105 protein-coding genes, 1 tRNA gene, 1 pseudogene and 1 other annotated feature (2 of these 108 cut by a window edge) are annotated in these 115,343 nt (G+C 39.4%); of the genes and pseudogenes, 50 read left to right on the top strand and 57 right to left on the bottom strand.

Annotation, left to right across the window (positions count from 1 at the left end):
* From rsxC to nadS, 9 genes are all read left to right on the top strand, one after another.
* Positions 1–1,161, top strand: partial view of an electron transport complex subunit RsxC gene (rsxC, locus tag ACU696_RS12775; protein ID WP_209101553.1) — the 3' portion only. Its footprint begins 1,071 nt before the window's first position; only the last 1,161 of its 2,232 coding nucleotides appear in the window; its start codon lies beyond the left edge, outside the window; it ends in the stop codon at positions 1,159–1,161.
* Between the two features lie 11 nt (positions 1,162–1,172).
* A complete protein-coding gene (rsxD, locus tag ACU696_RS12770) occupies positions 1,173–2,258 on the top strand; it encodes an electron transport complex subunit RsxD (protein WP_004910990.1) in 1,086 nt (361 codons plus the stop codon).
* 10 nt (positions 2,259–2,268) lie between these two features.
* Positions 2,269–2,898 carry an electron transport complex subunit RsxG gene (rsxG, locus tag ACU696_RS12765; RefSeq protein ID WP_109912261.1) on the top strand — a complete coding sequence of 210 codons (630 nt, stop codon included), beginning with the start codon at positions 2,269–2,271 and terminating at the stop codon, positions 2,896–2,898.
* On the top strand, positions 2,898–3,614 hold the full coding sequence (locus ACU696_RS12760; protein WP_004910994.1) for an electron transport complex subunit E: 717 nt from the start codon (positions 2,898–2,900) through the stop codon (positions 3,612–3,614). The genes rsxG and ACU696_RS12760 overlap by 1 nt, the downstream gene beginning before the upstream one ends.
* Before the next feature lie 19 nt (positions 3,615–3,633).
* The gene (nth, locus tag ACU696_RS12755) at positions 3,634–4,275 is read left to right on the top strand and encodes an endonuclease III (RefSeq protein WP_102138606.1); all 642 of its coding nucleotides are present in this window, start codon (positions 3,634–3,636) and stop codon (positions 4,273–4,275) included.
* A 138-nt stretch (positions 4,276–4,413) separates the two neighbouring features.
* Positions 4,414–6,357, top strand: a complete 1,944-nt coding sequence (locus tag ACU696_RS12750) for an exoribonuclease II (RefSeq protein WP_209101554.1) — start codon at positions 4,414–4,416, stop codon at positions 6,355–6,357.
* 201 nt (positions 6,358–6,558) lie between these two features.
* Positions 6,559–6,777, top strand: coding sequence for an osmotically-inducible lipoprotein OsmB (gene osmB, locus ACU696_RS12745; RefSeq protein WP_004911006.1), 219 nt, complete (start codon positions 6,559–6,561; stop codon positions 6,775–6,777).
* 151 nt (positions 6,778–6,928) lie between these two features.
* On the top strand, positions 6,929–7,261 hold the full coding sequence (locus ACU696_RS12740) for a type II toxin-antitoxin system RelE/ParE family toxin (RefSeq protein ID WP_109912263.1): 333 nt from the start codon (positions 6,929–6,931) through the stop codon (positions 7,259–7,261).
* A 1-nt stretch (position 7,262) separates the two neighbouring features.
* Complete coding sequence (gene nadS / locus ACU696_RS12735; protein WP_004911011.1) at positions 7,263–7,547, top strand: NadS family protein; 285 nt, start codon at positions 7,263–7,265, stop codon at positions 7,545–7,547.
* Between the two features lie 72 nt (positions 7,548–7,619).
* On the opposite strand, the gene yciH is transcribed toward nadS, so the two are convergent.
* The 5 genes from yciH to ACU696_RS12710 all read right to left on the bottom strand — a co-directional run bounded on the left by yciH (position 7,620) and on the right by ACU696_RS12710 (position 11,077).
* Entirely contained in the window at positions 7,620–7,946 is a 327-nt protein-coding gene (gene yciH, locus ACU696_RS12730) for a stress response translation initiation inhibitor YciH (RefSeq protein ID WP_109912264.1), read from the bottom strand.
* Entirely contained in the window at positions 7,943–8,668 is a 726-nt protein-coding gene (gene pyrF / locus ACU696_RS12725) for an orotidine-5'-phosphate decarboxylase (RefSeq protein ID WP_109912265.1), read from the bottom strand. The genes yciH and pyrF overlap by 4 nt, the downstream gene beginning before the upstream one ends.
* 44 nt (positions 8,669–8,712) lie before the next feature.
* Positions 8,713–9,885 carry a lipopolysaccharide assembly protein LapB gene (gene lapB / locus ACU696_RS12720; RefSeq protein ID WP_109912266.1) on the bottom strand — a complete coding sequence of 391 codons (1,173 nt, stop codon included), beginning with the start codon at positions 9,883–9,885 and terminating at the stop codon, positions 8,713–8,715.
* Between the two features lie 6 nt (positions 9,886–9,891).
* Complete coding sequence (locus ACU696_RS12715) at positions 9,892–10,209, bottom strand: LapA family protein (RefSeq protein WP_004911022.1); 318 nt, start codon at positions 10,207–10,209, stop codon at positions 9,892–9,894.
* A gap of 145 nt (positions 10,210–10,354) precedes the next feature.
* Positions 10,355–11,077, bottom strand: a complete 723-nt coding sequence (locus ACU696_RS12710; RefSeq protein WP_109912267.1) for a phosphatase PAP2 family protein — start codon at positions 11,075–11,077, stop codon at positions 10,355–10,357.
* Between the two features lie 213 nt (positions 11,078–11,290).
* Between ACU696_RS12710 and ribA the strand changes: the two genes are divergently transcribed.
* Both ribA and hemB read left to right on the top strand, forming a co-directional pair.
* Positions 11,291–11,887 carry a GTP cyclohydrolase II gene (ribA, locus tag ACU696_RS12705; protein WP_004911029.1) on the top strand — a complete coding sequence of 199 codons (597 nt, stop codon included), beginning with the start codon at positions 11,291–11,293 and terminating at the stop codon, positions 11,885–11,887.
* Positions 11,888–12,077: 190 nt separating this feature from the next.
* Entirely contained in the window at positions 12,078–13,055 is a 978-nt protein-coding gene (gene hemB, locus ACU696_RS12700) for a porphobilinogen synthase (RefSeq protein ID WP_110731948.1), read from the top strand.
* A gap of 110 nt (positions 13,056–13,165) precedes the next feature.
* Here the strand turns inward: hemB and ACU696_RS12695 are convergent, their stop codons facing one another.
* From ACU696_RS12695 to cysB, 3 genes are all read right to left on the bottom strand, one after another.
* Positions 13,166–13,609, bottom strand: coding sequence for a hypothetical protein (locus ACU696_RS12695; protein WP_004911037.1), 444 nt, complete (start codon positions 13,607–13,609; stop codon positions 13,166–13,168).
* A 297-nt stretch (positions 13,610–13,906) separates the two neighbouring features.
* Complete coding sequence (gene acnA / locus ACU696_RS12690; protein ID WP_196719489.1) at positions 13,907–16,579, bottom strand: aconitate hydratase AcnA; 2,673 nt, start codon at positions 16,577–16,579, stop codon at positions 13,907–13,909.
* Between the two features lie 269 nt (positions 16,580–16,848).
* The gene (gene cysB / locus ACU696_RS12685; protein WP_004911040.1) at positions 16,849–17,823 is read right to left on the bottom strand and encodes an HTH-type transcriptional regulator CysB; all 975 of its coding nucleotides are present in this window, start codon (positions 17,821–17,823) and stop codon (positions 16,849–16,851) included.
* A 313-nt stretch (positions 17,824–18,136) separates the two neighbouring features.
* On the opposite strand from cysB, the gene ACU696_RS12680 reads away from it, so the two are divergent.
* Positions 18,137–20,170 (top strand): M13 family metallopeptidase, encoded by a 2,034-nt coding sequence (locus ACU696_RS12680; protein WP_004911041.1) that lies wholly within the window; start codon positions 18,137–18,139, stop codon positions 20,168–20,170.
* Between the two features lie 211 nt (positions 20,171–20,381).
* On the opposite strand, the gene sodC is transcribed toward ACU696_RS12680, so the two are convergent.
* Positions 20,382–20,906: a superoxide dismutase [Cu-Zn] SodC gene (gene sodC, locus ACU696_RS12675; protein ID WP_447343120.1), complete on the bottom strand. Its 525-nt coding sequence runs from the start codon at positions 20,904–20,906 to the stop codon at positions 20,382–20,384.
* Positions 20,907–21,224: 318 nt separating this feature from the next.
* Complete coding sequence (topA, locus tag ACU696_RS12670) at positions 21,225–23,831, bottom strand: type I DNA topoisomerase (RefSeq protein ID WP_004911045.1); 2,607 nt, start codon at positions 23,829–23,831, stop codon at positions 21,225–21,227.
* Between the two features lie 290 nt (positions 23,832–24,121).
* Between topA and ACU696_RS12665 the strand changes: the two genes are divergently transcribed.
* A complete protein-coding gene (locus ACU696_RS12665) occupies positions 24,122–24,379 on the top strand; it encodes a DUF2498 family protein (RefSeq protein WP_094960535.1) in 258 nt (85 codons plus the stop codon).
* Between the two features lie 96 nt (positions 24,380–24,475).
* Here the strand turns inward: ACU696_RS12665 and sohB are convergent, their stop codons facing one another.
* Positions 24,476–25,522 carry a protease SohB gene (sohB, locus tag ACU696_RS12660; protein WP_004911048.1) on the bottom strand — a complete coding sequence of 349 codons (1,047 nt, stop codon included), beginning with the start codon at positions 25,520–25,522 and terminating at the stop codon, positions 24,476–24,478.
* A 178-nt stretch (positions 25,523–25,700) separates the two neighbouring features.
* On the opposite strand from sohB, the gene ACU696_RS12655 reads away from it, so the two are divergent.
* The 3 genes from ACU696_RS12655 to ACU696_RS12645 all read left to right on the top strand — a co-directional run bounded on the left by ACU696_RS12655 (position 25,701) and on the right by ACU696_RS12645 (position 27,322).
* Complete coding sequence (locus tag ACU696_RS12655; RefSeq protein ID WP_209101559.1) at positions 25,701–26,465, top strand: YciK family oxidoreductase; 765 nt, start codon at positions 25,701–25,703, stop codon at positions 26,463–26,465.
* Between the two features lie 5 nt (positions 26,466–26,470).
* Positions 26,471–27,061: a cob(I)yrinic acid a,c-diamide adenosyltransferase gene (cobO, locus tag ACU696_RS12650; RefSeq protein WP_004911054.1), complete on the top strand. Its 591-nt coding sequence runs from the start codon at positions 26,471–26,473 to the stop codon at positions 27,059–27,061.
* 81 nt (positions 27,062–27,142) lie between these two features.
* Entirely contained in the window at positions 27,143–27,322 is a 180-nt protein-coding gene (locus ACU696_RS12645) for a hypothetical protein (RefSeq protein ID WP_196718365.1), read from the top strand.
* A 217-nt stretch (positions 27,323–27,539) separates the two neighbouring features.
* Here the strand turns inward: ACU696_RS12645 and aphA are convergent, their stop codons facing one another.
* The 4 genes from aphA to rnm form a co-directional block, all read right to left on the bottom strand.
* The gene (aphA, locus tag ACU696_RS12640; RefSeq protein WP_004911059.1) at positions 27,540–28,253 is read right to left on the bottom strand and encodes an acid phosphatase AphA; all 714 of its coding nucleotides are present in this window, start codon (positions 28,251–28,253) and stop codon (positions 27,540–27,542) included.
* Between the two features lie 299 nt (positions 28,254–28,552).
* Positions 28,553–29,470 carry a 23S rRNA pseudouridine(2605) synthase RluB gene (rluB, locus tag ACU696_RS12635; RefSeq protein ID WP_004911066.1) on the bottom strand — a complete coding sequence of 306 codons (918 nt, stop codon included), beginning with the start codon at positions 29,468–29,470 and terminating at the stop codon, positions 28,553–28,555.
* Positions 29,471–29,672: 202 nt separating this feature from the next.
* A complete protein-coding gene (locus ACU696_RS12630; RefSeq protein WP_004911068.1) occupies positions 29,673–30,293 on the bottom strand; it encodes an L-threonylcarbamoyladenylate synthase in 621 nt (206 codons plus the stop codon).
* Positions 30,294–30,443: 150 nt separating this feature from the next.
* Complete coding sequence (gene rnm, locus ACU696_RS12625; protein ID WP_004911072.1) at positions 30,444–31,340, bottom strand: RNase RNM; 897 nt, start codon at positions 31,338–31,340, stop codon at positions 30,444–30,446.
* A gap of 139 nt (positions 31,341–31,479) precedes the next feature.
* Positions 31,480–31,581 (top strand) — a sequence feature (Trp leader region).
* Positions 31,582–31,607: 26 nt separating this feature from the next.
* Here rnm and ACU696_RS12620 point away from each other — a divergent pair.
* The 7 genes and pseudogenes from ACU696_RS12620 to ACU696_RS12590 all read left to right on the top strand — a co-directional run bounded on the left by ACU696_RS12620 (position 31,608) and on the right by ACU696_RS12590 (position 43,102).
* Positions 31,608–33,182 (top strand): anthranilate synthase component 1, encoded by a 1,575-nt coding sequence (locus ACU696_RS12620; RefSeq protein ID WP_209101562.1) that lies wholly within the window; start codon positions 31,608–31,610, stop codon positions 33,180–33,182.
* Positions 33,182–34,816, top strand: a pseudogene (gene trpD / locus ACU696_RS12615) (bifunctional anthranilate synthase glutamate amidotransferase component TrpG/anthranilate phosphoribosyltransferase TrpD). Before ACU696_RS12620 ends, trpD begins: the two are co-directional and overlap by 1 nt.
* A gap of 1 nt (position 34,817) precedes the next feature.
* On the top strand, positions 34,818–36,194 hold the full coding sequence (gene trpCF, locus ACU696_RS12610; RefSeq protein ID WP_209101569.1) for a bifunctional indole-3-glycerol-phosphate synthase TrpC/phosphoribosylanthranilate isomerase TrpF: 1,377 nt from the start codon (positions 34,818–34,820) through the stop codon (positions 36,192–36,194).
* Positions 36,195–36,257: 63 nt separating this feature from the next.
* Positions 36,258–37,448 (top strand): tryptophan synthase subunit beta, encoded by a 1,191-nt coding sequence (gene trpB / locus ACU696_RS12605; protein ID WP_209101572.1) that lies wholly within the window; start codon positions 36,258–36,260, stop codon positions 37,446–37,448.
* The gene (gene trpA, locus ACU696_RS12600) at positions 37,448–38,254 is read left to right on the top strand and encodes a tryptophan synthase subunit alpha (protein ID WP_209101574.1); all 807 of its coding nucleotides are present in this window, start codon (positions 37,448–37,450) and stop codon (positions 38,252–38,254) included. The genes trpB and trpA overlap by 1 nt, the downstream gene beginning before the upstream one ends.
* A gap of 489 nt (positions 38,255–38,743) precedes the next feature.
* Complete coding sequence (locus tag ACU696_RS12595; RefSeq protein WP_196723557.1) at positions 38,744–40,897, top strand: two-partner secretion domain-containing protein; 2,154 nt, start codon at positions 38,744–38,746, stop codon at positions 40,895–40,897.
* 528 nt (positions 40,898–41,425) lie between these two features.
* Positions 41,426–43,102, top strand: a complete 1,677-nt coding sequence (locus ACU696_RS12590) for a ShlB/FhaC/HecB family hemolysin secretion/activation protein (protein ID WP_164528811.1) — start codon at positions 41,426–41,428, stop codon at positions 43,100–43,102.
* Positions 43,103–43,445: 343 nt separating this feature from the next.
* On the opposite strand, the gene ompW is transcribed toward ACU696_RS12590, so the two are convergent.
* Positions 43,446–44,081 (bottom strand): outer membrane protein OmpW, encoded by a 636-nt coding sequence (gene ompW / locus ACU696_RS12585; protein WP_109913218.1) that lies wholly within the window; start codon positions 44,079–44,081, stop codon positions 43,446–43,448.
* Between the two features lie 404 nt (positions 44,082–44,485).
* Here ompW and ACU696_RS12580 point away from each other — a divergent pair, with 404 nt between their 5' ends.
* The gene (locus ACU696_RS12580; RefSeq protein WP_109913219.1) at positions 44,486–45,238 is read left to right on the top strand and encodes a YciC family protein; all 753 of its coding nucleotides are present in this window, start codon (positions 44,486–44,488) and stop codon (positions 45,236–45,238) included.
* A gap of 104 nt (positions 45,239–45,342) precedes the next feature.
* Here the strand turns inward: ACU696_RS12580 and ACU696_RS12575 are convergent, their stop codons facing one another.
* Positions 45,343–47,145 (bottom strand): SulP family inorganic anion transporter, encoded by a 1,803-nt coding sequence (locus ACU696_RS12575; protein ID WP_004911111.1) that lies wholly within the window; start codon positions 47,143–47,145, stop codon positions 45,343–45,345.
* A gap of 225 nt (positions 47,146–47,370) precedes the next feature.
* Between ACU696_RS12575 and ACU696_RS12570 the strand changes: the two genes are divergently transcribed.
* On the top strand, positions 47,371–47,928 hold the full coding sequence (locus ACU696_RS12570; protein WP_109913220.1) for a septation protein A: 558 nt from the start codon (positions 47,371–47,373) through the stop codon (positions 47,926–47,928).
* A gap of 59 nt (positions 47,929–47,987) precedes the next feature.
* Here ACU696_RS12570 and ACU696_RS12565 read toward each other — a convergent pair whose 3' ends face one another.
* Positions 47,988–48,185 (bottom strand): YqaE/Pmp3 family membrane protein, encoded by a 198-nt coding sequence (locus ACU696_RS12565; RefSeq protein WP_004911118.1) that lies wholly within the window; start codon positions 48,183–48,185, stop codon positions 47,988–47,990.
* Positions 48,186–48,474: 289 nt separating this feature from the next.
* Here ACU696_RS12565 and yciA point away from each other — a divergent pair, with 289 nt between their 5' ends.
* Positions 48,475–48,903, top strand: coding sequence for an acyl-CoA thioester hydrolase YciA (gene yciA, locus ACU696_RS12560; protein WP_004911119.1), 429 nt, complete (start codon positions 48,475–48,477; stop codon positions 48,901–48,903).
* A gap of 86 nt (positions 48,904–48,989) precedes the next feature.
* Here yciA and ACU696_RS12555 read toward each other — a convergent pair whose 3' ends face one another.
* Both ACU696_RS12555 and ACU696_RS12550 read right to left on the bottom strand, forming a co-directional pair.
* Positions 48,990–49,709 (bottom strand): TonB family protein, encoded by a 720-nt coding sequence (locus ACU696_RS12555; RefSeq protein ID WP_198634851.1) that lies wholly within the window; start codon positions 49,707–49,709, stop codon positions 48,990–48,992.
* A gap of 126 nt (positions 49,710–49,835) precedes the next feature.
* A complete protein-coding gene (locus ACU696_RS12550) occupies positions 49,836–50,009 on the bottom strand; it encodes a YciY family protein (RefSeq protein WP_004254127.1) in 174 nt (57 codons plus the stop codon).
* A 289-nt stretch (positions 50,010–50,298) separates the two neighbouring features.
* Between ACU696_RS12550 and cls the strand changes: the two genes are divergently transcribed.
* Positions 50,299–51,759, top strand: a complete 1,461-nt coding sequence (gene cls, locus ACU696_RS12545; protein ID WP_117162234.1) for a cardiolipin synthase — start codon at positions 50,299–50,301, stop codon at positions 51,757–51,759.
* 22 nt (positions 51,760–51,781) lie between these two features.
* A complete protein-coding gene (locus ACU696_RS12540; protein ID WP_004911124.1) occupies positions 51,782–52,114 on the top strand; it encodes an HI1450 family dsDNA-mimic protein in 333 nt (110 codons plus the stop codon).
* A gap of 79 nt (positions 52,115–52,193) precedes the next feature.
* On the opposite strand, the gene oppF is transcribed toward ACU696_RS12540, so the two are convergent.
* The 7 genes from oppF to ACU696_RS12505 all read right to left on the bottom strand — a co-directional run bounded on the left by oppF (position 52,194) and on the right by ACU696_RS12505 (position 60,625).
* On the bottom strand, positions 52,194–53,195 hold the full coding sequence (gene oppF / locus ACU696_RS12535; RefSeq protein ID WP_110731958.1) for a murein tripeptide/oligopeptide ABC transporter ATP binding protein OppF: 1,002 nt from the start codon (positions 53,193–53,195) through the stop codon (positions 52,194–52,196).
* Positions 53,192–54,181 (bottom strand): ABC transporter ATP-binding protein, encoded by a 990-nt coding sequence (oppD, locus tag ACU696_RS12530; protein WP_004911130.1) that lies wholly within the window; start codon positions 54,179–54,181, stop codon positions 53,192–53,194. The genes oppF and oppD overlap by 4 nt, the downstream gene beginning before the upstream one ends.
* 10 nt (positions 54,182–54,191) lie before the next feature.
* On the bottom strand, positions 54,192–55,100 hold the full coding sequence (gene oppC, locus ACU696_RS12525) for an oligopeptide ABC transporter permease OppC (protein ID WP_004911132.1): 909 nt from the start codon (positions 55,098–55,100) through the stop codon (positions 54,192–54,194).
* Positions 55,101–55,114: 14 nt separating this feature from the next.
* Positions 55,115–56,035: an oligopeptide ABC transporter permease OppB gene (oppB, locus tag ACU696_RS12520; RefSeq protein WP_004254116.1), complete on the bottom strand. Its 921-nt coding sequence runs from the start codon at positions 56,033–56,035 to the stop codon at positions 55,115–55,117.
* 71 nt (positions 56,036–56,106) lie between these two features.
* Positions 56,107–57,747, bottom strand: a complete 1,641-nt coding sequence (oppA, locus tag ACU696_RS12515; protein WP_004911139.1) for an oligopeptide ABC transporter substrate-binding protein OppA — start codon at positions 57,745–57,747, stop codon at positions 56,107–56,109.
* A 92-nt stretch (positions 57,748–57,839) separates the two neighbouring features.
* Complete coding sequence (locus tag ACU696_RS12510) at positions 57,840–59,453, bottom strand: ABC transporter substrate-binding protein (protein ID WP_447343119.1); 1,614 nt, start codon at positions 59,451–59,453, stop codon at positions 57,840–57,842.
* A 527-nt stretch (positions 59,454–59,980) separates the two neighbouring features.
* Complete coding sequence (locus ACU696_RS12505; protein ID WP_004254112.1) at positions 59,981–60,625, bottom strand: YchE family NAAT transporter; 645 nt, start codon at positions 60,623–60,625, stop codon at positions 59,981–59,983.
* 482 nt (positions 60,626–61,107) lie between these two features.
* Here ACU696_RS12505 and adhE point away from each other — a divergent pair, with 482 nt between their 5' ends.
* Positions 61,108–63,813, top strand: coding sequence for a bifunctional acetaldehyde-CoA/alcohol dehydrogenase (gene adhE, locus ACU696_RS12500; protein ID WP_109913226.1), 2,706 nt, complete (start codon positions 61,108–61,110; stop codon positions 63,811–63,813).
* A gap of 198 nt (positions 63,814–64,011) precedes the next feature.
* Here adhE and ACU696_RS12495 read toward each other — a convergent pair whose 3' ends face one another.
* Positions 64,012–64,641: a thymidine kinase gene (locus tag ACU696_RS12495; protein WP_109913227.1), complete on the bottom strand. Its 630-nt coding sequence runs from the start codon at positions 64,639–64,641 to the stop codon at positions 64,012–64,014.
* Between the two features lie 532 nt (positions 64,642–65,173).
* Between ACU696_RS12495 and hns the strand changes: the two genes are divergently transcribed.
* Entirely contained in the window at positions 65,174–65,584 is a 411-nt protein-coding gene (hns, locus tag ACU696_RS12490) for a histone-like nucleoid-structuring protein H-NS (protein ID WP_004254106.1), read from the top strand.
* A 464-nt stretch (positions 65,585–66,048) separates the two neighbouring features.
* On the opposite strand, the gene galU is transcribed toward hns, so the two are convergent.
* Positions 66,049–66,969, bottom strand: a complete 921-nt coding sequence (gene galU, locus ACU696_RS12485; protein ID WP_004911149.1) for a UTP--glucose-1-phosphate uridylyltransferase GalU — start codon at positions 66,967–66,969, stop codon at positions 66,049–66,051.
* 159 nt (positions 66,970–67,128) lie between these two features.
* Positions 67,129–68,139 (bottom strand): two-component system response regulator RssB, encoded by a 1,011-nt coding sequence (gene rssB, locus ACU696_RS12480; protein ID WP_109913228.1) that lies wholly within the window; start codon positions 68,137–68,139, stop codon positions 67,129–67,131.
* A 125-nt stretch (positions 68,140–68,264) separates the two neighbouring features.
* On the opposite strand from rssB, the gene ACU696_RS12475 reads away from it, so the two are divergent.
* From ACU696_RS12475 to ACU696_RS12465, 3 genes are all read left to right on the top strand, one after another.
* Positions 68,265–68,744: a YchJ family metal-binding protein gene (locus ACU696_RS12475; RefSeq protein WP_209101575.1), complete on the top strand. Its 480-nt coding sequence runs from the start codon at positions 68,265–68,267 to the stop codon at positions 68,742–68,744.
* 94 nt (positions 68,745–68,838) lie between these two features.
* Positions 68,839–69,687, top strand: a complete 849-nt coding sequence (gene purU, locus ACU696_RS12470) for a formyltetrahydrofolate deformylase (protein WP_110731961.1) — start codon at positions 68,839–68,841, stop codon at positions 69,685–69,687.
* A gap of 159 nt (positions 69,688–69,846) precedes the next feature.
* A tRNA-Tyr gene (locus tag ACU696_RS12465) sits at positions 69,847–69,931 on the top strand.
* Position 69,932: 1 nt separating this feature from the next.
* Here ACU696_RS12465 and ACU696_RS12460 read toward each other — a convergent pair.
* Positions 69,933–70,808: a LysR family transcriptional regulator gene (locus ACU696_RS12460; RefSeq protein WP_004911163.1), complete on the bottom strand. Its 876-nt coding sequence runs from the start codon at positions 70,806–70,808 to the stop codon at positions 69,933–69,935.
* A gap of 565 nt (positions 70,809–71,373) precedes the next feature.
* On the opposite strand from ACU696_RS12460, the gene xthA reads away from it, so the two are divergent.
* Entirely contained in the window at positions 71,374–72,186 is an 813-nt protein-coding gene (xthA, locus tag ACU696_RS12455; RefSeq protein WP_109913251.1) for an exodeoxyribonuclease III, read from the top strand.
* Positions 72,187–72,251: 65 nt separating this feature from the next.
* Here xthA and ACU696_RS12450 read toward each other — a convergent pair whose 3' ends face one another.
* Genes ACU696_RS12450 through ACU696_RS12440 form a run of 3 tightly spaced genes read right to left on the bottom strand, consistent with a single transcriptional unit; the run spans position 72,252 to position 75,793 of the window.
* On the bottom strand, positions 72,252–74,180 hold the full coding sequence (locus ACU696_RS12450; protein WP_123381910.1) for a DNA topoisomerase III: 1,929 nt from the start codon (positions 74,178–74,180) through the stop codon (positions 72,252–72,254).
* 3 nt (positions 74,181–74,183) lie between these two features.
* On the bottom strand, positions 74,184–75,227 hold the full coding sequence (gene selD, locus ACU696_RS12445; protein ID WP_004911178.1) for a selenide, water dikinase SelD: 1,044 nt from the start codon (positions 75,225–75,227) through the stop codon (positions 74,184–74,186).
* Between the two features lie 14 nt (positions 75,228–75,241).
* Positions 75,242–75,793, bottom strand: a complete 552-nt coding sequence (locus tag ACU696_RS12440; RefSeq protein WP_209101577.1) for an NAD(P)H nitroreductase — start codon at positions 75,791–75,793, stop codon at positions 75,242–75,244.
* A gap of 471 nt (positions 75,794–76,264) precedes the next feature.
* Between ACU696_RS12440 and sppA the strand changes: the two genes are divergently transcribed.
* The 3 genes from sppA to pncA all read left to right on the top strand — a co-directional run bounded on the left by sppA (position 76,265) and on the right by pncA (position 79,957).
* Complete coding sequence (gene sppA / locus ACU696_RS12435; RefSeq protein ID WP_109913255.1) at positions 76,265–78,121, top strand: signal peptide peptidase SppA; 1,857 nt, start codon at positions 76,265–76,267, stop codon at positions 78,119–78,121.
* Between the two features lie 167 nt (positions 78,122–78,288).
* Positions 78,289–79,308, top strand: a complete 1,020-nt coding sequence (gene ansA, locus ACU696_RS12430; RefSeq protein WP_004911183.1) for an asparaginase — start codon at positions 78,289–78,291, stop codon at positions 79,306–79,308.
* Between the two features lie 22 nt (positions 79,309–79,330).
* On the top strand, positions 79,331–79,957 hold the full coding sequence (gene pncA, locus ACU696_RS12425) for a bifunctional nicotinamidase/pyrazinamidase (RefSeq protein WP_109913256.1): 627 nt from the start codon (positions 79,331–79,333) through the stop codon (positions 79,955–79,957).
* Positions 79,958–80,075: 118 nt separating this feature from the next.
* Here pncA and ACU696_RS12420 read toward each other — a convergent pair whose 3' ends face one another.
* Both ACU696_RS12420 and msrB read right to left on the bottom strand, forming a co-directional pair.
* The gene (locus ACU696_RS12420; RefSeq protein WP_004911191.1) at positions 80,076–80,381 is read right to left on the bottom strand and encodes a YeaC family protein; all 306 of its coding nucleotides are present in this window, start codon (positions 80,379–80,381) and stop codon (positions 80,076–80,078) included.
* 114 nt (positions 80,382–80,495) lie between these two features.
* Complete coding sequence (msrB, locus tag ACU696_RS12415; protein WP_004911195.1) at positions 80,496–80,909, bottom strand: peptide-methionine (R)-S-oxide reductase MsrB; 414 nt, start codon at positions 80,907–80,909, stop codon at positions 80,496–80,498.
* 355 nt (positions 80,910–81,264) lie between these two features.
* Here msrB and gapA point away from each other — a divergent pair, with 355 nt between their 5' ends.
* Entirely contained in the window at positions 81,265–82,260 is a 996-nt protein-coding gene (gene gapA / locus ACU696_RS12410) for a glyceraldehyde-3-phosphate dehydrogenase (RefSeq protein WP_004911198.1), read from the top strand.
* Between the two features lie 292 nt (positions 82,261–82,552).
* Entirely contained in the window at positions 82,553–83,434 is an 882-nt protein-coding gene (locus ACU696_RS12405; RefSeq protein WP_004911200.1) for a D-hexose-6-phosphate mutarotase, read from the top strand.
* Between the two features lie 101 nt (positions 83,435–83,535).
* Here ACU696_RS12405 and ACU696_RS12400 read toward each other — a convergent pair whose 3' ends face one another.
* From ACU696_RS12400 to ACU696_RS12390, 3 genes are all read right to left on the bottom strand, one after another.
* Positions 83,536–84,288 (bottom strand): MipA/OmpV family protein, encoded by a 753-nt coding sequence (locus tag ACU696_RS12400; RefSeq protein WP_447343118.1) that lies wholly within the window; start codon positions 84,286–84,288, stop codon positions 83,536–83,538.
* A 133-nt stretch (positions 84,289–84,421) separates the two neighbouring features.
* Positions 84,422–85,501 (bottom strand): alanine racemase, encoded by a 1,080-nt coding sequence (alr, locus tag ACU696_RS12395; protein WP_004911204.1) that lies wholly within the window; start codon positions 85,499–85,501, stop codon positions 84,422–84,424.
* Between the two features lie 60 nt (positions 85,502–85,561).
* Entirely contained in the window at positions 85,562–86,863 is a 1,302-nt protein-coding gene (locus tag ACU696_RS12390) for a D-amino acid dehydrogenase (RefSeq protein ID WP_110731963.1), read from the bottom strand.
* A gap of 444 nt (positions 86,864–87,307) precedes the next feature.
* Here ACU696_RS12390 and ACU696_RS12385 point away from each other — a divergent pair, with 444 nt between their 5' ends.
* On the top strand, positions 87,308–87,658 hold the full coding sequence (locus tag ACU696_RS12385; RefSeq protein WP_209101578.1) for a hypothetical protein: 351 nt from the start codon (positions 87,308–87,310) through the stop codon (positions 87,656–87,658).
* Positions 87,659–87,751: 93 nt separating this feature from the next.
* Here the strand turns inward: ACU696_RS12385 and fadR are convergent, their stop codons facing one another.
* Positions 87,752–88,468 (bottom strand): fatty acid metabolism transcriptional regulator FadR, encoded by a 717-nt coding sequence (gene fadR, locus ACU696_RS12380; RefSeq protein WP_004911211.1) that lies wholly within the window; start codon positions 88,466–88,468, stop codon positions 87,752–87,754.
* Positions 88,469–88,689: 221 nt separating this feature from the next.
* On the opposite strand from fadR, the gene nhaB reads away from it, so the two are divergent.
* On the top strand, positions 88,690–90,240 hold the full coding sequence (gene nhaB / locus ACU696_RS12375) for a sodium/proton antiporter NhaB (protein WP_109913260.1): 1,551 nt from the start codon (positions 88,690–88,692) through the stop codon (positions 90,238–90,240).
* 150 nt (positions 90,241–90,390) lie between these two features.
* The gene (dsbB, locus tag ACU696_RS12370) at positions 90,391–90,906 is read left to right on the top strand and encodes a disulfide bond formation protein DsbB (protein WP_004911215.1); all 516 of its coding nucleotides are present in this window, start codon (positions 90,391–90,393) and stop codon (positions 90,904–90,906) included.
* A gap of 57 nt (positions 90,907–90,963) precedes the next feature.
* Here the strand turns inward: dsbB and ACU696_RS12365 are convergent, their stop codons facing one another.
* The 4 genes from ACU696_RS12365 to ACU696_RS12350 all read right to left on the bottom strand — a co-directional run bounded on the left by ACU696_RS12365 (position 90,964) and on the right by ACU696_RS12350 (position 95,552).
* Positions 90,964–93,246 carry an FdhF/YdeP family oxidoreductase gene (locus ACU696_RS12365; RefSeq protein WP_004911217.1) on the bottom strand — a complete coding sequence of 761 codons (2,283 nt, stop codon included), beginning with the start codon at positions 93,244–93,246 and terminating at the stop codon, positions 90,964–90,966.
* Positions 93,247–93,534: 288 nt separating this feature from the next.
* On the bottom strand, positions 93,535–93,834 hold the full coding sequence (locus ACU696_RS12360; RefSeq protein ID WP_004911219.1) for a DUF333 domain-containing protein: 300 nt from the start codon (positions 93,832–93,834) through the stop codon (positions 93,535–93,537).
* A gap of 47 nt (positions 93,835–93,881) precedes the next feature.
* The gene (locus ACU696_RS12355; RefSeq protein ID WP_004911220.1) at positions 93,882–94,214 is read right to left on the bottom strand and encodes an SMR family transporter; all 333 of its coding nucleotides are present in this window, start codon (positions 94,212–94,214) and stop codon (positions 93,882–93,884) included.
* Positions 94,215–94,352: 138 nt separating this feature from the next.
* Positions 94,353–95,552, bottom strand: coding sequence for a sugar transporter (locus ACU696_RS12350; RefSeq protein ID WP_209101579.1), 1,200 nt, complete (start codon positions 95,550–95,552; stop codon positions 94,353–94,355).
* Between the two features lie 369 nt (positions 95,553–95,921).
* Here ACU696_RS12350 and ACU696_RS12345 point away from each other — a divergent pair, with 369 nt between their 5' ends.
* Positions 95,922–96,143, top strand: coding sequence for a DUF2594 family protein (locus tag ACU696_RS12345; protein WP_102138673.1), 222 nt, complete (start codon positions 95,922–95,924; stop codon positions 96,141–96,143).
* A gap of 176 nt (positions 96,144–96,319) precedes the next feature.
* On the opposite strand, the gene ACU696_RS12340 is transcribed toward ACU696_RS12345, so the two are convergent.
* The 7 genes from ACU696_RS12340 to ACU696_RS12310 form a co-directional block, all read right to left on the bottom strand.
* Positions 96,320–96,598: a hypothetical protein gene (locus ACU696_RS12340; protein ID WP_004911225.1), complete on the bottom strand. Its 279-nt coding sequence runs from the start codon at positions 96,596–96,598 to the stop codon at positions 96,320–96,322.
* 198 nt (positions 96,599–96,796) lie between these two features.
* Positions 96,797–98,179, bottom strand: a complete 1,383-nt coding sequence (locus tag ACU696_RS12335) for an alanine/glycine:cation symporter family protein (RefSeq protein ID WP_042851602.1) — start codon at positions 98,177–98,179, stop codon at positions 96,797–96,799.
* Between the two features lie 345 nt (positions 98,180–98,524).
* The gene (gene htpX / locus ACU696_RS12330) at positions 98,525–99,406 is read right to left on the bottom strand and encodes a protease HtpX (RefSeq protein ID WP_004911228.1); all 882 of its coding nucleotides are present in this window, start codon (positions 99,404–99,406) and stop codon (positions 98,525–98,527) included.
* A gap of 418 nt (positions 99,407–99,824) precedes the next feature.
* On the bottom strand, positions 99,825–100,472 hold the full coding sequence (locus tag ACU696_RS12325; RefSeq protein ID WP_209101580.1) for a cell envelope biogenesis protein TolA: 648 nt from the start codon (positions 100,470–100,472) through the stop codon (positions 99,825–99,827).
* Positions 100,473–100,757: 285 nt separating this feature from the next.
* Positions 100,758–102,800, bottom strand: a complete 2,043-nt coding sequence (gene prc, locus ACU696_RS12320) for a carboxy terminal-processing peptidase (protein ID WP_004911231.1) — start codon at positions 102,798–102,800, stop codon at positions 100,758–100,760.
* Between the two features lie 19 nt (positions 102,801–102,819).
* A complete protein-coding gene (proQ, locus tag ACU696_RS12315) occupies positions 102,820–103,509 on the bottom strand; it encodes an RNA chaperone ProQ (protein WP_004911233.1) in 690 nt (229 codons plus the stop codon).
* A gap of 110 nt (positions 103,510–103,619) precedes the next feature.
* Positions 103,620–104,102 (bottom strand): GAF domain-containing protein, encoded by a 483-nt coding sequence (locus tag ACU696_RS12310; RefSeq protein ID WP_209101582.1) that lies wholly within the window; start codon positions 104,100–104,102, stop codon positions 103,620–103,622.
* 132 nt (positions 104,103–104,234) lie between these two features.
* Here ACU696_RS12310 and yebS point away from each other — a divergent pair, with 132 nt between their 5' ends.
* The 3 genes from yebS to ACU696_RS12295 all read left to right on the top strand — a co-directional run bounded on the left by yebS (position 104,235) and on the right by ACU696_RS12295 (position 108,156).
* The gene (yebS, locus tag ACU696_RS12305; RefSeq protein ID WP_447343117.1) at positions 104,235–105,461 is read left to right on the top strand and encodes a membrane integrity lipid transport subunit YebS; all 1,227 of its coding nucleotides are present in this window, start codon (positions 104,235–104,237) and stop codon (positions 105,459–105,461) included.
* The gene (locus ACU696_RS12300) at positions 105,436–107,775 is read left to right on the top strand and encodes a PqiB family protein (RefSeq protein WP_209101584.1); all 2,340 of its coding nucleotides are present in this window, start codon (positions 105,436–105,438) and stop codon (positions 107,773–107,775) included. Before yebS ends, ACU696_RS12300 begins: the two co-directional genes overlap by 26 nt.
* A 147-nt stretch (positions 107,776–107,922) precedes the next feature.
* Positions 107,923–108,156, top strand: coding sequence for a DUF1480 family protein (locus ACU696_RS12295; RefSeq protein WP_004253902.1), 234 nt, complete (start codon positions 107,923–107,925; stop codon positions 108,154–108,156).
* A gap of 421 nt (positions 108,157–108,577) precedes the next feature.
* Here ACU696_RS12295 and ACU696_RS12290 read toward each other — a convergent pair whose 3' ends face one another.
* The 4 genes from ACU696_RS12290 to ftnA form a co-directional block, all read right to left on the bottom strand.
* Positions 108,578–108,925, bottom strand: coding sequence for a YebY family protein (locus ACU696_RS12290; RefSeq protein ID WP_042851603.1), 348 nt, complete (start codon positions 108,923–108,925; stop codon positions 108,578–108,580).
* 64 nt (positions 108,926–108,989) lie between these two features.
* Positions 108,990–109,886 (bottom strand): copper homeostasis membrane protein CopD, encoded by an 897-nt coding sequence (gene copD / locus ACU696_RS12285; RefSeq protein ID WP_109912504.1) that lies wholly within the window; start codon positions 109,884–109,886, stop codon positions 108,990–108,992.
* Between the two features lies 1 nt (position 109,887).
* Positions 109,888–110,274, bottom strand: a complete 387-nt coding sequence (gene copC / locus ACU696_RS12280; protein WP_164528801.1) for a copper homeostasis periplasmic binding protein CopC — start codon at positions 110,272–110,274, stop codon at positions 109,888–109,890.
* A 238-nt stretch (positions 110,275–110,512) separates the two neighbouring features.
* A complete protein-coding gene (gene ftnA / locus ACU696_RS12275) occupies positions 110,513–111,016 on the bottom strand; it encodes a non-heme ferritin (protein ID WP_209101585.1) in 504 nt (167 codons plus the stop codon).
* A 290-nt stretch (positions 111,017–111,306) separates the two neighbouring features.
* Here ftnA and ACU696_RS12270 point away from each other — a divergent pair, with 290 nt between their 5' ends.
* The gene (locus tag ACU696_RS12270) at positions 111,307–111,537 is read left to right on the top strand and encodes a DNA polymerase III subunit theta (RefSeq protein WP_004253885.1); all 231 of its coding nucleotides are present in this window, start codon (positions 111,307–111,309) and stop codon (positions 111,535–111,537) included.
* Between the two features lie 75 nt (positions 111,538–111,612).
* Here ACU696_RS12270 and yebF read toward each other — a convergent pair whose 3' ends face one another.
* Positions 111,613–111,978 (bottom strand): protein YebF, encoded by a 366-nt coding sequence (yebF, locus tag ACU696_RS12265; RefSeq protein WP_109912502.1) that lies wholly within the window; start codon positions 111,976–111,978, stop codon positions 111,613–111,615.
* A gap of 180 nt (positions 111,979–112,158) precedes the next feature.
* The gene (locus tag ACU696_RS12260; protein ID WP_004911263.1) at positions 112,159–112,338 is read right to left on the bottom strand and encodes a YoaH family protein; all 180 of its coding nucleotides are present in this window, start codon (positions 112,336–112,338) and stop codon (positions 112,159–112,161) included.
* 124 nt (positions 112,339–112,462) lie between these two features.
* On the opposite strand from ACU696_RS12260, the gene pabB reads away from it, so the two are divergent.
* From pabB to ACU696_RS12245, 3 genes are all read left to right on the top strand, one after another.
* Positions 112,463–113,833 (top strand): aminodeoxychorismate synthase component 1, encoded by a 1,371-nt coding sequence (pabB, locus tag ACU696_RS12255; RefSeq protein WP_109912501.1) that lies wholly within the window; start codon positions 112,463–112,465, stop codon positions 113,831–113,833.
* On the top strand, positions 113,826–114,386 hold the full coding sequence (locus ACU696_RS12250; protein WP_109912500.1) for a CoA pyrophosphatase: 561 nt from the start codon (positions 113,826–113,828) through the stop codon (positions 114,384–114,386). The genes pabB and ACU696_RS12250 overlap by 8 nt, the downstream gene beginning before the upstream one ends.
* A gap of 280 nt (positions 114,387–114,666) precedes the next feature.
* A protein-coding gene (locus ACU696_RS12245; RefSeq protein WP_004911271.1) for an L-serine ammonia-lyase crosses the window boundary here: on the top strand, positions 114,667–115,343 show its start. It continues 688 nt past the right edge of the window; only the first 677 of its 1,365 coding nucleotides appear in the window; the start codon lies at positions 114,667–114,669; its stop codon lies beyond the right edge, outside the window.

Here is a 115,343-nt window from a genome sequence, read left to right as displayed (position 1 = left end):
TGTAACTGTTTACTGGTTCCTACAATGGAAGAAATGGGGCCTAAAGCACTAGAAGAAGCGTGTATTCGTTGTGGGTTGTGTGTTGAGGCCTGCCCTGCTGCGCTACTACCTCAGCAACTTTACTGGTTCAGTAAAGGAGATGAACACGAAAAAGCGCAAAAACATAATTTATTTGACTGCATAGAGTGTGGTGCATGTGCTTATGTGTGCCCGAGTAATATTCCGTTAGTGCAATATTATCGTCAAGAAAAAGCAGAAATTCGTGAAATTGCTCAAGAAGAGCGCCGTGCTGCTGAAGCAAAATTGCGTTTTGAAGCAAAACAGTTGCGTATGGAACGTGATAAACAAGCACGAGAAGAACGCCATAAAAAAGCTGCTGTGCAAGTCGATAGTGCAGATAAAGATGCCGTTAATGCGGCTTTAGCACGAGTTAAAGCCAAACAAACGCTGACAGCGGAACCCATTAAGATTGTTTCCGGTGAACTCCCAGACAATAGTGCAGTAATCGCCGCTCGCGAAGCTCGTAAAGCCCAAGCTCGTGCTAAACAAGCTGAAAAGCTGGCTAATGCACAAACAGAAACTGTTGATATAACAGCAACGGATGATCCCCGTAAAGATGCCGTCGCTGCAGCTATTGCGCGTGCGAAAGCCAAAAAGGCGGCTCAAGAGCAACCTGCCACTCCGCCAGTCACTGATGCGGTAGCGAATACCGAAATTGACCCACGTAAAGCGGCTGTCGCTGCGGCTATTGCGCGTGCGAAAGCCAAAAAGGCGGCTCAAGAGCAACCTGCCACTCCGCCAGTCACTGATGCGGTAGCAGATACCGAAATTGACCCACGTAAAGCGGCTGTCGCTGCGGCTATTGCGCGTGCCAAAGCTAAAAAAGCCGCTCAAGAGCAACCTGCCACACCGCCAGTCGCTGATGCGGTAGCGGATACCGAAGTTGATCCACGTAAAGCGGCTGTCGCTGCAGCTATTGCGCGTGCCAAAGCTAAAAAAGCCGCTCAAGCAGAACAACTCGCACAAGAAGAGCTTACTCCCGCTGCCGAACAACCCATTGAAGAGGAAACCGACCCTCGAAAAATTGCCGTTGCCGCTGCAATCGCGCGAGTAAAAGCGAAGCAAGCACAAAAACAACATGAACAAACGACTACAGAGTAAGTGATAACGAGATGAAATTTAGGCCAATTGATGCGAAAAATCGCCGTTTAAAAATTGCTAGCGCGCCATTTACTCATAATAAACAAAGCACCAGCTTAGTCATGCTTTGGGTACTTTTAGCTGCAATACCCGGTATTGCGGCTCAAGTTTATTTTTTTGGCGTTGGCACCTTATATCAAATTATTTTAGCGATGCTAACAGCCGTTATCACAGAAGCGGTTTCTATTCGTTTACGCAAACAACCTGTAGTTCCTGTACTAAAAGATAATTCAGCCATTGTAACTGCTTTATTATTAGCCATCAGCCTACCACCGCTCTCACCTTGGTGGTTAATCGTATTAGGGACATTTTTTGCTATTACGATTGCTAAACAATGTTATGGTGGATTGGGACAAAACCCTTTTAACCCCGCGATGGTGGGTTATGTTGTTTTATTGATATCATTCCCTGTTCATATGACAAACTGGCTACCCCCGCATGAATTACAGAATATGTCGGTTTCAGCCCTTGATAGCCTATCAATTATTCTCAGTGGCCATACACCAACAGGTATTACTCTCGAGCAGCTACGAACGGGAATTGATGGTATGAGCCAAGCAACCCCGCTTGATAGCTTTAAAACGGGCCTACTGACTCATTCTATTTCTGAAGTATTACAACAACCTATTTTGCAAGGTTCCTTAGCCGGTATTGGTTGGCAATGGGTAAATATTGGCTATTTAGTTGGCGGTTTGTTCTTATTACAGCGCCGTATTATTAGCTGGCACATCCCAGTGTCGTTCTTAGGTACGTTGGCAATCTTAGCTATTGTTAGCCACTTAATTGATGATAGCCAGCATGCATCACCATGGGTTCATCTATTGTCTGGCGCCACTATGCTAGGGGCATTTTTTATTGCCACTGACCCTGTTACCGCATCGACAACACCTAAGGGACGAATTATTTTTGGTGTGATCATTGGTTTCCTTGTTTGGGTGATCCGTGTTTACGGTGGTTACCCTGACGCTGTCGCATTTGCCGTGTTACTCGCCAATATTACCGTTCCATTAATTGATTACTATACGCAACCTCGTGCGTACGGCCATGGGCATAAGTAAGGATAACCGTATGTTAAACACGATGAAACGCCATGGTGTAACGTTAGCAATCTTTGCGGCAGGCACGACCGCGCTTAGTGCTGCAGTGTACACGTTAACTAAAGAGACTATTGCTGAACAAGCCGCTATTGTTCAGAAAAAATTACTCGACCAAGTTATACCAAGTGATTTATATGACAATGACCTCGCAAAAGAGTGTTATTTAGTCACTAATGAGGCCATACTTGGTAACAAACAACCTAGGCGTTTGTATCTAGCCCGTAAAAATGGCGAACCCGTTGCTGCGGCATTAGAAACAACGGCATTAGACGGCTACTCTGGCGCGATACATTTATTAGTTGGAACCGATTTTAACGGCACAGTATTGGGAACTCGTGTAACAGAACATCATGAAACACCTGGGCTTGGTGACAAGATTGAGACACGAATATCTGATTGGATTACTTATTTTAGCGGTAAGAAAATAGCCTCTGACAATGACCCTAAATGGGCGGTTAAAAAAGACGGTGGTGAATTTGATCAGTTTACTGGAGCAACAATTACGCCCAGAGCAGTCGTCAATGCGACTAAACGTACTGCTGTATTTATGCAACAAATTCCACAACAATTATCGAATTATCCACGCTGTGGGGACGAATAATGAGCGATACATCTAAAGACTTATTAATGCAAGGTTTGTGGAAAAACAACTCTGCATTGGTTCAACTATTAGGGCTTTGTCCGCTTCTTGCTGTTTCATCAACAGCAACAAACGCATTAGGGCTAGGCTTAGCGACAACATTAGTCTTAGTTTGTACTAATGTTGCAGTTTCTGCTTTACGTCGTTGGGTACCATCAGAAATTCGCATCCCTATCTACGTGATGATTATTGCCTCTGTTGTTAGTGCCGTACAAATGCTAATCAACGCATATGCTTTTGGTTTATATGAATCTCTCGGGATCTTTATTCCGTTAATCGTCACCAACTGTATTGTTATTGGGCGAGCAGAAGCCTATGCATCTCGTAATCCTGTTGGGTTATCTGCTCTAGATGGGTTTGCCATGGGCTTAGGCGCAACGGCGACCTTGCTTGTTCTAGGGTCAATTCGTGAAATTTTAGGGAATGGTACCTTGTTTGATGGTGCTGACTTGTTACTTGGTTCTTGGGCCACCTCCCTTCGTATTGAAGTATTACATCTTGATTCTCCATTTTTACTCGCTATGCTACCGCCTGGTGCCTTCATTGGGCTAGCGTTACTATTAGCAGCGAAGTACTTAATTGATGAAAAAATGAAAAAAAGAGCCGCACGACAATCCAGTATTCAACCCGAGCGTGAATATGAAAAACAGCAAGGTTGCGGTAGCCATATTTCTTAACAACGATATTTTGTGAGCAATGAATAAATCAAAACGCATTGAAATTCTAACTCGTCTACGGGATAACAACCCACACCCGACAACGGAGCTAGAATTTAATTCTCCTTTTGAGCTATTAATCGCCGTTTTATTGTCAGCTCAAGCGACTGATGTGAGTGTTAATAAAGCGACAGCGAAGCTATACCCTGTTGCTAATACACCTGAAACTATTATGGCGCTAGGTGTGGATGGGATAAAAGAATACATTAAAACCATTGGCTTATTTAATACTAAAGCTGAAAGTGTCTATAAAACCTGTCAAATTTTAATCGAAAAACACAACAGTCAGGTTCCTGAAAACCGAGAGGCTTTGGAAGCCTTACCGGGTGTTGGCCGTAAAACTGCAAATGTGGTTCTTAATACCGCATTTGGCTGGCCGACTATCGCTGTTGACACACATATTTTTCGTGTCTGCAATCGTACTAACTTTGCTCCGGGTAAGAATGTTGTTGAAGTAGAAGAAAAACTCCTTAAAGTTGTACCCGCAGAGTTTAAAGTAGATTGCCACCATTGGTTTATTTTGCATGGACGTTATACTTGTATTGCCCGCAAACCCCGCTGTGGCTCATGTATTATTGAAGATTTATGTGAATTTAAAGAAAAAATATACCCAGAAGATTAGTCAAAATGCTATTTTTATACATTACCAATAAACGGTATTTTTAATGATGAATCTAGTCAGTAACGCATTTTTTCCTTGCTCTAAGACTTTGTCTTACGTAACAATAGAGCCAAACCCAATATCAATAAAACGGTAAGTATGTTCCAAGACAACCCACTGCTCGCACAACTTAAACAAAAACTACATGCCCAGACTCCACGCGTTGAAGGGCTGGTAAAAAGCACAGAAAAAGGCTTTGGCTTTCTCGAAGTTGATGGCCAAAAAAGTTATTTCATTCCGCCGCCTCAAATGAAAAAAGTCATGCATGGCGATCGCGTTATTGCTGCAGTTCGTACAGATAAAGACCGCGAATTTGCAGAACCAGAAGAGCTGGTAGAACCTTTTTTAGATAGGTTTGTTGGGAAAATACAAAAAAAAGACAATGATAACCGCTTATTTGTCATTCCCGATCACCCATTACTGAAAGATATGATTTCTTGCCGTCCTGTTAATGGCATCAATCACGAATTCAAACAAGATGATTGGGTTGTTGCACAAATGCGTCGCCACCCATTAAAGGGTGATAAAACTTTCTACGCTGAAATAACTGAATTTATCACCGATGGTGATGACCATTTTGCCCCTTGGTGGGTAACGTTACGCCGTCACCAATTAGACCGTGATGAACCTAAAATGGTTGATAGTGAACGTGACGATCAAGGAATTGAACGTGTTGATTTAACTCACTTGCATTTTACGACGATAGACAATGCTAGTACTGAAGACATTGATGACGCGCTCTATGTTGAAAGAACCGATAATGGCGATTTAAAGCTGTATATCGCTATCGCTGACCCGACAAGTTATATACCAGAAGGCAGCGAACTAGATAAACTGGCATTAGCCCGCGGCTATACCAACTATTTGCCTGGTTTCAATATTCCAATGTTACCGCGCAGATTATCTGACGACCTATGCTCTTTACGCCCAAATGAACGCCGCCCTACTTTAGTCTGTATTGCGCTAATTAAAGAAGATGGACGCATTGACGATCACATTGAGTTTTTCAGTGCTTGGGTTGAATCGAAATCTAAATTAGTTTATGACGAAGTCTCTGATTGGCTTGAGAATACAGGCAGTTGGCAGCCAGCAAATGATACCGATAAACAGCAAATTTTACTCCTTAAAGAAATGTCAGATAGACGTTTACAATGGCGTGAAAATAATGCCCTCGTCTTCAAAGACCGCCCCGATTACCGCTTTGTATTAGATGATAAAGGCAATGTGGTTGACATCGTGACTGAACGTCGCCGTAGCTCTAATCGCATTGTTGAAGAAGCTATGATCGCGTCTAACCTCTGCGCTGCTGCGGTACTAAAAGAAAAATTAGGGTTTGGGGTGTTTAATGTGCATATGGGGTTTGAACCTCTGCAAATTGACCAAGTCGTGCAAACACTAAAAGATAACGGTATTGAAACAACGGCTGAATCGTTGTTATCACTAGAAGGTTTCCGTCAACTACGCCGTCAATTAGATGTACAGCCGACTCAATTCCTTGATAGCCGAATTCGTCGTTACCAAACTTTTGCGGAAGTCAAAGCTGAGCCCGGTCCACATTTTGGTTTAGGGTTTGATGCTTATGCGACTTGGACTTCACCAATTCGTAAGTATACCGATATCGTCAATCATCGTTTAATAAAGTCTATTATTGCCGGTAAACCTTCTACGGATAAACCCTCCGAAGAATTATCAATCAAATTAGCTGAACGTCGTCGTGCAAATCGTATGGCTGAACGTGATGTTGGTGACTGGCTCTATTCGCGTTACTTAAAGCCTTTTGAGGGTACAGATACTAAATTCCCAGCTGAAATTATCGATATTACCCGTGGTGGAGTGCGAGTTCGCTTAGTCGACAATGGTGCCGTTGCATTTGTCCCTGCCCCCTTTATTCATAGCGTTCGTGATGAGATTCAATGTAGCCAAGAAACAGGCAATGTGCTTGTTAAAGGTGAAATAGCTTACCAACTTAACGATATTATTAATGTCACCATTAATGAAGTTCGTATGGAAACACGTAATATCGTTGCTAGACCAGCCGAATAACAACTTTTCTGCTATTCTTAAAAGACCATAGTTTGATATCTATGGTCTTTTATTTTTCTATAAATTGTTTTTTAACATCATATTCGCATTAAACGTTAAACAGCGAGCACTTTTCCAGATCTTTTCCTGATTATTCTTATTCGTATAATAACCTATCATGATATTTTGTTAACTGTTAAATCTGTACTAAGGATCACTAAAATGAACACAGTAAGCAAACGTATTTTATCATTCATGGTGATAGCCACAGTCGCTATCAGTGTCAGTGCCTGTTCAAATATGTCTAAACGCGACAAAAACACAGCGATTGGTGCTGGTGTAGGTGCTGTTGGTGGTGCCGTACTGACAGGCGGAAGCTCCGTAGGAACCGTTGGCGGTGCTGCAATTGGTGGAATTATCGGTCACCAAGTCGGTAAATAAATCTCATTACATCCTTTATTTTCTCTCCTTAATCTACAATAGCGTTCATCATGAACGCTATTTTATTTTTCATATCCAATAATCTATTAAACTATTGACGGAAAAAAGTGTACAAAGTACACTTACAATTAATGCAAAGGGAGGGAACCCTGTGAGTCACGCAATTGAATTTATTGAAACGAGCTTTTTTACTAAACAAATCCAATCGATAGCAACACAAGAAGAACTTAGGACACTACAAAATGAACTTATCGCATGGCCAGATAAAGGCGATATTATCCAAGGAACAGGTGGTCTTCGCAAAATTAGGATGGCAACAGGTAATAAAGGAAAAAGTGCAAGTGTACGGGTTATTTATTTCCTAGCTACAGCAGAAATCATTTATTTTATAATGGCTTACCCAAAGAATGTCAAAGATACGCTAAATGACTTAGAAAAAGCAGAATTAAAGAAACTAACGAAATTACTAAAAAATGAGGTATAAAATGAGTATATTCAACGAATTAAAAGCCTCTTTAGAAGAAGCTGTTGACATTAAACACGGTCACCAAAAAGCTGCTAATGTCACTCGTTACGAAATTACTGACGTCAAAGCAATTCGAGAACAACTTAATGTTTCACAAAGCGAATTAGCTCATGCGCTAGGGACGAGTATCGACACCATTAAAAGTTGGGAGCTTAAACGACGTAACCCAACAGGGCTAGCGGCTAAAATACTCATCGCCATTAAGCGTAATCCTGCTTTATTTGCCGAGTTAGCAGCAATTTAACCACTTCTTCATTATAAAATGAGTGGCTCTCTAGGTCGCCACTCATGAAAAACAGCAAAATTGTCGAGTCAATCAGCCACCAGCTAACTTGACTTGAAAACCTTTCGCCTCAAGGTACTGTTTGATAACATCACGTTTGTCGCCTTGAATTTCAACGTTACCGTCTTTGACAGCCCCGCCACAGCCACATTTCTTTTTAAGGTCAGCCGCTAGTTTTGCTAATTCGCTATCTTCAAGGTCAAGACCTGTAACAACACAAACACCTTTCCCTTTGCGTCCTGATGTCTCACGGCGAATTCGCACAATACCATCGCCTTTAGGCCTTTCAACTTTGGGTTTTTCGTCAGCAATACGTCCTGTCTCAGTGCTGTAAACAAGACGACTATTTGTATCACTCATAGCAAACCTTCAATAGATTGATTGATTTGTTGTAATGTGACTGTTGGGTTTTCACTACGTGTAATCGGACGCCCAATCACCATATAATCGACACCTGCTTTCACTGCATCTTGTGGTGTCATAATGCGACGTTGGTCCCCGACATCACTACCTGTAGGGCGAATACCTGGGGTAACTAATTTGAAATCAGCACCACATAACTGTTTTAAACGTTGAGCTTCATGTGCAGAGCAAACAACACCGTCCAACCCACATTGCTTCGTTAATAAGGCCAAACGCTCTGCATGAACTGCCGGTGAAACGTTAATTCCAACACCTGAGAGGTCAGATTCATCCATACTCGTTAATACTGTTACTGCAGTAAGTAATGGCGCTTCTTTACCATAAGGCTCAAGAGATTGGCGCGCCGCTTCCATCATACGAGCCCCACCACCAGCATGGACATTAACCATCCATACCCCCATTTCAGCTGCAGCCGCAACCGCACGAGCAACAGTATTTGGAATATCATGAAATTTCAAATCTAAGAAAATATCAAAACCACGTTCATGGAGTGACTTAACAAATTGAGGACCATTAAAAGTAAACATTTCTTTGCCAACTTTTAAGCGACAATCACGTGGGTCAATACGATCCACAAAAGCCAAAGCTTCATTAGCATCTTCATAATCAAGTGCCACAATAATTGGTGAATGTGTGTGGTTCTCAGTTGAGGAAATCATTTCTTAGCCTTTAAAGAGTCGTTATTATTTAAAAAGTGACGCTGTCACTGACCATCTAGCCCGCGAATAGGTTTAATTGTGTCCCAAGAACGACAAGATGGACAATGCCAATATAATGCACGCGATGTAAACCCGCATTTATGGCAGCGATAATCGGGTTTTGTACGAATTTGTTCCCCTACCATTTTACGCAGCAAAATCAAACTTTCTTTTGCCCTTCCATCTTCAGCTTCTTCAAGATGGTAATCCATTAAACGATAGAATAAACGCATGGTAGGATGGCGTTGAATTTGGTCGTTAATGTAATTCGCAGCCGCTTCATGATTTTGTTTTTCAACAATAATATCGGCTAAGTAAAGTTCTGCGATAGCCCCTGAATTACCTGCAACACACTGACGAAGGTAATCTTCCCACTCATCTGCTTGGCCAGTATGTTGGTAGCAATCAAACAGTAAAGGTAATGTTTCAGCAACGAGTTCTCTATCTTGTTCATAGACTTGTTTTAAGACATGAACCGCTTTGTCGTAATTACCTTGCTCGATAAACAACCGACCTTTCATAATCGAAACTCGAGCGCAGTGGTTATCGGCTTGCTCTGCCTTATTTAACAATGTCAGTGCATCTTCAAGATCATCGCTAGCGAGTTGTTGGGTCGCTAATTCACAATAAAAATGCGCAATTTGCTCACGTAACTCGGGGTGCCCTAATTTAACCAGTTTTCCTGCTATTTCAATGGCTTTTGTCCAGTCACTGGTAAGCTGATAAATATTTAAGAGGGATTGTAAGGCACTTTGTTTGAAATCGACTTCGTCTGTCAATTGCTGAAACATATTTTCTGCACGGTCATAAACCCCTGCAGCCATGTAATCTCGGCCAAGCTGTTGGGTTGCTAATAAGCGTTGTTCAAATGACAAAGCGGCGCTTTCTACCAGCGACTGGTGAATACGAATGGCACGTTCAACTTCACCACGAGAACGGAATAAATTTCCCAGCGTGAGATGAGCCTCAAAAGCGGAACTGTCTTCATTTTTCAGCATATCGAGGAATAAATCGACAGCTTTGTCTTGTTGATTAGATAATAGGAAGTTAACGCCTGTAACATAATCACGTGACAAGCGATTCGCATGTTGTTGCTTATCTTGTTGAGCACTTCTGCGCCCCATGTACCAACCGTAAGCAGCAGCAACCGGTAGCAGCAGAAACAGCAACTCGAACATACAGGATTATTCCTTGTTCTGAGTCGTCACTAATGAGGTTGAGTCGGAAATATTACTTTCTCCAGCACCTAATTGTGATTCTAAACGTCGAATTTTACGACGTGCGTTTTTCAGGCTAACGATGACTCGTAAATAAAACACGGCACAGACTAGCCAACCTAGCACAAAACCGACACCAAAAAGTGATGCAAGAAGGGTCGATAATGAAAAATCCCCTTTTGCAATCAGGTAGTTAAATGTAATAACCTGATCATTGCTTGAACCTAGCGTAATCGAAACAATAAAAAAAGCGACCGCTAGTAATAAAATCAGAAAATATTTCACATTTATTCCCGTTATCAGTTCTATTCATCCAATAATATCTACCTGTTAAGGTAGCATTTCCAGCGCATTCAGACAAAGCAATTTATTTTATACAATGAGATATTTAAGTTAGATCTCCCCTAATAATGGCCAACTTGATGAAAGATTAATCGGCTTTACTAAATAGTCCCCATGCCCGTAAAATATAATAACCAAATATGGTAAAACAAGCACTGATGATCACTGAAGTTATTATATCTATAGGCCAATGCATTCCCAACAACATCCGACTAAACGCAATACCCTCTGCCCAAATAGCAAGCCCTATCGATAAAGCATATAAACGCTGTTGCCAAAAAAGCACAATTAAAAACAATGCCCAGCCTGCTGCAAATAACATATGACCCGAAGGAAAAGAATACCCCGTTTCTGCTTGCCAATGTTTACGCTGCCACTTAGCTATATTTTCATCTTGTTTAACCGTATTTTTAATTAATTTCGCTCGTTCACTACGTTTTAACTCATAAAACTCTGATGAAGGAATTTGATATTGAGTTGCCAACCATTCCACATAAGGACGCGGTTCTTTAAATGTGCTTTTTAATGCGCTCTTCAAACCTTGTTGCAGTAATACCGCACTGACCAGAACAAGCAAAATTTTCAGTCGCTGTTTCTTTTCTGAACGGAAAACGAATATAACGACTCCAAGAAATAAAAAAGACGTTAAAATACTATAAGGCGCTCCCGCAGTGTCTGTCAGCCAAAGAAGCCATTTCATTGAGTTAAACTGGGTTTCTGGTGACCAATGCCACCCTGTAACTATCATCACCATGGGAGGCATGATTAATAACAATGCAAAAGCACAAACAACCAAAACCGTTTTTTTCATTCAATGTATTCCAAATAAAGTTCTATTAAATATACAAATATTCCATTCACCTATTATTAACTCTGTTATAGTAATACAGCGTTGGTCGTGTGCAAAGAATACCAACCTCTATATGCTAAACGTCATATAGCGTCGATGTATTATAGTTAAGCTACTTTATATCGATAAACGTTATTAATTAAGCAAGAGTTACTTTAACTAATGAAAGAAAATATGCAGCTAAAACGCGTTGCCGAAGCAAAACTCCCAACACCTTTCGGTGAGTTTTTAATGGTGGGTTTTGAAGAAATCGCAACCGGTCGTGATCATGTAGCGTTAATTTTTGGCGATATCTCAGGAGATACACCGGTACTTAGCCGGATCCACTCCGAATGTTTAACAGGAGATGCGTTATTTAGTCTACGTTGCGATTGTGGTTTTCAATTAGAAGCCGCGCTCTCTCAGATTAGTAAAGAAGGCCGAGGGGTATTACTTTATCATCGTCAAGAAGGCCGAAACATAGGCTTGCTAAATAAAATCCGTGCTTATGCATTGCAAGATCAAGGCCTTGATACGGTTGAAGCTAACATCAAACTCGGATTCAAAGCCGATGAACGTGATTTTACCTTATGCTCTGATATGTATAAATTATTGGGAATTAATGAAGTCCGTTTATTGACAAATAACCCGAAAAAAATAGACATCATGCGTGAAGCTGGAATTAACGTGGTAGAGCGTGTTCCACTGATTGTCGGTCGTAACCCAAGTAACGAACATTACCTTGACGTTAAAGCAGAAAAAATGGGACACATGCTATTTAAGCATCAGTGATCTCACCAAAGGAAGAGTGTTCTGCTCTTCCCTTTCTTCTCCTCATTCTGATTATCATCATTCAAAGTGTGCCATTTACCCGCTGCTATATTCACTTTCTTTCTATAAGGTTTATACTGTTAGCCATCTGATTACCCTGACGAATAAACTGAGCTCTTGAGGTTTATTCCGCATACTACCAGGAGATACTGTGAACAACCTGCATTCCATTCAACGCATGAGAAGATTGCGTAAGACCGAAAAACTCCGCACTTTATTCCAAGAAACCCACCTTTCCGTTAATGACCTTTGCTTGCCAATTTTTGTTGAAGAAGAACTCGACGACTATATGCCAATCAATAGCATGCCGGGTGTTATGCGTATTCCTGAGAAACGCCTTGCCTATGAAATTGAGCGTATCGCAAATGCAGGAATAAAATCAGTGATGACCTTTGGGGTTTCCCATCATCTTGATGATAATGGTAGTGATGCATGGCAAGAGAATGGTTTAGTGGCACGCATGTCACGTATCTGCAAAGAAACCGTTCCTGAAATGATAGTGATGTCTGACACCTGTTTCTGTGAATACACCTCTCATGGTCACTGTGGCGTTATGCACGGTCATGTCGTTGACAACGATGCAACTATCCATAACCTAGGTTTACAAGCGGTTGCCGCCGCACGTGCAGGCGCTGATTTCATTGCCCCTTCTGCCGCAATGGATGGCCAGGTTGCTGCAATCCGTCATGCTCTTGATGAAGCTGGCTTTACAGATACTGCAATTATGTCTTACTCCACAAAATTTGCATCCGCACTGTATGGCCCATTCCGAGATGCAGCAGGTTCATGCCTTAAAGGCGATAGAAAAACCTATCAGATGAACCCAATGAACCGCCGTGAAGCGCTCCATGAGTCACTAATTGATGAGCGCGAAGGTGCTGACGCGCTAATGATAAAGCCTGCCGGAGCGTATTTGGATATTATTCGTGATTTACGCGAACACACTCAATTACCCATCGGGGCTTATCAAGTCAGTGGAGAATACGCACAAATTAAATTTGCCGCTCAAGCGGGTGCAATTGATGAAACGCGTGTGGCTCTTGAAACACTAGGGTCAATTAAACGCGCAGGCGCTGATCTTATTTTCACTTATTTCGCTTTACAGTTAGCTGAAGCCAACGCGTTATAATCTCATTCAGTTAAAAAAAACCGCATTACTGTACATAAACACAGTGGCGCGGTTTTTTGTCATTTCTGTTGAATAATAGTACTTAAAACGCCTAATTTATAGCCAGTTGGCTATTTTGCTCTTTGCAATTCAAGTTGTTGGGTTAATGTTTGCACATAATGCTGTGCTTGCTCTGGCGTTGCTAAACCGGCAATTAATAAATCTTGTTTACCCGCAGATGTTGTTGCAACCACTCCCCAGTAATCGACTTCAACCGTAATACTCTCAGGGTTTTGATCGGGCATAGGCAAAATATCAAAGTAGTCTTGTAATGGTGCAATGGTAATAGTGGTGTAATCTGCATTTAAGCCGAGTGGAAATTCTTTGTCTGCATATAAACGCAAATCATGGACTTCCGTTTCAGGTGTTCTCATCACAATAGAATATAAGTTAGGTATGTGCTCCAAAATGTCACGAACCTCTTCGTTCGCACCATCAAAATGGGATGTGGTTAATAAGATATCTGCTGCCCACAATGCCCCTTTATAGAAATCGGTTTCATTGATATCTGCCATACTCATTTCCTTTATAGTGTTTTCGATAAGCTCAGTTACATGGTGACCCGTGCTAAAGCTATTACATTCAATTAATTTGCACAAAGAAACTTATTTATGGCGAACTTCACCCTATTTTCATTTAGCCTAGTAGCGACTATTTTCTCCTTTAATCTACCGTCTATTTAACACCATAACGTAGATTGCTATCAAAAATATTGAGAAAAAACAAAATTGATAAATAAGATTAAATATTAAAAAATAAAAACGCCCGTAGGATAACAATCTTACAGGCGTTTCAGTAACACAATTGAATGATTAATGCAGCATCTGTCTTATAACATAATGTAAAATACCACCATGACGGTAATAATCCATCTCCGTTGCAGTATCAATACGACAGCGGGTTATAACTTCCTTTATATCACCATTGCCATACGTGATTTTCACTGTGATATCTTGTCCAGGAGTAATTGACTGTAACCCCGTGACATCAATGCGTTCATCACCTTTTAAATTGAGTGTCTTACGGGATACCCCATCTTTAAACTCTAAAGGTATAACCCCCATACCAATCAAATTGGAACGGTGGATACGCTCATATGACTCAGTAATGACGACTCTCACACCTAATAAATTTGTACCTTTCGCAGCCCAATCTCGGCTAGAACCTGAACCATATTCTTTACCCGCAATGATAGCCAATGGGCGATTTTCTTGTTGATACAGCATCGCTGCATCATAAATCGCCATTTGTTTGCCTGTCGGTATATGTAAGGTATAACCGCCCTCCACACCTGGTACCATTTCATTACGAATACGAATATTTGCAAATGTCCCTCGCATCATCACTTCATGGTTACCACGACGCGAACCATAAGAGTTGAAATCTGCGACAGCAACACCGTGTTCTTGCAGATAGCGTCCTGCTGGGCTCTCTTTTTTGATATTCCCCGCGGGAGAAATATGGTCAGTGGTGACCGAGTCACCGAGGATCGCTAAAATATTTGCGCCATGAATATCTTTAACAGGTACTGGCTGAGATTGCATTCCTTCAAAGAAAGGTGGATGGCGGATATAGGTCGAGTCTGCTTGCCAGTGATAAGTTGAAGAGCTTTCAACTTTTAATGCTCTCCAAGCATCATCACCTTCAAAGACCGCGTTATATTCCTTACGGAACATATCTGTTTTAACTTGCTGTACAGCTTGCGCAATTTCAGCACTTGATGGCCAAATATCTTTCAAATAAACATCATTACCCGATTTATCAACCCCGATAGGGTCAGTTTTCAAGTTGATATTCATATTACCCGCCAGTGCATAGGCAACAACAAGCGGCGGAGAGGCTAACCAGTTAGTTTTCACCAGTGGGTGAATTCGCCCTTCAAAGTTACGGTTTCCTGACAGTACGGCACCAACAGTAAGATCCGTTTGTTTAATCGCTTCTTCTATTGGTTCTGGTAATGGCCCTGAGTTACCAATACAGGTTGTGCATCCATACCCGACAAGGTTAAACCCAAGCTTATCTAAATACGGTGTTAAACCTGCAACGGCAAGATAATCAGTAACCACTTTAGAACCCGGTGCTAATGATGATTTAACCCACGGTTGGCGAACTAACCCTTTTTCAACGGCTTTTTTCGCTAATAGCCCCGCCGCCATTAATACACTTGGGTTCGACGTGTTTGTACAAGAGGTAATTGCTGCAATAACGACCGCGCCATCGGTTAATTCAAAGGTTTTATTTTGATATTTAACCGAAGGATAGCTCGATTGGATTTTCTTATTGACTTCTAATTCGACTGCGCCACGAAATGCTTTTGGTACTTGGCTAAGTTCGACTCTGTCTTGTGGACGTTTAGGCCCGGCTAAACTGGATTCGACTGTCGACATGTCTAACTCAAGTGTACTGGTAAAAATCGGTTCATCGCCCGCATAACGCCATAAACCCTGCTCTTTACTATAAGCTTCCACCAGCGCAATTTCATCATCACTGCGCCCAGTTAAACGCATATAAGACAGTGTTACTTCATCAACCGGGAAAAAGCCACACGTTGCACCATATTCAGGGGACATATTCGCAATCGTTGCTCGGTCTGCTAATGGTAAATCGGCCAAGCCGTCACCATAGAATTCAACAAACTTACCCACGACACCATGTTGACGTAGCATTTGTGTCACTGTCAACACAAGGTCAGTTGCTGTGATCCCTTCGGATAATTTACCCGTTAATTTAAAACCAACAACGTCAGGGATTAGCATCGAGACAGGTTGGCCTAACATAGCGGCTTCAGCTTCAATACCACCGACACCCCAACCTAATACACCTAACCCATTGATCATCGTCGTATGGGAGTCCGTGCCCACTAAAGTATCTGGATAAGCATATAATTTACCGTCAATTTCTTCATACCATACCGCCTTACCAAGGTATTCTAAATTAACTTGGTGACAAATACCTGTACCAGGTGGTACCACTTGAAAACGATTAAACGCTTTTTGCCCCCAACGTAGAAATAAATAACGCTCATGGTTACGCGCCATTTCAATTTCAACGTTATCACCAAAGGCGGATTGGGTGGCAAACTCATCCACCATTACCGAGTGGTCAATGACCAAATCTACGGGGGATAACGGATTCACTTGATCAACATTGCCACCTAATGATTTAACCGCTTCACGCATCGCGGCCAGGTCAACAACAGCAGGAACTCCGGTAAAATCTTGCATAAGCACACGCGCGGGACGATACGCAATTTCCCTATCTGCATGTGCATTTTTTTGCCAGTCAATAATGGCTTGTAAATCTTGTTCAACAACTGAGTTACCATCAATATGACGTAATAGGTTTTCAAGTAAGACTTTTAATGATTTAGGTAACTTCGTCCCATCACCGAGCTTTTTTTCAGCTAGCGCTAAACTGAAGTAATTATACTGCTTGTTTCCAACATTGAGTGTCGAGGCACTCGTTGTTTTTAGACTCAACGACATAACTCCTCCTTGGTTTTTATGGCTATGGCAATATGTGTATTTACCGCCATTATTTTTTGTTAACCAATTGTAATCATAGTTGCTCTAGAAATTCGATTTATAGATTTTGTGCCAAATATTGAATGTTTCTCTATTAATAATAGGAAATTTAAGATAAGAAGGGAAATAAGTCAGAAAATAGCTTGGTACACCAACAAAGTATTGACAATAAAAACCCTAGAAATACAGTCACTAGGGTTATTATTGGGTAGTACAGAAATATAAAGAAATTAGATGATAGGCAATTTCATATCTTTAAAAAATTCTTCAATCTCTTCATTATTACGAATAGCAACCGCTTTATCGACCACATCACGAGTTAGATGCGGTGCGAAGCGCCACATAAAATCGTACATATAGCTACGTAAGAAACTGGTGCGTTTAAAACCAATCTTCGTTGTGCTATAGCTGAACTTATCACGCATATCAATTACAACTAAATCACTATCACTCACCGGGTCAACTGCCATACTCGCAATGATACCAATCCCTAGCCCTAACCTGACGTAGGTTTTGATCACGTCGGCATCCGTTGCGGTAAAAATAATTTTGGGCTCAAGACCAATTTTCTGAAATGCCACATCTAATTCTGAACGTCCAGTAAACCCATGGGTATACGTTACAATTTGATATTCCGCGATATCTTCAATAGTGACATTTTTTTTCGTCGCTAGCGGATGGTCTTTTTGCACAACGACACAGCGGTTCCAATGGTAGCATGGCAACATAATCAAATCGTTATACAGGTGCAGTGCTTCTGTTGCTATCGCAAAATCGCTATTTCCTTTGCAAACTTCTTCAGCTATTTGCGTTGGAGACCCTTGCTGCATGTGCAATGAAACATGTGGGTAACGCTCAATAAAGCCTTTGATTGTTGGAGGTAAAGCATAACGAGCTTGTGTATGTGTCGTCGCAATACTCAAACTCCCCCGATCGGGATAAGTGTGCTCCCCAGCAACCGAACGGATCGCTTCTATTTTTGATAGTACTTCTCGGGAGATCCGCACGACCTCTTCCCCTGCTGGGGTGACATGCGTTAAATGTTTACCACTACGTGCAAAAATTTGGATCCCAAGCTCATCTTCAAGCATCCGCACTTGTTTGCTGATACCGGGCTGTGACGTAAAAAGCCCCTCAGCGGTTGAGGAGACATTCAAGTCATGGTTAACCACTTCAACAATATAACGTAATTGCTGCAATTTCATATTTCAGTCTACCTCATACATGAATAATGTGCTTTTGCATCTATAGCTAAAGAATATTAAATATAACTAAAAGTTATAATTAAATAATTTGATATAACCAATATAACATCATTCACAGAAGAATAAACAGTATGATGATAAAATTTCATCTAAATGCCACTACACTGATGAAAGGCCGTAAGATAGTGCAAAGACGGATTAACTTTATTTCATTATGTGGTTCAATAAGTAAAATGAATTTTGCAGGATCCTCACTGTAAAATTTAACGTATTAAAGTGGATATCATAATTCTCAACGAAGAGAGGTGGTTACATGCGTTTAAATGTTTTGGCTTTAATTATTGGTATGTCGACGATTTCTTTTGCCCCTGCGCTCTTGGCGAAAGAAGTGGCTTATGGACAACAAAAAATTGTTTTGTCTGATACGATTGAACCCGGAAATGATTTTTACCGTTATGTTAATGAAGATTGGATAAATAAAGCGCAAATCCCCACCGGTATGCCACGTATTAACTCTTTCGTGGAATTATACTTAAACACAGAAAAACACATTCAATCGATTATTGATCAATTACAACAGATCCCTGAAAACAAGCTCACGCATAACCAACGAAATATTCGAAATTTATATCTCAGCTACCTGAATGAAGCGGCTATCGAGCAAGCTGGTATTAGCCCAATAAAATCCGATTTAGATGCCATTGCAAAAGCTAAAAATCATCATGATATTAGCCAGCTAATGACACAGCCTGACTATAAATCGCTGATTTCTTATTGGGTAGATTTAGATGCCAAAGCACCTGATACCTATGTGCTTTATATCGGTCAAGGCGGTTTAGGGCTACCGAACCGTACTTATTACCTCGATGACACCCCACAAATGCAAGATATTCGAAAAAGTTATATCGCTTATATCGCTACCATGCTAGAACTGGCGGGTGAAAAAGATGTACAACCAAAAGCGCAGAAAATTTTTGATTTGGAAAAAGCAATTGCAACAGTGCATTGGAGCCCAGAAGCACGCCGTGACACTATCAAAAATTACCATGCAATGTCTCTAGCTGAAATGAAAAATTATACTCAAGGTTTTGATTGGACTAGTTTTATTACCAATCGTAAACTAACAGATAAACAACTTGAGAAAATCATCGTTGAAACAGATAGCGCGGTGGAACAAACCGCAAAAATTTTTGCTGATACCCCGGTTTCGACACTAAAAGATTACCTAACCTTCCAATATATTAGTGAACACGCACGTTATTTAAACCAAGCTATCGCGGATGCCCAGTTTGATTTTTATTCGAAAAAACTCAATGGAATTGAAAAACAACGCACTCGCCAAGAACGTGCATTGCAGACTGTTAATTCGCTCCAAGGTGAGCCATTAGGGCAAATTTATGTCGAACAATACTTCGACCCGCAAGCTAAAGAAAAAATTAAAGACTTGGTTAGCTATGTGAGGGGCACATTTAATTCACGCCTAAAAGTCAATGACTGGATGGATGAGCCAACTCGCCAAGAAGCCCTTAAAAAATTAGAGCAATTCACTGTTAAAGTGGGATATCCAGATCAATGGAATGACTTCAGCACAATTAACCTCAAGCCTGACTCATTATTAGAGAATTATAAACAAGTTTTAGCCTGGTCATATGATGATATGATTGGCAAAATTGGCCAACCTGTCCGTCAATGGGAATGGGGCATGACGCCACAAACAGTCAATGCTTATTTCAACCCTGTTCAAAACGAAATTGTGTTCCCAGCGGCAATTTTACAAGCACCTTTCTTTGATCCTAATGTTGACCCAGCCTATAACTATGGTGCAATTGGCGCTGTAATTGGTCACGAGATGGGCCATGGTTTTGATGACCAAGGCAGTTTATACGATGGTACGGGGCAATTACGTAACTGGTGGAGTGAGAGTGCCAAAACTCACTTTAAAGAGAAAACAGCCAAGCTTGTTGAGCAGTATAACGCATTTGCTGTTGATGGTTTAAATGTGAATGGTGAGCTTACATTAGGTGAAAACATTGGCGATCTCGGTGGATTAAATATCGCCTTGAGTGCTTATAAACAATTTGCCAAAGAAAATTACCCAAATGGTGAGCCCCCAATTATTGACGGAACAACTGGGTTACAACGTTTCTTCATTGCTTGGGCTCGTACTTGGCAAGAACTGTCAAATAAAGAATCTGAGCGTAATAAGATTATGACAGACCCTCATAGCCCTAACCAATTCCGTGCTAATGGCGTAGTACGCAATATTGATGACTGGTATCAAACATTTGGTGTTGATAAAAATAACACACTATATTTGGCACCAGAGCAACGTATTCGTATTTGGTAATTTATCAATGAAAAAAGAAGGCTCGAGATTTAACTTTAGCCTTCTTTTTATGACTAGAAAAATTAAATTGTTTTCAAATCAATCCAATACGCTAAATAGTTCAAGTTGTGGCTAGGCAGCAAGAGACGCTAAGCCCTAGGAGCATACATAAGTATGTGACTAGGGTTAGCGAGCGCAGCTAACAACGCCACAGCTTGAAATATGACGCGTATTATTTGATGACGCCGCAGGCCATTCTAGCCCCACTACCGCCTAACGCTTCTGGATTATCAGAATAGTTATCACCACCCACATGCACCATCAATGCACGGTCTTGAACATCTTTGAGTGATTTTAAACGTGGTGCTAGTACCGCGTAATCAGCATTACCTTGGCTATCGGCAACTAGACCGGGTAAATCGCCTAAATGCCCTGTGTTATCATAAGGGCCTTTGTGGACACCTGTTTTAGCGGGGTCTAAATGACCGCCTGCTTTTAATGCAGGTACCGATTTGCCATCTTTCTCTGCGGGTTCGCAACTTGGGTTCTCATGAATATGAAACCCATGAATGCCTGCTTGTAGGCCCGTTAATTTTGGCGTAAATAGTAATCCATATTCTGTTTCTGAGATAACAACTTCACCAATTGCTTTACCATCACCTGTTGGGGTCGCTTCTTTTAATACAACAGTAGATTGAGCAGCGTATGCTGTCCCCGCTGTCAATAATGCAGCCAGTAAACACATTTTTAACTTCATTTTGCCTCCGGTGGATAACTTTTATCTATCATTCCATCGACTTACCTAAAGACCTTAACAAGGTAAGAACTATTACTATCTATTGATAATTACAATGACTCTATCTTAAGTTAACACAAATTAGTTATCACTTTGGTGCTACATTTGAGTTTAGTTAAAAATTGGCGGTTATATCACAGTGAGCGATAAGAAATAAAGGAAATGACAGTATAACAATGGGTTATTCACCGATAGGCATTGATATGAAATTGACAAGTTAATAAAAAAGCCAATCAAATTAAATGATTGGCTTCTTTGTTTGAATGCAAAAGGGAATTATTATTTCTCTTTCACTTCCCATTTACCATCAACGTAGAATGCACTCCAACCCGTCGCTTTACCATTTTTTTCTGAAGAAACATATTGCTGTTTCGTTTTACGACTAAAACGGACGACAGTTGGGTTACCTTCGCCATCTTCAGCTGGTGCTTCAGCCAAATAAGCCAGTTTTTCAGGTAAACGGTCTTTAAAGCGCTGTAATTCTGCAACTAATGGTGCACGCGTTTCTCGTGATTTTGGGAATGTGTTTGCCGCAAGGAAAACCCCAGCAGCACCATCACGTAACACAAAATACGCATCGGATTTTTCACATGGAAGTTCCGGTAATGGAACTGGGTCTTCTTTCGGTGGTGCGACTTCGCCACTTCGTAAGATTTTACGCGTATTTTTACACTCTTCGTTAGTACAACCCATGTACTTACCAAAACGCCCCATTTTCAGGTGCATTTCTGATCCACACTTGTCACATTCAATGACTGGGCCGTCATAACCCTTAATACGAAATTCGCCTTCTTCGATTTCATAACCTTCACATGCAGGGTTATTACCACATACATGTAATTTACGGCCATTATCAATCAAATAGCTGTCCATCGCGGTGCCACACTTTGGACAGCGACGTTTTGCTCTTAACGCATTAGTTTCCGCATCATCCCCTTCAAGCACATTCAAGACTTCGTCTTCAGGGATAAGGTTTATTGTTTTCTTACAACGTTCTTTTGGTGGTAGCGCGTAACCAGAACAACCTAAAAATACCCCGGTTGATGCAGTACGGATACCCATATGACGTTCACAATCAGGGCAAATGATTGAGGTGATCACCATTGGGTTAGTACGCATTCCCCCTTCCTCTGGTTCTTTTTCAGCAACATCTAGCTGCTTACTAAAGTCAGAGAAGAATTCATCTAATACGGCTTTCCACTCAGCATCATGATTTGCAACATGGTCCAGTTGGTCTTCCATACGCGCAGTAAAATCGTAGTTCATCAGGTCGTTAAAGTTTTCCTCTAAACGATCCGTTACAATCTCACCCATTTTCTCTGCATAAAAACGACGATTTTCAACTTTGACATAACCTCTGTCTTGGATCGTCGAAATAATCGCTGCATACGTCGAAGGACGACCAATACCACGTTTTTCGAGCTCTTTAACTAAAGATGCTTCACTAAAGCGAGCTGGTGGCTTAGTAAAGTGCTGGCTAGGTAATAGCTCAATTAAAGATAACTCCGCACCAACTTGTATTGGTGGCAATGTTTTATCTTCATCATTTTTACGCAGTGCAGGCATGACTTTCGTCCAACCATCGAAACGTAAAGTACGCCCTTTGGCTTTTAGTTCAAAATCACCTGCTTTGACTGTCAAGGTTGTTGAATCATATTTTGCTGGCGTCATTTGACAGGCCACAAACTGATTCCAAATTAATTGATATAACCTTTTCGCATCGTTCTCCATGTCTTTTAGTGACTCAGGTAAAACATCGACACTAGAAGGACGAATGGCTTCGTGCGCCTCTTGCGAATTATCTTTACTGCTATAAACATTCGCATCTTTTGGCAGATATTTAGCGCCAAAATTATCATTAATATAGCCACGAACCATATCCAATGCATCTTGGCTCAAGTTTGTTGAGTCAGTACGCATATAAGTGATATACCCTGCTTCATAAAGACGCTGAGCCATCATCATGGTTTTTTTCACGCCAAAACCTAAACGAGTACTGGCGGCTTGTTGCAACGTTGACGTGATATACGGTGCGCTCGGCTTACTTGATGTCGGCCTATCTTCACGGTCAACAACTGCAAAACGGGCTTTTTCAAGTAGCTTAACTGCTGCCTCTGTTTGCGCTTTATTGACTGGTTTAAATGCCTTACCACCTTGTGAAGTGACTTCCATACGCAAGTTAGCGATATCTTTATCAGCTAAATCGGCATGCAGTTCCCAATATTCTTCAGGGACGAAAGCTTTAATTTCCCGTTCACGTTCAACAATGAGTTTCACTGCAACTGACTGAACACGGCCAGCCGATAAGCCACGAGCGACTTTTTTCCACAGCAACGGAGAAACCATATAACCCACAACTCGGTCCATAAAACGACGCGCTTGTTGTGCGTTAACTCTATCTATGTTTAATTCTCCAGGGCTATCAAATGCCTGAGTGATCGCATTTTTGGTGATCTCATTAAATACAACACGACTAAAACGAGAATCGTCTCCACCTATCACTTCGCGTAAATGCCACGCAATAGCTTCCCCTTCGCGGTCCAAGTCCGTTGCGAGGTAGATGTGTTCGGCATCCTCCGCCAATGATTTAAGTTCAGAAACCACTTTTTCTTTACCCGGTAGAATTTGATAATTCGCTTTCCAACCATGGTAAGGGTCGATCCCCATGCGCTTAACTAACGCATCACGCGGATCTTTTTTTACTTTCTTTGTTTTGTCGGTAGATGAGCCTGTACTCTTTTGTGAGCCGGTTTGTGAACCAGAGCCGCTTTTCGGCAGATCACGAATGTGGCCAACGCTGCTTTTTACAACGTAGCCACTGCCAAGATACTTATTAATCGTTTTGGCCTTTGCCGGGGACTCCACTATAACAAGAGCTTTACCCATATTTACCTTTACCTAAATATCAACAATGGCGCATTTCTACATTAAAATGCGCAAAATGAGAATCTCTTTTTTATATTGCGACACAATCACAATATATCAATATATTTTTAAACAATTATTTGTGTTGAAACAAAACTTATAAACTCAATCACGTTATTCTAAAAAGCACAAAGTGTCTTCTAGTTGACTGATTTTAACCACATAAAGATGTTTAGTCACAATTGAAAACCACACACTCTACCTGATAAAATGCTAGAAGCAACCAATTATTTTTTCAAGGAAGCCAAGTTATGCAAGATAATTTACCGTTCATCACAAAAAAAGAGTTACTTGAAAAAGCTAATGATATCATAAAGAAACATGATGATTATATTCATGGTATGTTTGTTGACACCGTTGAGCAGCATCGGGGTACATTGGTATTTAAAGGAGAATTCTTCTTAGATGAGAACAATATTCCTACTTTAAAAAGTACAGCTGCTTTTAATATGTACAAACATCTCGCTCATGTACTGTCAGAACAATACCAATTAAGTGATAATAACTAATTAACACGTTTGCTTTTTGTATAAAATTTACCGGCTTTAACGCCGGTAAATTAATAGTAGATTTAAAAACGCTTATTCGCTAGGCGAAATTTAAAATTACAAGAGTGGTTTTTGCCCACGTTGCCACCAGCGCAATAATAAGTTATCCACGCTCTTTGCCGCGCTTCCCATAAACTTATCCATCATTTTTTTACTTAACACATAACGAATACTAACTATTTCCTTAGTATCAATTGCATTGATAATAAAATCATCACTTACACCAATATTATCTACTAGCCCTTTATCAAGAGCCTGTGAGCCATACCAATACTCCCCTGTCGCAACTGCGTCAATATCTAAAGATGGGCGATTTTGATGAACAAATTGTTTAAACAATTCATGTGTTGAATTTAAATCTTCAACAAATTTTTTACGGCCTTGTTCCGTGTTTTCACCTAACATGGTCAATGTACGCTTGTATTCACCTGCGGTATGAAGTTCAACGTCAACATCATGTTTTTTTAATAACCGATGAATATTCGGAATTTGAGCAACCACACCAATCGAACCAATAATGGCAAATGGTGCAGCAATAATTTTATCTGCAATGCATGCCATCATGTATCCGCCACTCGCCGCAACTTTATCAACCGCAATGGTAAGTGGGATATTTTTTTCTTTGATTCTTAATAATTGAGAAGCTGCTAAACCGTAACCATGAACCATTCCACCAGGGCTTTCAAGTCTTAACAAAACTTCATCTTGTTGATCGGCAACAGCAAGAATTGCACTGATCTCTTCACGTAAAGAGGCAACTTCGCGGGCATCCATGCTACCTTTAAAGTCTAAGACATATAAACAAGGTTTTTTAACCCCTGTTTGGCCTAATTTCGCCCCTGTTTTCTCACTTTTTGATTTCGCTTTTTGCTGTTTTTTAAATGCTTTCAACCACGCTTTATGTTCTGGTTCATTCATTTTAATTTGTTGCATTTGGCGTTGGCGCTCACGATAACTTTCACCTAAATCTGTGATTTTTAAAGCACCTTTAGCCCCTTGTCGGCGCATACCTACGCCAAACACAAAGACAGCTAGCAAAACCACCGCCACCAAAATAGTGACGACTTTTGCTAAAAATAGCCCATACAATGAGAAATACTCCACAATCTGATCCTTTTGATGTTTATCTTCAATTACAAAAATAATCTCACGATTACGTGCAAACAACCAGAAAAAAACAGAGTTAGCACACAAACTTCGTTAATAACTATGTTAGATTAGCCAATTATCACAATCAGTGCGATGATAACCGTACATGCTAATCACAATAGTAGGAAAGAATATGCTCCAATATCAACCTAGACAAGACCTATTGAAAGGTAAAACGATTCTTGTAACCGGTGCCGGTGATGGCATTGGCCGTGAAGCCGTTCTCACTTATGCGCGCTATGGCGCATCCCTTATCCTTGTTGGTAGAACACAGCATAAATTACAATCCGTTAGTGATGAAATAGCCGCTTTAGGTGGAAGTAAGCCACCTTGCTTTATATTAGACTTATTAACTGCAACAATTGATGACTGCTATACTCTAGCCTCGCAAGTTGCCGCAATAACACCTTATTTAGATGGCGTATTACACAATGCCGGAATACTTGGTGTGGTTGCCCCCATCACTGAGCAACCCAGCGACCTATGGCATGATGTTATGCAAATAAATGTTAATGCCACATTTATGCTAACTCAAGCATTGCTCCCTTTGTTACTCAAAGCACCTAATGCCTCATTAGTTTTCACCAGTTCGAGTGTAGGTAAGCAAGGTCGCGCCGGTTGGGGCGCCTATGCTGTATCAAAATTTGCCACCGAAGGTTTAATGCAAGTGCTAGCCGAAGAATATAAGCAGACTAATCTTCGTGTAAATTGTATTAACCCAGGCGGCACTCGAACCTCAATGCGAGCAAGTGCATTTCCTGATGAAAATCCGCTTAAATTAAAAACCCCTGCTGATATCATGCCTATTTATATCTATTTGATGGGCGATGATAGCCTGCGTAAAACGGGAAGTAGTTATGATGCTCAACCCGGACGTAAACCTGGTGCTGCGGAGTAAACACGATGTCTCAAAATCGACACGAAGAACGCCAACAACGTTTAAAAGAAAAAGTAGATGCACGTATTGAAGCCGCACAAATTGAACGAGGGATCGTTATTGTCTTTACTGGAAATGGGAAAGGCAAAACCACAGCCGCATTTGGAACTGTCTGCCGTACAGTAGGCCATGGTAAAAAAGCCGCTGTTGTTCAATTTATTAAAGGAGGTTGGGATAATGGCGAACGCGAACTACTAGAACCACAAGGCGTCCCCTTCTATGTTATGTCAACAGGGTTTACGTGGGAGACTCAAAATAAAGAGACCGATACCCTTGCTTGTATGGAAACTTGGCAGTACGCCAAGCAATTGTTAAGTGACCCACAGTACGATTTAGTCATTTTAGATGAGCTCACCTATATGGTGAGTTATCATTACCTCGAATTAGCAGAGGTGGTTCAAGCATTACAAAGCCGTCCTACCAATCAGTCTGTCGTGATCACGGGTAGAGGTTGCCACCGAGATTTGATCGAATTAGCCGATACAGTAACAGAAATGCGCCCAGTGAAACATGCATTTGATATTGGGATTAAAGCTCAAAAAGGGATTGATTGGTAACTAACCACTAAATAAAGTGCAATAATTCGATATTTATACAGTTGTGGTACTGTTAAAGTTAAAGGAGATACTCTAAATAACTTGTATGGTTCAATTGCTGCAAATGTGAATAATAACGCTGCTGCACGTAACGATATTTACATTAAACTCAAAGCGACATTCAATAATAATTATGGGCAAATTACAGCCGCTAATAACCAAAAGCTTGATATTGGCACATTAGAAAACTACGCAGGAAAAGTGACTGCTGGGAAAACCTAACTATTGATTCCAAAAAACGGGTTAATAATCAGTATGGGGCTTTACGTTCGACTAATACCACTAAGATCACCAGCCCTATCGTCACGAGTGGAACGACAGGAAGCATCTCCGGTAATCGTGTGATTATTGATGCTGTTGTGACTAACTAAAATATCCTACGCTTAAAAAAGGCGGTCATTTCTAAATGACCGCCTTTTTATTATGGCTAATTACAGAATTAATATTCTGAATTAATCACCACCTCTTCACCAAAACGCCCTGCTTTTGGTAATGGTTGATAAGACGAATTAGCTGCACGTAAAATACGGACACCACGAATACCTAACTCATGAGCTGCCGCGATATCTGCATCAGCATCACCATAATAGATGGTTAATTTGTGATCGCGCATCCAGCTCACCTTATTATTTTGCCCTGGCTCATCGCCTGCAAAAATGACAGGTTGCATTTTATCTGCAGGTATTGCTAAACCTTCTTGAACGTATTTAGTCACCGTTTCTGTTTTTGTTTTCGTACGGCCTGTGATGAAATAGACAGTATCACCGCGATCTAAGTGCATTTTGACTAAATCAATACCCACTTGTTTTGGCATACTGAATTTGTCCCACTCATTATTCATTTTTTCCCAAAATTGTTGGTTTTTGAGATAGCTAAAGTCGTTAGGAGAGAACTCTAATTTACCACGGTAAAAACCTGGACTCGAAAATAACACCGTATCATCGATATCAAACCCAACAGCCATTGGCGCTTTGCCTTCTAGGCTTTGTTTAATTTGTTCGATGGAAACCCAATGAATAGGCTGTTGTTGAGCTAGTTCAACAACGGTAACCCCAGGGCTTACGGTTTCTGGCATTGGAATTTTTGCTTGAGACGTTGCTGTAAAACTTAATGCCAATGCAATCGCACTCAAAGTCAGTGTTATTTTTTTCATGTTTTGTCCTTATTCAGGTTTATCCACTTAAACCATTCTTTATTTATCTGGATAAACTGGGTAAGTAATAGGTTTATCTGTAAATTTGTCTTTATTATCAGTAGTAACCCAATATTTTGTGAGGAATATCCCACAAGAAGGGTCATACTAAGACTTTTAATTACATTAAAATGATACGGATATCTCATAAATATCATCTCTTACTGATAGCTTTCATAATAATGTGAACTAGAACATTAGATCAAAAAAAGCTGAGGGTGGAGCCTCAGCTTTTTTAATATTCGAGAATTGCAATTAATCTAGATGCGAGTACGACGTTTCGCCGTTGGTCTTGAAGATTGACGTTTTGATGCAGGACGTGATGCAACTTGCGTATGGCGTTTTACTGCACGGCGAATTTGGTTCGCTTTAATACGACGTTGGTCACGCTCAACGGCAACTTTGCTTTCAGTTTCTACCGGCAATTCCACCAGCTCGCGGAGATAATTGGTTTGTTCTAAACCCAGTTCCGTCCATCCTCCACGTGGTAAACCTTTCGGTAAATCAATATCACCATAACGCACACGGATTAAACGGCTCACTTGAACACCAACCGATTCCCAAAGGCGACGGACCTCGCGGTTACGCCCTTCAGTTAAAGTGACGTTAAACCATTGATTCATCCCTTCTCCGCCACGGTAAGAAACCGTTTTAAAAGAAGCAGGACCATCTTCCAACTGTACGCCTTGTGTTAATTGACGAATTTTTGCTTCATTGATTTCACCAAACACACGTACAGCATATTCACGCTCAACTTCACGGCTCGGGTGCATTAAACGATTAGCTAGCTCACCATCAGTCGTAAATAACAATAAACCACTGGTGTTAACATCTAAGCGGCCAACAGCAATCCACCGTGCTCCCGTTAAGCGAGGTAAACGGTTAAAGACAGTTGGGCGCCCTTCTGGATCATGGCGTGTACATAATTCACCTTCTGGCTTGTAATAAGCCATTACACGGCAAATTTCTTTTTCAGGTTCTTTGATAGCTAATAAACGACCATCTAAACGAATTTTTGTTGCTGGTGTGACTTCAACACGGTCTCCAAGTGTCGCAATTTTGCCATCAACACTAATACGACCCGCTTGCAGGAATGTTTCGATTTCTCGACGAGAACCATGTCCTGAACGAGCAAGGATTTTCTGTAATTTTTCAGTTTTTTGCGGTTTTACGCTCATGTAACCCTCTGCTGTCGCCTTCACAGGCGTCAAATATCTTTTTGGCGCGTCATCTTGTGACCGTACCAAAAAGTAATGAATTTGAAAACCCGCGCATTATACACAGGTTTGTCCTGAACCCCTATAACTTATCTGAATATCGCACTTTCAATACGATTTTATTTAATTCCGTGCTAAATCTTAGGCTTTTAGGTATTTGTATTTATTCAAAAGGCGTTGGGTCCCCTGTTCCGACGCGTGCCACAACAGGTGTATCATCAGTAAAGTCAATCACAGTTGTTGGTTTTTGCCCGATATAACCACCGTGTATAACTAAATCGACTTGTTTATCAAGTAAATCGCGAATTTCTTCAGGATCTGATTGCGTGAAATCATCGCCAGGCATAATCAAACTGGTTGACATCAAAGGTTCACCAACAGCTTCGAGTAAATCTCGAGCAATCGGGTTTGATGGCACTCGTAAGCCAATGGTTTTACGTTTTTCATTCATTAAACGCCGTGGAACTTCTTTCGTTGCCCGTAAAATAAAGGTGTAATTACCTGGCGTATTATTTTTAATTAAACGGAAAACGGTGTTATCAACATGTGCGTAATTCGATAGCTCAGAGAGATCTCGACACATTAAAGTGAAATTATGGTTAGCATCAAGCTGACGGATACGACAAATACGTTGCAAAGCATCTTTTTCTTCTAAACGGCATCCAATGGCGTATCCTGAATCCGTAGGGTAAACAATGACACCGCCTTTATTTAGAATTTCAACACTCTGGCTAATCAGCCTTGCTTGAGGATTATCCGGATGGACATAAAAAAACTGGCTCATACATACCTCTAATTTTTGGGTATCGACAGCATCACCCGGCAAAAACACCTATAAATGCTACTATCTCTTAATTCCATGAGATGACCTACTCAGAAATAAATCATCACTTATAATAATTATTTTACACCGCATTATTAATACATCAATTAATTAGCTGCTTTTTACCGCATTCCAAAGCGTCCAGACTGCATTATCATCATTAGGTAACCATAAATTTCGGCCAAGCTCTATCCAAGAACATGGCCGATGAAAATCTGAACCCACCGATGTGTATAAATTTGCATTATTGGCTAATTCCGCTAAATACTGCTTTTCATGTGGCGGCTGCTGGCAATGAGAAACTTCCATGGCATCACCTCCACACTGTTTAAAATACGCAACCAACCGTTTTAACCATTTATTGGATAATTGATATTTCGCAGGATGAGCTAATACTGCAATACCACCGGCCGCATGAATTGCGTCGATAGAGTCTTGAATTGAGCACCACTTCGCAGGAACGTAACCTATTTTTCCTTTTGATAAATAACGCTTAAATACGTTATTAATGGTTTTTTCTTTACCTATTTTCACAATATACTGTGCAAAATGAGCCCGCGTTACCTGCCCACCACCAGAAATATGTTGCGCATTTTCCCATGCGTCATCAATCCCTGCTTTTTGTAATCGCCTGCCCATCTCAATACCACGCTCGAAGCGACGTTCAGATTGTGCTTTCAACAATTGAGCCATAGCGGGGTGTGAAGTCGAAAAATTTAACCCCACAATATGTATTTCAATGTTTTCCCACAGTGTCGAAATTTCAACACCATTGACTAACTCAATTGGCCTTTCATTTTCAGTAAGATAGCGACGAGCCTCAAATACACCTTCACAGGTATCATGATCTGTGATCGCTAAAATATTAACCCCTTTTTCAATCGCACGTTCGATTAACTCTGCTGGAGTAAGGTCACCATCCGAAGCATTCGTATGGCTATGTAAGTCGTAGCGAGTCACTAATGGCGGCGAAGCAGTCGACAGATTGATATCTTCTCTAATTTCCATGTACAACTATATTTCCTAATAAAGTAACAAAGTTCTTGACATAAACAACGCGATCCAGTTAACTAGTACGCAAGATGGCTAAGGCTAAAAATCATCAGTTTATCCAGTGAGGCATACAATGAATTTATTTAACTTATCAAATCGTTGGTGGCGTGACTTCCCAAATTGGGCGGAAGCCGCACACGCATAGTTATTGTATGTCTCAGTGCCAAACCCGCCCTTCATCGGCGGGTTTTTTTATGTCAAAAATTAGCGTAAGGCAACATAATGAACGAACAAAACACCACATTAGCACATTTTAAGTATCTGGATAGCCCAATTAATTATCAGCCTGACCCTACATTATTATTTAATCATCTGTGCCATCAAGTTCCATCGACAATGTTGTTGGAGTCTGCTGAAATTAATAATAAGGCCAACTTACAAAGCTTACTGGTTGTCAACAGCGCGCTACGTATTCGTGCTTTTGGCCAACAAGTTGAAATAGAAGCATTGACGCCAAATGGTCAAGCCTTATTACCAAAGCTGTTAGCACAATTAACCCATTTAATCACACATCATAGCATGCAAGAAAATAGGTTAACGGTAACGTTTAGCCAACCTGCAAAGGATTTAGACGAAGATAGTCGCCTGAAGGCAGCATCTTGTTTAGACGTTTTACGTGCTCTGCCCGTTCTCGCGCAAGCCTATTCAACAAAACCTGAAAACCTGTTTGTTGGTGGTTTGTTTGCATACGATTTAGTCGCCAGTTTTGAAGATTTACCCAAGGTGAATACCGTTAATCACTGCCCTGACTATTGTTTTTTTGTTGCTGAGCATTATTTAGTGATTGACCACCAAAATCAGGCTGCTCGACTCAAAAGTTGCCTATTTACGCAAAATGAGCAAGATGTCGAAACGGTTACACAACGCCACGCACAAATTATCGCTTCGTGCCGTGCGTTCTTACCCGCACTTCCTTTAGCAACAGCACCTGATTTTGCGGTCTCGATAAACAAAAATGACCAACAATACGGGGAAATTGTCACCTCATTAAAAGAAGCCATATACCGTGGTGATATTTTTCAGGTTGTGCCTTCTCGTAAATTTACGATGCCATGCTCACATCCCTTAATTGCATATCAAAAACTCAAAGCACAAAACCCAAGCCCTTATATGTTCTACATGCAAGATGAAGCATTCACACTCTTTGGGGCTTCACCTGAAAGCGCACTCAAATATGCAACAGCAAATCGCAAAGTGGAAATTTATCCTATCGCAGGAACCCGCCCTCGTGGGCGTAACGCGCAGGGTGAATTAGACCTCGACTTAGACAGCCGAATTGAACTTTCCATGCGCTCAGATGAAAAAGAACTCGCTGAACACATCATGTTAGTTGACTTAGCTCGCAACGATTTAGCCCGTATTTGTGAAGCCGGTAGCCGTTACGTCGCCAACCTAACTAAGGTTGACCGTTACTCTTTCGTGATGCACTTAGTTTCTCATGTTGTGGGAACATTGCGCCAAGATTTAGATGTTTTTCATGCATACCAAGCTTGCATGAATATGGGGACTTTAACGGGTGCACCAAAGGTAAAAGCCATGCAACTGATTGCTCAATATGAGCAAGCACGCCGAGGGTCATACGGAGGAGCTGTAGGATATTTTCAAGGAAATGGTGATTTTGATACCTGTATCGTTATTCGCTCTGCGTACGTAGAAAATGGTATTGCCACTGTGCAAGCGGGAGGTGGTGTCGTTCTAGATTCCGTACCTCAAGCTGAAGCCGATGAAACCCGTAATAAGGCACGTGCAGTGATCCGTGCAATTGCCCAAGCACATCAAGTTAAGGAGTTATTCTAATGGCGAACATTTTACTGCTCGATAACGTTGACTCCTTTACTTATAACCTAGTAGACCAACTGCGCACAGGTGGCCATAACGTGGTTATTTATCGCAATACAGTCAATGTAGAACATATTTTATCTGTATTAAATCAAATGATTTCACCGATACTAGTCTTATCACCCGGCCCTGGTAAACCGAGTGAAGCAGGTTCAATGCCAGAAGTATTAATGCGAGTAAAAGGCAAAATTCCTGTTATTGGTATTTGCTTAGGTCACCAAGCCATCGTTGAAGCTTATGGCGGAACGGTTTCAGCCGCAGGTGAAATTTTGCATGGTAAATCTTCGATTGCCACACATGATGGTTTAGCTATGTTTAATCATCTTGAAAACCCAATATCAGTGGCGCGTTACCACTCTCTTGTTGGTAGCCAAATTCCGGAAAGCTTAACTATTTGTGCCCATTCAAATGGCATGGTCATGGCTGTACGTAATGATAGCGATAGAGTTTGTGGATTCCAATTTCATCCCGAATCCATTTTAACAACGCAAGGTAAACAGTTGCTAGAAAACACTGTGGCATGGGCTCTTTCTACTCCCAATGCAACCGAACCTACTCATTCGCACTAACGGAATACTAAAGAGCCAATTATGCAAAATATTTATGATAAGTTATTTAAAGCGCAACCACTGACTCAACAAGAAAGCCAGTACTTGTTTAATGCCATTATTCAAGGCGAATTAACAGAACCTCAATTAGCTGCTGTGTTAATCAGTATGAAAATGCGAGGTGAACAACCGCAAGAAATTGCTGGAGCCGCGTTAGCTTGTTTAGAGAATGCACAGCCATTTCCCCGCCCTGACTACCCATTCAGCGACATCGTTGGCACTGGGGGAGATGGCGCAAATAGTATCAATATTTCCACAGCAAGCGCATTCGTTGCTGCTGAATGTGGGATTAAAGTGGCGAAACACGGTAATCGAAGTGTTTCGAGCCGTTCAGGTTCTTCGGATTTACTTGCCGCCTTTGGTATCGCCTTAGACCTCAGTGCGCAAAGTGCTCGTGACGCATTAGATGAGCTTGGTGTTTGTTTTTTATTCGCACCACAATACCACAGTGGGTTCCGTCATGCTGCCCCTGTGCGTACTCAACTAAAAACTCGAACGTTATTTAATGTATTGGGGCCATTAATTAATCCAGCTCGCCCACCGATTGCCCTTATCGGTGTGTACCAAGGATCATTGGTAAAACCTGTGTCTGAAACACTACAGATGCTTGGTTTTACCCGTGCAGCTGTGGTACACAGTGGAGGGATGGATGAAGTTTCATTACATGCAGTTACTCAAGTCGCTGAATTAAAAGATGGCAAAGTACAACATTATCAATTAACTGCTGATGATTTTGGGCTAGCACCATATCAATTACGCGACTTAGAAGGCGGTACACCTGATGAAAACCGCGTATTGCTTAGTGATTTACTTCAAGGCCATGGCCAAGCGGCTCACGAAGCGGCTGTAGCGGCCAATGTTGCCATGCTGATGCGTATTAATGGCCATGAAGATTTAAAACAAAACAGCGAACACGCACTTGCAATTATTCGTAGCGGTAAAGCATTTGACCGCGTTACAGCTCTCGCGGCAAGGAACCAATAAAATGAAAGCGACAGTCTTACAAAAAATTGTTGATGATAAAGTTGACTATTTAATTGAACGCAAAGCCAAGCAGCCGTTAGAAAGCTTTATTGCTGAAGTTCAGCCTAGCCAGCGTAGTTTCTATAACGCACTAAGCGCTAAACGCCCTGTTTTTATTTTAGAGTGCAAAAAAGCGTCTCCTTCAAAGGGTTTGATCCGTGCTGATTTCGACCCTGCGATGATAGCCAAGACATATGCACCTTATGCGAGTGCGATTTCCGTTCTCACCGATGAAAAATATTTTCAAGGCAATATGGATTACTTAACGATTGTCAGTAATACCGTAAAGCAACCCGTATTATGCAAAGATTTTATCATTGACCCATACCAAATCTATCTTGCACGTTACTACCAAGCAGATGCCATTTTACTGATGTTATCTGTCTTAAATGATGATGAATATATCGCATTGGCTGAAGTTGCTCATCAACTGAGTATGGGGATATTAACGGAAGTCAGTAATGAAGAAGAATTAGAGCGAGCAATTCGGTTAAAAGCCAAAGTGGTTGGCATCAATAACCGGGATTTACGCGACCTTTCTATTGATTTAAATCGGACTCGTGAGCTCGCGCCTTGCTTAGCAAAAGAAACGATAGTGATCAGTGAGTCAGGTATTCATCAACACCAACATATTCAGTCACTGAGACAGTTTGCAAATGGTTTTTTAATTGGTAGCGCACTAATGGAGCAAGCTGACTTAGATAAAGCCATTCGAAACCTGCTAGTTGGGGAACATAAAGTCTGTGGTTTAACCCGCGAACAAGATGCAAAAGCCGCATTTAAAGCAGGAGCACACTACGGTGGATTAATTTTTGCTGAAACCTCCCCGAGAAAAGTGACGTTGTCACAGGCGCAAACTATCATCCATGCTGCGCCGTTAAAATATGTCGGTGTTTTCCGTAATCAGTCCGCCGATTTTGTTGCCCATATTGCCAAACAGCTTGCGTTATCTGCGGTGCAACTACATGGTGAAGAAGACTCTGCTTATATCAATACGTTAAAAACATTTTTACCAAACTACTGTGAAGTTTGGAAAGCGCTTGATATGTCAAGAACAACTTTAAATGACTATGACACACAAGACATTGATGTGTTACTACTGGATAACGGACAAGGTGGCACTGGTAAAACCTTCAATTGGTCAGAAATCCCTTCATCTGCAACACAAAAAATAATGATTGCGGGGGGACTTACACCAGATAACTGCCTAGATGCTGCAAAGTTACTGTGCAACGGATTAGACTTTAATTCAGGGGTTGAAATTGAACCTGGTATAAAAAGTGAACAAAAAATAAATTTGGTGTTGTCAGCGTTGTTAGCCGAATCAACGGCTCACTAATACACAACGAAAAGATAAAACTCCAACACCAATTAATGTAACTGTTAAAATGGACAATAAATAATGAGTAAATTAGATCCGTATTTTGGCGAGTTTGGTGGGCAATATGTCCCAGAAATTCTGATCCCTGCATTAAATCAATTAGAAGACGCGTTTATCGACGCACAGAATGATGCTGAGTTTATTCGTGAATTTCACGACTTACTAAAGAATTATGCAGGTCGCCCTACTGCACTAACATTATGTAAAAACTTAACTGCCGGTACGAAAACAAAACTCTATTTAAAACGCGAAGATTTACTGCACGGCGGCGCCCATAAAACCAACCAAGTATTAGGCCAAGCGCTACTGGCTAAGCAAATGGGAAAAAACGAAATTATTGCAGAAACCGGTGCTGGGCAACATGGAGTTGCAACCGCACTGGCTTGTGCATTATTGAATATGAAATGCCGTATCTACATGGGCGCTAAAGATGTTGAACGCCAGTCTCCCAATGTATTTCGTATGAAATTAATGGGTGCTGAAGTTATATCTGTTCATAGCGGTTCGGCAACCTTGAAAGATGCGTGTAATGAAGCATTAAGGGACTGGTCTGGCAGCTATGATAAAGCTCATTATTTATTAGGAACTGCGGCGGGTCCACACCCTTACCCAACAATTGTACGTGAATTCCAACGTATGATTGGTGATGAAGCAAAACAACAAATTCTTGAAAAAGAAGGCCGTTTACCCGATGCTGTCGTTGCCTGTATTGGTGGTGGTTCAAATGCAATCGGTTTATTTGCCTCTTTTATTCCAGAAAAAAATGTGAAACTAATTGGTGTTGAACCTGCTGGATTAGGTATTGAATCAGGCCAACATGGTGCGCCATTAAAACATGGTCGTGTTGGGATTTATTTCGGTATGAAATCACCGATGATGCAAACTAGTGAAGGTCAAATTGAAGAGTCATATTCCATCTCTGCAGGATTAGATTTTCCTTCTGTTGGACCTCAACATGCTCATTTAAATAGTATTGGTCGCGCAGAATATGTTTCGATTACCGATGATGAAGCCCTGAATGCTTTTAAATTGTTATCACGTAAAGAAGGGATTATTCCAGCATTAGAATCTTCTCATGCCCTCGCATATGCATTAAAAATGGCAGAGCAAGAACCCAATAAAGAACAATTATTAATCGTCAATTTGTCTGGCCGTGGTGATAAAGATATTTTTACAGTGCATGATATTTTAGCCAGCAGAGGAGAAATTTAATGGAACGTTATACCCAACTTTTTAAACGTTTAATTCACGATAACCAAGGGGCATTTGTTCCATTTGTCACTTTAGGTGACCCTGATGCTGAATTATCATTAAACATTGTTGATGCTTTGATTGCTGGTGGCGCTGATGCATTAGAGATTGGTATTCCATTTTCTGATCCATTGGCTGATGGCCCAACCATCCAAAATGCAAATTTACGCGCATTTCAAAGTGAAATCACCCCGACTATTTGTTTCGAGTTACTAAGTCGTATTAGAGAAAAACACCCTACTATTCCGATTGGCTTATTAGTGTATGCAAATTTAGTTTTTACCAATGGTATTGAAAATTTTTATATTCGCTGCGAAAAAGCAGGTGTTGATTCCGTATTAGTTGCAGATGTCCCGATGTCCGAATCACAACCATTTCGTGAAGCTGCATTGGCACACAACATTGCTCCTATTTTTATTTGCCCACCCAATGCCAATGATGAATTACTGCAACAAATTGGGAAATATAGCCAAGGTTATACTTATTTGTTATCACGTGCTGGCGTAACAGGCACAGAAAAACGCGCTGAAACGCCATTAGCTCATTTATTGAGCCAATTAAATCAGTATAACGCGGCTCCTGCCCTACAAGGTTTTGGGATATCTGAACCTGAACAAGTCAAAGAAGCGATTAAAAATGGTGCAGCAGGTGCAATTTCTGGTTCAGCCGTGGTTAAAATCATCGAAAACAACTTAAATCGCCCTGATGTTATGCTTACATCATTAACTGAGTTTGTTGCAAAAATGAAAGCAGCAACACAGAAATAGGCTAAACAATAAATAGTAATCAAGTCATACTTAAGTTTATTGGCTTGATTACTTAAATCATATAATTAAATTTTGTCTGGGCGATTTTCAATCCTTTTAACGTTATTTTTAGAAATATTATTTAAATATATTCAGTATTTTTCAGTTTTAAAACTCTCAAATAGTCCAAAAAAACCAATCATAATATTTATTAATATAAACCACCAATATTAAAATCAACAGATACGTGTTATTACACTAGTACTTTCTCTTAATATATCCATATCAGAGTAAGTGTTACTATTTGATTAAATTAGCATTTTACGCACTAGATATATAAAACACTATTTATAGTATAATATGGGAGTATTACTCTCCCCATATTTTTATGACTCAACTTAAATACAATTAAATTTTAATGAAAATTAATATAACGCATAATCCCTATGCTTTAATGGAATTTTAATTAGCTATTTTTAATTTTATCTATAGTCTATTTTAGGGATATTTATGAAACATTCTACCAATCATTCTATCACTCATCCTATGATGAGAGTTAAGCCACTCTTTTTAAGTGTGTCTGTTATTTTAGGATCGATATCTATTGCTCACGGAGCAGTTGTTAATACCAATGGTGCTGGCGTAATAAATCAAAGTAATGGTCCTACTATCGTTCACATTAAAGGCGCAAGTGACAAAGGTGTTTCACACAACATTTATAGCCAATTTGATGTTGACCAAAAAGGGGTTATTTTAAATAACAGTACAGCCAACACGAATACCACTTTAGGGGGCCAAATTAATGGCAACTTAAATTTAAATAATGGTAATGGCCCTGCAAAAGTTATTTTGAATGAAGTTAATTCAAATAAAGCAAGTACTTTAGGCGGTATGATTGAAGTCGCTGGTGATAAAGCGCAAGTTATTGTTGCTAACGCATCAGGCATCACATGTAATAACTGTGGATTTATTAATACCGATCGGGTGACTTTAACAACAGGTAAGCCAATTGTTGCTGGTGGTGAAGTTCTTGGCTATAACGTTGAAAAAGGTCAGATTATTATTAATAGCCGCTTACAGTCAGATTCCCCTACTGATATTATCGCTCGCTCTGCAGTGATCCGTGGAGACATTCGCGCCAAAGAAATTAATGTTGTAGCAGGCAATAACTTTGTTGATGCAAAAGGTAATTACATTACTAAGGTACAAGGAGTTGGGTCTGCCACGCGAATTGGTGTTGATGTCGCGGCTATGGGAGGGATGTATGCCGATAAAATTACGCTAGTTTCCACGGAAAGTGGAACCGGTGTTTCTAATAACGGAAACTTAATTGCCGGAACTGGTGGAGTTAACATTGATTCAACGGGATTAGTGTATAACCAAGCAGGAAAAATGAATGCCAATGGTAATATCAATATAAAATCCAATGGGTTATATAATACAGCGACTATTGTAGCGAATGGTGATGTTGATATTAATGCACAAAACTCAGTTCTGAGTAATGTGAATGGACAGATTAAGTCTAATGGTGGCAATCTCAAACTGGCTTCAGCTACGAGTGTTGATAACCGAAGTGGTATTATTCATGCTCAGGAAGACATGAACATCGCGACTGCAAATATTGTTAACACTAACGGTTCAATTAAAACTAATCGTGGAAATATTGCAATTCGTGCGACAGGTAAGATTGATAATAACTATACCCTACGTAATAACGTCATTAATGTAGACGAACGAGGAATTCGAGCAGGTGGTGATTTATCAATTGATACGACAACACTTGCAAATAATAACTCTACGTTATCAGGCCGTGATATCACAATAAATGCCCGTAATATTGTCGCGAATGATAATAGCTCGCAGATTCTAGCTAAAAGAAAAATCGATATCGATTCTGTTACGTTACAAAACAATAATTCACTGATTAAATCCACCAATGGACAGACCAATATCACCCTATCAAGTAACCTAGTAAATAACGGTTATGCTGCAATCGATAGTGGAAAGGCATTGAATATCAAAGCTAACATCATTTACAACCAAGGTTCACTCGCTTCGGGCGCAGGTAAATCAAAATTTGATCTTTATTCTCTTAATAATCAGTATGGATTTATCAAAGCCAATAACTTAGACATCAAAACCACCCATTTAGGTAATGGGAGAGGCTTAATCACTGCAGATTCAAATGTGGTTGTTAATGCAACAAGTGTTGATAATAGCTACGCTAATGGGTTTAATAGTTACGCGAGTAAATTTGGTGTTGCTGGCCAAACGGGTGGGATCTACGCGAAAGATGGTTCAGCGACTATCAAAGCAAATAGCTTAAATAACTATTCTGGTGTTATTGCTGCTAATCAAACACAAAAAGCGCCAAACGTAGGTGACATTGATATTACATTAAGAAATGACCTTGATAACCGTTATGGTAAAATCCAAGGTACAAATAATGTCACATTAGATGTAAATAAGTTAAATAATACTTACTCTGGTACTGTTGACGCTGGTAAAGATTTAACTATCGATACCTTTACTCGTGTAGATAATAATAATGGTCGCTTAAGCTCAATGGGAACGACTAAAATTACAAGTCCTGTAATTTACAATAGCCCTTATGGGCAAATTCTAGGTTCCATGATTATCTTAAATACACCTAATTATTACTAGTTAGGTAAAATAAGGAGGCAAATAGCCTCCTTATTTACTCCAAAGCAGAGTGTCAACAATATAATAAATAGAATTATTTTAGCACCATTAATGTTCCTTAAGCTACTTTAATTATTGCTCATATTAACAGTAAATAGAAGCGTTCTAAATCCAAGTAAAAACACCTATTCAATTTAATATAGAGCATTCTTTACTCATTGATTTTATTGGAGATAAATAAGCCACCATAGAATGAATTATATTGGTTGTATTTTCAGTAACAAACCCCAAAAGTATTTATACTAACTCAATCAGTTTAATTGATTTTTATTTCACATATATTTAAAGCATAATTAAAAATACTCAAAGGAAAAAATAACTTAATAATAGGTTTATTATAGGGATATAAATGAAAACCTTTTCAAAATAAAGCCCTGATGGCAAGTTAATAAGATAGTTCTGATAAAACATTGTTCATTAGCAATTTTCTTTATTATATTTCCTAACATAAAAATAACTTTAATATTTTTAAAAATTAATGTGGTGCACATGAATTTTCGATTTATTTTTTTATTGTCAACGCTATTACCTTTAGCTGTATCAGCTAATACCGCACAAATTATTGACCAACAAATCAATAATCAAGCTAGCCAAGATCGCTCTCGCCAACAACAGACTCAACTTGAAGCTAAAGATGCCTTAGGTAAAACCAGAGAACCCTCAAATAATATTTTAATTTTTGATGATGAGAAAGATTGTTTTGAAATGAAACAAGTAGTCTTACTTTCAGAACCTAAACTCCCCTCAATGAGACCTTTAGAAGCTTATGCAAGCCAAGTTGTCGGAGTATGTATCGGTATCAATGGAGTTGAAACCTTAGCAAAAGGCTTACAAGATAAAATAATTAAATCAGGTTACGTCACAACACGCGTTAATATTCCAGAACAAAACATCAGTGAAGGGACTTTAATGCTCCAAATTATTCCAGGTAAAGTTGCGAATGTTAAACTTGCCGAAGGCAGCGATACTTATATTACTTTAGGGGCAATTATGCCCGCTAAAGAAGGAGATATTCTAAATATTCGTGACATTGAACAAGGCCTAGAAAACCTTGAACGGATCCCTGGTGCGAAGGTGAATATTGAACTCGCACCAGGTAAAGAATTTTCCACCTCGGATATTTCCATACAACGAGAAAAGTCATCTCACTTTAATCTAGGAGGATATTACAATAACTCTGGAAGTCGCCAAACGGGTAAAGACCAAGTTGGAGTAACTCTGTATGCTAATAACCTAACGAGCTTAAACGATACCTTATATGTCTCCGCCGGAAAAAATGCAAAAAACCAAGCACGAAACAGCACCAGTAATGCTTCTATTTATTATGCTGTTCCCTATAATTATTGGCTTTTCTCATTGTACGCAAGTAAAAGTGACTATAAACAAACTATTAATGACTCTGTACTTAGCTATAAATATTATGGTGACAGTAAATATTATAACGCTACGGCCAGTAATGTTTTTTTGCGCGGCCAAACGTTTAAAGATACAGCGTCAATCCAATTGATTAAAAGAAAATCAAAATATAAGTTGGAGGATGTCAGCCTACTTTCCCAACAACGAGACCTTACCAGTCTTAAACTGGGTATTAGCCATCGTCAAAATATCAACAATTCTACCATTGATGCATCATTATACCATCAACGTAACGTACCTTGGTTTGGTGCCGAACAAAGTTGGGATATGAAATATGGTGATGTCAGCACAATGAGCCGTGTTTATACTGCCGATATTTCGGGAATGTTCCCCTTCTCATTTGACAATTTTATTATGAGTTATAACCCACAACTGTTTGTACAATATTCACGCGATCGCTTAACTATTCAAGATCAATTTTCGTTAGGTAACCGTTGGACTGTTCGTGGTTTCGATGAAGAGTTTTCACTGATCGGTGACAAAGGTTTTTACTTGCGAAATGAGTTTAACTTTTATATTCCTGGCTTCTCCTTTTATCCATACTACGCACTTGACTATGGCCGAATACTTGGAGGTGTTTATCCGCTAGGTCTCTATTCTGATGACCAACTATTAGGAACGGCTATTGGTATGAGAGGTAATGTTAATATATTCAGCTATGACTTATTTTTAGGTGCACCACTTTATAAACCTGATGAATATGAAACCAGTAGCGTCAATGCGGGGTTAAATGTGCAATGGTTTTGGTAAGTTAATATCTTAAAATTTAATCATACCTTAAAGCTGAATATCACTCCTATATTCGGCTTTTTATTTTCATATAGATAATACCGATATTCTGTTATTTAATCTTATTTATCTTAATAAAATAAGATAACCAATAAATGTATTTATTTTATTATCACGCTATAACACCAATTAATCTATTAAACCAACGTCACCCTTTGCGTTACTGTTTTGTTGTTTTGTTGTTGATTGTATGTTTATAGTTAATAGAAATTGAAAAATCCGAGAATACGAATATTCTCGGATTTCCACTTCACTCTAATCCATCAGAATTCAGGTATTACCTGTATTGCTTCCTATCAAATTCTTAGAAACGGTAACCCGCACCAAACATAAATACAAATGGGTCTAAACGAGTATCGATTTTGTGTGTGTCATTACCCGCTTTAAATTTCACATCCGTTTCAATATTCATCCACCAAACAGAGGCGTTTAACATCCAGTTATCAGTTAGCATGTAATCCATACCAGCTTGCGCTGCAAAGCCCCAAGAGCTTGATAAATCAAGGTCTGATAAGCCCGCACCTTTCCCTGTTGAGTTAAATTTCTCATCAAAGAAGAAGGTATAGTTAACACCTGCACCTAAATAAGGGCGTAATTTATCTTCTTTACTACCAAAGTAATATTGCGCCATTAAAGTTGGTGGTAAATGTTTAACAGTTGCAATTGTACCTAAAGGCCCTACGCCAACTTTGTGTTCAAACGGAGTTGCTGCTAATAATTCCACACCGATATTATCAGTGATCATATACCCAAACGTTAAACCTAATTGAGTATTGTTATTAACATCAAATGAACCTAAACCTAATACATTTTCAGAACCTGCATTTGGGCGTACCGTTGCAGTTCCTGTACGGAAAATAAAGTCGCCAGCTTCATGAGCAATAGAAACTGCTGGAGCTAAAGTTGCAGCAGCTAATACAAGCGCAGTGAGTTTTTTCATTATCAATCCCATTCCTGTGTTTTTATTTTAGGAAAATATACCTTATTATTTAAATTGATGTTCAAATCAAGATCACATCTTTTACTAATTTAGAGGTAAACCAATAAATATGGATTTATTATTTCATTTATTATTTTTTAAATTTTGATTTAAATCAATTTTTGGAAGATAACTAACAAAATAAAAATTTGATTTCGAAATATATATATTTATTTCGAAACTTAAACATATATTAAAAATACAACTTATATAGTTTCATTTCTTTGGCTAATTAAATTCAATCATTATGTCCATTATATTTGTCTTAACCTCCCGAATTTTATTATCTTTCTCTACCTCTAGGCGTGATACTCGGTTACAATTGGCATAAATTTTTGATCCCGTTTGTAGATAGGAGCAGTGTCATGTCCATTTCGGCCAACTCACTCATTAGTGATAGTATCAATTTCTTTAAAAATCAATTGAGTGGCCTCTTCACCATCGTGCTTTTAGCCACCGTAGTGAGCCTCGTTATCTATGCGGTGATGATCCCAAGTGAACAGATGATAGGTGTTCTGGCACAAGCACAAAGTCAGATGATTGAATCTGGTAATTCGGGGTTACAAGACTGGATTTTAGGTCTATCTGAAGAAGATAAAAGTAGTATTTTGCGTGTTTCTTTCGGGTTGATCCTCTCCGTCACTTTTGGAAGTTTGTTCCTTATTTGTGGTACATTGTCCTATATCTCTGGTATGTCTCGCGGTGAAGATATGACAGGGCTACAGGCAATAACATCATCACTGAACAAAGCACCTTCTATGTTCCTTCTATTGGTCGTCTGTTCTCTGCTTATCCAGTTAGGTATCACAATTATGGTTCTACCTGGTATTGTCTTAGCCATTGGTTTTTCCTTAGCACCAGCGATTTTAATAACAGAACGTACCAACCCTTTCAGTGCGATGGGAAAAAGCTGGAAAATGGCTTATGCGAATTGGCGTGTTGCCTTACCGATGATTTTAATTTGGATGGCGGCTCAAATGCTTATTAGTCTTCTATTGGGTAACCTTAATATGAATCATATTGTTATTAATGGCATCTCTTTTTTACTCAATAATGTTGTAGCGGCATTCGCTTTAATTTACTTTTATCGTTTATATATGCTAATCACTAAAAATTGATTTATTGATTTTCAGCTGATAACCCAAAGCGGGAAAACAACGCTTTATCCCGCTTTGGCAACAACTTCAAGTATCGAAAGATACCTTTTTATTTACATTATTTTTTAAGCATTATCTGAGCGAATATCCATCGGTGTAATTCGACTTTCACAATCATGTTCCAATATACCGAAATCTTTTTGGCACTCTTGTGCTTTTCTTTCTTCAACGCATTTCATTTGAATTTGTTGCTTACTTTGAATTAAACGGATTGCAAAATAGATATCCGGTACCACTAATAAGTCATCATCTGAACGATTGATTTTATTTTGTTCTAGCCAACGATTAAGCGACGTTCTGCGCCCTGCTAATACTAAAGTTACCCCTTTCGCCTTCAAAGATGTCACAATATCATTTAACGTGGAAAATACGCTCACATCATTGTGTGTGAAGCTGACGGCAGCATCCACAATCACCCAAGCTGGCCTCTTCCGTTGATTATCTAAATGTTTATTTAAACGTTCTTTAAAGTAATTCACATTGAAATAGGTAAGCGGAGAATTGAAACGATAAATCAGGACGCCATCAACTTCTTGAATATCATTTTCTGATGTCATCGAGTGCAACATACCATGTTCATCAACGCCTAGTAGTTGATCTGTAGGTCTAAATATAATTCGGATAAACTGCAACAAACCTAATAGAACAGCTAAGCCTACACCACTAATCAAACCAACCACCAGCACTGCACATAGCGTGAAAATACATAAGAAAAAAGCTTCTCTATTGCGTTTTCGCATTGATAAAATACTGCGAAAACTGAGTAATGAATACGTTGAAATAATCAAAACTATCCCTAAAGCAGGCATTGGGATATATTCCAATAAATTCATAGAAAAAAGTAAAACCGCTAAGATGGTTATTGCGGCAACAAGGGAAACTAATTGCGTTTTCCCCCCCATCATATCATTCACCGCAGTACGGCTACTCGCAGCACTAACAGCAAAACCCTGACCAAAAGCAGAAGCAATATTTGCCATTCCTAACGCTTTTAGTTCTTGGTCTGCATCAACGGTATAACCGTTCTTGCTCGCAAAACTACGAGCCGTCATCATAAAGCTAACAAAACTGATCACAGACAAGTTTAATGATGGAATGACAAGGTCTCGAAGTAAGCCAGGTGGAAAATCAGGCATTGGGATATACGGAAGCCCTTCACCTAAATCCCCAACCGTACTAATACCATATTGTTCGAGATTAAATAGGATACTTGCTGCTGTGGCCAACACCATTGCAATTAATAGCGATGGCCACTTGCTACGCACTCGCTTAATCAATAGAGTAATGACCAATGTTGCAATGGCAACTAATAATGTCGGAATATGTGTTTCCACTAACGCTAATGGTAATGCTATTAAGCGTTCAATAAACCCTGAAGGTAACGTACTGATACCAAATACTTTACTAATTTGGCTGACGATAATAGTGAGAGCAACCCCATTTAATAAGCCCTGTAATATCGGTCTGGATAAAAAATCGGCAAAGGTCCCTAAGCGAAATTTTGCTGCAATCAAACACCAAACCCCAGTCATAAAACTCATGACAATAATCAGCTGCCAACGAACAGTTTCATCCCCCATGGCAAGAGGTGCGACTGCGGCTGCAATTACAGCACATGTAGCGGCATCAGGACCGATAATCAATTGTTTAGACGTACCAAACAATGCATAAAAAAACATCGGTAAAATACACGAGTATAACCCGACAATTGCATTCACACCCATTAACTCAGCATAGGCAATAGCAACGGGCAAGGCAACAGCAGCGACAGATAGGCCAGCTTTAACATCAGAACCTAAATCTGAACGTTGATAGTTAAATAACGTTTTTAAACCTGGCATCCAGACAAATAGCTTTGCCTTTATCATCGGGGAAAAGTACCTATAAATTAGCAAGTTAAATTATTTTATATACTATATATATCCGAACTAATAAAGTTTATCTAGAAGTAAGTCAAATAATCGTAAAATAGTGCAAATATGATTGGTAACAAAGCATGTTTATTGGTAAAAAGGTGCAAACTTTTAACAATTAAAGCCAAAATCGGTTAAACTACTCCATTATCTTTACGTTGAGGCGCTGTATTCACTGTTATGAAACAACTTATTGATTTTATTCCTTTGATAATCTTTTTTATTGTCTATAAAAGATACGATATTTTCTATGCGAGTGGCGCATTAATGGTGACCACTCCTTTAGCGTTATTAGCAACTTATCTTATTTATAAGAAAGTTGAAAAAGTTGCAAAAATTACCTGTGCAATCGTAATGGGTTTTGCGGCTTTAACTCTTATTTTCCATAGTGATGCATTCATTAAATGGAAAGTCACTATTATCTATGCTGCATTTGCTGGTGCATTACTCTTTAGCCAATGGTTTACTGAAAAACCACTCATTCAGCGCATGTTAGGCAGTAACCAAGAAATAAAACTTGCAGATAGTTATTGGAATAAACTTAATAGTGCATGGGCTATTTTCTTTATTTTCTGTGCACTTCTGAATATTTATGTTGCTTTCTGGATGGCTCAAGATATCTGGGTTAACTTCAAAGTCTTTGGTCTAACAGCAGGAACATTAATATTTACAGTACTGAGTGTGGTCTATATTTTTAAAAATATGGTTAAAGAGCCTGTAGAAAAACACGAAGAATAATTTATAAATAGAGTTAAAAACCTGCTAATTGCATCTCGCTTAGCAGGTTTTTTTATATGTTAATAGCGCTTGTCACCAAATGCTTTTTCAATTTTTTTATCTGTATTGTACTGTGATAGTGCATATACCGACCAAATGGCGGCTGGTAACCAACCAATCAACGTGATCTGCAAAATTAAGCAAATAATCCCAGCAAAGGGGCGCCCTATCGTAAAAAATTGCAACCAAGGTAATAATATTGCCAATAACAATCTCATTTCATACCTCTAAATTAATCAATAATATTCATATTACTGAGTATAGCTAATTCAATCAGTTGACTAAATATAAAAAACACTTCTTGCTTTTTCTTTGCAAAAGTTGAGCTTTTTATCATATTTAGAAGCCGTTTATTAATAATAGATATCATATTTGTCTTATTTTTGCAGCAATTCACTCAAATAGTCATTATCAATCAATAACTACGAGGTTCAGGTTTACTATTACCTATGTAATTTGCTATAAATGCAAAATCAAAAGTAATAACCCTTTTAATAAGAGTCTGATATGCAATTGCCGAACGGTGAGTTGGTTTTACGTACATTAGCCATGCCCGCAGATACTAATGCGAATGGTGATATTTTTGGTGGCTGGCTGATGTCACAAATGGATATAGGTGGGGCTATATTAGCGAAAGAAATTGCGCTAGGACGAGTAGTTACTGTAGCGGTAAATGGGATTAAATTTCAAAAGCCTGTTGCCGTCGGTGATGTTGTTTGTTGCTACGCACGCTGCCTAAAAACAGGGAAAAGCTCAATTACAATTAATATTGAAGTTTGGGTAAAAAAAGTAGCAACCGAGCCCGTTGGCCACCGCTATCGTGCAACTGATGCTGTATTTACCTATGTTGCCGTTAATGACGATAGTACCTCTCGTTCATTACCCAAAGAAAAGCAGCATTTTCAATTAGCCAGTTCTGAGCAACACGCAGACTAAACTTTAATACCTATCTTAAAATATAAATAAAACAAAAAGCACCTCATTAATTAAAGGTGCTTTTTTATTTTGCAAGAAAAGAACACTTATACTTGGCTTACGGTTCCATCCAATTTGAAATAAATTTCGGTCACATAGCCTTTTGCAGGTTGCTTTTCAAAAGTCCAACGGTTCATAGCCCGTTTAACATCGCGCTCGAATAACCCTTTAGGTGAAGCTTCAACAAATTCAATATTTGTCACTCGCCCACCATCATCAATATCATAACGAACCTTCACATACCCTTCTTTACCTAAGCGACGTGCGCGTTCAGGATAGGAAGGAGCTTGTTTATGTAGAGCCCTAGGGCCACCCTTTTTGGTTGATTGACTATTACTTGCCCCAGTATTGTTAGCTGTCTTTATTGGGTTGTTATTCGTTTTCGGTGCAGTAACATCTGATTTTAGGTTATTCATAGCCAATTGCTTTTCAACCGGCTTCACATCTTCTTTAACCTTTTTCTTTTCTTCCTGTTTTGGCTTAGGTTTTTTCTTCACCTCAGGTTTTTTCTTAGGTAATGCAATAACGGGTTCAACCACCGGTTCAGGCTCTGGCTCAATAACGGGTTCAGGTTCTGGCTCTACCGGTGTTTCAACCTGCTCAACAGGTTCAGAAGCAGGTTCAGGGGCAGCAAAAGCAACCATAGCAATCGTCAATGGCTCAGGATCTCTAGCCAAATTAGGTTGATTAAAAATCCATGCCATTGCAAGGCCTGCATGAATAGATAATGAAATGACGATAATTAAAGTCCAACGCATCCAACGCATATGCAATTTCTACCCTACACCTGTCTACCAAAAAGAATATGACTGATAGTTTAAATGCAAATAGCAATCATATTCAATAAGGTTTGTCATACAAAGTGAAAAATGTGAGTGCGCGCTGTAATAACCTTACTCAATCCATTGGGTAAAAAGCAGGGAATGTCGACGATGGTAAATATCAATTTTACGCATTGCATAGATGCGCATGTTTCGCCTTGAATGCCCTTCTAGCCAGCGTCTGCGGCGGCGTAGGGATTGTCTTAACATACGCCAACGCCCTACTTCATGCCTACTACGTCTCATTTAATTGTGTCCTTTAATCGTCTAAAAATTATTAGAAAAAAATATTATATTCCTTTGAAAAAAAGAACCAAGAGGAACTTTTTATATATGCTTAGAGTACAATATTTAATTTCACAACAATAATATCACCTTACACAATCATTTTTTCCTTACGAATTACTCTATTTCACGAAGCTTTTACTGCAGAATTTTGCTAAATTCTATTAAGTTGATATTTTACTAATAGTTTTTTTAGCTAAACTATCTTTTTTTGAACCTTTTTTCTTATCAGTGAGGCATCTGACCCGTTATGGCAACCGTCTATACACTTATGAGTTGGCTTTTGTTCTTCCTATATTGGCTAATTATTGCAGCAATTACAGTCCGCATCTTAGTCAAAAGAAGGCCGGTCACCTCAGCCATGACATGGCTCCTGATCATTTATATCCTGCCATTAGTCGGTATTATTGCGTATGTCGCCTTCGGTGAACTTCACCTCGGTAAACGTCGAGTTGATAAAGCTCATGATATGTGGCCTTCTGTCGCAACATGGTTAGAAAATCTACGAAATTCAAAACATATCTTTGCCACTGATAACAGCCCCGTCGCTGAGCCATTATTTCAATTAGTTGAAAAACGCCAAGGCATTGCTGGGGTTAAAGGTAATAGGATTCAACTTTTAACCACTTGTGAAGATTCATTAAAAGCGATAGTCAATGATATCAATAATGCTCAGCACTCAATTGAAATGGTCTTCTATATTTGGCAACCGGGTGGTTTAGTTGACGGAGTTACCGAAGCATTACTCAACGCTGCAAAACGAGGTGTTAAATGCCGTATTATGGTGGACTCTGCAGGAAGTTGGCACTTTTTCCGTAGTGATTATCCCGAAAAAATGCGTGCTGCAGGCATTGAGTTTATAGAATCACTAAAAGTTAATTTGATGCGTTTCTTCCTGCGTCGAATGGATTTACGTCAACATCGTAAAATAGTCGTTATCGATAACTATATTTCATATACAGGTAGTATGAATATGGTTGACCCTCGTTATTTTAAACAAGATTCAGGGGTTGGTGAATGGGTTGACATTTTAGTGCGTATGGAAGGCCCAGTGAGTACAACGTTAGGTATTGTGTATGCTTTTGACTGGGAGATGGAAACTGGCCAACGCGTACTTCCACCACCGCCTGATAGTAATATTATGCCTTTTGAACAAGCGAATGGGCATACAACACAAATTATCGCCTCCGGCCCTGGCTTCCCTGATGAGTTGATTCAACAATCGCTGATGACCGCCATGTTTTCTGCACGCAAACAACTGATCATGACGACTCCTTATTTTGTCCCTAGCGATGACCTTTTACATGCAATTTGCACGGCAGCAATGCGGGGTGTTGATGTCAGTATTATTATGCCAAGGCAGAATGACTCATTCCTTGTCCGCTGGGCAAGCCGTTCATTTTACAGTGAATTATTAGCTGCCGGTGTTAAGATTTACCAATTCGAAGATGGCTTATTGCACACCAAGAGTGTATTAGTTGATGGCGAGCTCAGCCTAGTTGGCTCAGTCAATCTTGATATGCGCAGTTTATGGCTCAATTTTGAAATCACCGTGGTCATTGACGATAAAAGTTTTGGTAGCGATCTCACGTTAGTTCAGTATGATTATATTGCGCGGTCAACACGTTTAGAAATCGAAGAGTGGGAACAACGCCCTTTCTGGAACCGTGTCGTTGAGCGCATTTGTTACTTCTTTAGTCCATTGTTATAAATTTAGTTTATTAGGAAAGGTCATGACTGAAATACAAAACACACCGTTAATCGATGAAGATGACATCATTGAAATCGCTTATGACCTTTTTCTTGAAGGGGCAATGGATAATTTAGAACCCGCTGACCAGTTAATTTTTGCTTTGCAGTTCGAAGAGTTAGGTGCTGCAGAAATTGTCCCCTTTAGTCATAACTGGCAAGATATTATTAATAATAACATTGAATTAGCGCAGTTTAGTGAAGTGGTTATCGGGTTAGCTCAAACCCCTGATGCCGAGCTAGAAGATATCTTTGCTCGCATATTAATTAGCCGCCACCCTTCTAAACCGTTTCACCATATTCTGTGGAAAAAATAGGAATATCACTATTCAGATTATTCGATAAAAAAACAGAGCACTTGGCTCTGTTTTTAATTTGTTGGGCATCTATAACAAACTAAAGAGGGTCAATTTTCAAACAAGACACCGCATGTTTGAAACTCCCTTCTAATAATGGCCTAGTTTTTGCGCACTCGTCATCGGCTAATGGGCAACGGGTTCTAAATACACAGCCTGAAGGCGGATTAATTGGCGATGGCAATTCACCTTCTAAAAGCTCTATCACCTTATTTTTTTCTTTATCGGGATCAGGAACTGGCACCGCTGACATCAATGCGCGTGTATAAGGGTGTAGTGGGTTATTATATACCTCATCATAGGTACCAAGCTCCACGGCATGCCCCAAATACATCACTAACACGCGGTCAGAAATATGCTTAACAACCGCCAAATCGTGTGCGATAAATATGAGAGATAATTTCATTTCACGTTGTAATTCTTGCAATAAATTAACAACTTGCGCTTGAATTGACACATCTAATGCAGAAACGGGCTCATCGCAAATTACCAATTTAGGTTCCAAAATCAATGCCCTTGCGATACCAATACGCTGACATTGCCCTCCGGAAAATTCATGGGGATAACGGTTAATTAAGTTTGGTAATAAACCAACCCGCATCATCATTTTTTTCACTTTTTCTGTGATTTGTGATGGCGGCATTTTAGGATGATATGTTTTTAATGGTTCGGCAATAATATCACCAATGGTCATTCGCGGATTAAGAGAAGCCAATGGATCTTGGAAAATCATTTGGATATCACTGCGAACACTGCGCCACTCTTTAGCGGTTTTACCTAATAAGTTCTGCCCAAGCCAACTTACAGTACCATCAGTCGCTTTCACTAACCCAATGAGCGCTCGAGCAAAAGTAGATTTTCCACACCCCGACTCCCCAACCACGCCTAATGTTTCACCTTCATATAAACGCAGTGTAACGCCGTCGACAGCTTTGAGGCTTTTGTTTGGCTGCCAAAACCACTGTTTTTTGTCTCTAATCTCAAAATGGACTTTAAGATCATTCACTTCTAACAATACTGGTCTATTTTCATGGGTACTCATACCAACTCCTCCAGCGGTTTAAAGCAGGCACGTAACCGCGTTTGACCAAAAGTGGTTAATGCAGGTTCTTGTTCAACACATTGCTGAACGGCGTATTGGCAACGAGGTGAAAATGGGCACCCTTTAGGTAAACGTAGTAAATTAGGCGGGTTACCTGGAATGGTCGCTAAACTCTCGTCATCCCCATCAAGGCGAGGAACGGCAGCTAACAAGCCAAGTGAATATGGATGAGATGGCTGATAAAAAATATCCTTAGCGGTACCATACTCCATCGTGCGTCCCGCATACATTACGAGAACTTTATCACATACCCCAGCGACGACCCCAAGGTCGTGAGTAATCAAAATAATCGCAGTATCAAACTCGTGTTTTAACTCATTGAGCAAAGTCATAATTTGCGCTTGCACTGTCACATCAAGTGCCGTCGTAGGTTCGTCAGCAATTAACAACTTGGGTTGGCACAATAATGCCATTGCAATCATGACTCGTTGTCTCATTCCTCCTGAAAATTCATGTGGATACATATTCATCCGCTTACGTGCTTCAGGCATTTTAACTGCATCTAACATACGAACTGATTCTTCGAAAGCCTCCCTTTTACTCATGCCTTTATGTAACATGAGAACTTCTGACAGCTGTGTACCAATTTTCAAATAAGGATTCAATGATGTCATTGGGTCTTGGAAGATCATTGAAATTTCTTCCGCTCGCATCCGATTTAATTCTTTTTCTCTTAAATTCAAGATCTCACGGCCGTTAAATATAGCAGAGCCATTAATCTTGCCATTTTTGGCAAGCAAGCCCATCAGAGCAAAAGCTGTTTGTGATTTTCCTGAACCGGATTCACCAACAATTCCTAGCGTTTCCCCCGCACTTAATTCAAAGTTCAATTTATTTACGGCGGTAACGTCACCATCTTGGGTCGCAAATGTCACGCTGAGATCTTTCACGGATAACAGAGGGCTTTTCATTGGGTTATTTGACATATTATTCCCTCTAGCGATCTTTCGGGTCGAGCGCGTCACGCAGCCCGTCACCGATGAAGTTAAAACAAAATAACGTAATGACTAAGAAACCTGCGGGGATCAGTAGCAACCATGGTGTGACCTCCATTGAGTTAGCTCCATCACTTAATAAAGCCCCCCAACTACTTAATGGCTCTTGTGTGCCTAAACCTAAAAAGCTTAAGAATGATTCAAACAAAATCATACTTGGAACTAATAATGAGGCATACACCACGACGACACCTAAAACGTTAGGAACAATATGACGTAAAATAATCTGTCGTGTACTAACGCCACAAACCAATGCCGCCTCAATGAATTCTTTGCGCTTTAATCCGAGTGTTTGCCCGCGAACAATACGCGCCATATCCAACCACGACACCATCCCAATGGCCACAAAGATCAGTAAGATATTGGTACCAAACAAGGTCACTAAGAGGATCACAAAAAACATAAATGGGAAGGAGTTTAAAATTTCTAATATCCTCATCATGATGGAATCCACTTTTCCACCCACATAGCCAGCTAATGAACCATATAAAGTTCCTACCACCACGGCAACTAGCGCAGCTGCAACGCCCACCATTAAGGAAATACGCCCACCAATCGCGACACGCACTAATAGATCTCGGCCTGAAGCATCTGTGCCAAAATAATGTCCAGTTGCCATATCAGGTGGCATTGACATCATTTCCCAGTCGGTATCATCGTACAAAAACGGCGATAACATGGGAGCAAAAATGACAAACAAAGTAATTAAAAATAAGACACATAAGCTGAAAATTGCCGCACGGTTGTGCATAAAACGGCGCCTTGCGTCTTGCCATAAACTGCGCCCTTCAATATCGAGCTGCTCTGAAAAATTCGCCAGAGCTTCACTATTTTTTTGATTCGATAGCATCGTGTTTCTCCGACTTAGTAACGAATTTTAGGGTCAATAACTGCATACAAAACATCGACAATTGCATTAAATGTAATTGTCAGTACCCCAACTAAAATCGTTAAGCTCAATACCAGTGAATAATCACGATTAAGTGCACCATTAACAAAGAGTTGGCCGATCCCTGGTAACCCAAAAATAGTTTCAATTACCATTGACCCGGTAATAATCCCCACAAAGGCGGGCCCCATGTATGAGAGTACGGGAAGCAACGCTGGTTTGAGTGCATGGCGTAAAATGATAGTTCTTAGCGGTAACCCTTTTGCTCGAGCAGTACGAATAAAATTAGAATGCATAATTTCGATCATCGAACCACGTGTAATACGGGAAATACTGGCGATATAAGCTAATGAAAGCGCAACCATGGGGAGCACCATATGTTTTAGGTTTCCTCCATCCCAACCACCGCCAGGAAACCATTTCAAATGAATGGCAAAAATCAGCACCAATAACGGTGCGACAACAAAGCTTGGGATAACAACTCCCGTCATGGCAAACCCCATGACTGTAAAGTCCCATTTGGTATTTTGGTTTAGTGCGGCTATCACCCCTGCGGATACCCCAAACAAAACAGCAACAATAAATGCCGTTGCCCCTAATTTTGCTGAGACCGGAAATGCTTTAGCAACTAAATCATTAACACTGTAATCCTTGTATTTAAATGATGGACCAAAGTCACCTTTGGAAAGCTGAATTAAATAATTAAAATACTGCTTATACATTGGGTCATTTAAATGATATTTAGCTTCAATATTTGCCATCACTTCCGGTGGCAATTTCCGCTCGCCAGTGAACGGACTCCCTGGGGCTAATCGCATCATAAAAAATGAAATGGTAATCAAAACCAAAAGAGTCGGGATGGCTTCTAACAACCGACGAAAAATAAATTTCAACATCGCTCTTTCCTACTTCTATTGCCTAAATAGGCGAATATCTGGCTCCAATAAATGGAGCCAGAGCAACTGTATTAGTGTTTAATAATGTATAAATCTTTTGTATGCAGGTTATCTAATGGGTCTTTGCCACTATAACCACCGACATAAGGTTTCACTAAACGCGTGTTAACATAGTAGTAAAGAGGAACAATACCGGAGTCTTTATCGAGTAATTTTTCGGCTTGTTGATAGAGTTCTGCACGTTCATCATCTGTTTTGACTTGCAATGTTTTTTTCATCACCGCATCAAAATCTGTATTTTTATAATGAACCGTATTATTACTGCTGTAGGAAAGTAACATATTCAGGAAGGAGGAAGGCTCGTTGTAGTCGGCACACCAGCCTGCACGCGCGACATCATAGTTACCTTGATGTCGGCTATCTAAGAAGGTTTTCCACTCTTGGTTCTCTAGTTTCACTTGCGCGCCAATATTTTTCTTCCACATAGAAGAAGCTGCGATGGCAATACGCTTATGTAAGTCTGAAGTATTATACAATAGATTGAATTTTAATGGGTTGGCTTTGTTATATCCCGCTTCTTCTAGCAACTGTTTCGCTTTTTCATTACGCTGCTCTTGGGTCATATTCGCATACCAATCCGGTTTTTCTGTTTTCATACCGCTGGTAAATGGTGGTGTGAAACCATATGCAGGAATATCCCCTTGCGCTTTGACCTTATATGTAATCGTATCTCTATCCATAGATAGCTTTAACGCTTCACGAACACGAGGGTCATTAAACGGCGGTTTTTCATTATTAATTTCATAATAGTAAATACAGAGATACGGGTTTACACGTAACTCATTCGGCATATTTTGTTGTAAGCTTTTAAACTGCTCGATAGGTAAGTTACTGTATGTCATATCAATTTCACCACTTCGATAGCGGTTAACATCAGTGACTTCTGAAGAAATAGGTAAAAATGTAACTTGATCAATAACCGTATTCGCATTATCCCAATAGCTTGGGCTACGTTCTAATACAATGCGCTCGTTTACCGTCCAATCTTTTAATTTATATGCCCCATTCCCCACAAAATTCTGTGGCTGCGTCCATTTAGCGCCATGTTGTTCAATGACTTTTTTATTGACTGGCGACATAGATGAGTGCGCTAATAATTTAGGAATATAAGGAACGGCTTCACTCAGTGTAATAACTAGGGTTTTGTCATCAAGGGCTTTAATACCAAGTTCTTCCGGTTTTTTCTTACCCGCGATGACATCGTCAATATTCTGGATGTGAGCATATTGCAAATAACTTGCATAAGGCGATGCGGTATCAGGGTCAGCCAATCGTCGCCAACTATACACAAAATCCTCTGCCGTGACAGGGTCACCATTAGACCACTTAGCGCCATCACGAATTTTAAATGTCCACTCTGTAAAATCTTTATTTTCCCAGCTGGTTGCCGAACCAGGTAAAATTTCACCATCAGGCCCCACTATCGTGATCCCTTCGAAAAGATCTCTCGCTAAAGCGGATTCAGGCACCCCTTCAATTTTATGTGGGTCCAAAGATTGAGGTTCTGAACCATTATTACGAACCATTACCTGTTTTTCTGCCAGTTCAACACCAGCAGGAACCGTTGCAGCAAAACTTGTTGCTATAGAGCCCATTGCTAACCCAGCCATTACGCTAAGTGCAATAATCGATTTATTGATTGATTTACTCATCTTATCGGTTACTCCCATATATATTATTATGATTGTGTGTTGATGCATGTTCACCTACGAGATGAACACTTTTTATAATTATTTAGATATTATTAATTAGGTTCATTTATATATAACCGTTTAATATCCGTATAATCAAGAGGGTCATTACCTTTAAATCCACTAACACTCGGTTTTATCATTCGAGCACTGACACGATAATAAACAGGAACAATAGCCGAATCCTTGTCTAGCAAAGCTTCCGCTTGTTGGTATATCGCATGACGAGATGAAGGATCTGGTGCAATTAACGCTTTCTCAAGTAAGGCATCAAAGTCCGGATTATTATAAAAAGAGGTATTATTACTGTTTTGAGACAGCATCATGTTCAAAAAGGCGGTTGGTTCGTTGTAATCTGCACACCATGTCGCCCTAGCAACATCGTAGTTTCCTTCATGACGACTTTGTAATGATGTTTTCCATTCTTGGTTTTGCAACGTAACTTGTGCGCCAATATTTTTCTGCCACATGGATGCCGCAACAATAGCTTGCTGCTTATTTTGATCTGAAGTGTTGTACAGTAAAGCAAATTTCAATGGGTTTTCTTTGTTATAACCGGCCTGTGAAAGCAAATCTTTTGCTCGTTGGTAACGTTGCTCCGCCGATAAATTTGCCCAATTAGGTAATGTAAAATTGCCATTATTAATAAAGGTTGGCGTAAAGCCATAAGCGACTTTTTGCCCTTGCGCAATAATTTTGTTAGTGATTGTTTCTCTATCTAACCCTAGTTTTATAGCTTCACGCACCCTCGGGTCATTAAACGGCGCTTTTTGATTATTAATTTCGTAATAGAACGTACACAAATAAGGCCGAACATATAACTCATTAGGCCTTTCTTGCTGCATTTTTTTATATAAAACAGGTGGGATTGCAGAATTAGATATGTCAATTTCACCACTACGATAACGATTAATATCGCTCACTTCGGAACTAATCGCTAAAAAGGTCGCTTGCTCAATACGGCTATTCTGGTTATCCCAGTAAAATGGATTTCGTTTGACAACAATACGTTCATTTACCACCCAGTTATCCAATACGTATGCCCCGTTCCCAATAAAATTTTGAGGCTGGGTCCATTTATCGCCATGTCGTTGAATTGCAGATTTATTCACGGGTTTCATAGATGTATGGGAAAGCATATCTACAAAATAAGGCACAGGGTGGCTAAGCGTTACTTGTAAATGTTGCGGGTCAAGCGCCTTCACTCCCAGCGCTGTTGCTGGTATTTTCCCTGCTAAAATTGCATCTGCATTTAAAATATATGCATTTTGTAAGTAACTAGAGTAAGGCGAGCCGGTATTTGGGTCAGACAAGCGTTGCCAGCTATACACAAAATCTTCAGCGGTTACTGGCGAACCATCACTCCACTTTGCATCATCTCGTAAAGTAAAAATCCACGTGGTGAAATTTTCATTACTCCAACTTTTAGCAACACCAGGAACCGATTTACCGTCTACATCGGTATACACTAGACCTTCTAATAAGTTTAATATCACATTGCTTTCTGGCACCCCTTCCACTTTGTGGGGGTCAAGTGAAGTCACTTCTGAGCCATTGTTAATTGTAATAACCTGTTTTACTTTTTCCGTGGCACTTGCCTGTAACGTAACAAATAATAAAGAGAGTACACCAAAACCAAGTGTTGATTTGAACATCCTATCCCTCATGATTCATTGATGGCGCTATAACCTCACTAGCAACCTTCTTTATGCTAATATTTAAGCCCTAGTACCGCTATTTCCTTATGGGCAATCCACTTAATGAACTCAAATAATTAAAACAATTAATTAACATTAGTTAGTTAAAAATTTTAAGTAAGTTTTAAAAAAACAGGTGGCATAATTATAATTCACTTATATTACAATGATTTAATAAAATATTGGTTATATGCTATAAGATAGCCCCCAAGCACATTTCCAAACATATCATTAACAAACGCCAATTAGAATAGTGAATAAATTTACATAGCTCACAATTCCTTACTTTTTATCCCTGTTTTAGCAATAAATGCCACATATAATTACAGGCATCATTTTTTTAGACGTGATTATTGATAGCTAAAATTTTAGCCAGCCAATTAAAGAAAAGGGAAATATGCTATCTGAATAGCAAAACTGATATGTGTAATACGAGGTAAATTAGCAGTGGGTATGGCTGCAATAGGGCCGATTTGCAGCCATAAAAAGAAATGAGATTACAATAGGCCTGGGAATATGGCCTTAACACCCGTCACTATAAACTCTATTCCCAGCGACATCAGTAATAACCCCATGATACGAGTCACTACGTTGATCCCTGTTTGGCCTAAGTAACGAACCAATAAAGACGCTGAACGAAATAATAACCAACAACAAAAGGCAAAAGCGATACTCGTCAACGCTAAGCCTAAAAAGTTTTGCCAACCATGCCAACGAGATGACCATACAATACAAGAACTTATTGCACCAGGCCCCGCCATTAGAGGTAAAGCTAAAGGTACAACACCAATGCTATCCCTAACCGCAGTTTCCGTTTTTTCTTGCTTGTTCTGTTTGTCTTCACCAATCTTACCGCTAATCATTGACATCGCGATTGTGACGATCAAAATCCCCCCAGCAATACGGAAGGAATCAATTGAAATACCAAATAATTGCAGTATTGAGTCACCAATTAATAATGATGTACATAAAATGATCGCAACTGAGGTATTTGCAATGGTGTTAGTCTTATTTCGCCCAGCATTACTTTGATAGTTTGTCATACTAATAAACACAGGTAATATGCCAACTGGGTTTACAAGTGCAAATAAACCAATAAAAAATTTAATATAACCCGATAAATCAAGTAATGCGCTACTCACCCATTCATTTCCTTAAGCAATTCTCTTTAGAGATTCATTGATACCTTTCATAATTTTACCACCGATGTTATTAATTTCCTTGAGTAAAACAATATTTTCTTTAACTTGCTAAATTTATTTAATATTTAGTTAGATAGACATAGATTATCCGCACGAATTGTTTTGATAATATTAAATTAAGTAATAGATGAACAACATTTATTTAACTTGTGCATAAATACACGTGCTGAAAGGAGTCAGCTTAGCATTTTCGTGATTTAGATCACTTTATTTAATTACCGTTTTGTTAATCTACTCTTAACTGATAGACAGAGCTAATTAGGATATTAACTCAATATTGAATAAGGTTTTTAAGCCAATAAGCGATGATGAGCAGCGTTATTATAGATTACATCTATACTTTCATCTTTAAGCATTTCTTCGTTCTATAGATGCATTGCTCATTGGCTTAAAAAGTTTAACATTTATCAGGAGTAATCTATATGTCCGTAACTAACGTTACCGAACTCAATGAACTCGTTGCTCGTGTCAAAAAAGCTCAACGTGAATTCGCAACTTTCTCCCAAGAAAAAGTTGATGAAATCTTTAGAGCCGCTGCCCTCGCTGCTGCTGACGCACGTATCCCCCTAGCAAAACTTGCTGTCGAAGAATCTGGAATGGGCATTGTTGAAGATAAAGTGATCAAAAACCACTTTGCTTCAGAGTATATCTACAATGCTTATAAAGACGAAAAAACCTGTGGTACACTATCTGAAGACCCAACATTTGGGACAATTACGATAGCTGAGCCGATTGGTATTATCTGTGGTATTGTGCCAACAACTAACCCGACTTCAACCGCAATTTTTAAATCACTCATTAGCTTAAAAACACGTAACGCTATTATTTTTTCTCCGCACCCTCGCGCCAAAATTGCTACTAACCGTGCAGCACAAATCGTGCTGGATGCTGCTATTGCAGCGGGTGCACCAAAAGACATTATTGGCTGGATTGACTCCCCTTCTGTTGAGTTATCCAATGCCTTAATGCACCATCCTGATATTAACCTGATTTTAGCGACAGGTGGACCAGGCATGGTGAAAGCCGCTTATAGCTCAGGTAAACCCGCTATCGGAGTTGGTGCGGGTAACACCCCTGTGGTGATTGATGAAACGGCAGATATTAAACGTGCTGTCGCGTCTATTCTGATGTCAAAAACATTCGACAACGGGGTTATTTGTGCATCTGAACAATCCGTTGTAGTCGTGGATGAAATCTACAACCAAGTTCGCGAGCGTTTTTCCAGCCATGGTGGCTACCTGCTGCAAGGAAAAGAACTCAAAGCAGTTCAAGATATCATCTTAAAAAATGGCAACCTAAACGCCGCTATTGTTGGTCAACCTGCTTATAAAATTGCCGAAATGGCCGGTATTAGCGTGCCAAAAACAACTAAAATCTTAATTGGTGAAGTAAAAACTATTGATGAGTCAGAACCGTTCGCCCATGAAAAACTGTCTCCATTATTAGCCATGTATCGTGGTAAGAATTTTGAAGATGCCGTTGCAAAAGCAGAACAATTAGTTGAAATGGGGGGAATTGGCCATACCTCTTGCCTATATACTGACCAAGATAACCAACATGAGCGAGTTAACTATTTTGGCCAAAAAATGAAAACTGCGCGTATTTTAATCAATACGCCAGCGTCACAAGGCGGTATTGGTGACCTGTACAACTTTAAATTAGCGCCTTCTCTTACACTAGGTTGCGGTTCTTGGGGGGGTAACTCCATCTCTGAAAACGTCGGTCCAAAACACCTTATCAATACCAAAACTGTGGCGAAGAGAGCTGAAAATATGTTGTGGCATAAACTTCCGAACTCAATCTACTTCCGCCGTGGTTGTCTACCTATCGCCCTTGAAGAGATTGCAACTGACGGTGCAAAACGCGCCTTTATCGTAACCGATGGCTATCTATTCAATAATGGTTATGTTGATGAAGTCGTTAGCGTTCTCAAAAAACATCAGATTGAAACTGATGTTTTCTTTGAAGTTGAGGCAGACCCGACATTAACGGTTGTTCGTAAAGGTGCAGCACAAATGCAAGCATTCCAACCTGATGTCATTATTGCATTAGGTGGTGGTTCACCAATGGATGCGGCTAAAATTATGTGGGTTATGTATGAACACCCCGAAACTCATTTTGAGGAATTAGCATTACGTTTCATGGATATACGTAAACGTATCCACCGTTTCCCTAAAATGGGCGTTAAGGCTAAATTAGTTGCTATCACAACGACCTCCGGTACGGGTTCAGAAGTGACTCCATTTGCGGTAGTGACTGATGATAAAACAGGCCAAAAATATCCATTAGCGGATTATGCATTAACACCAAATATGGCAATTGTTGACGCGAACTTAGTCATGAATATGCCTAAATCGTTAACAGCTTTTGGTGGTTTAGATGCTGTCACCCATGCATTGGAAGCTTATGTTTCTGTTTTAGCAAATGAATTTACTGACGGACAAGCACTTAAAGCCCTGAGTTTATTAAAAGATTATTTACCAGCCAGTTACCACGAAGGCGCTAAAAACCCTGTTGCAAGAGAACGTGTACATAACGGAGCGACACTTGCGGGTATTGCATTTGCAAACGCATTCTTAGGTGTCTGTCACTCAATGGCTCACAAACTTGGTTCAGAGTTCCATATTCCTCATGGCCTTGCGAACGCATTATTAATTTGTAATGTTATCCGTTTTAATGCTAATGATAACCCAACAAAACAAACTGCGTTTAGCCAATACGATCGACCTCATGCACGCCGCCAATATGCAGAAATTGCAGATCATTTAGGGCTCACTAAAGTTGGAGATCGGACTGCTGAGAAAATTGAAAAATTACTCGCATGGTTGGAGGAAATGAAAGCTGATTTAGGCATTCCTAAATCTATTCGTGAGACTGGTGTAACTGAAGCCGACTTCTTAGCCCGTGTAGATAAACTTTCTGAAGATGCATTTGATGACCAATGTACAGGAGCAAACCCCCGCTATCCTTTAATCTCTGAAATTAAACAGTTATTACTGGATTCTTATTATGGTCGTGAGTTTGTTGAGCATCAAGATACGCCTGTGATTGATAAAGAGGAAAAAAAAGCGCCTCAGAAAAAAACAGCCGTAAAAAAAGAAGTAGAAAAGAAAAACGCTAAGAAATAATGTGTTAAACATTATTTAAAATAAAGGCACTACAATTATTGTAGTGCCTTTTGTTTCACTATTTTAAATGGATGACAGCAAGAATACATAAAATCAATATTATATAAAATAATTTAACCCACTGAGTTGATTTCATTAACTGCCGTAATAATCCGATAACCGAAGCCTATTTTAGTCCCTACACCAAAATATTTCTGCTCATCGAAAATGAAGTGGCTGCTTAGGTATAACGCCCTCATTCATCAACTGAGCTTGTTTTATTGCTTCTGAATAGTGCTTACGACAAACAGAGATATACTTTTCATTACCACCTATATCAACTTGTAAGCCTTCATATACAGGCACCCCATCACTTCCTATACGTAATACCTTGCTCGCCTTACGCCCGCAATAGCAAACCGTTTTTAGCTCAACTAATTTATCAGCCCAAGCAAGCAAATATTGACTACCCTCAAATAATTGTCCTGCAAAGTCGGTACGCAATCCATAACATAAAACCGGAATATCCTCGTTATCGACTATGTCACATAATTCTTCAACTTGTTTTTTTGTTAGAAACTGACATTCATCAATAAGAACACAATGTACTTTTTGTACACTATTTTCTTTTTTGATTAACTCGGCCATATTTGTTGTTGTTGAGTATAGTAACGCTTCCGCAGATAAACCTATTCGCGATGAGACTTTTCCTTGTTCAAAACGGTTATCTATCTCTGCCGTAAAAATAACCGTACGCATTCCTCTTTCATTATAGTTATACGATGATTGCAATAATGACGTTGATTTTCCCGCGTTCATTGCTGAATAATAAAAGTAAAGCTGAGCCATTTGGCTGTTCCCTCAAAATTAATATACATAATAATTTTACCATAAAACATACTTGATGATTAACAATATTGGTGTAGATGCCCTTTACTTATTGAAAATTTAACTTTTTTTTGGGGCTCAACTTGTACCTTATTGCAAATATTACTTAGCACGTATGCAATAAAAATCAATTTGATATTAACTATAAACAGTTTCAACTAAAGCACATTCCGCTAAAAAGCATCATCAAAAAAAGAAAATTTAAGCCTGACCTTCCCTTCAATTCATTCCGAGTAAAAGTAAAATGAGACACGCCTCTTCTTTTTTGAATTATTTAATCACTAAGATTTTGGCTTATTCCTATTTTTCGTTTAGTTCAGTTATTGATAATAGCTATATATATATCTACGAAAAGTTTATTTTTCTTTTGTAAAAAAATTGCATTCGTTAAAGATTACTTTTAAACTAAGGAAGTAATTTAGCTATTGCAGAATTTAAAATAGCATTCTATTATTACTGTACACATGCCAACAAATAATTTGAGACCAGGAAAATGAGCGAATCATTAAAAGCGTTAAATAACATCCGTACTCTTCGTGCTCAAGCTCGCGAAGTAACTTTAGAATCTTTAGAAGAAATGCTGGAAAAATTAACCGTCGTTGTTGAAGAACGTCGTGATGAAGAGAGCCAAGCTCGCGCGGAATTAGAAGAACGTAACCGTAAATTGGAAAAAGTTCGTGAAATGATTCTTGAGCAAGGCGTCGATTTAAATGACCTTCTGCAAACAATGGACTCAGGTAAAAGCACTAGCACCCGTGCTAAACGTGCTGCACGTCCAGCTAAATATAAATATGTTGATGAAAATGGCGAAACTAAAACTTGGACAGGCCAAGGCCGTACTCCAGCAGTAATCAAAGTTGCCATTGAAGAACAAGGCAAATCTTTAGATGATTTCTTAATCTAATAGCCTATACATGTATTCTAAACACCCTTTTATAAGGGTGTTTTTGTTTCAACCTTTATATATTATTTTATATTAACCTCTACTAAGAAAAAGCGCTTAGCTATTATAACTCCCTTTTTTAGCACTAAAGCCGCATAACTACTGCCCACTTCAATTAACTGTTCTGTTTAAGCCTTTGCGCTGTATTATACTACCAATCAAATAATCATGATAAATAAAACAGAGTAGTAAAGATATGTAAGCTTAATTAGATAAACTTAAATATTGTTCAGTGATTTTATTTATGTAATGGGGTTATATGTTAATTTTTGTACACCTCTCACTTATAATGAGTAGCAACTAAACAGTCTAAATCAGAGCGATACGCCTTAATACCTGACGTTTATTGTTAATAATTTATTTTTTCACGCATAAAAAAGGCTAACAAATTAAGTTAGCCTTTAATAAAAATTTATTGTGAAATTTTATTTTGCTGCATTCAATGACGCTGATAATTTCTTCAACCACTGAGTAAACTCTTCACCCAACGCATCATGCTGCATTCCATATTCAACAAATGCTTTCATATAACCTAATTTATTTCCACAGTCATGACTTTTACCACATAAGTGGTAGGCCTCTACAGGCTCATTATTTTCCATCATTAATGCAATAGCATCAGTTAATTGTATTTCATCACCAGCACCGGGAGCTGTTTTAGCTAATGCATCCCAAATCTTTTCAGATAAAACATAACGACCAACAATAGATAAATTAGATGGAGCTTCTTCACGTTTTGGTTTTTCAACCATACGAACAATTCTTTTGCTATCCCCAGGTGCTAGCGTTTCTCCACTGCAATCCACAATACCATAGCTAGATACATCTTCTTCAGGGACTGGCTCAACTAAAATTTGACTTGCACCTGTTGATTCATATTGTTCGAGCATTTCACGCAAGTTAAATTTAGTTAAATCTGTACTGTAACGGTCTAAAATGACATCAGGTAAAATAACCGCAAAAGGTTCTTCACCGACTAACGGTTTAGCACACAAAATTGCATGCCCTAATCCTTTTGCTATTCCTTGTCGCGTTTGCATAATCGTTACATGACTTGGACAAATAGATTGAACCTCATCCAATAACTGGCGCTTAACACGCGCTTCTAAAATAGCTTCTAACTCAAAGCTTGTGTCAAAGTGGTTCTCAATGGAATTTTTTGATGAATGTGTTACTAAAACAATTTCATTGATCCCCGCAGCAATACACTCATTAACAACATATTGAATAAGTGGCTTATCGACTATTGGCAACATTTCTTTTGGAATAGCTTTTGTTGCAGGAAGCATACGTGTACCTAAGCCTGCAACGGGGATTACCGCTTTACGCACCTTGCGCTGTGTCATTTTTATCACTCCAGATATCATCCTTGCCTCTCAAATTTCACTAAAGTATCAAGAGGCATTTTAAGTGCGCAAAAGTATATCAGGAAATATTTATGAATAAATAGCGACGAGTCTGAATAGAGTTATTTAGATGACACATGCATGCATTTTAGACATTAATTATGTCTCCGGGTTAAACATAAGTTTTATTTTCTGACTATTATTACGTATTAAACACTGCCAAGCATTTCCTTTTACCTCTAAATGGTTAGATTGATAAAATTTAAGTGTACCTAAGGGAAGACTTCTTGGTAACTTAACATGCGTATTTTCTGTCGTTATTTCCGCTTCTAAGCCCGCACTCGCCATTATAATTGCTTTATTCTGTGTATTAAAATACCCCAATAAGAGAGGAAATTGCCCACTAAACCCCGAATCCTCTAGTAAATAATTTATTTGATTAATAATCCTATCAATATTCGGTAATTTTTTTTCTGGGTAGCTTACCGCACTTTTTAATAGGTCATTGAACACCACACGAATCAAAAAAGCAGCCATAATACCTTCTTGGGGAGAGCGCTCAGTGTCAATGCAGTAAAATCCTATTTGGCTGTCTGAAATAGCAGCTAAGTCTAATAATAAACCAAAGCGGTTAGCTTCATTAAGTTGGCGATAGTTAATTCGGTAATTATTTATAATTTGGTTTACTGGCGGTTGTAACTGCTTCAACACCGTCAACATATCTTGAGTATGATCTTGCATTAATGTAGAAATCTGATGAATTTCCTCTCCCATTAGCTCTGTTAGGCTATTTTTCTCAGGATACAGTGCAGAAAGTAGGGTCACTTTAACTTCATCTAAATTTTTTATTGGCTTAAGCAAAGCATCTTTAGCCCCTAAACGAAACATTCTATCTAACTGAGTAAAATCAGTTGTTGCCGTAATCACAATGACTGGAATATCAATATTACGAGCAATAAGCTCTCGCATAAACGCTTCACCATTCATTATCGGCATATTAAGGTCACAGAGAATGATATCAGGGGTGATACCGTTTATTGTTAACATCTCTATTGCTAATTGACCATTATCTGCGGTATAGATCTCAATACCCAGCGTTTCGAGGTAATTTTTTAAAATTGTACAGAAGGTGATTTCGTCTTCTATTATGAGTACTTTTCTATTTTTCATAAGATACCTACTGCAAAAGCCTAGTTTAATTAACAATACAATTATTCATACGATAAAATCATTTATTCGCCATCATTTAAGTATAGTGACTTTTCAATCTTATACTTATTTTTATAGAGAGTGTTATGAAATCACAAGTAGAAGATAGGTGTTGCTGTGGCAACGAAGCACAATTTGAACAATGCTGCGCCCCTTTTTTACAAGGAAAATCTATTCCACAGACGCCTGTACAGCTTATGCGCTCCAGATATAGCGCTTATGTTCACCAAAATGCCGATTATCTGATTAAAACATGGCACCCGGATTGCCATGCTCAAGAATGGCACCACGAAATTGTAAATAGTTTTTCGAAGACACGCTGGTGTAGTCTTCGTGTTATTAGTTCTTCTTATGCTAAAAATCCCGATGAAGCTTATGTCGAATTTTCGGCTTGCTTTATTGATGAAAAAGCTGATCATAAGCAGCTTATTCATGAACGTTCGCGTTTTATTAAGATGGATTCGTGTTGGTATTATATAGACGGCATTACCCCAAAAATCGGTCGTAATGATTTATGTCCTTGTGGCTCTGGTCAAAAATATAAAAAGTGTGGGCACCCAGACTAATTACCCTTTATTTAATGCCTGTCTAATGAGACACATTTAATACACAATCTGTCGTTTTTTATATCGCTTTGTTAGTTAAGGATTAGGCTGTTTCATGCAACACAAAATTGTACAAAAGAAAATTCTCAGGACAATTTGCCCTGACGCGAAAGGATTAATCGCGAAAATCACCAATATTTGCTATAAACACCAACTCAATATCGTACAAAATAATGAATTTGTTGATCATCACACTGGCCGTTTCTTCATGAGAACTGAGTTAGAAGGCATTTTCAACGATGAAACATTATTAGCGGATCTCGACGATGCATTGCCTGTTGGGTCTCAACGTGAATTAAACACTGCAGGCCGGCGTCGTATTGTCGTCATGGTAACCAAAGAAGCACATTGTCTGGGCGACCTACTCATGAAAAGTGCTTATGATGGCTTGGATGTTGAAATTGCTGCTGTTATTGGAAACCACGATACGCTAAGAAACTTAGTCGAACAATTTGGCATCCCATTCCACCATATTAGTCATGAAGGCTTAACTCGCGAACAACATGACGAAAAAATGACAGCACAGATTGACCAGTATCAGCCTGACTACGTTGTGTTGGCTAAATATATGCGCGTATTAACGCCCGCATTTGTTCAGCATTATCCAAACCAGATTATCAATATTCACCATTCGTTTTTACCTGCCTTTATTGGTGCCCGTCCTTATCACCAAGCTTATGAGCGTGGCGTAAAAATTATTGGTGCTACAGCGCATTTTGTTAATGACAGCCTTGATGAAGGGCCAATCATTACACAGAACGTGATTAATGTAGACCATACATTCACAGCGGATGATATGATGCGTGCTGGACGTGACGTTGAAAAAAATGTACTAAGCCATGCCCTTTACTGGGTCTTAGCTCAACGTGTATTTGTATATGGTAATCGCACCATTATTTTATAAGCCAACACAGTGGCTTATTTAACAACACTTTGTAGATTTAACACGCATTAAGAATAAAAAAACAGCAAACGACCATTTTATTGAAAATTAATGCTTTACAGCGGCGCGTCATTTGATATGATGCCGCCCGCTGTCAATGATTACAGCAACTCAAAATCTGGTGGGATACCCAAGCGGCCAAAGGGAGCAGACTGTAAATCTGCCGTCACAGACTTCGAAGGTTCGAATCCTTCTCCCACCACCATTTAATTAACATCCCCCCCTAATTTATCAACAACACCCATAAAACGATTTAGTACACTAGAGTGTGATTTTGATTTATAAATGTAACAAACACTTTTCCCCAAAATCTTGTTTAATGGTATATAAATTAATGATTTATCAATTAATTCTTCTTCTGGATAGTGGTCTATAATACCTATAAAGTCACCATCTTGAATAAAACTTTGGCAACAGCCAATATTATCCATTTGTCTCACGCTCGTTTTATTATCAACCGTTTCAATTTTTGCTAATAAATCGCTCATTAAAGAACTTTTATAAAATGCGGGGTCACATAACCAGGTACTTTTTTGTAATAATGTAACAAGATCATAATGAAATTTTTCATACAGTTCTTTCCGACAATAAATACCTAATGGTGAATTTTCTATTATTTTTTGTAATGAAAACCGTTCGCTGACAACCTGCTCTGAACTAAGAATAAGTGTATTTCCATCATAATCGACAATTTCATCTACTTCATCATAATTAAACCTTAATATATTTACTTGTACATTATTTTGATGTGCTGATTGATATAAATTAATTAAATGATTTTCCTTTCCCCAGTCATAATAAATATTAGCCTCATTGATTATATAACCTGAAAAATGTTTTTTCGTTATTTCTTTCTCCTGTAAATAAAGATCTCTTAGATCGTTATAAAGCTCTTGGCCATCCTTAGTTAATGTCATTCCAAATTTTTCTCGTTTAAAAAGCCGTTTACCTAGGCTTGTCTCAAAGTCTTTGATTGACTTCGCGATGGGAGGTGTCGTACGGTTCATCACTCTTGCCGCTTTGCTTAACGAGCCATTCTCAACAACCGCCATAAACGCCTCTAATTTTCTTGAAAAGAACATATCTATGACCCCATTCCATTTATTAAAATGTTAATCAACATACTTAACTTTCTCATTAATAATTATATTGATTAGCCCATAAATTAATCCAAAAAATAAAAAGTCAAAGTTGATTTTTTATTGAATGATTAACAATATTTCATAAAAGTATTTTTATAATTTCCATCATTACAAAGCAATATATTATACTGTTTCGATTAATTATTTTTTATGCCTCCACTATTAAATCACATTAAAATATAAATAACCAATTGACTTTAAATGAAATTAAAACTAGTTAATATTGAAATTATTAATTTAATTTTAATCAGAAATTAAATTCTAGCACCCATAATAAATTTAATTAATTATAATATTTTTTGTTTAACTAAATTTATTATAACTTTTATATTAAACGCTAAATTTTGATATTGTACCAAGAATGAGTTATGTAATGACCATTTTTATCATAATCGTTATTGGCTATAAAACAACCTAATCGTTGAAACATGCTACTCGGGGTTACAGTATTGCTACCATCTGGTAGAATACGCATAATAATCATAAAACTAGGTGATAAAAAACCATGAAATTCATATCGTTCAATATCAATGGCCTCCGAGCTCGTCCTCACCAACTCGCTGCAATCATCGAAAAACATCAACCTGAGGTTATTGGCTTACAAGAAACAAAAGTCCATGATGATATGTTCCCTTATGAAGAGGTTAGTCAGCTCGGCTATCATGTTTTTTATCACGGCCAAAAAGCCCATTATGGTGTGGCTCTTTTAACAAAAAATGAACCTATTGCTGTCCGCAAAGGCTTTCCAACTGACGATGATGACGCACAGCGCCGTATTATCATGGCTGACATTCAAACAGAGCGTGGCCCATTGACTGTTGTTAATGGTTATTTTCCTCAAGGGGAAAGCCGCGACCACCCAACTAAATTTCCAGCAAAAGAAAAATTCTATCAAGATTTACAAAATTACATTACATCAACACAAACGGCTGAGTCTCAATTACTCATTATGGGTGATATGAATATTAGCCCAACCGATCTGGATATCGGTATTGGTGATGCAAACCGCAAACGTTGGTTAAAAACCGGAAAATGTTCTTTTTTACCTGAAGAACGTGAATGGTTAGCTAAATTGTTAGGCTGGGGCTTGGTCGATACATACCGAGCTAAAAATCCTGATGTTGCTGATTGCTACTCTTGGTTTGACTACCGTTCTAAGGGCTTTGATGATAACCGCGGTTTACGTATTGATTTATTACTAGCCTCAAATAACCTTGCTGAACGTTGTATCGCAACGGGTATTGATTATGATATTCGCGGAATGGAAAAACCATCAGACCACGCACCGGTGTGGTCTGAGTTTGACCTAACAAAATAAATTTCCTCACTAGTTATCATGCAAAAAGGCGCTTAAAGCGCCTTTTATTGGTTTGCCAGACTCAACTAATCCTCTTTCTTTTTCGTTTTCTTCTTGCCTGTTTTTGCAGTTTTTTTCCCTGCTTTTACTGATGGGGCTGGTAACTCTCGAAATGCCCTCAAATTTGTAAATTGGCGTGCATGGTGAATTAATTGCATCAATGTTTGACCTAGCGGGTGCATAAAATCATCATAACGTGATTGTTTTTCACTAATTTGAGTCAGTACGGACTCCCAATGAGCAGTCATATCCGGTAATGTTGCCATATCGGGTAGAACATGAATTAGAGCCCTTCCTGCCGGAGAGGAATGAATGTAACGCCCTTTTTTGAAGAGAAATTGGCGCTTAAATAGTAAGTCAATGATGCCCGCCCTAGTCGCTTCCGTACCAAGCCCATCCGTTTCTCGCAATACTTTTTTTAATGCTTTATCTTGCACAAACCGAGCAATCCCAGTCATTGCTGATAATAGCGTTGCATCCGTAAAAGGGCGCGGAGGCTGCGTTTGCCGTTCGACAACTTCCCCTTTCTCACATAATAACTCATCACTTTTACTCACAACTGGCAAAGGCATACCATCATTTTCAGCATCGCGCTCTTTATTGCCTAATACAACTCGCCAGCCCGCTTCAGCAAGAAACCGAGCTTTTGCAATAAATTTACCCTTTTCAATTTCAAGATCAATAGTACACTTACGGTAAACCGCATCCGCCATGAACTGAATAATATATTGACGTGCAATCAGTTGGTAAATTTTACTTTCATTTTCCGTTAATTTTACTGCTGCCGTTTTTGCAGTTGGAATAATTGCATGGTGGGCGTCCACTTTTTTATCGTCCCAACAACGATTCTTTTTATCTAACTCTGGCAGTTCAAATTCAGTGAGATCAGGCTGATGCACAGCAATGGCATTCAATACACTGTGTCGCCCTGCAAAATGCTCATCCGGTAAATAGCGGCTATCCGAACGAGGATAAGTAATTAACTTATGTGTTTCATACAAGCGTTGGCATATATCCAATACTTCTTGTGCACTCAACGCATACTTTTTAGCGGCTTCAATCTGTAAAGACGACAAAGAGAAAGGCAATGGTGCAATTTCAGACTCGCGCTTGTCCTGATATTGCGTCACTATGGCAGGCTTCCCCTCAATACGCGATACCACATGGTCTGCAAGCGGCCGATGGAACAAACGCCCTTCTTCGTCTTGGTAATCAATACAGGAGTCACTTGGCTGCCATATTGCTACAAAACGCTCATCTTTTGGCGTAACAATATGGGCTTTCACCTCGAAATAATCTTTAGGGATAAAATTTTCTATTTCTTCATCGCGCCTAACAACTAGGCCCAAAACTGGCGTTTGTACCCGCCCAACAGAAAGAACACCTTGATATCCACCTCGTTGCCCTAATAGTGTATAAGCACGAGTCATATTGATGCCATATAGCCAATCTGCCCGTGCTCTCGCTAAGGCGGAGACACAAAGAGGGATAAACTCACGATTTTCTCTTAAGCGGTCAATTGCCCGCTCAACGGCTTGTGGGTTAAGGTCGTTGATCAAACAACGTTTTACGGCTTTGCGTTTCGCAGGATCGAGCTTTAAAAAATCAAGCACTTCGTCCACCAGCAGTTGACCTTCTCTATCGGGGTCTCCTGCATGGACGACTATTGAAGCTTGCTTCAGTAATGTTTCAATGGTTTTTAATTGTTTAGTTACTGCGGGACGGGGCTTCAATTGCCACTTATCCGGGATAATTGGCAAATCCTGAAGATTCCAACGTGCGTACCGAGGTTCATAAGCATCGGGTTCCGCCTGCTCTAAAAGGTGGCCAATGCACCATGTTACGGTTTGGCCATCACCACATTGAATAAAACCATCACCGCGTTTATGGGGTTTGGGTAATACATCTGCAATGGCCCTTGCAAGGCTCGGTTTTTCCGCAATAAACAAACGCATAAATTAATCTATCACTTCAACTAAAGGAACATTATCCTGATGGGGTAATAATTTACCGATAGACTGTAACAAAACACCTTGCTGCTGTGCAATCTCTTTAATTTTAGAGACTTCGGAAGGTTTTACTGCAATGAGTAAGCCACCAGAGGTTTGTGGGTCGCACAATAGCTGACGTTGCATATCACTCATTGGGCCAATAAGGTGACCATAGCTGTCGAAGTTACGGGTTGTTCCACCAGGAACGCAACCTGCTTCAATATATTTTTCGACGTTGGCTAATTTAGGGACTTTACTAAAGGAAATTTCAGCGCGAACTTTAGACCCTTCGCAAATCTCACTTAAATGACCCAATAAACCGAAACCAGTTACATCCGTCATAGCCGTCACTCCCTCTAAAGGCGCAACCACCGCTCCTAACTTATTCATTTGGCACATGGTTTCTGCCGCTAAGTGTTGATGTTCCGGCGCAAGTACCCCTTTTTTCTCTGCCGTTGTCAAAACGCCAATCCCAAGCGGTTTAGTCAAGAACAGTTCGCAATCTGCTGTTGCAGCACTATTTTTCTTCACATATTCCGTATTCACAACACCTGTAACTGCCAAACCAAAAATAGGCTCAGGTGCATCAATAGAGTGCCCTCCAGCCAATGATATGCCAGCATCCGCACAAGCAGCACGGCCCCCCTCAATCACTTCACGAGCCACTTCAGGCGGTAACTTAGCAATTGGCCAGCCTAAAATAGCGATTGCCATAATCGGTTTTCCACCCATAGCAAAAATATCGCTAATCGCGTTAGTTGCAGCAATACGGCCAAACTCAAACGGAGAGTCAACGATCGGCATAAAAAAATCTGTCGTGCTGATGATACCAATCCCGTTACCGAGATCATAAACCGCCGCATCATCTTTCGTTTCATTTCCAACTAACAAATGTGGGTCATGAAATTTTGCTTGTTCCGTGTGTAAAATTTGCTCTAATACTTTCGGTGCAATTTTACAGCCGCAGCCTGCACCATGACTATATTGCGTTAATCTAATTTTTTCAGTCATTATTATTCTCTTTATTAGAAATAAGATACAAAGCCTGTCATATCAGGTGTTTGCACTTTTGCTGGTGCTTTAAGCTCTGGCGTACCTAAATAAAGAAATCCAACAATACGGTCGTTATCTCCACAACCTAATCCCGCACGAACCACGGCATCTTCTGTCCATGCTCCTGAGCGCCATATACCGCCAAAGCCTTGAGCAACCGCAGCCATCTGCATTGCTTGTACAGTGCAACTCGCAGCAACTAATTGTTCCCATTGTGGTATTTTCGGATGGTCTTTTAATTTCGCAATTACAGTAATAATGAGTGGAGCGCGAAAAGGTGCGTTACGTGCTTTTTCTTCTACTTCAGCACCTAATTGCCCTTCAATTGCCGCTTTTTCTAATAGCTCACTGAAGCGGTTAATACCTTCATTTTGCATAACAACAAAATGCCATGGTTTCAAAGCTCCGTGATCAGGTGCTCTCATCCCCGCAGCAAGTATATTGTTAAGTTCTTTACCTTGGGGTGCTGGTAATGTGAGTCTTGAAGCTGAACGGCGGTTCAACAAAAGGGTTAAAGCATCCATATTTGTCTCCGTTTAAGAGTAAACTGATATGATAATCATTCAATTAGATAATGATACCCACGCTATCTATTGTTTCAGCTTAAAGGAAAATCGCTTACACTAATACAATAATAACGGTTATTCGCTAGGTAAAATTACGTTATAAATTCATTGAATTGTATCATTTGTCACACATGAAAAATATCATTGAAGCATTGTACCTTGCTGATCATAATTTTGTTATGCATAAAAATAGCCCGCAGTTGCAACTAATTGTATTGATACAACTAAGACATCAACAATTCGATGTGATGATCGGGTAACGGATTTGCTTTTGAGTATACTGTCGTAAATTCATGCTACAGGCGGAAATAGCCCAACTGTAGAAAGACATATTTATGTAATATCCAAAAATAGTTTGTGCCATAAGTCAACGGCAAACCAGTGAAGCTAACACCCGTGTGGTGCAAAATATACAGGATAGGAGAAAACATGCGTCAACTTTGGGACATCATCGCTACCATCTTTAGAATTAGCTGGCGAGCACTAAACTTTATTAGGGAATTCGTTTTTAACGCCATTTTCTTAGTATTATTCTTTGTCGTTATTGGGTCAATTGCGCTTTACCAAACAGAAACTCAACCCGAAAAAAATTATTTTGGTGCTTTGTATGTTGATTTGCAGGGCGTTATCGTAGACCAAGTTTCTGCTCCAGACCCATTTGGTCGTATGAGCCGTGAACTACTTGGTACTTCAAATAGCCGCATGCAAGAAAATTCATTATTCGACATCGTTGATACTATTCGTACCGCCGCAAATGATGACCGTATTACAGGAATGGTATTACGCCTAGATGATTTAGTTGGCGCCGACCAACCTTCTCTGGCTTATATCGGTAAAGCAATCAATGAATTTAAAAGTTCAGGGAAACAGGTTTACGCCATCGGTAGCAGTTATAGCCAATCACAATACTATCTCGCCAGTTACGCTGATGATATCTACCTCACACCACAAGGTGCTGTTGGGGTATATGGTTTCGCAACTAATGGCCTTTATTACAAGTCACTGTTAGAAAAACTTAAAGTCAGTAGCCATATTTTCCGTGTTGGTACCTATAAATCAGCAGTTGAGCCATTAATGCGTGATGAAATGTCCCCTGAAGCACGTTTGGCCAATAAACAATGGTTGGATGCCCTGTGGAACAATTACCTCGCAGATATCGCCAAAAACCGCAATACTACCAGCACGCAAATTTTCCCTGGAGCTGATGCTATTTTAGAACAATTACGTTCTGTCAAAGGCGATAGCGCGCAATATGCTTTAAAACAAAAATTGGTTGATAAACTTTATACAAACGAAGAAGTTGAAGATTTACTCAGTAAACACTTTGGCTGGAATAAAGAAAATAAACAATTCAATAATATTAGTATCTATGATTACTCCGCTAAAATAACAGATACCAATGCGAATCAAAGTGGCAATATCGCCGTGATTGTTGTTCAAGGTGCTATCATGGATGGCCCGCAAACGGCTGGGATTGCAGGAGGCGATACCATCGCAGCACAAATTCGTGATGCTCGCCTTGATGATAATATTAAAGCAATTGTGTTACGCGTGAATAGCCCGGGGGGAAGCGTAAGCGCTTCTGATTTGATCCGCAGTGAACTGGCTTCGGCCCATGCTGCCGGTAAACCCGTGGTGGTTTCTATGGGGGGAATGGCAGCATCTGGCGGGTATTGGGTATCGACTCCAGCTGACTATATTATTGCCAGTCCAAACACACTGACAGGTTCAATTGGTATATTTGGTGTGATCAATACCTTTGAAAAATCTTTAGATTCTATTGGGGTGTATACTGATGGAGTATCAACATCACCATTAGCCGATATTTCTCTGACTAAAGGGATTAGTCCACAATTTGCTGACATGATGCAAATTACTATTGAAAATGGTTATGAGACATTTATTGGCTTAGTCGCGAAAGCTCGCCATAAAACACCTGCAGAGATAGATAAAATCGCTCAAGGCCGTGTGTGGATCGGGCAAGACGCGCTTAAAAATGGCCTTGTAGACCAGCTAGGTGATTTTGATACTGCGATAGATAAAGCCGCAGAACTCGCTAAACTCACTGATGTTAAGCTAGATTGGATGAAGCCTGAGATGACTTTCATGGATCAATTGTTGCTTGAATTAACCACTAGCGTTCAAGCCGCGATGCCGGATGTACTACAGGTGTTTTTGCCCCCAGCAGTCGCAACGGATATCCGCCAGCAAGCTCAGTTTTTCTTAAAAATGAATGACCCTCAAAACCGCTACGCATTTTGCTTAAATTGCGCGGAAATTAACTGATCGCTAAATCCCCTTCAGCGTTAATGAAGGGGATTTCTCTCACAAACTCATCAATAACCCCATATCAATCTAATTATTCGCAAGTTAACGATAGTAATACGCTAACAAATGCGTCAAAATCCTGATAATCATTCTCCTTCGATAAGTTGGATAAATTAGGTAATAAGATGCAGAAGAAATCAATTTATGTAGTCTACACAGGCGGAACAATTGGCATGCGCCATTCACCACAGGGATATGTTCCTGTTTCTGGTCATTTGCAAACTCAGTTAGCTCAAATGCCCGAGTTTCACCGCCCTGAAATGCCTGAGTTTACCATCCGTGAGCATCAACCGTTGATTGATTCATCTGATATCACTCCTGAAGATTGGCAGCTCATCGCTGATGATATTCGGGAAAATTATCCACTTTATGATGGGTTTGTTATATTACATGGCACTGATACTATGGCTTTCACCGCCTCAGCCTTATCTTTCATGTTTGAAAACTTGAAAAAGCCAGTGATCGTGACAGGGTCACAAATACCATTAGAAGCATTACGTTCTGATGGGCAAACAAATCTATTAAATGCCTTATATTTAGCGGCCAATTACCCTGTTAATGAGGTCGGGCTGTTTTTTAATAACAAATTATATCGCGGTAACCGCACCGTTAAGGCTCATGCTGACGGCTTTGATGCTTTCAGCTCACCTAACTGCTCCCCCTTAATGGAGGCGGGTATCAATATTCGTACATTCAATACGTGCCCTGCACCTATTGGCATAGGTGAATTTAAAAGCCACCGAATTACACCTCAACCTATCGGTGTTGTTACACTTTATCCGGGACTCTCGGTTGAGATTGTTCGCAATATTCTCCAACAACCTGTCAAAGCGCTTATATTGCGCTCTTACGGTGTCGGTAATGCCCCTCAACAGCCTGAATTACTACGTATACTTCGCGAGGCAACGAACCGAGGCATTATTGTGGTTAACCTGACACAATGTATTTCTGGCCGTGTTAATATGGAAGGCTATGCCACAGGACACGCTCTTGCAGAAGCTGGTGTGATAAGTGGATACGACATGACTTTTGAAGCCGCCTTAAGTAAATTGCACTACTTACTAAGCCAAAATTATACCCCCGCTTTAATCCGAGAGTTAATGCAGAATAATTTACGCGGCGAGTTGAGCTATGCTGATGAATAACAGATAACATACTGAGGACACAATGAAAGCAGCATTACTGTTAGTCGATTTACAAAACGATTTTTGCACCGGTGGCACATTAGCAGTAAATGAAAGTGAACATGTTATTGATGTTGCTAATAAGGCGATGGCTATTTGCCAACAAAAACAGATAGACATCATTGCAAGCCAAGATTGGCATCCCGCGACACATCTTAGTTTTGCGGCTAATTCAAATACTCAAATTGGCGAAGTCGGTGAGCTAAATGGCATTACACAAGTTTGGTGGCCTATTCATTGCGTACAAGGTGAGCACGGCGCTAAATTACACTCAGATTTAAACCAATCACTGATTAGTGCAACTTTCACCAAAGGGGAAAACCCACAGGTTGATAGCTATAGTGCCTTTTTCGATAACGATAAAATTAGCCAAACCCGCCTGCATGCATGGTTACAAGAACAACACATTTCACATTTAATTATTATGGGAATTGCGACGGATTACTGTGTCAAATTTACCGTGTTAGATGCCCTAAAATTAGGCTATAGCGTAGATGTTCTAGTGGATGGATGTAGAGGTGTTAATCTTGCAGCCAATGACAGCCAAGAAGCTTTAGACGAAATGAAAAAGCAAGGCGCGAGGTTAATCACGTTAACTGACCTGCATTAACCCAGACTTTGTAGACAAGTTTTCTCATATCAATTGAGAAAACTTGTTTTAGTGACGCTGTCACTGTACAACACCCTATTGAATAACCAAACTATTCTACAGATCTACAGAGTAACTGTTACTCATCATTATTTTGCGGTTTTAATGTTGCCAACATTTCACCTTGAAACAGCGTTTTTAGCTCTTGTTTGCTCTTCATCGTAATTTCGCCATTAGTCCCTACCGTCATATGCTCTGGGTCATGGTTATGCCGCGACTGCCACAATAATACCATTTGCAAGCTATGCTCTTTTTGTTCTGGCGTTAACATCACCCCATCCGGCCATTTACCTAGCTCAACTGCGGTTACTAGGCGCTGATAGATTTCAGGTGTCATCACTGCTAATAATTGTTCAAGTTGCTCTGGATTAACTTCAACGCTCACGGTAAGGCTCCTTCAAGTACGCAATTAACACGTTATTTTATTATTCTTAATTTTAGCTGATAGCTGAATCGTTTTTGTCATTCTAATATTAAAATTTCAGCACCCTTCAGCTCTTTATCCACGGGTCTTTTCACCATTATCATCATCGATAAAGCTTAATGATGCTGAATTAATACAGTAACGCTGCCCCGTGGGCTGCGGACCATCGGGAAATACATGCCCTAAATGCGCATTACAGTGTTGACAGCGAACCTCAATGCGATGCATCCCATGCGAGAAATCCTCAATGTATTTGATAGCCTCTTCATTGACGGGTTGATAAAAGCTTGGCCAACCACAACCTGCATCAAATTTGCTCTCAGACATAAATAAAGGTGAACCACAGCATAAACATTCGTACACACCATCTTTACGGTTATGCAATAATTGGCCACTGAATGGCGGCTCGGTACCTGCTTGCTGTGTAACGTAACGCTGCATTTCATTTAATTCTGAAATATCAATAGGTTGGTTATCTTTTTTTGACATATCACACCTAAATATTTAAATAACTAAAATGTTCAATGGTTATCATACATCAATTTCAATCAACAAAAAATTAACAACATTTTCTGTAAAACTATTCTAAACTAAGAAGCATCTTACTTTCCGTTTTGATTTGTGAACCGTATCACATATATCACTGATAGATGGTTTCATTATGCTGCACAATCCCGATAATACGTGCGGCTGTATTTGCCGCTGAAGTGGCTGACAAATAAGCAATTGGTGGTATCAGAATTGATTTTTTTCAATAATTGACACGATTCCGCTTGACGGCTGGCAAGGTTTTGGTAACTTTAACTACAACTTAATTCACGAATAAATAGCTGGTGGAAATACTATGACTATCAAAGTAGGTATTAATGGTTTTGGTCGTATTGGCCGTATCGTTTTCCGTGCTGCACAAGAGCGTTCTGACATCGAAATCGTTGCTATCAACGACCTGCTCGATGCAGAATACATGGCGTACATGCTGAAATACGACTCAACTCATGGTCGTTTCAACGGTACTGTTGAAGTTAAAGATGGTCACCTAGTTGTAAACGGCAAAAAAATCCGTGTAACAGCAGAAAAAGATCCTGCAAACCTGAAATGGAACGAAGTCGGTGTTGACGTCGTTGCTGAAGCTACAGGTATCTTCTTAACTGATGAAACTGCACGTAAACACATCCAAGCAGGTGCTAAGAAAGTTGTTCTGACTGGCCCTTCTAAAGATGATACTCCTATGTTCGTTATGGGCGTTAACCACAAAGCTTACGCAGGTCAAGAAATCGTTTCTAACGCATCTTGTACAACTAACTGCTTAGCTCCACTGGCTAAAGTTATCAACGACAAATTCGGTATCGTTGAAGGCCTGATGACAACTGTTCACGCAACAACTGCAACACAAAAAACTGTTGATGGCCCTTCACATAAAGACTGGCGTGGTGGTCGTGGTGCTGCTCAAAACATCATCCCATCATCAACCGGTGCGGCTAAAGCAGTAGGTAAAGTTATTCCAGAACTGAATGGCAAACTGACTGGTATGTCTTTCCGTGTACCTACTCCTAACGTTTCTGTAGTTGACTTAACTGTTCGTTTAGAAAAACCAGCAACTTACACTCAAATCTGTGATGCAATCAAAGAAGCAGCAGCAGGCGAGCTGAAAGGCGTTCTGGGTTACACTGAAGATGACGTTGTATCAACTGACTTCAACGGTGAGAAACTGACTTCAGTATTTGATGCTAAAGCTGGTATCGCACTGAACGACAACTTTGTTAAATTAGTTTCTTGGTATGACAACGAAACTGGTTACTCTAACAAAGTATTAGACTTGATCGCTCACATCTCTAAATAAGAGCTGTAACGAAATTTGTCTAACTGAGCCGCCGATTGGCGGCTCTTTTGTATCGTATCCAATAACAAATTAACACTTCATATTTTCTGCTATATCGCTTATGGTTGATCTCTTATTGGATACGCTATAAACATGACTTATTTTAGAATGAATACTATTCACCGCGTCACCGCGCCTTTAAATATACCGAATAGATACTCTAAATAATTCAAGTGAATGAACACAGTCAGCAATGCTGCAGTTTGAAAGATGACGAGTATTCACACTGTTCCATTAACACAGGCCTAATACCATGCACGACAAACTTTTTGCACTACCAGTCATTAAACAAGTCTCTGCTTACATCACTCAACGCCAACTCGGCGAGCTTCCACTTATTGTCATCTCGCACCCTAAGGTGCGTGGGGCCGTCAGTTTACAAGGTGCTCAACTTATTGATTGGCAACCCGCAGGGCAAAAACCTTGCTTATGGCTAAGTTCAGAAAGTGCTTTTAAAGAAGGTGTAGCTATCCGCGGTGGCATCCCTATTTGTTGGCCTTGGTTCGGCCCTGTTGCTAGCCCTAGCCATGGTTTTGCGCGAATTTTACCTTGGCAATTCACCGCACATAATGAGCATGAAGATGGCGTTATTTTAACCTTCACGTTAACGGATACCGACTATACCCGTAAATTATGGCCACATGAGTTCACTCTGATCCTCCGTATGAAACTCGGTGAAACATGTGAACTTGAACTAGAAAGTTATGGGGATTTCGAAACTACTGCCGCACTGCATAGTTATTTCAATATCAGTGATATTCAAAAAGCCACCGTCTATGGGTTAGGCGGTCACTATTTCGACAAAGTCGCAGATAAAGAAGTTTATGCCAATGAACCTCTCAAATTTAATAAACATACTGACCGTATTTATTCAGAACCGGATGAATATAGCTTATTACGTGATGATGGATGGGCTCGTACAATAGAAATTCATCATTACCATAATAGTGATGTTGTCTGTTGGAACCCTTGGGCAGAGTTATCATGCAGTATGGACGATATGCCAAATAATGGGTACAAACAAATGGCTTGTGTAGAAACGGCAAGGATTAATGTCCCAATGAAAAGTGAGGCACAGCACCCTGCTCGCCTTTCATTAGTGATGGTCAGTCGCGATAATAAACCGCAAGATTAATCATCCAGTCTAAGTGTATAAGATTTCTAAATAGATCAAATTGAGCCCCTGATAAACATAATGATATCAGGGGCTCAATAATTTAACTTTCGATAACAAACTTAGAATGTGTAAGTGACACCTGTCCACATAATGGCGGAAACATCTTTATTCACCATTGGGCTATCTTTCACTTCACTTGGTAGGCGGTCAACACGGCCCATTGCAAATACCGTCCAATTTTCATCAAAGCGATAATTTCCTGTCACTTCAACGTATGGTGTCCAACTTGAACCTGGGTTATAACGTTTTAAACCGCTATTACGTGATTCTTTTGAAGAAATACCATATTCATAACGGTTTTGGTTCTTGCTATCCCATTTAATACCAAGACCTGGGGTGATTGACCACTTATCACCTTCAAAACCATACAGATAGGCGAATTCACCACGAATACCATTACTGATACCTAGGATATCACCAGAAATATTCGTTCTCAGTGTACCCCAATCAGCGTTATGACGATAAGTCAGCCCCGTCATCACCGTATCACGGCGACGGTCTAATTCACGCATTGCTTTATCATCATTGTCTTTAGGTTTAAAAAATTGCGGGTAATAAAAAGCATCTAATGATAGTTGGTCTTGCGTATCATTCCATAGGTAATAACCAGCTGCTAATGTATGAAAATAGTAGTTCTCACTGTCATAATTAACAATAGGCACTGGCGTGACATAATCACGGCTCTTAATTCCTTTATAAGGTGTTGATTGCGCTAATACTGAACCCCCAACAGACCAAGTTCCAGCAAACGCGGCCCCAGATAACACACTCAAAGCCACAGCAAGTGTCGTTAATTTAATTGCTTTAGACATATATTTAACCTAAAAATAATGAGAAATAGATCACCGCTATATGTTATATCAATATAGCTATAATCCCAATATTCGTAATCAAAATCACATTTAAAGCTAAATTCTAACTGTTTTTAGCGTGATTGATTAATAATTATTCTACTTTATTTTTATAAGAAACAGGAACTCTTTTTGCAAGCGCACAGAGTAGCTCATAACCTATTGTCCCCGCGGCTTGCGCCACCTCATCAACCGGTAAATTTTGCCCCCACATCTCTACTCGCTCACCAAGCTTAACATCGTCACAATCACTGATGTCAATTGTCAGCATATCCATCGAAACCGCGCCCAATAGCGCACAACGTTTACCTTTACACCATACAGGCGTTCCATTTGCAGCATGCCGAGGGTAACCATCGGCATAACCACACGCCACTGTCGCAATACGCATCGGTTTAGTTGATGTAAACCGGCTACCATAACCAATTGATTGACCTGCTGGAATTTCATGGATAGCAATCACTTCTGATTGTAAAGTCATCGCTGCCTTCAAGCCCAACCCAGATATATCAGTAGCTTTTCCACTTGGAGACGCACCATACAGTAAAATACCCGTGCGGACCCAATCATATTGGGTGTGTTTATGCCACAGTGTTGCCCCTGAGTTTGCGATACAGGTTTCTAAAGATAAGTGTTCAAATTGCTGGATTTGTTGAAAAGGCTCAGCAACGCCGGTTTTGGTATCTGAATTAGCAAAGTGACTCATTAACGTTAAACTACGTACATTCGGCATTTTAGATAACCGTCGTACGACATTTTCGTAATCGTTCGGTGGAAAACCTAACCGATTCATTCCACTGTTTAGCTTAATATAGACTGAAATTGGTGATGAAAATTGGGCATTTTCAATGGCGAATAATTGCCACTCACTATGAACACTAGTTGTTAAATTATACTGGTCAATTAATTGTAAATCTTGAGGCTGGAAAAAACCCTCTAACAATAGAATTGGCCCTTTCCACCCTTCTTTTCGCAATAAAATGGCCTCATCAAAATCTAATACCCCAAAGCCATCCGTTTCTTTTAGCGCAGGCCAAATTTGCTTGATGCCGTGACCATAACCGTCTGCTTTCATAACTGACCAAATTTTTGATTTTCCAACATGTTGCCGTACGACAGACAAATTATGTTGTAAATTCTGTAGATGAATGACAGCACTTATTGGGCGCGGCATTTTAATTCCTTAGTACGTTTAATTAATTCTAAAATTACAATTGTATCAAATATCAAACACTTAACGTGCTGGTGTTAAATCACCATGAGTAGTCAGCTTGGTATTAAAACCATCAAGATACCTAAATACCGATAAATCATCAGACGCTATCTCCGGTGTATTCCCTGAAATTAAATCTGCCAGCAGTTTCCCTGCACCACAAGCCATTGTCCAACCCAGTGTCCCATGCCCAGTATTTAAATATAAATTACCGTATGCTGTCGGCCCAACTATTGGAGTACCATCTGGTGTCATTGGACGCAGGCCCGTCCAAAATTGTGCTTGTGCAATATCACCACCGCCTTGATACAAATCTTGTACCACCATTTTCAATGTTTCGCAGCGTTTTTTCAGGATATTCAAATTAAAACCAACAACTTCAGCCATTCCACCAACTCGAATGCGCTGATCAAACCGCGTTACTGCAATTTTGTATGTTTCATCCAAGATGGTGGACATTGGGGAACGCTGTTCATCGATAATTGGCATAGTCAATGAATAGCCTTTGAGTGGATAGACCGGAATTTGAACTAGGGTTTGTAGCATTGAAGTAGAATAAGAGCCCATTGCAACGACATATCTGTCCGCTTGCAAAATTTCACCATCAATTTTAATGCCACTAACTTTATTTCCTTCTGTTAAAATCTGTTCTACATGGCCACCAAATTTGAATTGAACTCCAGCATTTTGTGCCATCTTTGCCAATTTTTTGGTAAATTGCTGGCAATCCCCTGTTTCATCATTGGGTAATCGCAGCCCACCGGTGAGCTTGTGTTTGACAAATTCTAACGCAGGTTCCGCTTTAACTAATTCATTTGATGCTAATAGTTCGTACGGAACACCTTCTTGCTGTAAGACTGCAATGTCATTCGCTGCATTATCGAACTGCTCAGTAGTACGAAAAAGCTGTAAGGTACCACCCTGACGAGCTTCATATTCGATACCTGTATCTGCTCTTAATTGGCGAATACAATCGCGACTGTATTCGGCGATACGTACCATACGACTTTTATTCATTGCATAATGTTGAATATCGCAATTTTTTAACATCTGCCACATCCAGCGCAACTGAAATAACGTTCCATCTGGGCGTATCGCCAGAGGTGCATGTTTTTCAAACATCCATTTCACGGCTTTAAGGGGGATCCCGGGAGCTCCCCATGGGGTTGCATACCCAGGGGATACTTGCCCTGCATTTGCTGCACTTGTTTCTTCTGCAACATCATGTTGTCTATCCACCACCAGCACTTCGTGCCCTTCTTGTGCTAAATACCATGCTGTTGTTACACCGATCACTCCTGCACCTAACACTAGAATTTTCATAGCTTCCCCACAAAATAAAAGTATGCATCATTTATTTTAGGATAATATTCTAGAAATTATTTGCCAATATGGTGAATTAACACTTTTAACAATACAGATAATAAATCCATTTTGATTCACATCTCATTTACATTACAGATGAATATTCTCACTGAAGATTTTAAGGTTATTTAATATCCTATTGATTTTCAATGTATTAACCCAATAAAATCAATTATTGATGATTTCTTTAACTAATAAATTCAGTATTTAATACTTTAATATTGAAACATTATGTCGCTAACCATTTTTAACCACATTTAACAAAACTAATGATGCTATTTTTTTATCTCTTTAAATTATGATTGTATAGATAATTTGACTGCTCCATCGAATTAGTCATCTTAATAATGAAATAAACTAACCAAATCATCTTATTAATCAATTAGAATTTAGGGTATCCCCATGATTAGAAAAAGAAAATTATTTGCCTTATTTATTATTTTATTTTTATCTGCAGGGATGAGTCTTGCTGATGAACTTTGTAAATCATCTCTCGTTTTAAGAACACAAGTTTATGATAAAGGAGATATTATCTGTTTAAGCACTAAACCTATTTCTGTATGCCTCAGCCCTGCCATCGTCATAGACAGTTATCCAGTAAGGGTTGATTACCATTGTTTATTTAAAACTGACCATCCGCTTCCCGATGGTCAGGATTGGACTGATAGAGTGGATTTGGACCTATCACACAAGAAAGTGGATTATTCAGACACGACACTTGCTGCTAAGTCCTGTGCGTGCCCCAATAATTGACAACTAGCCTCAAGCCGTTTTAAAGCTTAAAAAACAAAAAAACCAGCCGCAAAAATTATCAGCTGGTTTAATTGGTGATAGAGTCATTCGAGTTTAGCGGATGTGTGCTAAGTCGCTAGGCATATTACCTTGCATACTATGCCAAATAGTGCCACTTTCCTTACCATAATTTCTGACACATTCCATAATACGGTCATAGGCTTGTTCACGACACAAATTAGCCAGTTGCTGATAAAAGTTCAGCGCTAAACGCCTCGCATCTGGGTTAGAAAAATAATAACGGCCTACCCTTGTGTAGAGCCCCTTGAGGCCATTAATGATCAATCCATAGATGGGATTACCTGATGCAAAAGCCAGCCCACGGAACACGTTATAATCCAAATCACTAAAGGCATCTGAATTATCTTCAACTTTTTCCCTACCCGCTAAAACCTCCAATGACTGCTCAGGGTTGTTACGAAATGCAGTACGAATAAAAATTGCAGCGATATTGGTACGTACAGCCAAGAGATTATCAATTAGCTGTGGCACTCTATCGTGATCTAACCGAGCCAATGTCTCCAAAATATTTAGGCCAGACGTTTCCCAATAGTTATTCACTTTAGTTGGCTTACCATGCTGAATGGTTAGCCAGCCGTCACGAGCCAAACGTTGTAACACTTCACGTAAGGTTGTTCGTGTCACACCGATTAATTCCGAGAGCTCGCGCTCCGCGGGTAAAATTGAACCTGGTGGAAAGCGGTTGTTCCATATGCTCTCAATAATATACTCTTCCGCGAAACCAGCCGGACTTTGAGCTTTAATAACCATATTTTTATTATTCCAAACATTTAGACGGATATTGGGCAAATCATACCAGATTGTCATCACCTGATATAGTTAGACTAAAAATAAAGAGTGAAGCAAATCATAGAATTTCCATATAATTCATACATTATCAATTAGCAAATAAGCTTAAAATCCGTAAAAGATAAGAGTAGTATGTATAGCACAATACACGACATCCGCATAAAAGAGGATAACGAACCATAATGGATTTTAGTTTAAAAACGGCTTTTTTGAAAAATTTTCTGGGAAACTCGCCTGATTGGTACAAATTAGCAATTATTATATTTTTAATAATTAACCCTATTATCTTCTATTTTATCAGTCCCTTCGTCGCAGGCTGGTTATTAGTTGTTGAATTTATATTCACATTAGCAATGGCTCTCAAATGTTACCCATTGCAACCCGGTGGCCTTCTCGCTATAGAAGCCGTAATTATCGGCATGACCACCCCTGCACAAATTTCACATGAAATTAGCAATAACCTTGAAGTTATCTTGTTACTGATTTTTATGGTAGCTGGTATCTATTTCATGAAACAATTGCTGCTGTTTGTATTCACCAAACTGTTGATAAACGTGCGTTCTAAACGCATTCTTTCCCTTGCTTTTTGTATGGCGAGTGCATTTTTATCTGCATTTTTAGATGCACTGACCGTTATTGCTGTCGTCATTAGTGTTTCAATTGGTTTTTATTCTATCTATCACCAATATGCCTCTAATCAACCTAGCAACACAGACTTGCAAAATGATGGTTTCATTAAAAGTGCAGAACAAAAACAAACCCTCGAACAATTTAGGGCTTTTTTACGTAGTTTAATGATGCATGCTGGTATTGGTACTGCGCTAGGTGGTGTCATGACTATGGTTGGTGAGCCACAAAATCTCATCATTGCTAAACATGTTGACTGGGATTTCATTACCTTTTATATCCGCATGGCGCCTGTCACTATACCTGTTTTTATTTGTGGCTTAGTCGTCTGTTTTGTTGTGGAAAAATTCAAGTTATTTGGCTACGGTGCTGAACTTCCAGACTCTGTGCGTCAGATTTTAACTGAGCACGATAAAAAACTGACGGCGAAACGCACCAAAAAAGATCTTGCACAGTTGGTCATTCAGGGCTTAATTGGTATTTGGCTAATTGTCGCCCTTGCTTTCCATTTAGCGGAAGTTGGTCTTATTGGCCTATCCGTCATCGTACTGACAACCGCATTTTGTGGTATCACAGAGGAGCACGCGCTGGGTAAAGCCTTTGAGGAAGCGTTACCATTTACCGCATTACTAACCGTATTCTTTAGCATTGTTGCTGTAATCATTGACCAGCAATTATTCACTCCATTTATTCAGTTTGTGTTGCAATCCTCTGAATCGTCACAATTATCATTGTTCTATCTGTTTAATGGCCTACTTTCTGCCGTGTCAGATAACGTATTTGTAGGGACGGTTTATATTACAGAAGCCTTAAAAGCGGCAAATGAAGGTTTAGTATCAACGGAACAATACCAATTATTAGCTGTCGCAATAAATACAGGGACTAACCTCCCTTCTGTTGCAACACCTAATGGGCAAGCTGCCTTCTTGTTTTTATTAACGTCTGCGTTATCACCTCTGATCCGTTTATCTTACGGCCGCATGGTGTGGATGGCACTGCCATATACCTTCGTAATGACCATTGTTGGGCTATTAGGGGTTGAATTCTGGCTAGTTCCCATCACACATTGGATGGAAAGCATCGGGTTGATTACGTTCGCACAATAACTATACTTTAAACAATTAGCCGTGCACCAATACGGCTAATTGTAATGTTAGGTAAAACCCTCTCTAAAATTGCATTATTTCACTTTAATTGCTTTTTTTATCGGGCCGATAGGGGCAAAATGTGCGCATTACTCAATTAGGATACTAAGTATGTTCAGATTTTTTAACTACTGTTCGCAAGGAAGAGGCGCTTGGCTACTCATGGCATTTATTGCCTTTATGCTCGAGTGCGCGGCTTTATATTTTCAGCATGTTATGAAACTACAACCCTGTGTTATGTGTATCTATGAACGTGTTGCATTACTTGGCATTATGGTTGCTGGCTTAATTGGAGCGATAGCACCACGGAACATGGTCATACGCTGGGTTGCTATTCTTATTTGGGTTTATTCTGCTTGGCGCGGTTTAGACCTTGCATGGGAGCATACCATGCTACAACTTTATCCTTCACCATTTGCATCATGTGATTTCTTCGTTAATTTCCCTGATTGGTTACCATTACAAGAGTGGGTACCAGCAGTATTCGAAGCTACGGGTGACTGTGCCGTTAGGCAGTGGGCATTCTTAGGGCTTGATATGCCACAATGGTTAATTGGTATCTTCGTGGCTTATCTCTTAGTTGCAATCATTGTTATCATCAGCCAGTTCTTCCCAGCCAAAAAATAGCCTTTAAACCCCAAATGTTATATTCAACATTTGGGGTTCCTAAGTAATAAAATTAACCTATTGAATGACTCGTTCTAATTTCACAGGGATATTTTTATACGCAGGAATACCACATTGCGGGTCGAAATTATCCAACGAAATTAAATTATTAGCTTCAGGGAAATAAGTGGCAACACTACGGTCTGCCATATCATAAATCACCACAGTGAGGTTATCTAAACGCCGTTTTGTTGGTTTCTGCTCGCGGTCTAATGCGATGAGATTCACTTTATCTCCCGCTTGTAACTTCTGTTTTTGGGCTTCTGCACCACTGATGAAAACAACATCTCGTTGCCCAAACACACCGCGATATCGGTCATTTAATCCATAAATTGTAGTATTATATTGGTCATGGCTACGTAATGTTGCCAAAATGAGTTCACTGTTAACTGCTGAGTTCGGGTCTTCAATAACACCTTCTGTCGGTACAAAGTTAGCTTTGCCTGATTGCGTTAACCAACGACGCTCAGAAGCCGCATTAGTCAGATGGAATCCTCCGGGTATTTTAATGCGTGCATTATAATCATCAAAACCAGGTAATACCGCTTCCATTGCGTCACGAATTAAATCGTAATTGCCGATAAAGTCATCCCATTCAACTTTACTCTGCGGTATTGTCGCTTTAGCTATCCCTGCAATAATCGCACACTCAGATTTAAGATAAGGGCTACACGGTTTAAGTAAACCTTTTGAAGCGTGAACCATCGACATTGAGTCTTCTACGGTCACACATTGCACACCACTGCTTTGCCTGTCTATTTCACTGCGACCTAATACAGGTAATAAAAATGTCTGCTTAGCGGTTAATAAATGGGAGCGATTTAGTTTAGTTGCTGTGTGCACCGCTAAATCAAGCTTTTTCATACCTGCAAAACAAGCGTCTTTATCTGGCATGGCAACTGCTAAGTTTCCGCCCATGCAGATTAAAGCCTTCGCTTTTCCTTCAGAAATGGCTTGCATGCTCGCGACGGCTGCATGACCAAATTCGCTTGGTGGTTTAAAACCAAATCGTTGTTCAATTTTGTCTAAAAAGCTTTTTGACGGTTTTTCCGTAATACCAACGGTTCTATCACCCTGAACATTCGAATGACCACGCAGAGGGCAAATTCCCGCACCTTCCCGACCAATATTACCTTTCAGTAGTAATAAATTAACGAGTTGCTGAACGTTTTGCGTACCATGCTCGTGCTGAGTGATCCCCATGCCATAACAAATAATGGTACTTTTTGCCTCAATATAAAGATCCGCAATCTCTTCGATAGACTCACGCGGTAAGCCAGAAACCCTTAAAATATCTTTCCAACTCGTTGTCAGTAAGTCATTTTTTAAAGCTTCATAACCCTGTGTATGAGTTGATATAAATTCAGTATCAAGAATAGGCTCTTTTCCTGCATCGACTGCAGCTTGGTGTTTTTCAATCAATAACTTCATCACACCTTTAAGTAACGCAGTGTCTCCACCAACACGAACTTTATAATAGTGTCCAGCTAAAGGAGTAGACTCTAACGTGAGCATTTCTACCACGTCTTGCGGGTAGGTAAAACGTTCAAGACCACGCTCTCTTAAAGGATTTATGGCAATGATTTTAGCACCACGTTTAGAAACTTCACGCAATGAGCTCAACATCCTCGGGTGGTTAGTCCCAGGGTTATGACCTATACATATAACTAAATCCGCTTTATCAAAATCGTCCAACAATACTGTCGCCTTGCCGACACCAATAGAGTCAGCAAGACCAACACTCGTTGGTTCATGGCACATATTTGAACAATCAGGGAAATTGTTTGTGCCATATTCACGAGCAAGTAGCTGATATAAGAATGCGGCTTCATTTGAAGTTCGACCTGATGTATAAAATTCAACAGTATTTGGGTCTGAATAACTTTGTAAACGCGTACCTATTTGTTGAAATGCATCTTCCCATTCGATAGGTTCATATTTATCTGTTTGTGAATTGTATTTCATGGGGTGAGTTAAACGCCCTTCATCCTCTAAATGAAAATCATCCCACTCAAGTAATTCTGTTACGGTATATTTAGAAAAAAATTCCGGCGTTGTTTTTTTAGATGTTGCTTCCCAAGCAATTGCTTTTGCACCATTCTCACAAATATCAAATGACGCCGTATGTACTGGGTCAGGCCACGCACAGCCAGGGCAATCAAAGCCGTCTACCTTATTCATTTCAAACATCGCAATTATGTCATGACCTACTTTCATTTGGCCACGTAATGCTTCTGCAACTGCTTTTACAGCCCCCCAACCGGCAGCGGGGCCATCATACTCTTCAATTTTCTTTTTCATTTGGCATTACTCTTTAATAAATGTAAATGTCTTTATATGTGCTTTTATAATTATCTAAAATATTCTTTGTTATTTAATATTAGTAATATCATCGTTAAATATCAATAATTAAAATAAGCACTTAAATAGATGCTCGTAATTAGACGACTTAAGAATAAGAAATGAAAATACAACTCAATAAATGAAAAGATAAATATTAAAACAAAACTAATTTAAATGAATACATATAGTTAATTAACCTCATATTAATGATTAATAAAAGGTTAATTAACTTCATAAAAAGAAGAGTTATATACAAGCACCCGATTGTATAATGTCAACAGCACAACGTTTACCATTCGCAAATTGGCATACAGCTGTTTGTGACCCATTTAATTCTAATGTGAGCGCTGGTAACCCACCCGCTGAAACACAGGCCTCTTGTGCCCCAGGGCCTAAATTGACCACTTGTTGGGCATATTGACTCGCAGAATGTTCCACAGAGTTATCTATGTTTGAGCTACCACACGCAGATAGCATGACAGATATAGCCCCAGTGAGTAACATTGTTAGTACTGGTTTAAAAAATTGATTAACCCTATGCCTCATTTTCCTGCTTCTCCAAAGATGCTGCCTGAACATTCTGCAATAACCGCTTAGTGCCCGCCGCTTTTTGAATATAGATTGATGACTAAGACACCAATAATAATTAATAGCATACCAATAATTGCAGGTAAATCGAGTTTTTGGTTGTAAATAAAAATTGCAGCGACAGAAACCAATACAATCCCTAAACCTGACCAAATTGCATAAGCAATACCCAATGGCATGATTTTTACTACCTGCGAAAGCCCCCAAAAAGAGACTGCATAACCGATAATAACAATCAACGATGGCCAAAAACGACTAAAACCATCAGACGCCTTCAGTGTTGTCGTTGCAATGACTTCGGCAATAATAGACATTAATAAAAAACCCAGCCCCTTCATTATATTTCCTTGTTATTAGAATTAGTTATGATAAAACTTATCACTTTTTTGATTATTTACTCAGATAACGATAAAAAGCTCTGTTTATCATTAAAATAACACAGAGCTTTCATCTCGACTTCATGATGAGAATGCGAGTTAGTGATTTGCGGCAACGTCTACTCTATCGTTAAGAGACTCACTATAGCGCTTGAATAAATAGACACACAAAATGAATGCTATGACACCAATCGCACCGCCAATATAACCAATCTGGGTCATTCCCATATGAACAATAACTTGATTGCCTAACAGTGCGCCAGCACCAATGCCAATGTTAAAAATTCCAGAGAAAATTGACATAGCCAAGTCGGTGGCATCTGGAGATAAATCAATGACCTTAACTTGCATTCCTAAACCAATACACATCATGGCCATTCCCCAGAACACTGATAACATAATCAACGACCAAACATCTCTACCTAATGGCATCAATAATAATAAGCAAATCGTCATAAATGCGATTGCTGCAGGTAAAAATGATAATGAAAATTTGCTGCTGTAGCGACTAAATATTACACTTCCAACAATACCCGCTCCACCAAAAATCAGTAGTAGTAAAGTGGCAAAGTTTTGGCTTTGTAAGGCAACTTCGCGAACAAAAGGTTCAATATAACTGTAAGCCGTAAAATGCGCAGTAACTGCCAAAACGGTTAACGCAAACATTCCAACGAGTGCTGGCCGGTGGAATAGCATCGGCACACTTTTTAACGAGCCTGAATGTTCACTTGGTAAGCGTGGTAAAAAGCGAATCAACACAACCATAGTGAACAATGCTATAACACCAATACATAAAAATGTCGCTCGCCAACCTAAGAATTGCCCAACTACACGGCCAAGAGGAAGACCTAATACTGTTGCCAATGCCGTTCCCGTCGCTAATAACCCAAGTGCTTGAGCTTTTTTACCCGCAGGAGCAACCCGAATAGCTAAAGATGCCGTAATTGACCAAAAGACTGCGTGAGATAAAGCGACACCAATACGCCCTGCTATTAAAATATCAAAACTCCACGCAAACCCTGAAATGATGTGACTAACAATAAAGATAACAAATAAGAAAGCTAATAATTTGCGACGCTCTATTTTACTGGTTAATAGCATCAAAGGTAACGACATCAAAGCCACAACCCACGCGTAGATTGTTATCATTAATCCAGTATGTGCGACCGTCATGTCAAAGCTTTTTGCAATATCACTGAGTAATGCAACAGGCACAAACTCTGTTGTGTTAAAAACAAATGCAGCAACTGCTAATGCTATTACACGGATCCAAGCTGTTTTTCTAGAAACTTGCGTCATATTTCTCTTAGCCTTCACTTTCCCACAAATAATAGATGCCAACGGCTTAACCGTATGTAAAAAATGCTGCGAAAGGATATTGGTATTTAGTACAGGATTGAGTCGTTACTGAGCAATCTATATTGCTAACAACACTTTTTTGTGAATTGTATCACGATTTTTCATTACTCATAAAGGTTCCCTTGATCTATTGGCAAGAAAAATATCATGCCTACTTATTTTTATTTCCCCAACTATACCATTTAACTATTTGTTTAAATTTAAGCCACTTACCTGAATATTTATTACATTCAGTTATCTGAAAACACATCGCATTACTTTCTATGCTACAATCTCACTATTATTTTTTATGCTCAAAGGACCGCTTTAATGAAAAACCATTTTCCAACTGAACCTAACGTTAATACTTTAGCGGATGAAGTGACTTGTCTTAAAAATTTACTAACACATATGCTAAAAGCTATCGGCCAAGCGGATGCAGGTAAAATCTTAATTAAGATGCAGCGCGAAATTGCACAAATGGAAGACGAAAAGCAAGCAGAAACCTACAAAAATACGTTAGAACAGATAAAAACAGGGTATCGCCAATAGATTATTTAGCGATAAATGCTATTTTAAGGATATACCTACTGTTAAGTGGTTTAAACTGCACAAATAACTAAGTTTTAATCGTGAAAATCATCTATCTTTATTCATGAATTAAACCATTCTTTATTCATTTAGCTCCCCCTTCAGAACCCTATGAAGGGGGCTTTTTTTTCTACAGCTTATGTATTATTGCGTTTATAAATATCTTGGCAATGCTGAATGTATTCATCAACTGTTGTATCGTCGGTTTGCTTATCCCAACTTTTTTGCTCTTCAAAAGCCCACACTTGAAACGTTTGTCCAAAGTTAGCCCCTGACATACCAACTTGCTTATACACCCGATGGTAAAAACCTTGCTCAGAACGATAGATCTCAAATTTAAACGGAACTAACCTAGCGGGGTTTGTCGTTGTCAAAAAATCATTACCAAATAATAACGTTTTCTCAAGAATATCCATTCTATCCCCTTGTTTAATTTATAAAATACGTATGGTTTACACGATCTATTATAAGCATAGCGCATTTAACGCAATTCCGTGATTTTACCTATAAAAATATATGATTTACATACTATCCATAGAGAAGATTGATGAATAACGGGAGATATTGACGAAATAATAAGCTTCACTATTAAAATGAAGCTTATTATCGCTGGTTTATGATTTGTTGTCGTAGAACTGTTTTGCCATATCAATGCTGTCTGCATTCACATCTTTTATATGGTCACGTGTTAACCGATAAACAACGGGGCTTAACAGCAACAAGGCAATCAAATTAGGGATCGCCATCATGGCATTTAATGTATCTGCCAATAACCAAACAAAATCAAGTGATTGTGTTGCACCGATAGGTAAAGCAATCAACCATAACACTCTATATGGCTTTATCGCACGCAACCCAAATAAATATTGCACACATTTTTCGCCATAAAAACTCCAACCCAGAATAGTGGTAAATGCAAATATGGCTAATGCGATAGCAACAATATAATTTCCACCTGGTATTGCCGTTTGGAATGATGATGCGGTTAATGTCGCTCCTGTTTCACTAGTCAACCACCCACCAGTTATAATGATAGTTAACCCCGTGACAGAACACACAATGATAGTATCAATAAATGTCCCTAACATCGCAATAAGTCCTTGGCGAATAGGGTTTTGTGTTTTTGCAGCGGCATGGGCGATAGGTGCACTACCCAAACCAGCTTCATTGGAAAATACGCCTCGTGCAACCCCAAAACGGATTGCAGCCCATACTGCCGCCCCCGCAAACCCACCTTGGGCAGCAACTGGGTTAAAGGCCGAAGTAACAACCAGTGAAAGTGCCGCAGGGATCTCAGTAAAATAAATGCCAAGTACAATGACACCCGCACCAAAATAGGCAACGGTCATAAATGGGACAAGTTTTCCTGCAACATCAGAGATACGTTGCAGCCCACCAATCAACACTGCACCAACTAATAAAACTAAAACCCCGGCGGTCAACCATTTATGCACACCAAAGTTACTTTCTAGTACATCTGCCACTGAGTTCGCTTGTACTGTATTTCCGATACCAAAACTGGCACATGCACCAAAAAAGGCAAACAATGTTCCCAACCAAATCCATTTAGGGCCTAAGCCATTTTTAATGTAGTACATTGGCCCACCAATATACTGGCCATATTTATCCACTTCACGAAAACGAACAGCTAACACAGCCTCAGAGTATTTTGTTGCCATTCCTACCAATGCCGTCATCCACATCCAAAATAATGCGCCAGGCCCGCCCATGACAACTGCCGTCGCAACCCCGGCAATATTCCCCGTACCGATAGTTGCTGATAACGCTGTCATTAATGCATTAAAAGGTGATATTTGCCCCTCACCGCGTGATTCGTTCTTTTGAAATAATAACTTAAAACCTGTTCCAATTTTTCTTATCGGTAAAAATGCGAGCCGGATTTGCATATATATACCAACGCCTAAGATCCCAACAAGCATTGGTACTCCCCATACCACCCCATTTAGTTCACTTAACCACGTAGTTATCAAATCCATCCTACCCCCAATTAACTCGTATTAATTAACAAAGCAATCAAATTAATAACAATTTCTTATCAATTTAATAAAGATTAAAAGTGGCATAAAAGCGAATTAAATTTCAATAATTCATCATTTAAAGTAGAAGATTGTGAGTAAGCTCACTTGTGGTTTATCGATTACAGTTATTAATACAATTAATTGCGAATCGAAATTAAGATTGAGTTTGTTAGATACGAATGAGTATTTTGAGGGAATATATTTTACATATTGTATCAATAAAAATGCCCAGTAATTAAACTATTACTGGGCAGATGCTAAAATTATTGTCTGTATAAAGCTAACTTAGACTCATTATCTCGGCTACTTTAAATATTCACCTGAGCGCAATGCTTCAATACGTTTGTCTAATGGCGGGTGTGATAAAAATAACTCACTAAATGCTTTACCACGACCATTAATACAAAACGCCATCAAACGGCCTTCTTCTTGTGGCTCATAGCTCGTTTTTAACCGTTGCAAAGCAGCTATCATCTTTTCACGACCAACTAATTTCGCCGAACCAGCATCCGCATGGAACTCACGATAACGAGAGAACCACATAGTGATGATGCTCGCCAAAATACCGAATACGATTTCAAGCACCATAGAAACCGCGAAATAAACCATTGGGTTACCATTGCTACTCTCACTTTCGTTATCACTGTTGGACATAAAACCTGCCGCAACCTGTGCAATTATACGCGAAATAAAGATAACGAACGTATTCACGACACCTTGTAATAAAGTCATCGTCACCATGTCGCCATTGGCAATATGGCTAATTTCATGAGCAATAACCGCTTCCGCTTCATCACGGCTCATATTTTCTAATAACCCAGTACTCACCGCGACAAGTGAAGCATCTCGACGGGCACCTGTTGCGAACGCGTTGATATCTGGCGCATGATAGATAGCCACTTGTGGCATTTGAATGCCAACTTGTTGTGCTTGGCGCTCAACGGTTGAGACTAACCATTGTTCCGTTTGGTTACGTGGAGTTTCGATAACTTCGCCACCGACTGATTTCAGCGCCATCCATTTAGACATTAATAGTGATATGAAAGCACCACCAAAGCCAAATAGACCAGCCATGATCATCAGACCTTGAACACTACTACCACGGATCCCAGTTAAGCTTAGGATTATCCCAAACACAAACATAACCGCTAAGTTCGTGAGTAAGAATAAAGCAATTCTCATCATTTTTTATGTATTCCTTGGTAAAAACAAATATACGTAGAATTTACTTTATAAATAAGGTTTTTTCACACTTTTTCAAGTGCATTAACGCGAAAACCCTAAAAAATAACATAACTTTACATAGCTATGCTAAAAACTCATTATCATAATCTAAATAAATTATAACTTCTTACGATAAAAATTTAACCATTTGTTTTTAAAGGTTCATTTAATAACCATTTAAATTTAAAGTTAATTTTAATTGAAACGATAAAGCTGTTTGGTCAATCACCAAAAGCAATTTAGTGTATTTATCTATCTTATCACTCATTTTGTTCACCAAATGAATGAATATTCATTTTTACTTTCATTCTATTAAAAAATAATGCCACATTAAGTGGCACTATTTTGTTCTATCTCGATCTGTTGTTTTGTTCTAAGGCTAATTAGTTTTTTCTTTAGTCGATTTTGTTACTTTATCTTTTGCTGTTTTAGCCGATTCTTTATCTTTGGCTTTAGACGCTTTTTCTTTTACTGCTTTGGCCGACTCTTTATCTGCGACTTTAGGCGCTTTTTCTTTTACTGCTTTGGCCGACTCTTTATCTGCGGCTTTAGACGCTTTTTCTTTTACTGCTTTAGCTGACTCTTTATCTTTGGCTTTAGGCGCTTTTTCTTTCACCTCTTTAACTTCTTTATCCGCTGTTTTAGAGGCCTTTTCTTTTACTGTTTTAGCAGTACCAGATGCTTTGTCACTGGCCTTGTTGGCTTTATCAGAAGCTGTTTTGCCGGCTTTATCACTCGTACTTTTTATTGAATCAGATACAGACGGTTTACTTGGTTGCTTGGCAACACCTGCACCAATCACAGCACCAGCGGCTTTCGCTTTGCTGTTGATATCATTTTTTAGTTCAATAGTACACACTTGCTCTGAGCGACTCGTAGAACCATCATTACAAATAAATTTACCACCTTCACAGCGATCAATTCCCCCTTTACTTCCAGAACAAGGGTAGTTTCTTGCATTCGCTGTGTTAATAGATGCAACCATCATTACACTCACTGCTATTAATCCTACAAATAATTTACGCATGGTATTGCCTCGTTGCTAAGGAATCTATACCAAAAGTTTAGGATAAATTAAGTAAAGGTAAAGAAACCTATAGTTAATTATTAATTTCAGTCAGTCATTTTAAAAAATAAAGTAAACACAGCATAAAACTGCATCTATCTAGGGGATACTTGCTAAAAAAATTCAAATTAACAATACGTTATTGTTCAGTTTCTGTTTTGCTGTATGTATTTAGATTGTATTGAAAAGACACAAAAATTAAGCCAGCTTAATACTGGCTTAACCCGACAAATAATAAGAGGGATATTATTTATTATTTGATAATAGCTTAGTGTGCTGATTCGCTAAGTCGATCGCCATTTTCACCGTTTCATCAAGGTATGGGTCTGGTCCTTCATAATCTTTTGGCAGATCATCAATTGATTTCAATAGCGGCTTGCCTTCCCGAGTATTACGTTCGTTTATACGTTTCAGTTTTGTCGCTTCAATTTCAGAATCTTCTTTTTGACGTTCAGCATAGTTGAGTGAAATAAGATTCTTACTTTCTTTGTTTACTTTATAGCGTGCAATGTCTTCATCAATATAATTGAATTCAGGGTCTTTGCTAATACGCGCCAAATGCTGCGTTTTTATTAACGATAAATCAGAAGAAACATCACCAACAGGCGTGTATTTTGCCGGTGGAATGCTATCCCATGGCAATGCGTTGTCCTCGAAACTTTCACCCGTTTCTGCGGGATCTTGGCCTGTTGGCATGACTACATCAGGGGTGACCCCTTCACGCTGTGTACTACCACCATTAACCCGATAAAACTTCTGAATAGTATACTGAACAGAACCTAAGGAAGGCCATTCTGGCTTCAGCATTTGGTCGTAAACACGACTCAAACTACGGTGTTGCTGAACTGTTCCCTTACCAAATGTCGGCTCACCAACAATCATCGCCCTACCATAATCTTGCATTGCCGCAGCAAAAATCTCAGATGCAGATGCACTAAAACGGTCAACTAAAACAACGAGAGGACCTTTATAGTAAATAACGTCGTCGTCATCGATATCTTGGCGAACTTGGCCATTGTTATCACGAACTTGGACAATCGGCCCTTGTGGAATGAACAAACCAGATAAAGAGACTGCTTCAGTTAATGCTCCGCCACCATTACCACGTAAATCAATAATCAATGCGGAAACATTATCTTTTGCCATGTTTTGCAATTGAGTTTTAACATCATTCGTTAAACCAACATAAAAACCTGGAATATCCAAAACAGCAATTTTATCTTTACCTTGCTGTTTTATTGTCAGCTTGACAGCTCGGTCTTCTAGCCGGATCTGCTCCCGAACTATGGTGACTATATGAGGTTTCGCCCCTTTAGTATCAGAAACGACTTCCAACCGAACTTTACTTCCTTTCGGGCCTTTAATTAAAGCAACCACATCATCAAGCCGCCAGCCAACCACATCAACAATAGGTTTACCCGTTTGGCCTACACCGATAATTTTATCGCCGACTTTTAGCTCTTTGCTTTTAGCTGCTGGGCCCCCAGCAACCAATGAGTTGATAACCGTATTTTCATCATCTTGCTGTAAGACCGCACCAATTCCTTCTAATGATAAACTCATTTCTGAATTGAATTGTTCAGTATTACGAGGCGATAGATAACTTGTGTGTGGATCGATTTCACGAGCAAAAGAGTTAACTATCAATTGAAAAACATCTTCACTTTGCGCTTGCGTTAAACGTCGCAACGCAAAATTATAACGTTTCGTCAATTTTTCTTTGATTTCTTTATCATCTTTGCCTGATAGTTTTAAATTCAACCAGTCATAACGGACTTTTTGGTCCCATAGACGATCAAGTTCTTGCTTATCTTTAGGCCACGGTGCTTTAGAACGGTCAACTTCAATGGAGTCTGTCGCATTTAAATCGATAGGTTGCTCTAAACGAGCCAACGCATATTTAAAACGCTCGAAACGTCTTTCCTGAGACAGATTATACAGGTCATAGAACGTATCTAATTTGCCATCCTCAAGCCACTGACCTGCTTTGCCCTTATCTTTGGCATATTGGTCAATATCGGATTGAAGTAAAACATTATGGCCGAAATCTAACATATTAAGATAACGATCAAATATTTTCTCAGAAAACGCACTGTCTAAATCAAATTGGCGGTAATGTGAACGAGTGAACCGAGATGTCACTCTCTCACTCACCGTACCGTGCTGTGCACTCTGCTTTAAGACTGGTAACTGAGCCGCAGTGACCGGAGTCACTGCTTGAGTATTAGCTATTGCACTGCCAAAAGTCGCTAGGCTGACCACCAGTGCAATTTTAAGAAGTTTGTTCATGACCTGATTGACCTCCGTATCAGAACTTTAAATGTTCCGCGCGTACAATCATTGCCAGCCCTGTTGGCAATTGAACCCTAACACCATCTTTCGCAATTTCTAAAACAGAGGCGTCCATCACACTGGTACCGACTTTGACTTTCAAAGTTTGACCAATTTGGAGTGTGTTGATGTCAGTCACTGATTTCAGATTTTGCTCTGGTGCAGGTGTATTACGGCGAGGGGCTTTAGCTGATGTATTTTGCGAGCGTTCTTTATTGTCTGTTGGACGGCGGCGAGGCGCTTTTTGTTTAGTTGCGTCTTGTGTACGTGGTGTTTTATCACCCGTTTTTTGTGCAACTGGACGTTTTTGCGCTTTTTGTTCAGCACGCTGTGCTTGAACGCGAGCTTTCGCCTCGGCTAATTGTTGGCGCGCATGTGCAATATGTTCTGCATCTAATTCACCACAATCTTCACCGTTTAGGTCAACTCGTTTAGCTCCCTCTTTAACACCGTAGAGATAACGCCAGCTAGAAGTGTACATGCGTAATGCAGAACGCAATTGCGTTTTGCTAATACCATCTTCTTCTTTTAAGCACCCTACGATATCTTGAAAAATTCCGACTTTTAACGGACGTGCTTCGCCTTCAGCGATAAAACAGCGAGGAAAACGCTCTGCTAGAAATGCGATAACTTCTTTACTACTATTCAACTTAGGTTGATTTTCCATGAAATTTCCTGATAACAACGATTTTGCCAACCTCACGGGCATGAACAAGCCGACATTATAATCGTGTTGCTGACAATTGCCACGTTACTATTAATTTAACTGACCATTATTTAGTGATATTTAGGCATAGAACACATTGCCAGGTGTTGACACAACTGGTTTACAAGGTGCTGTAGCCCTTTTTCGTCTTCATGGTCGAATTGGCTAATATTTGGGCTATCTATATCTAAAACCCCGATAATTTGCCCATTAACTACCAAAGGAAAGACAATTTCAGCGTTACTTGCTGCATCACAGGCAATATGACCTGGGAATGCATGAACATTTTCGATACGCTGAACTTGGTTATTGCTAAACGCTGTTCCACACACGCCTTTACCAAAAGGGATCCGAACACACGCAACTTTACCTTGGAAAGGACCCAGTACTAATTCTTGCCCATTACTGAGATAAAAACCAGCCCAGTTAACCCCTTCTAAACAGTCATATAATAATGCACTGGTATTTGCTAAGGTTGCAATTAAATCATATTCCCCTGCAAGTAGCGCAGAGAGATTGTCTGAAAGTTCGTGATAATACTTCTTTTTATCCATAATTATTTCTTGTAATAATCAAGTAATTAATCAAATATTTGTAAGCGTAGCCCTAAGGTTACCAATTTGTCACTTTGAGGTAAATTTTTTTACACTAGATTACATCGAGGTAACCAACTAAAATGAGTCAATATGAACCACATTAATCACACTGATTTGCTTTTTCAACGTTGTAATCATTGCGATCAGAAGTTACTAACTCCTCGATTCAACATACGGCAAGTTGTTGTTTGCCCTCGCTGTTTTAGTCAACTTAATGATGGGCGTTCTTGGTCACTCAACCGTTTATCAATACTGGCTATCACTTTATTGATGCTTGCCCCTATTGCATTTTGGCAACCACTCATTTCTATTCACTTATTAGGAAGCCAAATCAATGCAAATGTCATTGAAGGTATTCGCTTAATTAATCAACAAGGGGACCCATTTACGGCCAGTATAGTGGCTTTTTGTGCTATTGCAGCCCCATTAATATTACCCATTATGATTTTATTGTTATCTATTGGTCAGTATATCAATTTGAATCTCCGGCCTATTCTTTTAGTATTAAGTCACATTAAAGAATGGGTTATGTTAGATGTTTACCTTATCGCGCTAGGCATTGCTGCGATTAAAATGCAAGATTATGCGAGTGTTTTCATTGGACATGGTTTAATCGCTTTTATTACCATGTCTATTCTCAGTATATTAATCCTCATCCACATAAACTTAGATGAGCTATGGAACAAATTTTATCCCATTAATAATAAAAAAGTACAAGATAACTTACTGGTCTGTACTGCATGTCATTATTGCGGCCCTACAACTAGCAATGAAAAATGCCAACGCTGTCATCGCCCTCTTCACTATCGTGAACCGCATAGTTTACAAAAAACATGGGCCGCACTAATTGCTGCCATGGTGCTATTATTTCCTGCTAATTTAATGCCAATCTCTATTTTTTATCTCAATGGGCAACGTTTAGAGGACACTATTTATTCTGGAGTCGTTTCTTTAATTGATTCAGGTAATTGGCCAATTGCAATTATTGTATTCATCGCCAGTATATTGGTTCCCTTTATTAAGATTATTATTATGATATTGCTACTGTTTTCCATCCACTTCAAAAGCAATACTGACCCTATTTTACGTATGAAATTACTTAGGTTTGTTTCATGGATTGGTCGTTGGTCCATGCTAGATTTATTTGTCATTGCTTTGATGATGACACTCGTTAATCGCGATCAATTGATGTCTTTTACTATGGGGCCTGCCGCACTGTATTTTGGTACAGCCGTTATTTTAACAATTTTGGCTGTTGAGTGGTTAGATAGCCGTTTAATTTGGGATTCTTATGGAAAATCAAAACCCGCAAAGTGAACCCTCTGAAGAAATATCAGAAGCTCTATTACGTAAACGCAAACATATTTCGCCTTTCTGGTTTTTGCCTTTAGTCGCTATTTTCATTGCCGGTTGGCTTTTGTTTCAGCATTGGGTTGAACGAGGAACGGATATTACTATTGAGTTCACATCTGCACCCGGAGTAGTTGCCAACCGAACACCTATCCGCTACCAAGGTGTTGAAGTTGGTTTGGTGCAATCTGTTGCTATCAGTAAAAATATGAAAACCATTATTGTTACTGCTAGTGTGAATAAAGACATGCGTCCAGCCTTGAATTCAGGAACTAAATTTTGGTTAGTGACCCCCAAGGCATCATTAGCAGGCGTTTCTGGCCTTGATGCGTTAGTTGGTGGGAACTATATTGGTATGTTACCAAGCACGGGAACAGAGCAATTCTCTTTTGTTGCACAGGATACGCCACCGCAGCTAAACATAGATAAAGGTGAATTACTTATTCACCTTACTGCGCCAGATTTAGGTTCATTAAACGAAAACTCTCCGATTTATTACCGGAAAGTACCTGTTGGTTATATTTCAGACTATACCATTTTGCCAGATAACCAAGGTGTTTCCATTTCTGCTGTTATCAAAAAACCGTATTCTCACTTAGTACGTAAAGAGAGTCAGTTTTGGAATGTATCTGGGTTACAAGGTAGCTTCGACCTTAAATCTGGAGCCAGTGTAAAAATGGAAAGCCTTTCTGCTGTGATAAATGGCGCCATTGCTTTTGACTCACCACAAAGCAGTCCTCAAGCAGAAGAAGGACAACAATTTGTTCTGCAAGATAGTAAAAAAATAGCCAAAACTGCAGAACAAGACGGTAAAGACCCCCTCATGCTAACACTTTGGGCACATGACACTTATGGTGTCGATAAAGGCCAGCCCATTGTTTATAAAGGCATTCAAGTTGGTGAGGTGTTACAGCGTCACCTGGCAACTGAAAAAGTGAATTTTAGTATCTTAATCTATGATGAGTTCCAGCACCTTGTCCGTGAAGACAGTAAATTTGTTGCAAATAGCCGAGTGGATATCCAATTAGGCCTTAATGGATTACAATTCCAAGGCGCTACCCCCCAAGAATGGTTAGATGGCGGGATTCACCTGATAGCTGGACAAAGCCAAGATAAACTTCCCGAAACCTTTCCTTTATATCGTAGTGATGATAATGCAAAAGCGGGTATTTTAGGCGCTTTACCGCCTACAACTATCACCCTAAATACCACGACACTACCAGACATTCAGGCCGGTTCTATTGTTCTTTATCGCCAATTTGCAGTCGGCAAAATCATTGACATTAAACCAACTAAAGCTGGGTTTGCTATCAATGTAAATATTTCAAATGAATATCTTCATTTACTCACAGAAAATAGTGTATTTTGGGCTGAAGGCGGCGCAAAAGTTCAGCTTAATAGCAATGGTTTAACCGTTCAAGCTGCGCCTCTGAGCCGAGCGATTAGCGGTGCAATTAGCTTTGATAACCTAGATAGTGGCGTCGCCAATACTGCTCGACAACACACACTTTACCCAAATGAAACCTCTGCGAAGGCAATAGGAAGCATTATTACGCTAACCACGTTTGATGCATCAAAGCTTTCCGAAGGCATGCCAATCCGTTATTTAGGTATTAATATTGGTCAAATTGAATCATTAAAATTGTCATCTGACAAACGTGAAGTACAAGCAAAAGCAATTCTATACCCCGAATATGTCAGTACCTTTACCCGGTTAGGAAGTCGCTTCGCTGTGGTAACACCTGAATTATCCCCTGCGGGTTTAAATAATTTAGATAGCATATTGCAGCCTTATATCAGTGCTGAACCGGGACGTAACAGTAAAAGCCGTTATCAATTTGAATTACAAACTGCCAATATTACAGACTCGCGTTATCTAGACGGCTTAACTATTTACCTTGATGCTATTGATGTAGGCGCAATCCAAATTGGTACACCTATTTTGTTTAGGGGCCTAGAAGTCGGTGTTGTTACAGGTCTCTATTTGGGAGAGCTTTCCGATCGCGTATATGTTGCGACACGTATTGGCAAGGAATACCAATATCTTATTCGCAATAATACCGAGTTTTGGCAGTCTTCCGGTTTTAACTTTTCATTTGGTTTAACCGGTGGCGTTGCCAAAAGCGGGACTTTCAAGCAATTTGTACGTGGCGGTATTTCCCTTGCTACACCGCCGTCAGTGCCTCTAGCCCCACAAGCTAGGCCTGAACAGCATTTCATCCTAAAATTAGAGCCCCCTAAAGATTACGTGGACTGGGGAACATCTATCCCGAAAAAATAATCACTATTAGGGTGCATATTAACCATATATAGCACCCTTTCCTCACAAGCACCTTAAAAATTATTTTGGAAATTAATTCCATTTATACTATGCTTAAATTCGTTGAGCTGATTATATATGGTTAAAATCGATGAATGAGGTGCTGTTATGTGTATTGTAAAATTGAAAATATCTTCCTATGAAATTAATGATGCGGTTATGGCTTCCCATAAAAGTGATACAGTAAGTATTCCATGTGATTCTGATACAGACTTTTGCATGCAACTTGATGGCTGGGACGAGCATACAAGTATTCCTGCCACTTTAGATGAAAAACCGGTTCTACTCTACCGTGATCGTTATGACAAAGAAAATCACCATTGGGTGATGAAACTTGCTTAATAGTTTTGTTAGTACTCTTAGGTTATTTACTAAGCATATAAATAGGTAGGAACCGATAAGCTGATATGAAATGAGAACTGACAAAATAATAGGCAAAAAAAGAGGCCTGGTAGATTCCGATTACCGGGCCTTGGGAAATGGCTCTGGCAGAGCCGTGCGCTAAAATTGCCATTGAGACGTTACAAAGTACACTCTAATACTAGCTTTCAATGCACGTTCTTACCATGTTTATTATCAAAAATTTTACATATTATTAACACAATTTATTTCTTAATTTTCTAAAATTGAACTATTTGTTTAATAGGTTATACCTATACATACAATCACTCAAACCTTTCAATTAATTAATGCATTGAATAATAACAATAATTTTTGTTTTCCACATCCCTTCTAGGTTGATAATTTTAACTGAGAGATAAGCTTAATTGCTCGCACACAATTTTGCAGCAGCTTCTTTTATAGGTAATATTCTTTCCTCAACTGTTTTGGTGCTATCGGTAGGCTTAAGCAGCACATCAATAGGCTGTGCTTTAATTTCTTTTTTGATCATCAATTCAGTCGCTATGTCGTTTAATGGGTATTGCATTAGCGTGGCAGGGTTAATGACGACCAAAGCCCCATTATGACGGCACTCTAACATGACTTCCTCTCGAGTAAATGGCCAATCATCACCAAATTGTTTTTTACTCACGGATGTTAACGGTGCAGAAAAAGCAGTGCTCACGGTTCCACCCAATAACAGTGAGCAAATAATGAGTTTAAATTTCATGGTAGTGACCTTATTAAACATTGAAGATATCTTTACATATTATCAATTAAATATAAAAGTTTAGCTAGATTGGTTGGTAGCTTGCAAAAATTGCCACAGAAAGAATCGCCATCGTACCTAACAGTAACTCAACCCAACTGTTAATGATTAGGTAATTGACTCGCCCTTTTTGCTTAATAATAGGTACGATGTAATAACGATTGATAATCGCTAATAAAAGCATTCCTCCCACTAAAATGATCTTAAACCAAAGTAGTGATTGGTATTCTGACCCTGAATAATTTAATGGCCAGCCAGGTAAAAGTGTTATTGCACTAATGATCCCTGTAATGACCACCAGTACAACAGCGATATGGCCGAAGCGCGAAAAACGCATCATGGTATTCACAATTTGTTTGTCCATCCCTTCTGCCATTTCTTTTTTATTGCGCAAAAATTGGATGCAAATTAAAAATGGCCACAAACCGCCAAACCAATATGCAGAGCTAATGAGATGAATAAATTGATTAATACGATGGAATGTTCCGAGTAGGCCATCATGCATGGCCGCGTGCCCAATAAAGGCATGCAAACCAAGCAGGATCACTGAAAAAACTAATATTAGTTTCAATCGTAATTGAATTGATTTTATAAATAAGACCAATAGCAATAATACAGATGACAAAAGTTCCCAACGCCATACTTGGCCGAATGACGTCCCTAAAACCCCTTGCCATATCTGCCAATCAATACTATCTTCCCAACCATCACCCATCAGACCCGCTTGCGCAATCATCCAGCTGAAGGCTGTTAAGACAGTAACAATGGCACAAAAGAAAATGCCTTTATTCAAATAGCGGCTTAATAAATAATTAAATGAGCCGCGACTAAGTACCACTGCAAATATTGACATTCCACACATCAATATTGCAGCGATAAAATGAATAAAGCGAATAAGGGTATAAAAAGCTTCTAGTGACATATTATTTCACTGTAAAGCTATACGTTCCTTTTGTTTTGTGTCCGTCGACAGAAACGACGCTCCAATTAACATCATATTTCCCAGCAATGAGCTTGTCTTCCACAGGAACGACCACTTTAGTGTCGTTACTCGGGTCTAACGTTGCTTTACCGGTTTTTACTATTTTATTTTCAGGCCCGATAATACTGACCTTAGTGAAATTAACTTCGATACCTTCAGAAAAGCTTAATGAGATTGACTCTGGCGCTTGCTCCACTGCCGTACCTTCAGCAGGAAGCTGGTCTTTTAATTGTGCATGGGCAAATGCTTGTTGGAAAGACATGCCTAAAAATAGAACGGCGACAGCGCTAAGTTTGCGCCATGAAGATTTAATAGGGTTAATTGGCATAGTAACCTCTTAATTTGCAGGTGAATTTAGAATAATTACCAATCATTATACGGAAAACAAACCATTTTACCGCTTAAAAATGGGTTTTATCGGCCTATCCTGTGAGTTTTCACACAAAATGAAAAGAAAAAGACTTATGAACATTGAATTACAGAATTCATGCCCATAAGCCTAGAGAGGTCTTTATGCATCAAGTAGAGAGAAAAACTAGATTTCTATCTACTTACTGGTGTGTAGATTAGACATGCGTTGCCACAGACAGGTTTTTCAAATCTTTATCTAACAAGAATAGTGCTTTACCAGACTCACCCACCATATCCAGTTTATCCAGTACTGATTTAAATAATTTCTCTTCTTCATGTTGCTCTGCAACATACCATTGTAAGAAATTAAATGTAGAATAATCTTGTGTTGTCATTGCTAAATGAGCCAATTTATTAATTTCACGAGTAATTAATTGCTCATGTTCATAAGTTTGGGTGAATACATCACTAATTGATTTGAAATCAACGGGCGGCGCAGCAATTTGCCCTAACAGTGGCAACGCCCCAGTGTCACTAAGATAATCAAATAAACGCTGCATATGTTCCATTTCTTCTTGTGAGTGTGCTTTTAAGAACGCTGCAGCGCCTTCATAGCCTTTATCACTACACCAAGCACTCATTTGCAAATAGAGATTTGCAGAATAAAACTCAAGATTTAATTGCTCGTTTAATTTTTTGACCATATCTGTAGTTAACATATTTAAGCCTTATCGGTTAATCATTCATGCGTATATTATGCACAGTATTACAATAATTAAAACCCTAAAACAATCTTAAAACAAAAAAATCCAATTTACTGATAATTAATAACTTTTGTTAAAAACAATAATAATCAATCTCATTATCTTTCCCTGTTTTTCTATTAATAGCTAAATATATAAATAGATAAATTTAACTCTTATTTTTATTATTACAATTAATGTAATGAGATTTTTTCTCATTATCCAGTTACAATAATAAGGTATGAATTTAACTGTAGAGATCAAATATGAGTCACAACCTTGCTTTATTGCCTAAAGATGAAATGGATAAGGTCAATGTCGACCTTTTGGCTTCTGGTGTTGCATTTAAAGAACGCTATAACATTGCCATCATTGCTGAAGCTGTTGAGCGAGAACAACCTGAACACTTAAGGGAATACTTCAGAGAGCGATTAGTATACTACCGTCAGCTGTCACAAAATTTTGCTCGTATGCCTTATGAACCACGTAATCGCTAGGCTCACGGATACACAGAAAAAATGACACAAAAAAGGGATAACCTTAATGGTTATCCCTTGATATTCAATAAAAATTTATTTAGTTGTATTATATGTCACGGTATTATTTTGGCAGTCTACCGCAACTGAATAATGCAAATCGGATTTTGCACCTCGAACAACCAACGGCACGGTGTAACCTGTTTCAGTTTTAGTGACTTCACTATCATTGACCCAAGCAACCGCTTTTTTGCCTAAAGCCGCTTTTTCATCTGTCCAACGAGGCAAACGATTATGCATAAAGTCACTTTTCACCTGTGCTGCAATTTGTGGCTCAGTTAGCGTACCACAACTGACGAAAGGCGCAGCTTTACCTTCTTCATTATTTGCGCTTAACGCAAAAGAACTAAAAACCAGAGCACAAGCACCTAAAATTACAGCAATTTTTCGATTCGCTTCCATACCATCCTCCGATACCTATTACTAGGTAAAGATTTTTGATTAGTTTAGCGGCTTATTTCAGCCTACCAGATACCAGTTATCTTCTGGTTATTATCTAGTCTTCATTGATAAATAGAATGACTTAACTAATATTAATCTATCAGATTTATGCATGAATGTTAATAGTATGTTTATAGATTATTAATTTTCATCATCGAAACGAACGTGGATCTGTTCTTTACCTTGGTGCTTTTCTCTAATTTCATGAGCGACTATTGCAATCGCCTCACCACTACTCATACCTTCCGCCATCAATTGATGAATTTTTTCAACAGCTTCTTGCTGTTCTTCGTGATTAAGTGCTGGCATACCAGAAAACATGGTTTAAACCTCATGAATAAAAGACTAAAATCAATGATTAAGATTTTAACATTTCTTCGACTATTAAGATAAGAATATATGTTAACCTGTATTGATTCACTTGCGGAAATTTAAACTCATCATTATGGTTATCAAAAAAATCCAACTACCTTATAGCCCAAATGCAGCCATTGATTATTTTACCCCATTGGCACACCTGCCATGGGCGATGTTATTACATTCAGGTAATGCAAAACACTTACATAATCGCTTTGATATTATCGTTGCTGACCCGATTGCCACACTGACGACTTATCAGCTTAAAACAACTATTACAGAACAAAATCACGCCTCTCTCGTTTCTGAGTCAGACCCTTTTAAACTCCTTCAAGGATTGCTGGATAAATACCAACCAAAACGCCAGGAAGAGACCGAGTGTCCCTTCAACGGGGGGGCTCTCGGCCTTTGGAGTTACGATTTAGGGCGCCGCATTGAAAAATTACCTGAAATTTCGACCGCAGAACTACAATTTCCAGACATGGCAGTTGGCATCTACTTATGGGCTCTCATTGTTGATCATCATGATAAAACCACTACATTAATTAGTTATGATGATGCTGATGCCCGGTTAGCTTGGCTAAACAACCAAAAAAGGCCACGTAAAAATAAATTTCAATTAACCTCTGCATGGCAATCCAATATGTCAGAAGAGGCATATCATCATAATATTGCGCGCATCCATGAATATTTACGTAATGGTGATTGCTATCAAATCAATTTAGCGCAAAGATTTAAAGCCAAGTATAAAGGGGATGAATGGAATGCATTTTTAGCACTACTTGATCGCAATGGTGCTCCCTTCTCTTCTTTTATACGTCTTCCCGAAAATGCGGTTATCAGTATTTCACCTGAACGCTTTATCTTTTTGCAAGATGGAGATATTCAAACCCGCCCAATCAAAGGAACGCTTCCGCGCTTAGACAATGAACAAGATGACCTTGCTCAAGTAGCAAAATTGTCTAATTCAGTAAAAGATCGCGCAGAGAACTTAATGATTGTCGACTTGCTGCGTAATGATATTGGCCGCGTCGCCAAACCGGGTACGGTCAGTGTTCCTGAATTATTTGCTGTTGAAGCTTTCCCGGCAGTACATCATCTGGTTAGTACCGTCACGGCAAAGTTAGATAGCCAATACCGTGCAACTGATTTATTACGAGCGTGTTTTCCTGGTGGGTCAATAACCGGCGCACCGAAAGTCCGTGCAATGGAGATAATTGAAGAATTAGAACCCCATCGCCGACATGGCTATTGTGGAGCAATAGGCTATATTAGTTTCAATGGCAATATGGATAGCAATATTACTATTCGTACTTTACTGACATATAAAAAACAGGTTTATTGTTGGGCTGGCGGTGGTATTGTTGCCGATAGCCAAGCAGACAAAGAGTATCAAGAAACCTTTGATAAATTAAGCCTGATCTTACCTTTATTAGGAGCACTCAATAACGATGACTGAACTGAATAACTTTATCAATCGTTTTCAGTTTACTTTACCGGCTACCCGCCAATTTGAAGCTAAGGCGGGTAAATCGGCGGCTGTTCTTTTACCCATTATCAATAAACCAAACCCAACATTACTTCTCACCCAAAGGTCTCCTTTTTTACGCTCCCATGCAGGCCAAGTCGCCTTTCCTGGCGGGGCTAGTGACCCAGAGGATGGAACGCTTGTGAATACCGCTTTACGTGAAGCTTATGAAGAAGTCGCCATCCCACCGGAAAAAGTCACCGTACTGGGTCAGTTAAGCCCTTTACAAAGTTATGGTGGTTATGAAGTTACGCCAATTGTTGGGCTTGTACCAAATAATATTCAATATCAGGCTAACCCCAGTGAAGTCGCTGACATCTTTGAAGTTCCATTGTTTGATGCGCTTTCATTGCAACATCATAAATATGTCGATATTAAGCGTTCAGGACAGCATAACCGCATCTTTTTTTATTGGTATAAAGGCCATTTGGTTTGGGGATTAACCGCTTCGATTATTCACCAACTTGCCTTGCAGTTAGATTAACGGCTAACACAACTTTTCACCATACAATGCCACTATTGCAGTAAAATCTATTTAAGATGACAAGATATCGCGTCATATATGACAAAATTTACCTCTACCACATGTTGTTTTTTTAGCCACATCACAGACATTTTGTGCTATTTACAATCAATTACCCTTCAGCAACTACCTTATTTCAAAAAATACTTTAAACTTACTGGTTAACACTACTAAATAACAGTAAAGTAGCGTCTTTTAAAATAATGCACTACATTTTCATCTTTTTTTTAAGGAGTCCTGCGTGATAAGCGTTTTCGACATGTTTAAAGTGGGCATAGGCCCTTCAAGCTCTCATACCGTTGGTCCAATGAAAGCTGGGAAAGAATTTGTCGATGATTTAGTAAGCAAAAATTTATTACCTAACGTCACACGTATTTCAGTGGATGTTTATGGGTCATTATCGCTTACTGGAAAAGGGCACCATACTGATATCGCCATTATTATGGGGCTAGCAGGTAATTTGCCTGCCACTGTCGACATTGAATCCATCCCAACTTTTATCAAGAATGTAGAAGAAACAGAAAAGTTATCATTAGCAAATGGCCTTCAAGTCGTTGACTTCCCTAATGAGGGTGGCATGAATTTTCGTCAAGATAACCTGCCATTACATGAAAATGGCATGACCATTCATGCTTTTGCCGATAATGATGAAATTTACACCAAAACCTATTATTCCATTGGTGGTGGTTTCATTGTCGATGCAGAGCATTTTGGCGAATCAACGCTTGATAGCAAACCCGTCTCTTATCCATTTAATTCCGCGGAAGAGCTACTATTAAATTGCAAAAAATCCGGTCTTTCTATTTCTAGCTTAATGATGAAAAACGAGTTAGACCTTCATACCAAAGAAGAAATTGAAGCCTATTTTGCTGATGTATGGCATACCATGCAAGCCTGTATCGAGCGTGGTTTAAACAC

The sequence above is a fragment of the Providencia sp. PROV_01 genome, assembly GCF_053098325.1.
The sequence above is the reverse complement of the archived record's forward strand: the minus strand, read 5'-3'. Positions and strand labels throughout refer to the sequence as shown.

Excerpts from the sequence above, each read along its gene's own strand:
- rsxD (WP_004910990.1), top strand. The coding sequence starts at position 1,173 with ATGAAATTTAGGCCAATTGATGCGAAAAATCGCCGTTTAAAAATTGCT.
- rsxG (WP_109912261.1), top strand. The coding sequence starts at position 2,269 with ATGTTAAACACGATGAAACGCCATGGTGTAACGTTAGCAATCTTTGCG.
- ACU696_RS12760 (WP_004910994.1), top strand. The coding sequence starts at position 2,898 with ATGAGCGATACATCTAAAGACTTATTAATGCAAGGTTTGTGGAAAAAC.
- nth (WP_102138606.1), top strand. The coding sequence starts at position 3,634 with ATGAATAAATCAAAACGCATTGAAATTCTAACTCGTCTACGGGATAAC.
- ACU696_RS12750 (WP_209101554.1), top strand. The coding sequence starts at position 4,414 with ATGTTCCAAGACAACCCACTGCTCGCACAACTTAAACAAAAACTACAT.
- osmB (WP_004911006.1), top strand. The coding sequence starts at position 6,559 with ATGAACACAGTAAGCAAACGTATTTTATCATTCATGGTGATAGCCACA.
- nadS (WP_004911011.1), top strand. The coding sequence starts at position 7,263 with ATGAGTATATTCAACGAATTAAAAGCCTCTTTAGAAGAAGCTGTTGAC.
- yciH (WP_109912264.1), bottom strand. The coding sequence starts at position 7,946 with ATGAGTGATACAAATAGTCGTCTTGTTTACAGCACTGAGACAGGACGT.
- pyrF (WP_109912265.1), bottom strand. The coding sequence starts at position 8,668 with ATGATTTCCTCAACTGAGAACCACACACATTCACCAATTATTGTGGCA.
- lapB (WP_109912266.1), bottom strand. The coding sequence starts at position 9,885 with ATGTTCGAGTTGCTGTTTCTGCTGCTACCGGTTGCTGCTGCTTACGGT.
- ACU696_RS12710 (WP_109912267.1), bottom strand. The coding sequence starts at position 11,077 with ATGAAAAAAACGGTTTTGGTTGTTTGTGCTTTTGCATTGTTATTAATC.
- ribA (WP_004911029.1), top strand. The coding sequence starts at position 11,291 with ATGCAGCTAAAACGCGTTGCCGAAGCAAAACTCCCAACACCTTTCGGT.
- ACU696_RS12695 (WP_004911037.1), bottom strand. The coding sequence starts at position 13,609 with ATGGCAGATATCAATGAAACCGATTTCTATAAAGGGGCATTGTGGGCA.
- acnA (WP_196719489.1), bottom strand. The coding sequence starts at position 16,579 with ATGTCGTTGAGTCTAAAAACAACGAGTGCCTCGACACTCAATGTTGGA.
- cysB (WP_004911040.1), bottom strand. The coding sequence starts at position 17,823 with ATGAAATTGCAGCAATTACGTTATATTGTTGAAGTGGTTAACCATGAC.
- ACU696_RS12680 (WP_004911041.1), top strand. The coding sequence starts at position 18,137 with ATGCGTTTAAATGTTTTGGCTTTAATTATTGGTATGTCGACGATTTCT.
- sodC (WP_447343120.1), bottom strand. The coding sequence starts at position 20,906 with ATGAAGTTAAAAATGTGTTTACTGGCTGCATTATTGACAGCGGGGACA.
- topA (WP_004911045.1), bottom strand. The coding sequence starts at position 23,831 with ATGGGTAAAGCTCTTGTTATAGTGGAGTCCCCGGCAAAGGCCAAAACG.
- ACU696_RS12665 (WP_094960535.1), top strand. The coding sequence starts at position 24,122 with ATGCAAGATAATTTACCGTTCATCACAAAAAAAGAGTTACTTGAAAAA.
- ACU696_RS12655 (WP_209101559.1), top strand. The coding sequence starts at position 25,701 with ATGCTCCAATATCAACCTAGACAAGACCTATTGAAAGGTAAAACGATT.
- cobO (WP_004911054.1), top strand. The coding sequence starts at position 26,471 with ATGTCTCAAAATCGACACGAAGAACGCCAACAACGTTTAAAAGAAAAA.
- aphA (WP_004911059.1), bottom strand. The coding sequence starts at position 28,253 with ATGAAAAAAATAACACTGACTTTGAGTGCGATTGCATTGGCATTAAGT.
- rluB (WP_004911066.1), bottom strand. The coding sequence starts at position 29,470 with ATGAGCGTAAAACCGCAAAAAACTGAAAAATTACAGAAAATCCTTGCT.
- ACU696_RS12630 (WP_004911068.1), bottom strand. The coding sequence starts at position 30,293 with ATGAGCCAGTTTTTTTATGTCCATCCGGATAATCCTCAAGCAAGGCTG.
- rnm (WP_004911072.1), bottom strand. The coding sequence starts at position 31,340 with ATGGAAATTAGAGAAGATATCAATCTGTCGACTGCTTCGCCGCCATTA.
- ACU696_RS12620 (WP_209101562.1), top strand. The coding sequence starts at position 31,608 with ATGAACGAACAAAACACCACATTAGCACATTTTAAGTATCTGGATAGC.
- trpCF (WP_209101569.1), top strand. The coding sequence starts at position 34,818 with ATGAAAGCGACAGTCTTACAAAAAATTGTTGATGATAAAGTTGACTAT.
- trpB (WP_209101572.1), top strand. The coding sequence starts at position 36,258 with ATGAGTAAATTAGATCCGTATTTTGGCGAGTTTGGTGGGCAATATGTC.
- trpA (WP_209101574.1), top strand. The coding sequence starts at position 37,448 with ATGGAACGTTATACCCAACTTTTTAAACGTTTAATTCACGATAACCAA.
- ACU696_RS12595 (WP_196723557.1), top strand. The coding sequence starts at position 38,744 with ATGAAACATTCTACCAATCATTCTATCACTCATCCTATGATGAGAGTT.
- ACU696_RS12590 (WP_164528811.1), top strand. The coding sequence starts at position 41,426 with ATGAATTTTCGATTTATTTTTTTATTGTCAACGCTATTACCTTTAGCT.
- ompW (WP_109913218.1), bottom strand. The coding sequence starts at position 44,081 with ATGAAAAAACTCACTGCGCTTGTATTAGCTGCTGCAACTTTAGCTCCA.
- ACU696_RS12580 (WP_109913219.1), top strand. The coding sequence starts at position 44,486 with ATGTCCATTTCGGCCAACTCACTCATTAGTGATAGTATCAATTTCTTT.
- ACU696_RS12575 (WP_004911111.1), bottom strand. The coding sequence starts at position 47,145 with ATGATAAAGGCAAAGCTATTTGTCTGGATGCCAGGTTTAAAAACGTTA.
- ACU696_RS12570 (WP_109913220.1), top strand. The coding sequence starts at position 47,371 with ATGAAACAACTTATTGATTTTATTCCTTTGATAATCTTTTTTATTGTC.
- ACU696_RS12565 (WP_004911118.1), bottom strand. The coding sequence starts at position 48,185 with ATGAGATTGTTATTGGCAATATTATTACCTTGGTTGCAATTTTTTACG.
- yciA (WP_004911119.1), top strand. The coding sequence starts at position 48,475 with ATGCAATTGCCGAACGGTGAGTTGGTTTTACGTACATTAGCCATGCCC.
- ACU696_RS12555 (WP_198634851.1), bottom strand. The coding sequence starts at position 49,709 with ATGCGTTGGATGCGTTGGACTTTAATTATCGTCATTTCATTATCTATT.
- ACU696_RS12550 (WP_004254127.1), bottom strand. The coding sequence starts at position 50,009 with ATGAGACGTAGTAGGCATGAAGTAGGGCGTTGGCGTATGTTAAGACAA.
- cls (WP_117162234.1), top strand. The coding sequence starts at position 50,299 with ATGGCAACCGTCTATACACTTATGAGTTGGCTTTTGTTCTTCCTATAT.
- ACU696_RS12540 (WP_004911124.1), top strand. The coding sequence starts at position 51,782 with ATGACTGAAATACAAAACACACCGTTAATCGATGAAGATGACATCATT.
- oppF (WP_110731958.1), bottom strand. The coding sequence starts at position 53,195 with ATGAGTACCCATGAAAATAGACCAGTATTGTTAGAAGTGAATGATCTT.
- oppD (WP_004911130.1), bottom strand. The coding sequence starts at position 54,181 with ATGTCAAATAACCCAATGAAAAGCCCTCTGTTATCCGTGAAAGATCTC.
- oppC (WP_004911132.1), bottom strand. The coding sequence starts at position 55,100 with ATGCTATCGAATCAAAAAAATAGTGAAGCTCTGGCGAATTTTTCAGAG.
- oppB (WP_004254116.1), bottom strand. The coding sequence starts at position 56,035 with ATGTTGAAATTTATTTTTCGTCGGTTGTTAGAAGCCATCCCGACTCTT.
- oppA (WP_004911139.1), bottom strand. The coding sequence starts at position 57,747 with ATGAGTAAATCAATCAATAAATCGATTATTGCACTTAGCGTAATGGCT.
- ACU696_RS12510 (WP_447343119.1), bottom strand. The coding sequence starts at position 59,453 with ATGAGGGATAGGATGTTCAAATCAACACTTGGTTTTGGTGTACTCTCT.
- adhE (WP_109913226.1), top strand. The coding sequence starts at position 61,108 with ATGTCCGTAACTAACGTTACCGAACTCAATGAACTCGTTGCTCGTGTC.
- ACU696_RS12495 (WP_109913227.1), bottom strand. The coding sequence starts at position 64,641 with ATGGCTCAGCTTTACTTTTATTATTCAGCAATGAACGCGGGAAAATCA.
- hns (WP_004254106.1), top strand. The coding sequence starts at position 65,174 with ATGAGCGAATCATTAAAAGCGTTAAATAACATCCGTACTCTTCGTGCT.
- galU (WP_004911149.1), bottom strand. The coding sequence starts at position 66,969 with ATGACACAGCGCAAGGTGCGTAAAGCGGTAATCCCCGTTGCAGGCTTA.
- rssB (WP_109913228.1), bottom strand. The coding sequence starts at position 68,139 with ATGAAAAATAGAAAAGTACTCATAATAGAAGACGAAATCACCTTCTGT.
- ACU696_RS12475 (WP_209101575.1), top strand. The coding sequence starts at position 68,265 with ATGAAATCACAAGTAGAAGATAGGTGTTGCTGTGGCAACGAAGCACAA.
- purU (WP_110731961.1), top strand. The coding sequence starts at position 68,839 with ATGCAACACAAAATTGTACAAAAGAAAATTCTCAGGACAATTTGCCCT.
- ACU696_RS12460 (WP_004911163.1), bottom strand. The coding sequence starts at position 70,808 with ATGTTCTTTTCAAGAAAATTAGAGGCGTTTATGGCGGTTGTTGAGAAT.
- xthA (WP_109913251.1), top strand. The coding sequence starts at position 71,374 with ATGAAATTCATATCGTTCAATATCAATGGCCTCCGAGCTCGTCCTCAC.
- ACU696_RS12450 (WP_123381910.1), bottom strand. The coding sequence starts at position 74,180 with ATGCGTTTGTTTATTGCGGAAAAACCGAGCCTTGCAAGGGCCATTGCA.
- selD (WP_004911178.1), bottom strand. The coding sequence starts at position 75,227 with ATGACTGAAAAAATTAGATTAACGCAATATAGTCATGGTGCAGGCTGC.
- ACU696_RS12440 (WP_209101577.1), bottom strand. The coding sequence starts at position 75,793 with ATGGATGCTTTAACCCTTTTGTTGAACCGCCGTTCAGCTTCAAGACTC.
- sppA (WP_109913255.1), top strand. The coding sequence starts at position 76,265 with ATGCGTCAACTTTGGGACATCATCGCTACCATCTTTAGAATTAGCTGG.
- ansA (WP_004911183.1), top strand. The coding sequence starts at position 78,289 with ATGCAGAAGAAATCAATTTATGTAGTCTACACAGGCGGAACAATTGGC.
- pncA (WP_109913256.1), top strand. The coding sequence starts at position 79,331 with ATGAAAGCAGCATTACTGTTAGTCGATTTACAAAACGATTTTTGCACC.
- msrB (WP_004911195.1), bottom strand. The coding sequence starts at position 80,909 with ATGTCAAAAAAAGATAACCAACCTATTGATATTTCAGAATTAAATGAA.
- gapA (WP_004911198.1), top strand. The coding sequence starts at position 81,265 with ATGACTATCAAAGTAGGTATTAATGGTTTTGGTCGTATTGGCCGTATC.
- ACU696_RS12405 (WP_004911200.1), top strand. The coding sequence starts at position 82,553 with ATGCACGACAAACTTTTTGCACTACCAGTCATTAAACAAGTCTCTGCT.
- ACU696_RS12400 (WP_447343118.1), bottom strand. The coding sequence starts at position 84,288 with ATGTCTAAAGCAATTAAATTAACGACACTTGCTGTGGCTTTGAGTGTG.
- alr (WP_004911204.1), bottom strand. The coding sequence starts at position 85,501 with ATGCCGCGCCCAATAAGTGCTGTCATTCATCTACAGAATTTACAACAT.
- ACU696_RS12390 (WP_110731963.1), bottom strand. The coding sequence starts at position 86,863 with ATGAAAATTCTAGTGTTAGGTGCAGGAGTGATCGGTGTAACAACAGCA.
- ACU696_RS12385 (WP_209101578.1), top strand. The coding sequence starts at position 87,308 with ATGATTAGAAAAAGAAAATTATTTGCCTTATTTATTATTTTATTTTTA.
- fadR (WP_004911211.1), bottom strand. The coding sequence starts at position 88,468 with ATGGTTATTAAAGCTCAAAGTCCGGCTGGTTTCGCGGAAGAGTATATT.
- nhaB (WP_109913260.1), top strand. The coding sequence starts at position 88,690 with ATGGATTTTAGTTTAAAAACGGCTTTTTTGAAAAATTTTCTGGGAAAC.
- dsbB (WP_004911215.1), top strand. The coding sequence starts at position 90,391 with ATGTTCAGATTTTTTAACTACTGTTCGCAAGGAAGAGGCGCTTGGCTA.
- ACU696_RS12365 (WP_004911217.1), bottom strand. The coding sequence starts at position 93,246 with ATGAAAAAGAAAATTGAAGAGTATGATGGCCCCGCTGCCGGTTGGGGG.
- ACU696_RS12360 (WP_004911219.1), bottom strand. The coding sequence starts at position 93,834 with ATGAGGCATAGGGTTAATCAATTTTTTAAACCAGTACTAACAATGTTA.
- ACU696_RS12355 (WP_004911220.1), bottom strand. The coding sequence starts at position 94,214 with ATGAAGGGGCTGGGTTTTTTATTAATGTCTATTATTGCCGAAGTCATT.
- ACU696_RS12350 (WP_209101579.1), bottom strand. The coding sequence starts at position 95,552 with ATGACGCAAGTTTCTAGAAAAACAGCTTGGATCCGTGTAATAGCATTA.
- ACU696_RS12345 (WP_102138673.1), top strand. The coding sequence starts at position 95,922 with ATGAAAAACCATTTTCCAACTGAACCTAACGTTAATACTTTAGCGGAT.
- ACU696_RS12340 (WP_004911225.1), bottom strand. The coding sequence starts at position 96,598 with ATGGATATTCTTGAGAAAACGTTATTATTTGGTAATGATTTTTTGACA.
- ACU696_RS12335 (WP_042851602.1), bottom strand. The coding sequence starts at position 98,179 with ATGGATTTGATAACTACGTGGTTAAGTGAACTAAATGGGGTGGTATGG.
- htpX (WP_004911228.1), bottom strand. The coding sequence starts at position 99,406 with ATGATGAGAATTGCTTTATTCTTACTCACGAACTTAGCGGTTATGTTT.
- ACU696_RS12325 (WP_209101580.1), bottom strand. The coding sequence starts at position 100,472 with ATGCGTAAATTATTTGTAGGATTAATAGCAGTGAGTGTAATGATGGTT.
- prc (WP_004911231.1), bottom strand. The coding sequence starts at position 102,800 with ATGAACAAACTTCTTAAAATTGCACTGGTGGTCAGCCTAGCGACTTTT.
- proQ (WP_004911233.1), bottom strand. The coding sequence starts at position 103,509 with ATGGAAAATCAACCTAAGTTGAATAGTAGTAAAGAAGTTATCGCATTT.
- ACU696_RS12310 (WP_209101582.1), bottom strand. The coding sequence starts at position 104,102 with ATGGATAAAAAGAAGTATTATCACGAACTTTCAGACAATCTCTCTGCG.
- yebS (WP_447343117.1), top strand. The coding sequence starts at position 104,235 with ATGAACCACATTAATCACACTGATTTGCTTTTTCAACGTTGTAATCAT.
- ACU696_RS12300 (WP_209101584.1), top strand. The coding sequence starts at position 105,436 with ATGGAAAATCAAAACCCGCAAAGTGAACCCTCTGAAGAAATATCAGAA.
- ACU696_RS12295 (WP_004253902.1), top strand. The coding sequence starts at position 107,923 with ATGTGTATTGTAAAATTGAAAATATCTTCCTATGAAATTAATGATGCG.
- ACU696_RS12290 (WP_042851603.1), bottom strand. The coding sequence starts at position 108,925 with ATGAAATTTAAACTCATTATTTGCTCACTGTTATTGGGTGGAACCGTG.
- copD (WP_109912504.1), bottom strand. The coding sequence starts at position 109,886 with ATGTCACTAGAAGCTTTTTATACCCTTATTCGCTTTATTCATTTTATC.
- copC (WP_164528801.1), bottom strand. The coding sequence starts at position 110,274 with ATGCCAATTAACCCTATTAAATCTTCATGGCGCAAACTTAGCGCTGTC.
- ftnA (WP_209101585.1), bottom strand. The coding sequence starts at position 111,016 with ATGTTAACTACAGATATGGTCAAAAAATTAAACGAGCAATTAAATCTT.
- ACU696_RS12270 (WP_004253885.1), top strand. The coding sequence starts at position 111,307 with ATGAGTCACAACCTTGCTTTATTGCCTAAAGATGAAATGGATAAGGTC.
- yebF (WP_109912502.1), bottom strand. The coding sequence starts at position 111,978 with ATGGAAGCGAATCGAAAAATTGCTGTAATTTTAGGTGCTTGTGCTCTG.
- ACU696_RS12260 (WP_004911263.1), bottom strand. The coding sequence starts at position 112,338 with ATGTTTTCTGGTATGCCAGCACTTAATCACGAAGAACAGCAAGAAGCT.
- pabB (WP_109912501.1), top strand. The coding sequence starts at position 112,463 with ATGGTTATCAAAAAAATCCAACTACCTTATAGCCCAAATGCAGCCATT.
- ACU696_RS12250 (WP_109912500.1), top strand. The coding sequence starts at position 113,826 with ATGACTGAACTGAATAACTTTATCAATCGTTTTCAGTTTACTTTACCG.